Source organism: Endozoicomonas sp. PH6C, from assembly GCF_059322965.1.
In genome coordinates this window covers 865072-980414 of the sequence record NZ_CP185342.1, presented here as the reverse complement: position 1 = coordinate 980414, position 115343 = coordinate 865072, and the positions used below count along the sequence as shown (strand labels likewise).

Genomic DNA, 115343 nt, shown 5'->3' with positions numbered 1-115343 from the left:
AAAAGAACACATCGAAAACGCAAGCCTGTTGATGTGAACCAGAAAGACAGTCTCAACCCTCCATAAGATAAAGTAAATAAATAACGACCTTTAGCAGAAGGTTTTTGAAAGAAAAAAAACTCACTTTCTTGATCTATCCTTCCTGTCTGTATACCCGGAGGCAAGGATAAAGTCATTAAATACTCACTCTTAGCGGCACCTCTGCTGCTACTTTCGCTGACTGTCGCCTGTCAGCCAGAAACCTTGACCAGGCGTTTTATTGTGGAACTTAAACAAGATTCAGTTTTTTCAAACCAGAGTTTTTCTATAAAAAAAGACCAACGTTCACTGCCGTATAGCCCGTCAGATATTACCGACAAAAACGGCTTTAAAAGACCAGATTTATCCTCCGACTATAAACGACAGTACTTTTTTAGTTACGAAGAAAAAACAACCCTCACTGAGTCGATTTCCTGGCAGTTGCTTTACGCCACGAATTTGCTTGTTGTCTTCGAACTGATCATGACCAGCAAAGCCCCTCCTCTGAGTGCTACCTCTTATTTATGGCTACCGGTAGAAGGGATTGTCACTGTCGGCTGGCTTTTGAAAAGCTATTGGAGCCCCGACTCACTTCTGTTTAAACCGATTGAGCAATCAGAAATCAGGTTGACACAGGGGAATCAGCCCTTTGCGATCACTACTATGATGCACGGCTCCGGCTATGACCAACAACAACCACAGCAACAGCCACAACAGCAAAGCCAGTCACCAGAGTCATCAGGCCAACAAGCCAAAGGCCGACCAACAAGTGCTTTCACCAGCCCTCTGTCTGCTGGCTCCGGTGACGGCTACGAAGACCCTCAACAACACGCACATACTTTAGGTTTAGATTGTTTCGTTCACCCCTGTCATGGCGTTTGTAAATTCCGACCATCTTCCGAAAACATGGGGCCAGCTGAAAGGTCGCTGAATTCTGAAGAAAGTCTGGCAAACCCAACAGGAGCAACACCCGGACAAAACCCCTGCCCCCATAATTGTCTCTGCTATCGTTGCAACTGGCATTCTGATTCTGCAAATGAAACATCAAATAATCTCTTTGTCATTCAACTCCAATGCGCTTCTGGCCAAATTTTTCAAGTACATGACATTGACCGCAATTCGGTCAATACAACCGCTCCGGTGCCAGTCCCCTGTAACCTGACAATACTTGATGAGGATGGTCAGCTACGGAATTGCGAGAAAGTCTACAAGAGTGCTCAATCCCTTTTGAATCACCAAAAAAAATTCCACACCGGCAAAAAAACCTGTCTCGCACCCGTGATCGCGGAGGATGGCCGACTGCGACCATGCGGGGAGGACTGGAAAAATGCCGATGCCCTGTCGGGTCACAAAAAAAAGGCCCATACCGGGCAACAAATCTGTGCAGTCATAATGGTCACAGAGGATGGTCAGGAGCGGCCATGCGGAAAGGTCTGCATGAATGCCAGCGCCCTGTTGACTCACAAAAAAAGCGCCCACACCGGGCAAAGAATCTGTGATGTAATCGTGGTCGGGGAGGATGGTCAGCCGCAGCCATGCGGGAAACTCTGCAATAGTGCTGACTCCCTCTCAGGTCATAAATTCAAACAACACACCGGGAAAAAAACCTGTGACGTAACCATGGTCGCAGAAGATGGCCAGCCGCGACCTTGCGGAACGGTCTGCAAGAATGTCGGCGCTCTGCAGTATCACAAAAGAAGCACCCACACCGGACAACAAACCTGCGACGTTATGATGGTCGGGGAGGATGGCCAGCGACGGCCATGCGGAAAGGTTTGCAAGAATGCCTGTACCCTGTCAGATCACAAAAAAAGAAATCACAGCGAGCAAAAAACCTGTGATGTGATCGTGACCGATGAGGATGGCCAGGAGTGGCCATGCGGGAAAGCCTGCAAGAGTGCCTGCGTTCTACAGGAGCACAAAAGAGACACTCACTCCGGGCAACAAACCTGTGACGTTATGATGGTCGGTAAGGATGGCATGCGACGGCCATGCGGAAGAGTTTGCAAGAATCGCCGAGCCCTTTATAATCACAAAAGAAATACCCACGCAGGGCAACAAACCTGTGACGTAATGATAGTCGGGGAAGATGGCCAGCGACGACCATGCGGGAAGGTCTATAAGAATAAGTCGATCCTTGCGGATCACAAAAAAAACGGCCACACCGGGCAACAAACCTGTGACGTTATGATAGTCGGGGAGGATGGTCAACAGCGGCCATGTAGAAAGGTTTACAAGAATGCCAAAACCCTGTCTGGGCACAAGAGAACACATCGAAAACGCAAGCCTGTTGATGCGGACCATAAAGACAGTCTCAGTCCTCCGTAAGGTAATGTGAATAAGTAACCACCTTTGGCAGAAGGTTTTTGACAGAAAAACACGCTCACTTTCTTGATCTATCCTTCCTCTCTGTATATCTGGAGGCAAGGATAAAATCATTAAATACTCACTCTTTGCGGCACCTCTGCTGCTACTTTCACTGACTGTCGCCTGTCAGGCTGAAACCTTGACCAGACGTAATATTGTCGAGCTTCAGCAGGATGCAGCTTTTTCAAACCAGAGTTATTCTATCAAGCCGGACCAACGTTCACTGTCGGATAATCCGTCAGATATTGCCGACAAAATCGGCTTTAAAACACCAGATTTAGACCCTGATTATAAACGACAGAATTTTTTCAGTTACGAAGTAAAAACAACCCTCATTGAGTCGATTTCCTGGCAGTTGCTTTATGCCACAAATTTGCTGGTTGCCTTCAAACTGACCATGATCAGCAAAGCCCCTCCTCCGGGTGCTACCTCTTATTCATGGCCACCGGTAGAAGGGATTGTCACTGTCGGCTGGCTTTTGAAAAGCTATTGGAACCCCGACTCAGCGCTGTTTAAACCGGTTGAGCAATCAGAAGTGAGCTTGACACAGGGGAATCAACCTTTTGCGATCACTACTATGATGCACGGCTCCGGCTGTGACCAACAACAACCACAACAGCAAAGCCAGCTATCAAAATCATCTGGCCTACAAGCCCCACAGGCCACCAGTCAACCAGCAAGTGCTTTCGCCAAACCTCTGAATTCTGGCTCCGGTGACGGTTACGAAGACCCTCAACAACACGCACACACTTTGGGTTTAGATTGTTTCATCCACCCCTGTCATGGCGTTTGTAAATTCCGACCACCTTCCGAAAACATGGAGCCAGATGAAAGGTCGCTGAATTCTGAAGAAAGTCTGACAAGCCCTACAGGAGCAACACCCGGACAAAACCCATGCCCCCATAATTGTCAATGCTATCGTTGCATCAGGTATTCTGATCCTGCAAATGCAACATCAAATGATCCCTTTGCCATTCAACTCCAATGCGCTTCCAGCCAACTTATTCAGGTACATGACATTGATGGCAAACCGGTCAATACAACCGCCCCTCCAGCGCCAGTCCCCTGTAACCTGAAAATGGTCGATAAGTATGGCCAGCTACGGAATTGCGAGAGAGTCTACAAGAGTACTCAATCCCTTTTGAATCACCAAAGAAAACTCCACACCGGTAAAAAAACCTGTCTCATGCCCGTGGTCGGTAAGGATGGCAGGCTGCGACCATGCGGGGAGGTCTGGAAAAATGTCGTAGCCCTGTCGGGTCACAAAAGAAGGGACCACACCGGGCATCAAATCTGTCAAGTCACAATAGTCACAGAGGATGGTCAGGAACGGCCATGCGGAAAGGTCTGCATTAATGCCAGCGCCCTGTCGAATCACAAAAAAAATACCCACACCGGACAAAGAACCTGTGATGTGACCGTGATCGGGGAGGATGGTCAGCTGCGGCCATGCGGGAAACTCTGGAAGAGTGCTCAATCTCTCTCGAGTCATAAATTCAGAGAACACACCGGGAAAAAAACCTGTGACGTAACTGTGGTCGGAGAGAATTGCCAGCCGCAGCTTTGCGGAAAGGTCTGCAAGAGCGCCAGAGCCCTGTCGTCTCACAAGCTTGGATCCCACAGCGGGCAAAAAATCTGTGACGTGACCCTGGTCGGAGAGGATGGCCAGCCGCGACTTTGCGGAACGGTCTTCAAGAATGCCAACGGTCTGAGGCACCACAAAAGAAGCACCCACACCGGGCAACAAACCTGTGACGTTATGATGGTCGGGGATGATGGCCAGCGACGGCCATGCGGAGAGGTTTGCAAGAGTAACTATAGCCTGTCAGATCACAAAAATAGAGAGCACTCCGGGCAACAAATCTGTGATGTGACAGTGGTCGGGAAGAATGGTCAGCCCCGGCCATGTGGAAAGGTTTACAAGAATACATGTACCCTGTCCAGGCACAAAAGAACACACCGAAAACGCAAGCCTGTTGATGCGAACCAGAAAGACGGTCTCAGCCCTCCATAAGGTAATATGAATAAGTAACCACCTTTGGCAAAAAGTTTTCGACAGAAAACCACGCTTACTTTCTTGATCTATCCTTCCTCTCTGTATATCCGAAGACAAGGATAAAATCATTAAATACTCACTCTTTGCGGCACATCTGCTACTACTTTCGCTGACTGTCGCCTGTCAGGCTGAAACCTTGACCAGACGTTATATTGTCGAGCTTCAAAAGGATGCAGTTTTTTCAAACCAGATTTTTTCTATAAAGCCAGAGCAACGTGCATTGTCGGAGAATCCGTCAGGCATTGCCGACAAAAACGGCTTTATAAGATCAGATTTACTCTCTGTTGATAAACGACAAAGATTATTCAGTTACGAAGTTAAAACAACCCTCATTGAATCGATTTCCTGGCAGTTGCTTTATGCCACAAATTTGCTGGTTGCCTACAAACTGACCATGACCAGCAAAGCCTCTCCTCTGGGTGCTACCTCTTATTCATGGCTACCGATAGAAGGGATTGCCACGGTCGGCTGGCTTTTGAAAAGCTATTGGAACCCCGACTCACCGCTGTTTAAACCGGATGAACAATCAGAAATGAGGTTGACACAGGGGAGTCAGCCCTTTGCGATCACTACTATGATTCAAGGCTCCGGATATGACCAACAACAACCACAACAACAAAGCCAGCTACCAGAGTCATCTGGCCAACAGGCCCTGCAAGCCAGCCGCCAGCCAACAAGCGTTTTCACCAGCTCTCTGTCTTCCGGCTCCGGTGACGGCTACGAAGACCCTCAACAAGACTCACACACTTTGGATTTAGATTGTTTCGTCCACCCCTGTCATGGCGTTTGTAAATTCCGATTACATTCTGATTCGGCAAACGAAAGGTCAAATGATCCCTTTGCCATTCAACTTCAGGCACATGGCATTAATGACAACCCGGTCAATACAACCGCTCCTGCAGCGCCAGTCTACTGTAACCTGACAACGGTCGATCAGTATGGCCGGCTATGGAATTGCAAGGGAGTCTACAAGAGCGCTAAATCCCTTTTGGATCACCAAAGAAAAGTCCATTCCGGTGAAAAAGCCTGTGTCGTGCCCGTGGTCGGGAAGGATGGCCAACAGCGACCATGCGGTAAGCTCTGCAAGAATGCCAAGACCCTGTCGGATCACAAAAGAAGGTCGCACTCCGGGAAAAAAACCTGTGACGTAACATTGGTCACAGAGGAAGGCATGGAAAGGCCATGCGGGAAGGTCTGCAGGCATGCCATGGCCCTGTCGGATCACAAAAGAAACGCCCACACCGGCCAAAGAACCTGTAATCTTGTCTTGCTCGGGGAGGATGGTCTGCGACGGCCATGCGGGAAGGTCTGCAAGAATGCCATCGCCCTGTCGGATCACAAAAAAAACACTCACATCGAACAGAGAACCTGTGGCCTGACCATGGACGGAGAGGATGGTCTGCAGCGGCTATGCGGGAAGGTCTTCAGAAATATCAAGGCCCTGTCGAATCACAAAAGAAACGCCCACATCGGACTAAGAATCTGTAAGGTGCGACTGGTCCGAGAGGATGGCCAGCAGCGGCCTTGCGGAAAGGTCTGCAAGAGCGTCAGAGCTTTGTCGTATCACAAGCTTAGATACCACAACGAAAATAAAACCTGTGAAGTAATCGTGGTCGGCAAGGATGGTAAACCGCAACCATGCGGGAAGGTCTGCAATAATGCCTACATCCTGTCACTTCACAAAAAAAGAAACCACAACGGGCAAAGAACCTGTGTTGCAATCGTGGCCGATGATGATGGTCAGCAGCGGTCATGCGGGAAGGTCTGCAAGAGTGTCGGCGCTCTGCGAGATCACAAAAGATACACTCACAACAGGCAACTATCCTGTGACATAGCAGTGGATGGTAAGGATGGTCGGCAGCGGCCGTGCGGGACGCTCTGCAAGAGTGCACAAACTCTTTCAAGTCACAAAAAAACACATCAACAACGCAAGCCTGTTGATGTGGACCAGAATTAGCAAAAGGTTTTTGTCAGAAAAACAAGCTTATTTTCTTGATCTATCCTTCCTATCTGTATACCAGAACGCAGGTATAGAATTATTAAACACTCTCTCTTTGTGACACCACTGCTGCTATCGTTGTCTGTCGTTAGTCAGGCCGAACCGTTGACAAAACGTTTTGTTGTCGAGTTCCAACAGGATCCAGGTTCTCCAAACCAGGGTTTTTCTGTAAAGCCTGACCGACGTAAATTGGCGGGTAAGCCGCCAGACATTAATGGCTTAAAAAGATATTCAGAGCCTTCTCTACCTTATTTCAAACGACAAAGATCGTATGGTTATCGCATAAAAACGTTCATCATCGAGTCGATTTCCTGGCAATTGCTATACGCCACCAACCTGCTGGTTACTTACGAACTGATACTGACCACAAAAGGTACTCCTCTGAGCCCCAGCTTTTATTCATGGCTTCCTTTAGAAACAGTTGTCGCTGTCGGCTGGCTTTTAAAAAGCTACTGGAACCTCTGTTCACCACTGTTCAAACCAATTAAACTACAGTCGGCTTTTATTTCGGCACTGGGGATGCATCCTTTTTCGGTCACTATTATGATGCCTGGCTCTGAAAATGAACAACAAAAGGGCCAACCATCAGGATGCTCTGACCAACAAACCCCCGTTACAACCACACATCCTATAAGCTATTTTAACAGACTTCAGTATTCCGGCTCTGGTGATGGTGACAAAGCCCCCCACCAACAACACACGTTGGATTTAAACTGTTTTGTCTATTCCTGCAATGGCGTTTGTAGATTTCGATCAGCAGCCGGACCGGGCCCACACTGCAACTTGATTGAAGGACACTGCTTGAGATCCATCAATGATTTTGATGCTTTAAGCGCTCCGGATTTCCGACAAAACCCACTTTTTGAAACATTGAACAGTCTACCTGACATTCAACACCATAATGCGCAAATGCCCGGGAATGAATCTGCCACCACTGAAGATTTGATTATCATCAACGGGTTACTCAATCTTCGAAATCAAAGCTCTTTTAAAGTAACACAACAAACGACAACAGGATCATACCAATGGGTTAAAAAACCACGTCATCTTTCAACAGGTATCAGGCATGCCAGTGATCACAGCAGGAAACTAACCTGTGATGCGTCAGTGATTGGAGAAGATGGCCTACAGCGGCCATGCGGGAAGGCCACTAAGAATACTAAATCTCTGTCGTCTCATAAAAGTAGAGTTCACACCGGACAGCGAACCTGTAACAAAAAACTGGTCGGGGAGGATGGTCGTCAGCGGCTATGCGGTGCCCTGTACAAGAATGCCGGGGCTCTATCGAATCATAAAATCAGAGACCACACCGAACAAAAAACCTGTGACGCGACAGTGGTTAGAGAGGATGGCCAGCCGCAAGCATGCGGAATTCTCTGCAAGAATGCCAGAGCAATGTCAGATCATAAAAGCAAATACCACACAGGACAAAAAACCTGTGACGAGATCCTGATCGGGGATGATGGAGAGCTACGGCCATGTAGAATGGTCTGCAAGAATGCCATTGCGTTGTCCAATCACAAAAGAATACATCGAAAACGAAAGCCTGTTGTTGTGGATCAGGATTAGGAAATGTTATTTGACAGAAAAGCACGCTTATTTTCTTGATCTATCCTTCCTCTCTGTATACCAGAAGGCAAGGATAGAATTATTAAACACTCACTATTTGCGGCAGCGCTGTTACTGCTATGGTTGTCTGTCATCAGTCAGGCCGAACCCTTGACAAAGCGTTTTATAGTTGAGCTGCAACAGGATACAAGTACTCTAAACCAGAATTTTACTATGAAGCCGGACGGGCTTAAATTGGCGAGTAACCCGTCAGACGTTGCTGACACAAATTTAGAACGTCAAATGACGTATAATTATGACATAAAAATGACCTTCATTGAGTCAATTTCCTGGCAATGGCTCTACGCCACTAACCTGCTGCTTGCTTATGAGCTGATCCTGACCACCAAAGACATCCCTCTGAGTCCCACCCCTTATCCATGGCTACCAATAGAAACGGTTGTCACCGTCGGCTGGCTTTTAAAAAGCTATTGGAACCCCAATTCACTGCTGTTTAAACCGATTGAACGACAGTCTGAATCTATATTGACACAGGAGGGACTCCCGTTTGTGGTCACTGCTATGGAGCCAGATTCCGGAGATGAACAACAAGGCCAACCATCAGAATCATCTGACCAGCAAGCACCCGAAACACCTAAACGCTCTAAAGGCTATTTCATCAGCGTTCAGTATTCGGGCTCTGGTAATGGTGACGAAGCCCCTCAACAACACCAACACACATTAGATTTAAACTGTTTCATCTATCCTTGTCATGGCGTTTGCAGATTTCGATCAATGAATAGTCTTCAGCGCCAATGGGCTTCTGGCCAAACCTTTCAGCCTCAGGCACATCAACCTGATAATCTGCGAATGCCCGGGGGTGTGTCTGTCACTTCTGATGATTTGATTATAATCAACGGATTACTCAGTCTTCGTAATCAAGGCCCTCTTAAAGAAACCGTAATTTCCTGTGCGCCTGTGCATTTCACCCCGTCAATGGAAACTTTAGTAACAGAACAAACGACAGAACCATCCCAATGGGGGAAAAGCCCACCCCATCTCTCTCAGAAAGGCACAAGTGAAGCCAGAAGCCACAGCGGGAAACGAACTTGTGACTGGATGCTGGCCGAGGAGAATGGCCAACGGCGAGCATGCGGGAAGGTCTTCAACAATATTCACTCCCTGTCGGCCCACAAAAGCAGATACCACAGCGGGCAAAAAACTTGCGACGCAGAAGTGGTCGGGAAGGATGGCCTGCAGCGACCTTGCGGAAAAGTCTGCAAGAATGCTACCGTCCTGACGAATCACAAAAGCAGATACCACACCGGGCAAAGAACTTGCGACGCAAGAGTGGTCAGGAAGGATGGCCTGCGGCGACCTTGCGGAAAGGTCTGCAAGAACGCTCGCGTCCTGACGGATCACAAAAGAAAAGCCCACAGCGGACAAAGAACCTGTACTCTGATGGTGACCGGAGAAAATGGCCTGCGGCGACCATGCAGAAAGGTCTGCCTGAATGCTCGCGCCCTGACGAATCACAAAAGAAAAATCCACGGCGGACAACAAACCTGTGATCTGATGGTGATCGGAAAAGATGGCCTGCAGCGAACATGCGGGAAGATCTACAGTAGCGCCAGAGCCCTGTCTGATCACAAAGGCAAATACCATACCGGGCAAAAAACCTGTGACGCGACATTGCTCGGGGATGACGGCAAGGAGCAACCATGTGGAAAGGTCTGCAGGAATATTCAAGCCCTGCGGGATCACAATAGAAGGTACCACACCGGACAACAAATCTGTGACGCGACATTGCTCGGGAATGACGGCAAGGAGCAGCCATGCAGAAAGGTCTGCAGGAATCTTCAAACCCTGCGGGATCACAATAGAAGGTACCACACCGGACAACAAATCTGTGACATAAAACTGGTCGGAGAAGATAGCCAGCAGCGAACATGCGGGAAGATCTGCAAAAATTTTGCGGCCCTGTTGACTCATAAAATCAGAAACCACAGTGAACAAAAAACCTGTGAAGCAACCGTGGTCGGAGAGGATAACCAGCAGCGGCCATGCGGTAAGGTCTACAATAGTGCCAGAGCCCTCTCTGATCACAAATGCAAATACCATACCGGGCAAAGAACCTGTGATGTGATAGTGGTCGGCAATGATGGTAAAAAACGACCATGCGAAAAGGTCTGCAACAATATTCAAGCCCTCTCGGATCACAAAAAAAAAGACCATACCGGGCAACAAATCTGTGACGCTAGAGTGGTCGGGAAGGATGGCCAGTGGCGATCGTGTGGAGAGGTCTGCCAGAATGCTATCGCCCTGTCGAATCACAAAAGAACACATCGAAAACGCAAGCCTGAAAATGTTGACCGGGACGGTGACTTCAGCCCCCAAAAGATAACGCAAATAAGTAACGATCTTCAATAGCAGGTTTTTGACAGGGAAACACGCTTACTTTCTTGATCTATCCTTCCTTTCTGTATATCGGAACGCAAGGACAGGATTATTAAAAACTCACTTTTTTCGACACCGCTTTTTCTGCTACTGTTCTTACCTGCCATCGGCAAGGCCGAACCGTTGACAGGTCGTTTTATTGTCGAGCTTCAACAGAATTCAGGTCTTCCAAAACAGAGCTTTTCAATCGAGTCATACCGGAGTAAATGGTCGGATAAACCGTCAGGCGTTGCCGACATCGACATTTACTCAAGACTAGATTTACCATCCTGTAATGTACGTCAGATATCTAACAATTACGAAGTAAAAACAACTATCATTGAGTCAATTTCCTGGCGATGGCTTTACGCCTCGAATTTGCTGACTGCCGTCGAACTGATCTTTACCGCCAGAGTCTCCAATCTGAACTCTACGCCCTGTTTATGGCTACCTGTAGAAGCCGCTATTGCTGTCAGTTGGTTTTTAAAAAGCTATTGGAGCCCCAGTTCACTGCAGTTTAATCCGATGGAGCATCAAGAGGAGCAACAAGAGGCGACATCCATTTTGAGACATGGAGATCTACCATTTACCAACATCGCTATAATGCTTGGCTCTGGAAATAACCAACAACCCTGTCAACAACAAGACCAGTCATCAGAATCATCCGGCCAGCACGCTCCGGTAGCCACGGGCTATTCTACCAGTGTCCTGTATCCTCGCTCGTGTGACGGTAACGAAGACCCTCAACAACAGCAACATACCTTAGGTTTAAAATGCTTCGTCCAGCCCTGTTATGGTGTTTGTAAATTCCGACCCTCTTCCGAAAGCACGGGGCCAGCTGAATCGTCGCTGAATTATGAAGACGGGGTCGCCTTAGACGGGGTCGCCTCGAAATCAATGGGTACAAGGGCAACCGATAGGGTGGCCTCTGCCGGGCAGGCAACCTGCAACGTGGTAGTGTTTGGGGACGTCGGGCAGCTGAAGCAATGCCAGAGAATCTTCAAAACTGCTCAAGCCCTGCGTAATCACAAAAAAAGAGTCCATACCGGGCAAAAAATCTGTGATGTGGCCGTGTTCAGGGAAGATGGCCAGCTGCGGCCATGCGGAAAAGTCTACAAAAATGTTGATTCTCTATCGTCTCACAAAAGAAACTTCCACAGCGGACAAAAAACCTGTAATTCATCCGTGGTTGACGAGAATGGCCAGCTGCGGCCATGTGGAAAGCTCTGCAAAAATGCTAATTCTCTGTCGTCTCACAAAAGAAACTTCCACACCGGGCAACAAACCTGTGACTCAACCGTGGCTGGGGAGAATGGTCAGCTGCGGCCATGTGGAAAGCTCTGCAAAAGTGCTCATTCTCTGTCGTCTCACAAAAGAAACTTCCACACCGGGAAACAAATCTGTGACGTCAATGTGATCGGGGGGAATGGCCAGCAGCAGCCATGCGGAACAGTCTGCAGGAGTGCTCAAAACCTGTCGGAACACAAAAACAAATTCCACGGCGAGCAAAAAACCTGTGAGGAGGCCATTATCGGGGAAGATGGCCAGCCGCAGCCATGCGGGAGGATCTGCAAGAATACTTATAACCTGTTGTTCCACAAGTACAGAGTCCACGGCAAGCAACAAATCTGTGACGCGATAGTCTTCGGGGGAGGTGGCAGGCAGCGACAATGCAAGAAGGTCTGCAAAAATGCTCTTTCACTGTCGGTTCACAAAAGCAAATACCACAGAGGGCAACAAAAATGTGACCATCGAAAACGCAAGCCTGTTGATGCAAACCAGGATGATGATCTCAGTAATCCAAAAGGCAAAGCCGACAGGTAACGGTCTTCGACTGAAGGTTTTCACAGAATAACATCCTTATTCTCCTGGTCTATCCTTTCTTTCTGTAAACCAGAACGCAAGGATAGAATTATTAAGTTCTCACTCTCTGCGACACTGCTGTTGCTGCTAACGTTGTTGCCCGTCATCGGCCACGGCGAACCGTTGACAAAGCATTTTATTGTCGAGCTTCAAGAGGGTGCAGGTCATGCCAACAAAAATGGCCATGCAAGACAAGACTTACCGCTCGATAACAAACGACAAATATCCACCAATTATGGAGTAAAAAAAGCCATCATTGAGTCGATTTCCCGGCAATGGCTTTATGCCACGAATCTGCTGGTTGCCTTCGAACTGACCCTCACCACCAGAGACGCCACGACTCTGAGCTCCACACCTTGTTCATGGCTACCGGTAGAAGCGGCTCTGGCTGTCGGTTGGTTTTTAAAAAGTTATTGGAGTATCAATTCATTGTTGTCTAACTTGGTGGAACAGCAAGAGGCGACATCCATCCTGAGACAGGGAGATCAGCTATTTAGCAACATCGCTATAACGTTTGGCTCTGGAAATAATCAACAACCCTGTCAGCAACAGGACCAGCCATCAGCATCACCCGATCGGCAAGCTCCGGCAGCCAAAGGCTATTCCACCAGCGTCCAGTATTCTCGCACGGGGGACGGTGAAGAAGGTCCTCAACAACAGCAGCATACTCTGGGTTTAAATTGCTTCGTCCAGCCCTGTTATGGTGTCTGTAAATTCCAACCATCTTCCGAAAGCACGGGACCAGCTGAATGGTCGCTGAATTGTGAAGACGGGGTCGCCCCGGACTCAATGGCTATAAGGGCAACCGATAGAGGGGCCTCTGCCGGGCAGGCAACCTGTAACCTGGTAGTGTTTGGGGAGGTCGGGCAGCTGCTGCAATGCGGAAAAGTCTACAAAAATGCTGATTCTCTGTCGTCTCACAAAAGACGCTTCCACACCGGGCAAAAAACCTGTGACGTCTCCGTGATCGGGGAAGATGGTCAGCAGCAATGCGGGCAAGTCTGCAAGAATGCTGTAGCCCTGTCACATCACAAAAGCAAATTCCACAGCGGGCAAAAAACCTGTGACTCGACCGTGATTGGGGAGAATGGCCAGCTGCGACCATGCGGGAAAGTCTGCAAGAATGCTCTAGCCCTGTCAAATCACAGAAGCAAATTCCACAGCGGGCAAAAAACCTGTGATTCAACTGTGGTTGGGGAGAATGGCCAGCTACGGCCATGTGGAAAGCTCTACAAAAATGCTGATTCTCTGTCGTCTCACAAAAGACGCTTCCACAGTCAGCAAAAAACCTGTGACTCAACCGTGGTTGGGGAGAATGGCCAGCTGCGGCCATGTGGAAAGGTCTACAAAAATGCTCATTCTCTGTCGTCTCACAAAAGAAACTCCCACACCGGGAAACAAATCTGTGAGGTCAATGTGATCGGGGGGAATGGCCAGCAGCAGCCATGCGGAACAGTCTGCAGGAGTGCTCAAAACCTGTCGGAACACAAAATCAAAGCCCACGGCGAGCAAAAAACCTGTAACGTGGCCATTATCGGGGAAGATGGCCAGTCGCAACCCTGCGGGAGGATCTGCAAGAATACTTATAACCTGTTGTTCCACAAATACAGAGTCCACGGCAAGCAACAAATCTGTGACGCGACAGTCGTCGGGGAAGGTGGCAAGCAGCAACAATGCAAGAAGGTCTGCAAAAATGCTGCTGCCCTGTCGGCTCACAAAAGCAGCTATCACACCGGACAACAAACCTGTCATTTGACCCTGGTTGGGGAGGATGGTCAGCAGCAGCCATGCGGGAAGGTCTACAAGAATGCTCGTGCCCTGTCGGATCACAAAAGAAGACACCACACCAAGCTAAAAATCTGTGACGTAATCGTGGTCTTGGAGGATGGCCAGTCGAGGCCATGCGGGAAAGTCAGCAAGAATGCCTGTGCCCTCTCCGTTCACAAAAGCGGATACCACACAGGGCAAAAAAACTGTGACGTGACCGTGTTTGGTGAGAATCAGCAACCACGACCATGCGCAAAGGTCTTCAAGTGTGCTCGGGCCCTGTCAAATCATAAAAGCAGATACCACAGCGGACAAAAAACCTGTAGCACGACCGTGATTGGGGTGGACGACCAGCCGCGACCATGCGGGAAGGTCTGCAAAAGTGCTGAAGATCTCTTGAGTCACAAAGGAACACATCGAAAACGCAAGCCTGTTGATGTGAAACAGGATGATGATCTCATTAATCCAAAAGGCAAAGCCGACAGGTAATGGTCTTCGAATGAAGGTTTTCACAAAATAACATCCTTATTCTCCTAGCAGCCTGTCGGACTTGAGCGTCCGTAGCGAGGATTGCAAGAAATTGAGGATAAAAATCTCTGTTTCTGAGGAGAATAGCGAGCTATTTGACGAAGAAACAGAGATTTTTAGACCAATTTATTGCAACCGCAGTAGGACAGTCTTAAGTCCGACAGGCTGCTAGTCTATCCTTCCTTTCTGTAAACCAGAACGCAAGGATAGAATTATTAAGTTCTCACTCTCTGCGGCACTACTGCTGCTAACGTTGTTGTCCGTTATCGGCCACAGCGAACCGTTGACAAAGCATTTTATTGTCGAGCTTCAAGAGAGTGCAGGCCATGCCAACAAAAATGACCATGCAAGACAGGATTTACCGCCCGATAACAAAGGACAAATATCCGCCAATTATGGAGTAAAAAAAACCATCATTGAGTCGATTTCCCGGCAATGGCTTTACGCCACGAATCTGCTGGCTGCCTTCGAACTGCCCCTTACCACCAGAGATGCCATGACTCTGAGCTCCACACCTTGTTCATGGCTACCGGTAGAAGCGGCTCTTGCTGTCGGTTGGTTTTTAAAAAGTTATTGGAGTATCAATTCATTGTTGTTTAACTCGGTGGAACAGCAAGACGCGACATCCATCCTGAGACAGGGGGATCAGCCATTGACCAATATCGCTATAATGTTCGGCTCTGAAAATAATCAACAACCCTGTCAGCAACAGGAGCAGCCATCAGAATCATCCGGCCAGCAGACCTCGCTGGCCATAAGTTATTTCACCAGCGTCCTGTCTTCTCGCTCGAGTGACGGTAACGAAGACCCTCAACAACAGCAACATACTCTGGATTTAAATTGCTTCGTCCAACCCTGTTATGGTGTCTGTAAATTCCAACCATCTTCCGAAAGCACGGAGCCAGCTGAATGGTCGCTGAACTGTGAAGACGGGGTCGCCTCAGACGGGGTCGCCCCGAACTCAATGGCTACAAAGACAACCGATAGGGGAGCCTCTACCGGGCAGGCAACCTGCAACGTGGTAGTGGTTGGGGAGGTCGGGCAGCTGCTGCAATGCAAGAGAATCTTCAAAACTGCTCAAGCCCTGCGTAATCACAAAAAAAGAGTTCATTCCAGGCAAAAAATCTGTGACGTGCCCGTGTTCAGGGAAGATGGCCAGCCGCAGCCATGCGGAAGAGTCTACAAAAATGCTGATTCTCTGTCGTCTCACAAAAGACTCTACCACACCAGGCAACAAACCTGTGACGTGACCGTGGTCGGGGAGGATGGTCATCAGCCGTGCGGGAAAGTCTGCAAGAATGCTGCAGCCCTGAAACATCACAAAAGCACATTCCACAGCGAGCAAAAAACCTGTGACTCAACCGTGGTTGGGGATAATGGCCAGCCGCGACCATGTGGGAAAGTCTGCAAGAATGCTGCAGCCCTGTCACAACACAAAAGCACACTCCACAGCGGGCAAAAAACCTGTGACTCAACCGTGGTTGGGGATAATGGCCAGTCGCGACCATGTGGGAAAGTCTGCAAGAATGCTGCAGCCCTGTCACGACACAAAAGCATATTCCACAGCAGGCAAAAAACCTGTGACTCAAGCGTGGTTGGGGAGAATGGCCAGCTGCAGCCATGTGGAAAGGTCTGCAAAAATGCTCATTCTCTGTCGTCTCACAAAAGAAACTTCCACACCGGGAAACAAATCTGTGCCGTCAATGTGATCGGGGGGAATGGTCAGCAGCAGCCATGCGGAACAGTCTGCAGGAGTGCTCAAAACCTGTCGGAACACAAAAACAAATTCCACGGCGAGCAAAAAACCTGTGACGAGGCCATTATCGGGGAAGATGGCCAGCCGCAACCCTGCGGGAGGATCTGCAAAAATACTTATACCCTGTTGTACCACAGATACAGAGTCCACGGCGAGCAAAAAATCTGTGACGCGATAACAGTAGGGGAAGATGGCAAGCAGCGACAATGCAAGAAGGTCTGCAAAAATGCTCTGGCACTGTCGGTTCACAAAAGCAAATACCACAGAGGGCAACAAAACTGTGACGTGTCCGTGGTCGGGGAAGATGGCCTGCCGCAGCCATGCGGGAAAGTCTGCAAGAATGCCAGTGCTCTCTCCGTTCACAGAAGCAGATACCACAACGGGCAACAAACCTGTAACACGATCGTAGTTGGGTTGGACGGCCAGCCGCAGCCATGCGGGAAGGTCTGCAAAAGTGCTAAAGATCTCTTGAGTCACAAAGGAACACATCGAAAACGCAAGCCTGTTGATGTGAAACAGGATGATGATCTCAGTAATCCAAAAGGCGAAGCCGACAGGTAATGGTCTTCAACTGGAGGTTTTCATAAAGTAACATCCTTATTCTCCTGGTCTATCCTTCCTTTCTGTAAAACAGAACGCAAGGATAGAGTTATTAAGTTCTCACTCTCTGCGGCACTGCTGTTGCTGCTACCGTTGTTGCCCGTCATCGGCCACGGCGAACCGTTGACAAAGCATTTTATTGTCGAACTTCAAGAGAGTGCAGGCCCTGCCAACAAACATGGCCATGCAAGACAAGATTTACCGCCCGATAAAAAACGACAAATATCCAACAATCACGGAGTAAAAAAAACCATCATAGAGTTGATTTCCTGGCAATGCCTCTATGCCACGAGTCTGCTGGTTGCCTTCGAACTGACCTTTACTACCAGGGACGCCACGCCTCTGAGCTCCATACCTTGTTCATGGCTACCGGTAGAAGCGGCTATAGCTGTCGGTTGGTTTTTAAAAAGTTATTGGAGTATCGATTTACTGCTGTTTAACCCTCTGGGACGTCAAGAGAAACATCAAGAGGCGACATCCATCCTGAGACGGGGGGATCAGCGATTTAGCAACCTCGCTATAACCTTTGGCTCTGGAAATAATCAACAACCCTGTGTGCAACAGGACCAACCCTCAGAATCAACCGGCCAGCAGACCTCGGTGGCCATAAGTTATTTTACCAGCGTCCTGTCTTCTCGCTCGGGTGACGGTAACGAAGACCCTCAACAACAGCAACATACTCTGGGTTTAAATTGCTTCGTCCAACCCTGTTACGGTGTCTGTAAATTCCAACCCTCTTCCGAAAGCACGGGGCCAGCTGAATGGTCGTTGAATTGTGAAGACGGGGTCGCCTTAGACGGGGTCGCCTTGGATCAAGCCAACACGGAGTCAATGGGTTCAGGGGCAACCAATACATCGGCCCCTGCCTGGCAGGCATGCAACATGATAGTGGTCGGAAAGGATGGCCAGCTTCGGCAATGCGAGAAAGTCTTCAAGAGTGCTCAAACCTTGTCGAATCACAAAAGAACAGTCCACTCCAGGCAAAAAACCTGTGACGTGACCGTGTTCAGGGAGGATGGCCAGCTGCAGCTATGTGGAAAGGTCTGCAAAAATGTTAACTCTCTGTTGTCCCACAAAAGAAACTTCCACACCGGGAAACAAATCTGTGACGTCAAAGTGATCGGGGAGAATTGCCAGCAGCAGCCATGTGGAAGAGCCTGCAGGAATAATCAAGAACTGTCGTATCACAAAAAAATATTCCATAGCGAGCAAAAAACCTGCGACGTGACAATGATCGCGGAAGACGGCAAGCCGCAACCATGCGGGACGGTCTGCAAGAATGCCCACACCCTGTTGTCCCACAAATACAGATTCCACGGCAAGCAACAAATCTGTGACATGATAGTCGTTGGGGAAGGTGGCAAGCTTCGACAATGCAGGAAGGTCTGCAAAAATCCTCCTGCCCTGTCGGCTCACAAAAGCAGATACCACAGAGGGCAACAAACCTGTGACGTGACCGTGGTTGGCGAGGATTACCAATCATGGCCGTGCGGAAGGGTCTGCGAGAGTGCTCAAAGCCTGTCAAATCACAAACGCAAATTCCACAGCGGCCAAAAAGCCTGTAACTCGACCCTGATTGGGGAGAATGACCTGCCGCAGCGATGCGGGGTAGTCTGCAAGGATTCTCAAACTCTTTCGGATCACAAAAGAAGAGACCACACCGGGCAAAAAATCTGTAGCTCTAACGTGATTGGGGAGGATGGCCAACTGAGGCCATGCGGAAACATCTGCAAGAATGCTAAAGCCCTGTCTACTCACAAAAGCACATTCCACAGTGGACCAAGAACCTGTAACTCAACCGTGGTTGGGGATAATGGCCAGCTGCGGCCATGCGGGATGGTCTGCAGGAATTATGGAGCTCTGTCGGATCACAAAAGAAGAAACCACACCAAGCTAAAAATCTGTGACGTGACACTGGTCTGGGAGGATGGCCAGCCACGTCCATGCGGGAAAGTCTGCAAGAATGCCAGTGCCCTCTCCATTCACAAAAGCGGATACCACACAGGGCAAAAAAAATGTGACGTGACCGTGATTGGTGAGAATCAGCAACCGCGACCATGCGCAAAAGTCTTCAAGTGTGCTCGAGCCCTGTCAAATCACAAAAGCAATTGCCACAGCGGACAAAAAACCTGTAACACGACCGTGATTGGGGTGGAAGGCCAGCCGCAGCCATGCGGGAAGGTCTGCAAAAATAATAAAGATCTCTCAAATCACAAAAGAACACATCGAAAACGCAAGCCTGTTGATGTGAAACAGGATGATGATGTCAGTGGTCCAAAAGGTAGAGCCGACAGATAACGGTCTTCAACTGAAGGTTATTGACAGAGTAACACCCTTATTTTTCTGGTCTATCCTTCCTTTCTGTAAACCAGAACGCAAGGGTAGAATTATTGAACTCTCACTCCATGCGGCACTGCAGTTGCTGTCAGCTTTATTGCCCGTCATCGGCCAGGCCGAACCGTTGACAAGCCATTTTATTGTCGAGCTTCAACAGAGTGCAGGCCTTCGAAAACAGAGCTTTTCAATAAACCCGGAACAGCGTACATGGTCGTATATCCCGTCTGGCCCTGCCTGCCAAAACGGCTATGCAAGGCCAGATTTAGCCACCGATAACACACGACAAATAACCCCCAATTATGGAGTAAAAAAAACTATCATTGAGTCGATTTCCTGGCAATGGCTTTACGCCACGAATCTGCTGGCTGCCTTCGACCCGCCCCTAATTACCAGAGACCTCACACCTCTGGGCTCCACACCCTGTTCATGGCTACCGGTAGAAGCGGCTGTAACTGTCGGTTGGTTTTTAAACAGTTATTGGAATCTCAATTCACTGATGTTTAACCCGATAGAACATCAAGAGGAACAACAAGAGGCGACATCCATCCTGAAACAGGAGAATCAGCCATTTAGCAACATCGCTATAATGTTTGGCTCTGGAAATAACCAACAACCTTGTCAGCAACAGGACCAGCGATCAGAATCAACCGGGCAGCAGACCCCGATGGCCGTAAGCTATTTTACCAGCGTCCTGTATTCTCGCTCGGGGGACGGTAATGAAGATCCTCAACAGCAGCAGCACACATTGGGTTTAAATTGCCTCGTCCAGCCCTGTTATGGCGTTTGTATATTCCGACCATCTTCCGAAAGCACGGGGCCAGCTGAATGGTTGTTGAATTGTGAAGACGGGGTCGCCCTAGACGAGTTCGCCCTAGACGAGTTCGTCTTTGACGGGGTCGCCTTAGACGGGGTCGCCTTAGACGAGTTCGCCTTAGACGAGTTCGCCTTAGACGAGTTCGCCTTAGACGAGTTCGTCTTTGACGGGGTCGCCTTAGACGGGGTCGCCTTAGACGGGGTCGCCCCGAACTCAATGTGTGCAGGGACAACCGAGACAAGAGCCTCTGCCGGGCAGATAACCTGCAATGTAGAAGTAGTAGTTGAGGAGGGTGGCCAGCTTCAGCAATGCGGGAGAGTCTTCAAGAGTGCTCAAGCCCTGTTGATTCACAAAAGTAAATTACACAGCGGGCAAAAAACCTGTGACCTGGCCATTATCGGGGAAGATGGTAAGTCGCAACCATGCGGGAAAGTCTACAAAAATGCCCTTGCCCTCTCCGTTCACAAAAGCGGATACCATACCGGGCAACAAACCTGTGACTTAACCACAATCGGGGAGTCTGGTCAGCAGCGGCCATGCGGGAAAGTCTGCAAGAATGCCCTTGCCCTGTCCGTTCACAAAAGCGGATACCATAGCGGGAAAAAAATCTGTGACTTTCCCCTGGTTGGCGAGGATCACCAAATGCGGCCATGCGGAAAAGTCTGCAAAAATGCTCATTCTCTATGGTCTCACAAAAGAAACTTCCACACCGGGAGACAAATCTGTGACGTCACTGTGATCGGGGTGAATGGCCAGCAGCAGCCATGCGGAACAGTCTGCAGGAGCGCTAGCCTGACGTATCACAAAAACAAATTCCACGGAGAGCAAAAAACCTGTAGCGTGACCGTGGTTGGCGAGGATCAGCAATCACGGCCATGCGGAAGGGTCTTCCGGAGTGCCCAAACCCTGTCAAATCACAAATACAAATTCCACAGCGGCCAAAAAACCTGCAACTCTATCGTGATTGGGGAGAATAACCTGCCGCGACCATGTGGGTCAGTCTGCGGGGGTTCTCGAGCTCTTTCGGATCACAAAAGAAGACACCACACCGGGCAAAAAACCTGTAACTCTAAAGTGATTGGGGAGGATGGCCAACTGCGACCATGCGGAAATATCTACAAGAATGCTAAAGCCCTTTCAACTCACAAAAGTTCATTCCACAGTGGAGAAAGAACCTGTAATTCTAGCGTGATTGGGGAGGATGGCCAGCTGCGGCCATGCGGGATGGTCTGCAGGAGTTATGGAACTCTGTCGAATCACAAAAGAAGGGACCACACCGGGCCAAAAACCTGTGACGAGATCCTGGTCGGAAAGGAGGGTCAGCAGCAGCCATGTGGGAAAATTTGCAAGAATGCCAGTGCCCTCTCCGTTCACAAAAGCAGATACCACAGCGGGCAACAAACCTGTAACACGACCATGCTTGGGGTAAACGGCCAGCAGCGGCGATGCGGGAAGGTCTGCAAAAGTGCTCAAGATCTCTCGAATCACAAAGGAACACATCGAAAACGCAAGCCTGTTGATGTGAGCCAGAACGCTGACCTCAGTGCTCCAGAAGGTAAAGCCAACAGGTAATGATCTTTAATTGAAGGTTTTTGATGGAGTAACACCCTTATTTTCTTGATCTATCCTTCCTTTCTGTAAACCCGATCGCCAAGGATAAAATTATTAAACTCTCACTCTCTGCAGCACTGTTGCTGCTACCGTTGTTATCTGTCTTCAGTCAGGCCGAACTGTTGACAAAGCATTTTATTGTCGAGCTTCAAAAGAGTGCAGGTCTTCCAAACCAGAGCTTTTCAATAAAGCCATACCAGAGTAAATGGTCAGATAACCCTTCAGGCCTTGCCGACACAAACGGTTATGCAAGATCAGATTTACCACCCGACGATAGACGACAGATAACTAACAATTACGAAGTAAAAACAACCATTATTGAGTCGATTTCCTGGCGATGGCTTTACGCCACGAATCTTCTGGCTGCCTTCGAACTCATCTTTATCACCAGAGTCTCTCCTCTGAGTTCAACATCTTGTTCATGGCTACCGGTGGAAGCGGCTATAGCTTTCGGTTGGCTTTTAAAAGACTATTGGAGCCCCGGCATACTGCTGTCTGACCTGATGAAGCATCAAGAGGCGACATCCATCCTGAGACAGGGGGATCAACCATTTACCAACATCGTTATAATGTTTGGCTCCGACCATAACCAACAACCTTGTCAGCAACAGGACCAGACAACAGAATCTTCCGGCCAGCATGCCACGCTGGCCACAGGCTACTCCACCAGCGTCCTGTATTTTCGCTCGGTTGACGGTAACGAAGACCCTCAACAACAGCAGCATACTTTGGGTTTAAATTGTTTTGTCCAAACCTGTTGTGGCGTCTGTAAATTCCGACCATCTCCCAAAAGCATGGAACCAGTTGAACGGTCTCTGAATTGTGAAGACGGGGTCGCCTCAGACGGGGTCGCCCAGAACTCAATAGCTGCAGGGGCAACCGATACACCAGCCCCTGCCGGGCAATCAACCTGCAACGTGATGCTGGTCGGGAAAGATGGTCTGCTTCGACAATGCAAGAGAGTCTTAAAGAGTGCCAAAGCCCTGTCGAATCACCAAAGAAGAGTCCATACCAGGCAAAACATCTGTGAAGTGATCGTATTCAGGAAGGATGGCCAGCTGCGCCCCTGTGGAAAGGCTTACCAAAATGCTAATTCTCTGTCGTCTCACAAAAGAAGCTTCCACACCGGGCAACAAACCTGTGATGTTACCGTGACCAGGGGGAATGGCCAGCAGCTGTCATGCGGAAAGATCTGCAAGAGTGCTCAAGCCCTGTCAATTCACAAAAGCAAATTCCACAACGGGCAAACAACCTGTATAGAGAAAATTGTCGGGGAAGATGGCAGGCCACGGCCATGTGGGAAGGTCTTCAAGAATGCTTATGCAGTGTCGCTTCACAAAAACAGAGTCCACGGCAAACAACAAATCTGTGACGTTACAGTGATCGGAAAAAATGGCCAGTTGCTGCCATGCAGGGCAATCTGTAAAAACGCTAAAGCTTTTTCGGATCACAAAAGAAGATTGCATGGCGGGCAACAAACCTGTGACGTGACCTTGGTCGGGAAGGATGGTCAGCAGAAGCCATGCGGGAAAGTCTGCAAAAGTGCCTGTGCCCTCTCCGTTCACAAAAGCGGATACCACACCGGACAAAAAACCTGTGACTTTACCTTCTTTGGCGAGGATCAAAGACCGCAGCCATGCGGAAAGGTCTGCAAGAATGCTCAAGCCCTGGCAAGTCACAAAAAGAGATCGCACAGCGGGAAAAAAACCTGTGACTCAGCTGTGGTAGGTAAGGATGGCCAGCCGAGGCCATGCGGGATGGTCTGCAAGAATTACGAAACTCTGTCGGATCACAAAAGAAACTTCCACGCCGAGCAACAAATCTGTCAATTGACCGTGGTAGACGAAGATCAACAACTGCGGCTGTGCGGAAAGGTCTTCAAAAGTCCTCAAGCCCTGTCAAGTCACAAAAGCAGACTCCACAGTGGGCAAAGAACCTGTTATACGACAGTGATTGGTGAAGATGGCCAGCTACTACCATGCAGGACAGTCTGCAAGAATGCTAAAGATTTTTCGAATCACAAAAGAAGACTCCACACCGGGCAAAAGGTATGTGAACTAACTGTGGTCGAAAAGGATGGTCGGCAGCAGCCGTGCGGTAGAGTCCTCAAGAGTGCCTTTGACTTCTCCGTTCACAAAAGCAGATACCACAGCGGACAACAAACCTGTGACTTTCCCCTGGTTGATGAGGATCACCAATCGCGGCCATGTGGAGAGGTCTGCAAGAATGCTCAAGCCCTGTCAATTCACAAAAGCAAATCGCACAGTGGGCAAAAAACCTGTGACTTTACCGTCGTTGGGAAAGGCGGCCAGCCGCGACCATGCGGGAAGGTCTGCAACAACCGCATAGCACTGTGGGATCACAAAAGATGCCAACACACCAGGCAAAAAACCTGTGACGTGACCATGGTTGGCGAGGATCACCAACCGCGTTTGTGCGCTAAGGTCTGCAAGAGTGCTCAAGCCCTGTCAACTCACAAAAGCAAATTCCACAGCGGGCAAAGAGCCTGTGACTCGACCGTGATTGCGAAGGATGGCCAGCCGCAGCCATGCGGGATGATATGCAGGAACTCTGGAGCTCTGTCGTATCACAAAAGAAAAGAGCACAGCGGACAACAAACCTGCAACGAAATCCTGATCACAGAGGATGGCCAGTCAGAGCTATGCGGGATGGCCTGCAAAAATGCTCAAGATCTCTCAAGTCACAAAAGAGTACATCGAAAACGCAAGCCTGTTGATAAGTAGGACAATAACCTCACTCATCCAGAAGCTAAAACGAATCAGTAATGATCTTTAACAGAGAGACTTTGACAGAATACGTCCTTATTTTCTTGATCTATTCTTCTTCTCTGTAAACCAGAACGCAGTGATAGTATTATTAAACACTCATTTGCGGCATCGATCTTGCTGTTAGCGTTGCTGCCTGTCATCGGCCAGGCCGAATCGTTGAAAAAATGTTTTACTGTCGAATTTCAACAGAGTAAAGGTCTTCCAAGCCAGAGCTTTCTTATAGAACCAGACAAAAGTACATGGTCGGATAACCCGTCAGACTTTGCTGAAACAAGCAGCTATGCAAGACCAGATTTATCAACGGATAGTATACGACACAAAAATAACAGTTACAGAGTAAAAACAACAATCATTGAGTCGATTTCCTGGCAACGGCTTTATGCCACTAACCTGCTGGTTGCTTACGAACTGACCCTGACCACCAGATGCACACCGCTGGCCCCCACCGCTTATTCATGGTTACTGATAGAAACGGTTCTCGCTGTCGACTGGATGTTAAAAAGTGTTTGGAACCCCGATTCACCTCTGTTTAAACCAATTGAACTACAGCCGTCATCTATATTGACGCAGGGAGGGCACATATTTGCGATCACCACTGTGGAGCCAGGCTCTGGACAAGGGCAACAACAAGGCCAGCTATCACAATTAGCTGACCAACAGACCAAACAGCCAACCCGCCAAACTGCAAGCGCTATGAGCCACGCCCTCTATTCCTGCCCCGGCGATGGTAATGGAGACTCTAAACAACACTCACATACTCTGGGTTTAGATTGTTTCGTCCATCCCTGTCATGGCGTTTGCAGGCTACGAACTTCATCCGATCCTACACATTCAATGACTACAGGGACTGCATGTGCTGACCCTGTAGTGTCACTGAGAGATGAAGTTCCAACGCCCGGGAATTTGCCTGCCAGCACTGAAGATCTGATTATAGTCGAGGGGTTACTCAGTCTGAGTAAATACAAACCTCACGAAGAAACCGAAATTTCCTTTACACCTGTCCATATCACATTCCCAATGGCGATTTCAGCAACCCGACAAACAACAGGATCACCCCAATGGGGCCAAAGCCCGCCTCGTCTTTCCCGGACAGGCACCAGACAAGTCACTGACCACAGCGGGAATCGAACCTGTTACGAGACCCTGTCGGGGGATAATGGTCAGCAGCGACCATGTGGTAAAATCTGCAAAAGTACTTCGGCCCTGAAGGTTCACAAAAGCAGATACCATAGCGGGAAAAGAAGCTGTTACACGGCCGTGGTTGGAGAGGATGGTGGAAAGCGACAATGCGGAAAGATCTGCATCAATGCTCAAGCACTGTGGGAGCACAAAAAAAGAGACCACAGCGAGCGACAAATCTGTGACGTAACAGTGGTCAAAAAGGATGGCAAGCAGGGACCATGCGGGAAGATCTACAAGAATGTTCCTACCCTGTCGATACACAAAAGCAGATACCATACCGGGCAAAGAACCTGTCAGTTGACAATAGTCAGGGAGGATGGCCAGCAGCGGTCATGCGGAAAGGTCTGCAACAATCTTCAAGCCCTCACGGATCACAAAAAAAGAGACCATACCGGGCGACAAACCTGTGACTCAAGAGTGGTCGAAAAGGATGGCCAGCAGCGACTATGCGGGAAGGTCTGCCAGAATGCTCGCACCCTTCTGGATCACAAAAGAAACACCCACAGCGGGCCAAAAACCTGCGACTTAACAGTGGTAGGACAGGATGGCCCGCCGCAGCAATGCGGAAAAATCTTTAAGAGTTCCCAGGCCCTGTCAACTCACAAAAGCAGATTCCACAGCGGGCGAAAGAGCTGCGACTCGACCGTGGTTGGGGAAGATGGCCAGTCACAGCCATGCGGGAAGGTCTGCATAAGTGCTAAAGCTCTCTCGAATCCTGAAAGAATACATCGAAAACGCAAGCCTGATGATGTGAACCAGGATGATGACCTCAGTGCTCCAGGAGGTAAAACCAAAAGGTAATGATCACTACAAGAATTTTTTTACAAAAAAATATCTTTATTTTCCTGATCTATCCTTGCTTTCTGTAAACCAGAACACAAGGATAGAATTATTAAACACTCACTCTTTGCGGCATCAATGTTGCTGCTACTGTTGTTATCTGTCATCGCTCAGGCCGAATCGTTAACAAGGGGTTTTGTCGTCGAGCTTCAACAGGATCCTGGCTCTCCAAACCAGAGTTTTTTTATAAACTCAGACCCGCTTATATTGTCGGGCAAACCGTCAGTCATCACCAAAAGCTATTCAGGATCAGATTTTCCACCTTATGACAAACGACAAAGACCTAACAGTAACAGGGTAAAAACACCCCTTATCGAGTCCATTTTCTGGCAATGGCTTTACGCCACTGATCTGCTGGTTACCTACGAACTGACCCGGGCCACCAGAGGTACAGCACTGAGCCCCACTCCTTATTCATGGCTACTGATAGAAATGGCTGTCGCTGTCGGCTGGTTTTTACAAAGTTATTGGAACCCCGATTCATTGCTGTTTAAACCATTTGGTATACATATGTCGTTTATATTGACATTGGAAGATCACAGGTTTGTGATCACCACCATGGTGCCTGGCTCTGAACAACAGCAACAACAAGGCCAGCTATCACAATCAACTGGCAAACAGGCCCCACAAGCCAGCAGCCAACCTGCAAGCGCTTTCAACAGTACCCTGTATTCTGGCTCTGCCGACGGTAACGGAGACTCTCAACAACAGTCACATACTTTGGGTTTAAATTGTTTCGTCCATCCCTGTCATGGCGTTTGCAAGTTCCGATCATTATCGGATCATACCTATTCAATGAGTGCATGGACTGCTTGTGCTGACCCTATCGGACCACCCGGTAATAAAGCAACAATACCCGGGAATTTGCCTGCCAGCGCTAATGACTGGATTATAATCCAGGGGCTTCTCATTCTGGGTCAGCAAGGAACTGACAATGAAAACGAAATTTCCTCTACACCTGCTCACTTTACCCCCTTAATGGTGACTTCAGAAACACAACAAACCGCTACAGAAACACCTCAATGGGGTCAAAGACCACCTGGTCTTTCCCGGACAGTCACCGGGCAGGCCACTGAACAAAGCGAGAAACTAATCTGTGACCTGACCCTGTCCGGTGAGAATGCTCAACAGCGACGATGCGGAAAGGTCTGCAAGACTTCTCATGCCCTGTCGCTTCACAAAAGCAGATACCACAGCGGGCACAGAACCTGTGCCGTGACTGTGGTCGGGGAGGATGGTAAAGAGCGATCATGCGGAAAAGTCTGCAACAATGCTAACGCCCTGACGAAGCACAAACGAAAAGATCACTCCGGGCAACAAATCTGTGACACATCAGTGGTCAGGAAGGATGGTCGGCAGCGACCTTGCGGGAAGGTCTGCAAGAACGCAATAGCTCTGTCGGAGCACAAAAGAAACATCCACAGCGGGCAAAAATCCTGTGACCTGACTGTTGCCGGTGAAGATAGCCAGCTGCGGCTATGCGGATTGGTCTGCAATAATACTCAAGCCTTGTCTTATCACAAAGTCAGAGAGCATCGCGGTCAACAAACCTGTAAGCTAATTATGGTCGGAGAGGATGGCCAGCAGAGGCCATGTGGGAAAATCTGTAAAAATGCCTATAGCCTGTCATATCACAAAAGAAAAGAGCACAGCGGGCAACAAACCTGTGAACTGACCCTTGTCGGGGAGGATGGCCAGCCACAGCCATGCGGGACGACCTGTAAAAATGCCCAAGCCCTGTATTATCACAAAATCAAAAACCACACCCGGCAACAAACCTGCAACGTGAATCTGGTCACGGAGGATGGTCTGAAGCGGCCATGTGGGACGACCTGTAATAATGCCCTGGCCCTGTCATATCACAAAAGAAGAGACCACACCGGGCAACAGACCTGCAACGCGATTCTGGTCACGGAGGATGGCCAGCTGCAGCCATGTGGGACGACCTGTAATAATGCCCTGGCCCTGTCATATCACAAAAGAAGAGACCACACCGGGCAGCAAACCTGCAACGTGGCCCTGATCTCAGAAGATAGCCAGCCAAAGCTATGCGGGAGGGTCTGCAAAAACGCTGATGCTCTCTCGAGTCACAAAAAAAGACATCGAAAACGCAAGCATGATGATGTGAACCAGGATGATGACCTCAGTGCTCCAAGAACTAAAACCAACAGGTATTGACATCCTCCCCGCCCTAAAGAGGGTGTCGCAAAACTTCAACAGCTCGTTCTCACGCTCTGAAGTCGTCATTCCCGCGAAGGCGGGAATCCAGCGCCAACGGTGGATCTCTGCCTTCTCGGGGGTGACAAGGCCAGGGGGACACCGGGCAGTATGGTTCTGGTGGAGAGTCAGTGTGGATTCCCGCCTTCGCGGGAATGACGAGAATGAAGCCGACAATGACGGGAGTCAACGCGTTCCCACGCCGGAGAGAGTTTTGCGACACCCTCTAAAGGACGGGGATTCCTACCACCAGACGGTCATGCCCGACCGCAGTGTATACCTTACCCAGTAGCGGCATACACCTTATTCGACAATCTGCTCTACCTTTCGGATTGTCTAGGCGACCCCGTTAACAAACACGGGCAGAAAGCGGAAGGTATTTTACTTTTCCTGTCAGGTAGCGTAATCGCAAAAAACACCTGACGGATAGCAAAGTAGCACAAGGGGCTTGCTTTGCAAGCCGAGCTTACATCCCCGTCCTCAAAGTACGGGGTTTTACGCTCATTCGATAAGATATCGTCCGGTGCGGCCTCTGGTTTTTAACTGTGTTTTTTAACAAAGTGTCTTCGACAGAAAAACATACTTATATTCTTGATCTATCTTTCCTCTCTGTATATTGGAATGCAAGGATAGAATTATTAAACTCTCACTCTTTGCAGCACTGCTAATACTGCTAATATTGTCCTCCTTTGTCTGTCAGGCCGAACCATGGTCAGGAAGCTATATTGCTGAGTTTGAACAGGATGCAATTTCGCTAAACTGGAGTTTTTCCATTAAAAGTGACCTGCAAACATTGCCGGACAACCCGTTATATATTTCTGATACAAACGGCTATACAGGACCCGATTCGCCGCCTGATGACAAACGACAAGTAGCAGGTGGTTACGAGGTAAAAACGACCATCATTGAGTTAATTTCTTGGCAGTACCTTTACGTTTCTCATCTAACAGTTGCTTACAAACTGATCCTGACCACCGCCCCTTTGAGCTCCAAACTATATTCATGGCTACCTCTAGAATTAGCTGTCGTTGTCGGCTGGCTTTTAAAAAACTATTGGAGCCCCTATTCACAGCTGTTTAACCCGTTTGAACAACAGGCGGCAGTTATTTTGACACAGGGCGACTACCCGTTTGCAAACATCACTATTATGTTTGGCTCTGGACATAACCCTCCACAATACCAGCCGTCAGAATCATCTGGTCAGCGAGCCCCACAAACCTCCACCCAACCTACAGGCAATTTAACTGAACTCCTGCATTCTGGCTCTTTTGACGGCAACGGAGGCCCTCAACAACTCCATCATACTCTGAGTTTGAATTGTTTTCTCTCTCCCTGTCATGGTGTTTGTGAATTTCGATCATCATCTGATAACCTCGGGCCTGCTGAATGGTGGCCCAACCCCGAAGAAAGCCCGACAAGATACGCAAGAGTAGCACCCGGACAAAGTGCATGCCCCCATTTGGCTGATGGATACTGCTTTATTTGCATCAGTCAATTGGCTCCTTTAGATACTATAAATCCCCTACAAAACTCACTATTCATAACAGCGAATGATTCCCCTGCCATTGAACCTCAAAACGACTATGGTCAACTGGTTAAGCCAGATACAAATCAGTCACAGATGCATGGCGCTGATAGCAGCCCTGCCAATAGCTACAACTTTACAGACGAACTTACCTCAGACTCAGTAACTATCGTGACGACCAATATCCCCCCCGCCGACAGGCAACTAATCTGTGACGTAACCATAACCGGGAAGGATGGCCAGCCGGTGACATGTGGAGTCATCTCCAAGAGGAAAAAGGCACTGTCAGTTCACAAAAGCAAATACCACTCCGGGCAAAAAGCCTGTGACGTGACCGTGGTTGGGGAGGATGGCCGTCGGCGGCCATGCGGGAGGCTCTGCAAGCATGCCGAAGACCTCTCGGAACACAAAAGAAGAGAGCACACCCTGCAACAAACCTGTTATGTCACCGTGATCGGTGTGGATGGTCTGCTGCGGACATGCGGGGCCATTTGTAAGAATGCCAAGTCTATGTCAGATCACAAAAGCAAAAACCACTCAGGGCAAAAAGCCTGTCAGGTCATGGTGATCGGGGACGACAGCCAGCAGCGGCCATGCGGGTTGGTCTTCAAATGTTTGAGAGCCCTGTCAGATCACAAAAGAAAAGAGCACAGCGGTGAAAAAATCTGTAATCTGACTCTGATCAGTGAGGATGGCCAACCGCAGCCATGTGCGTTTCCCTGCAAAAATGCCAAAGCTTTTGCAAATCACAAAACCAGATTCCATAGCACTGAGCACAACTGTGACTTTACAGTGTCCGACGAAGACGGCCAGCAGCGACCATGCGAAAAATTCTTCAAAAATAGTAAAGCCCTGAAGAGTCACAAGAGAAACGTTCACAGCAATCAACAAATCTGTGACGAAACCGTTATCGGGCAGGATGGCCAGCTGCGGCCCTGCGAAATGGTGTGCAAGAATCTTCTAGCCCTGAAATACCACAATAAAAAAGACCATAGCGGGCAACAAATATGTAAGGTTGGCGTGTTCACAAAGGATGGCCAGCAGCGGTCATGTGGATTTGTCTGTAAGAATACTCAAGCCCTTCGGTATCACAAATACAGAGACCACACAGGGCAACAAACCTGCAGTGCAATAGTGTTCGCAGAAGATGGTCAGAAACGGCCATGTGGAAAGGTCTGCAAGAACGCTCAAGCCCTGCGAAATCACCATAGAAGCGACCACACCAAACCAAAAGTCTGTTTCTATGAGGTCGTTGGCGAACAGAGTCAGCGCCAGTCATGCGGGAGGGTTTGCAAAAGTGCTATAGACCTTGTAAATCACAAAAGAACAGCCCACAGTGGGCAGGCGATATGTGACGCAAATATAGTTGGCAAGGATGGCCAGCAGCGGCTATGCGGAAGGACCTTCAATAATATTCAAAACCTTTCGGTGCACAAAAGCAGATTCCACGGCACGCAAAAAATCTGTTACTCGACAGTGGTCGGAGAGGATGGCCAGCCGCGACCATGCGGAAAGACATTAAAAAATTCTAAAGGCCTGTCGAATCACCGAATGAAAGAACATTCCGGAGAACAAACCTGCAAAATAGCAGTACACGGGGAGGATGGTCAGCCGAGTCCATGTGGAAAGGTCTGTAAGAATGCTATGGCCCTGTCTTATCACAAAAGAGTACATCGAAAACGCAAGCCTGATGATGGGGACAAGTAAATATCTCCATCTTATCCCTACCCTGTCATTCTTTTGACCTACTTTCCTATCTGTATACGAGAAAGTAAGGATAGAATCATTAAACACTCTCTCTATCTGACCCTGCTATTGCTTTCATTGTCTGTCGTCTGTCAGGCCAAACCGTTGACAAGTCGTTTTATAGTTGAGCTTCAACAAAGCACAGGTTATCCAAACCAGAACTTTTCTATGAGGCGAGACCTGAATACACCGTCGGGGAACCCGTCACAGAGAACGTATGATTACGAGGTGAAAACAACCATTATTGAGTCGATTTCGTGGCAATTGCGCTATGCCACGAATCTGCTGATTGCATACCAACTGATCCTGATCTCCAAGTACTCTCCCGCATGCACCATGTCTCATTTGTGGCTATCTCTGGACGCCATTGTGATTGTCAATTGGCTTTTGAAAAGCAGTTGGAACCCCGATTCACCGCTGTTTAATCCGATTGAACAACAGGTGACATCTATGTTGGCACAGAGGAGTCAACCGTTTGCGATCATGAAAATGATTTTTGGCTCCGAGCATCACCAACAACCCTACCAGCCATCAAAATCATCGGAGCAGCATGCCCCGGAAGCCACCAGGCACTCTGAAGGCTCTGTCATTAGCCCTCTGCAACCTGGCTCTGGCGGCGGTGGCGAAGGCCCTCAACAACATTTGCACACTTTAGGTTTAAATTGTTTTGTTTATCCCTGTAATGGAATTTGTCAATTCCGACTGTCACCCGATAATACCGGGACCGCTGAGTTACACTGTGAGCGGCCCTTCATGCCAATACAGATTCCAGAGACAATAACAGGAATGCAAATCTCTCAAACAGAAGCATCACCTGAACAAGGCTTATGCCCACATTTGACTCAAGGATACTGTTTTCATTGCATGATTGAGTCTGATTCTTCAGAAGCTATACTTCGCGAACAAAACCAGCTTACAGAAATATTGAATAATTTCCCTGATGATATTCAGCTCCTGTGCGATTCTGATGAACTATTTCAGCCATATGATATTGATGGCAGCCCTCTGGGAGGATTGACCATAGACTCAATAAGCGCTGAGGCAGCCTGTGCAAACGATCCTGCCGGGCGACCAACCTGCAACCTGACACTGGCTGGGGTGGTTGACCAACTGCGACCTAACAGAAGAGTTTACAACAAAGTTCAATCCCTGACGTATCATAAAAAAAGAGCCCTCTCCGGTGAAATAACCTGTGAGGTGACTGTGGTCGGAAAGGATGGCCGACCACAGCCGTGCGGGAAACTCTGCAAGAATGCCCCATCTCTCTGGTCTCACAAAAGTAAAATCCACAGTGGGCAAAAAATCTGTGATGCGACCGTGGTCGGTGAGAATGGCCAGCCGGGTCCATGCAGGAAAGTCTGCAAGAATGCTGCAATTCTGGCGACTCACAAATACAAAACCCATGGAAGGCAAAAAAACTTTGAAATGACCATGATCGGGGAGAATGGCCAGCTGCGTCCACGCAAGAAGACCTTCAAGAATGTCAGAATCCTGAGGAATCACAAAAACAGAGAGCGCGAAAGGCAACAAATTTGTGATGTGACAGTGGTCGGAAAGGAAGATCAGCAGCAGCCATGCGGCAAGGCCTTTAAGACTATTAGAGTCCTTTTGGATCACAAAAGAAGAGATCACTCCGGGCAAAAAACCTGTGACGCGACCACGGTCGGGAAGGACGGCCAGCGGCAGCCATGCGGAAGAGTCTGCAAGAGTCAAAGAAGCCTGACGGATCACAAAAGAAGAGACCACACCGGGCAGAAAATCTGTCAGGTAACCGTGATCAGGGAAAATGGCCAGCTGCACCTATGCGGGAAAATCTGCAAGAGTGCTCAAGCCCTCTCAGAACACAAAAGAAGGGATCATACCGGACAGCAAATCTGTGACGAAACAGTGATCACAGAGGATGGCCAGCTGCAACCATGCGGAAAGACCTGCAAGAATGCTGAAGCCCTGACGAATCACAAAAGAATACATCGAAAGTACTAGCCTGTTGATGCAGACAAGGGGAAACGCCTCAGACTTCGAGAAAGTAAAATGAATAAGTAACGACAGAGCCGCTTTATGACGTTTACCTGGTCAAACTTTGGTTTTTAACAAAAGGCCTTTAACAGAAAAACACCCTTATTTTCTTGATCTATCCTTCCTCTCTGTAAGCCAGAAAGCAGGGATAAAATTATTGAACACTCACTCTTTACGTTACTTCTGTTGCTGCCACTTTCATTGCCTGACACTGGCCAGACCGGACCATTGTCAGAACCTTATATTGTGGAGTTTCAACAAAGCTCAGGCTCTCCAAGTTACGACTTTTCCATGACACCTGATCGACACACATTATCGGTCAACTTGTCAGACAGTGACCAAACACACGACTATGCCGAATCAGATTCACCACCGGATAACAAACGATACAGACCTGACGTTTACAGGATAAACACGGCCCTCTTTGTGTCGATTTCCTGGCAGTTTCTTTACGCCACGAATCTGCTGATCGCTTACGAACTGACCCTGGGCAGCAGAGATGCCCCTCTAATCGCCCCCCCCTGTTCATGGTTACCTGTAGAAGCCGTTGCCAGTGTCGGTTGGCTTTTACAAAGCTATTGGAACCCGGATTTACCGCTGTTTAACCCGATCGCACGGCAGTCAACGTCTATGTTGACACGGGGGAATCCCCCGTATACTGCCATCACAATTACGTTCAGCTCCGGGGATAACCAACAGCAGCAACAGCAGCAGCACCAACAATATCAATCATCAGAATCCTATGGCCAGCAAGCCCCACTGATATCTACCCACTCTGCAGGCTCTATCAGTGGCACTCTTTACTCTGGCTCTGGTGGCGGTGACGAAGACCCCGAACAACATCAACATACTTTAGATTTAAATTGTTACTTCAATTTCTGTCATGGCGTTTGTCAGCACCGACCCTCATTCGACAGCACAGAGTTCGCTGAATCGCCGCTGAATTTTACGGAGATTTCAATTGGCCAAACAGGAGATATGCTCCAACAAAGCTTTTTATCTGATTTGTTGAATAGACACTGCCATAGTTGCATAGGTCATTTTAATTCTGTGAGCGCTACAGATTCTCAAGTTGAGCCGATTTTCGAAACATTGAATGATCTCTTTGACACTGAAATCCTGGGCTACGGGCAATCATCTCAGCTACAGACTCAGAACATGGATGACAAACTATTCAATAGCTTCAGTCTCTCAGAGTGGGCTGCCTCAGACGGGGTTAACTATACAACTGACGCCAGTGTGTCACTGAACGATGACGTGCAAATATCCGGGAATTTGCCTTCCACGGATAATGATTTTTTAGTCATCAATGGTTCACCCTCTGCACAGTGCCTTCTCGAACAGCACGAGGTTTTCCTTACAATGGGCCACTCAGAAACACAGCAGACAACCACTGAATCATCCCTTTTGGATCAGCGCCAACCTCATCTTTACCAGACAGCAACATTAACAAGCCTGTTGGATCAAAAAAGCAACAACCGTACCAGACAATCAACCTGCAAAGTAAACGTGATCGGGGAGGATGGCCAACATTGGCCATGCGGGAAGGTCTGCAAAGATAATCAAGCCCTGTCGAAACACAAAAGAAAAGACCACAGCGGACAACAAACCTGTGGTGTGACAGTCATCGGGGAAGACGGCCAGCCAAGGCCATGCGGGAAAGTCAGCAAGAATACTAAAGCCCTGTCATCTCACAAAAGCAGAGACCACTCCGGGCAAAAAACCTGTTACGTGACAGTCACCGGGGAGGATGGCCAGTTGCGGCCATGTGGAAGGGTCTTAATGAGCGCTCGAGGGCTGACAGATCACAAAATAAAAGACCACAGCAAGCAAAAAACCTGTGTCATGACAGTGATCCGTGAAGATGGTTCGCCAAAACCCTGCGGGGTCATCTGCAAAAACGCCAAAAGCTATTATGATCACAAAAGATTCGCCCACAGCGGGCCGAAAACCTGTGACTTACCCGTGGTCGGGAAAGATGGTCAGCCGCAGCCATGCGGGAAGATCTGCAACAATGCTCAAGCCTTGTCGATCCATAAACTCAGAACCCACAGCGGGAAAAAAACCTGTGAAGTGAAAATAGTCGCAGAGGATGGACAGCTGCAACCATGCGGAAAAGCCTGCAAGAATGCTGGTGCCCTGAATGAACACAAAAGAGCACATAGAAAACGCAAGCCTGTTGATGTTAAACCGGACAATGACTTGAGTCGTCAAGAAACTAAAGTGAACAAGTAACGATCTGACTCCAGTCCTGTCAGAAGCTTTTCAAGAGGAGGCCTTTGACGGAAAAACGTGCTTATTTTCTTGATCTATCCTTCCTATCTGTAGACCTGAACGCAGGGATAGAATTATTAAACACTCACTCTTTTCGGCATCGCTTTTTCTGCTACTGTCGCTGTCTGTCGTTTGTCAGGCAAGACCATGGACAGGACGTTTTACAGAACCGGATCCGCCGCCTGATTACGAACGCTACGGAGCGGGTTATCAGGCAAAAGCCACGATCATTGAGTCGGCTTCCTGGCAATGGCTTTACGCCAGTGACCTGCCGATTGCTTATGGTCTGATCCTGACCACCAACGACGCTTCTCTTCGCTCAACCCCTTATTCATGGCTACCTGTAAAAATGGTTGTTGCTGTCTGCTGGCTTTTAAAAAGCTATTGGAACTCCGATTTACGACTGTTTAACCTCATTGAACAAAAAAAGATGAGTCAAAATCCCCCGTTTGTGATCACCCTTATGATGCCTGGCCCTGGACATAACCAACAACGATACCCGCCATCAAAATCATCTGGCCAGCCAGCCCAACAAGCAATTAATCACCCTACAGGCTCTTTCATTAGCCCTCTGTATTATGGCTCTGGTGGCAGTAACGGAGGCTCTCAACAACATCAACATACTTTGGGTTTAAATTGTTTCGCCTATCCATGTCATGGTGTTTGCATATTCCTGTCATCATCCTTTAGCAGCGAGCCCGCCGAATGGCCGCTGAACTCTGAAGGCAGTTCGACAGACCAAACAGGATCACTCAATGATGATGTGACTAGGCCCGGGCAAATGTTTGTCAACGTTGATGACGTGGTTATAATCAACGGGCTACTCAAACTGCAAAGTCGGAGCCTTCCCGGAGCGACCGGGATTTCCTGTATGCTTACCCGCTCTTTCCCCCCGATGGAGACTTCAGAAACAAACCAGACAACAACAGAATCATCCCAATGGGATCAGAGCACACCTCATCTTTCCCAGTCACCCCCAACAGCAGTAGCTATATTCACGACATCAAACCAAAGAACCTCAAAAACGGGAACGCTTGGATTGACAGGAATTTCACCTTCGGATTGTCTTCCCTCCGAAGAAACTAGACATTGCCAACAAACCCTGTCGAATCACAAAAGAAGAGACCCCTGCGGGCAACGAATCTGTGTCATGACATTGGTCGGAGATGACGGTCAGCCGCATCCATGCGGGAAGGCCTTCAACAATGCTCAAGCCCTGTATGATCACAAAAAAAGAAGCCACACAGAGCAACAAACCTGTATCTTGACAGTGGTCGGTGAGGATGGTCAGCAGCGGCCATGCGGGAAAGCCTGCAAGAATGCTCTCGCTATGACGGACCACAAAAGAAGGGTTCACACCGGGCAAAAAACCTGTGAGGTAACCGTGGTCGGGGAGGATGGTCAGCAACAGCCATGTGGTATAGCCTGTAAAAATGTTAAAACCCTGTCGGATCACAAAATAAGACACCACACCGGGCAACAGACCTGTTACGTGCCCCTGGTTGAGGAGGATGGTCAGCAGCGGCCATGCGGGGCGGTATGCAAGAATGCCCGAGCCCTGACGGTTCACAAAAGCAGAGTGCACAGCGGGCAAAAAACCTGTGTCGTGTTATTAGTCGGAGAGGATGGTCAGCAACGACAATGCGGGAAGATCTGCAAGAATACTCAAGTCCTGATGGATCACAAGAGAAGAGACCACACCGGACAACAAAACTGTGAGCTGACTCTGCTCGGAGAGAATGGTCAGCAACGACAATGCGGAAAAGTCTGCAAGAATGCTCAAGCACTGAAGGATCACAAGAGAAGAGACCACACCGGACAAAAAATCTGTGACTTTACCGTGGTCGGGTTGAATGGATTGAAGCAGCCATGCGGAAAAGTCTGCTGGAGTGCCAGCGCTCTATCGGACCATAAAAGAGAACATCGAAAACGCAAACCTGTTGATGTAGATCAGGGCGATTGATCTGCTACCCGCCATTTCATAATGGTTTTACCCGGTGCCATCTTTGGTCCAGGTTTTTTTACGGTAGTTCCCTGACAAAAAAGCACACCTATTTTCTTGATCTATCCTTCCACTCTTTAGACCAGAATGCAGGGATGGAATTATTAAACACTCACTGTTTGCAATACCTCTGTTGATGATACTGTCGTGTTTTGTTGTCTGTCAGGCAGATCCATGGACAGAACCGTTTATTATCAGGTTTGAACAAAATAAAGGTTCTCCACTACGGAACTTTTCTATAAAGCTTGACCGTCAAACATTGCCGGGAAGTCCCTCAGACATTGCCCACACAAATGGCTATACAGAATCAGATTCTCTGCCTGATGAAAAACGACAAAGACCTGGTGATTATGGAGTAAAAAAGGCCATCATTGAGTCGATTTCATGGCAATGTCTTCACGCCAGTCATCTTCTGGTCGGTTATCAGCTGATCCTGACTAACAAAAACACACCTTCAGACTCCATCTCTTATTCATGGCTACCTGCAGAAGTGGTTGTCGCTATCGATTGGCTTTTAAAAAGCTATTGGAACCGGGACTCACCGCTGCTTAACCCGTTTGAACAACAGGAGGCGACATGTATGTTGACACAGAGGTACCAACCGTTTTCAGCCATCACTATGACGTTTGGCTCCAGAGATAATCAACAACAATATCAGCTATCAGAATCATCGGAACAGCCAGCTTCACAAGCCAGCCACCAGTCTACAGGCGATTTAAACAGTCTCCAGTACTCTAACTCTGGCGACGGTAACAAAAGTCCGGAACAAAACCTGCATACCTTGGGTTTAAATTGTTTTGTTCATCCCTGTCGTGGCGTATGTAAACTCCAACAATCATCCAATAGCAAGGAGCGAGCTGAATTACACTTTGGGGAGACCTCTGCCCCGATAAAGACTTCGGATGCAATGACAGAAAAACAAGCCGCTGAACCAGAAGCAATACCCGGACAAAGACTGTTTACTCATTTGGAGAATAGACACTACCTCAGTTGCATAGGCCATTCTGATTCTGTAAAAGCTACACATTCCGAACAAAAATCACTGTTCAAACTATGGAATGATTTTTCTGACATTTACCCGCCATTTTATAGTGACCAATTATTTGAGCCACAGCCGCATGACATTAATGGTCATCTGGCCAATAGCATTAACTCTTTAGACGGGGTCACCTCAGACGGGGTCGCCTCAGACGGGGTCGCCTCAGACGGGGTCGTCTTAGACGAGTTCACCTCAGACGAAGGCGCCCTGGAAGGAGCCTCCTTCGACGAGGTATCCATAGACTCAATGGGTACTGTGGCTGCTTTTAGCACATTCCCCGCCGGGTCACTCAACCATGAAATGTCAATATCCAGAAATTGGTCTTCCATCACTAATGAATTTTCGGTCATTGACAGTCCATTTGGACCAGATCGTTTTCTCGAAGAAAACATTTTTCCCCCTACATTTATCAAGTTCTCCCCCCTGAAAGGAGCTTCAGAAACACAACAAAACACCACTGAATCATCTCATTCGGTTCAGAGCCAACCTCATCTTTCCTGGACAGGCGTAGAAGGGGCCGATAACAAAAGCAAAATCAACACCGGGCAAAAAACCTGCAACGTGAACGTGGTCGGGGAGGATGGCAAGCAGAGGCCTTGTGGATCAGTCTTCAAGAATGCTAAATCGCTGTCATCTCACAAGCACAGATACCACACCGAGCAAAGAATTTGTAACTTGACTGTAATCAGTAAGAAGGGGCAGAAACAGCCATGTGGGAAGATCTGCAAAAATACTGGAAGCCTGTTGGATCACAAAAATAGAGTCCACAGTGGGCAACAAACTTGCGGCCTGACCCTGGTCAGGGAAGACGGCCAGTCACAGCCATGCGGGGTGGTCTTAAAAAATGCAAATGCTCTGGCGAATCACAAAAAAAGAGACCACACCGGGCAACAAATCTGTCACGCAATAGTGACCGGGAAAGACGGCCAACAGCGACCATGCGGGAAGACCTGCAAGAATGTAAAGGCCTTCTACAATCACAAAAACAATTACCACGGCGGGCAGCAAGCCTGTGGCTTGACGGCGGTCTCAGAAGATGGCCAACAGCGGCCATGCGGGATAGTCTGCAAGAATCCTCATGCCCTTGCGGTTCACAAAAGAATTGCCCACAGCGGGCAACAAAGCTGTGATGCAAAAGTAGTCGGGAAAAATGGCCAACCAAGGCTATGTGGGATCATCTTCAAGAATTTCAATTCTTTGTCATCTCACAAATCGAGAATCCACAGCGGGCATCAAACCTGTGACGTGACCGTCGTCGGCAAGGATGGTCGGCCGGGACCATGCGGGAAGATCTGCAAGAATGCTGGCGTCCTGTCGAATCACAAAATAAAACATCGAAAACGCAAGCCTGTTGATATGGACCAGGACAATGACCCCGATCATCCATCAGGTAAAGAGAAAAAGTAACGACCAGTAAAGCGTTTCAATGAAGTTTCACCCGTTACAACCTTTGGTTTTTAACAAAGTTTATTTAACAGTGGGTCTTTAAAGGAAATTCTTTGACAGAAAAGCACACTCATTTTCTTGATCTATCCTTCCTCTCTGAAGACCAGAATGCAAGGATAGAATTATTAAACGCTCACTGTTTGCAATGACTCTTTTGATATCACTGTCGTTTTTTGTTGTCTGTCAGGCTGATCCATGGACAGGACGATTTATTATCGAGTTTGAACTAAATTCAGGTTTTCCAAACCGCAGCTTTTCTGACCAACACAGATTACCGGTCAACCCATCAGACATCGCCGAAAAAAAAGACTATACGGAATCCGATTCGCTTTCTGATATCAAACGACAGCAAACTTACATTTGCAGAGAAAAAACGACCTTCATCAAGTTCATTTCGTGGCAATGGCTTTACGCCACTCACCTGATGGTTGCTTATGGGCTGACCCTGAGCACCAGATATGCTCCTTCAAGCTTCATTTGTTACTCATGGCTACCTGTAGAAGTGATTGTCGCTGGCGGCTGGCTTTTAAAAAGCTATTGGAAACCGGATTCATCGCCGTTTTATCCTTTTGCACGACAAGTGTTATCTATATTGACACAGGAGGATCAATGTTTGGCGATCATCACCATGATGCCTGGCTATGGACGTAACCAACAACAAGGTCAACCATCAGGATCATCTGACCAGCAAGCCCCCCAAACATATACTCATCCTTTAGTCCATCTGACCAGTCTTTTGTTTTCCAACTTTGGCGATGGTAACCAGGGCCCTCAACAACACCAACATACGTTGGATTCGAATTGTTTCATCCATCCCTGTCATGGCCTATGCAGATTCCGACCATTGTCCGATTCGTCCAACAACGGAACTCTGAACTCCTTACAGAGTTCGACTGGACACACAGAGGCAACACCCAGACAAGACTCATGCCCGCATTTTGCCGATACAACCGCCTCTGCCGGGAAAGTAGTCTGCAATGTGATTATGGTCAGGCAGGATGGCCAGCTAAGGCAATGCGGGACGGCCGTTAAGAATGCCAAAGCCCTCATGTCTCACAAAAGCGGATACCATACCGGGAAAAAAAACTGTGACATGCCCCTGATCGGTGAGGATGGCAAGCAGCGACCATGCGGGAAGCTCTGTAAGAATGCTCACGCCCTGTCATGTCATAAAAACAGATACCACAGCGGGCAAAAAACCTGTGATGTGAATCTGGTCGGTGAGAATGGCCAGTTGCAGCCATGCGGGAAGGCCTGCATTAATTCTAAAACCCTGAAAGAACACAAAAGAAGAGACCACCGCATGCAACAAACCTGTGTCGCGATCATGGTCGGGGAGGATGGCCAGCAGCGGCCATGCGGGAAGACTTTCAAGAATATAGAAACCCTCTACTCTCACAAGAGCAAATACCACAGCGGGCAAAGAGCCTGTGACGAAACAGTAGTCGGAAAGAATGGCCAACAGCAGCGATGCGGGAAGACCTTCAAGAATGCACAAACCCTCTACACTCACAAAAACAATTACCACAGCGAGCAGCAAACCTGTTGCCTGACCGTGGTCGGGGAGGATGGGCAGGAGCAACAATGCAGCAAGGTCTGCAGGAATGCTAAAGCCCTCTCGAATCACAAAAGAAGAGACCATACAGGACAAAAAACCTGTGATAAAACCCTGGTCTCAGAAGATGGCCAACAGCGACCATGTGCAAAGGTCTGCAGGAATTTTGGAGCCCTGCAGGCTCACAAAAGAAGAGCCCACACCGGTCTACAAACCTGCGACACTACACTAATCGGAAAGGATGGCCAAGCAAGACCCTGCGGGGTAAATTTCAAAAATCTTCAATCTCTTTTATCTCACAAAAACAGATACCACACTCGGGAAAAAACCTGTGACATGACCGTCGTCGGGAAGAATGGCCTGCAGCGCCCATGCAGGAAGGTCTGCAAGAATGCAGGATCCCTGTCGGATCACAAAAGAAGACATCGAAAACGCAAGCCTGTTGATGTGGACCAGGGCGATGACCTCAGTCATCCAGAAAGTAAAAAGAAAAAGTAACGACCAGTACATGGCTTCAATCAGGTTTACCGGGTGCAAGCTTATTTTCTTGGGCTATCCTTCCTCTCTGTAAACCAAAATGCAGGGATAGAATTATTAAACGCTCGCTCTTTGCTCTGACACTATTGATGGTATTACCGGTTTCTTTCGTCTGTCAGGCTGAACCATGGACAGGACATTTTATTATCGAGCTTGAACAGAATTCAGGTTTTCCAAACCCGAGTTTTTCTATCAAGCGCGATCAACTCACATTATCTGGAAACCCGCCAGACATCACCGACACAAACGACTATGCAAAATCCGATTCGCCGCCTGATGACAAACGACACATACCTGACGATTATCAGGTAAAAACGACCCTCATTGAGTCGATCTTCTGGCAATGGCTCCACGCTGCCAAGCTGCTGATTGCCTACGAACTGATCCTGACTACCAGAGACGCTCCTCCAGGCTCAAAACGGCTACCCGTAGAAGTGGTTGTCGCTGTCGGCTGGCTTTTAAAAAGCTACTGCCCCCCCTGTTCACCGCTGTTTAATCCAATTAAACTGCAAGCGGTATCTATGTTGAAACAGGATGAGCTCCCGCTTGCAATCACCATTACGATGCCTGGCTATAAACATGAACAGCAAGGTCAACCATCTGAATCATCTGACCAGCAAGCTCCCGAAACACCTGCCCGCCCTTCAGGTTATTTCTCCAGTCATCTGTCTTCTGATTATGGCGACGGTAACGAAAGTCCTCGACAACACCAACATACGTTGGATTTAAATTGTTTCGTTCATCCGTGTTATGGTCTATGCAGATTCCGACCTCCATCGGACAGCGGAGCGCTGAATTCCGTGGAGAGTTTGATTTGCCAAATAGAATCAGCACTCAGACAAGGGCCATGCCCTCATTTTGCCAATAAAAACTGCTATCGTTGCAATTTAATGGATGGGGTCGCCTCAGACGGGGTCGCCTTAGACGGGGTCGCCTTAGACGAGGCTACCTCAGACGGAGTCGCCATAAAATCAATGGGTGCAGTGGCAACCCATACAAACGCCTCTGCCGGGAATGCATTCTGCAACATGATGGTGATCAAGCAGGATTACCCGCTGCAGCAATGCGGGATGATCCGCAGGAATGCTAAAACCCTTTCGGATCACAAAACAAGAGACCACGCCGGACAACAAACCTGTGATATGACCCTGGTCTCAAAAAATGGCCAACAGCGGCCATGCGGGAAGGTCTTCGCGAATCCTGCCAGCCTGAGGGTTCACAAAAGAGGTGCTCACACTGGTCAACAAACCTGTAACGTGACAGTGGTCGGGAAAAATGGCCAACAGAGGCTATGCGGGGTAGTACTCAAAAATCTTCAATCTCTGTCATCTCACAAATCCAGAATCCACAGAGGGCAACAAATCTGTGATGTGACCGTGGTCGGGAAGGATGGCGAGCGGCGACTATGCAGGAAGGTCTGCAAAAATGCCGGAGTTCTGGCGAATCACAAAAGAAAACATCGAAAACGCGAGCCTGTTAACTTTGAACAGCAGGATGACCTCTGTCCTCCGAAAGGTAAGAAGAGAAAGTAACGACCAGTATGGCTTCAATGTGGTTTTACCACGTGCAACCTTTGATTTTTAACAGCGTTTTTTAAAAAAAAGTTCTTTGACAGAAAAGCAAGCTAATTTTCTTGATCTATCCTTCCTCTCTGTAGACCAGAATGCAAGGATGGAATTATTAAACACTCACTCTTTGCAATACTTATATTGATGACACTGTCGTTTTCTGTCGTTGGTCAGGCTGAATTTTGGAAAGGTCATTTTATTGTCGCGCTTGAACTGAATGCAAGTTGTCCAAATCTGAGTTTTTCCATCAAGCGTGACCAACCTGGATTACCGGGAAACCCGTCCGACATTGCTGACACAAACAACTATGCAGGATCTGACTCTCTAGCCGAAGACAAACGACAAAGAGAAGATGGCTATGGAGTTCAAATGTCCCTCAATGAGTTGATTTCCTGGCAGTGGCTTCATGCCACTAATCTGCTGATTGCTTACGAACTGACCCTGTCGACCAGAGACGTTCCTCTAAGCTACCCCGCTTTTACACGGCTGCCTGTGGACGTGGTTGTCGCTATCGGCTGGCTTTTAAAAAGCTATTGGCCCCCCAATTCACTGCTGTTAAACACAATTGAAAGACAATCGGCAGTTATATTGAAAAAGCGGTATCAACCATTTTCGATCACCACTGTGATGGCAGGCTGTGAACATGACCAACAAAAAGGACAATCATCAGAATCATCTGTTCAGCAAACCCCCGCCACTCACATCTGCCCTCCAGGCCATTTCACCAGCATACTGTTTTCCTCTTCTGAGGAAGGGAACGGAGACCCTCAGCAATACCAACATACGTTGGATTTAGACTGTTTCGTCTACCCCTGTAATGGCATTTGCAAATTTCGACCATCATCCGAAAGCGGAATGCTGGATTTCCTGAACAGTTGGACAGACGACACAGAATTGACATACGGACAAAGCTCATACCTACAATTGGCCAATAGACCTTCCTATGGTTGCCTCAGTCATTCTCAGACTGAAAGCACTGGACATGACCAGCAAAACTCACTTTTGGAAGCATTGAATAATCCCCCCGCCATTCAATTGCAATATACTTCTGGACAACTCATTCGGACACACGACACTGATGGCATCCGACCCTATAATCGCAGCTCTTTTGACGGGGTCGCCTTAGACGGGGTCGCCTTAGACGGGGTCGCCTTAGACGGGGTCGCCTTAGACGGGGTCGCCTTAGACGGGGTCGCCTTAGACGGGGTCGCCTTAGACGGGGTCGCCTTAGACGGGGTCGCCTTTGACGGGGTCGCCCTGGACGGGGTCGCCCTGGACGGGGCTGCCTTAGACGGGCTCGCCCCGGTCTCAATGGGTGTAAGGACAGCCACAGCCCTGGTCAAACAAGAAGCCTGCAACGAAATAGGGACCATGAATAATGATCAACATTGGCGCTACGGAATGGTCAGTGAGAGTTCTAAAGCCATGACAGAACACAAAAAAGCAGCCCACAGCGGACAACAAACCTGTGCTGTAACCACAGTTGGAAAGGATGGCCAGCAACAACCATGTGGGAGGCTTTTTAAGAATGCCCGGTCATTGTCAACTCATAAAAGCAAATGCCACGGTGGGCAAAAAACCTGTGACATGACAGTGGTCGGGGAGGGTGGCCAGGAGAAGTCATGTGGGACAGTCTGCAGGAATCCTGAAGCCCTGCGGACTCACAAAAGAATTGCCCACACCGGACAACAAACCTGTATCGTGATCGTGGTCGGAGAGGATGGCCAGCCACGACCATGCGGAACGGTCTGCAAGAACAAAGAAAGCCTGATCTCTCACAAAAGCAAAATCCATAGTGGGCAACAAACCTGTGCCGTGACAGTGGTTGCGGAGGGTGGCCAGCGGCGTCCATGCGGGAAGATCTGCGAGAATGCAAAATCCCTCTACACTCACAGAAGCCTATGCCACAGCGGGCAACAGACCTGTGTCTTGACCGTCGTCGGGGAGGATCGTCAGGAGCGACAATGCGGGAAGGTCTGCAAAAATGCTATTGCTCTGTCGAATCACAAAAGAAGCAAACATGCCAGGCAACAAACCTGTGGTGTGATCCTGGTCAGCATGGATGGTCAGCGGAGGCCATGTGGGAAGGTCTGCAGGAATCCCGGAGCCCTGCAGAATCACAAAAGAATTGCCCACACCGGACAACAGACCTGTAACTTAACAGTCGTCGGGAGGGATGGCCAAACGGGGCAATGCGGGGGAGTTTTCAAGAATCTTCAATCCCTGAAATCTCACAAACTCCGGATCCATAGTGGGCAAAGAACCTGTGACGAACCCGTCGTCCGGGAAGACGGCCAGCAGCGGCCATGCGGTAAGGCCTGCAAGAATAATGCAGCTCTAATGTATCACAAAGGCATACATCGAAAACGCAAGCCTGTGAATGTGAACCAGACCGGTGACCTCAGTGCACCTGAAAGTAAGAAGAAAAAGTAACGACCATTAGACGACTTCAATGAGGTTTTACCCGCCGCAACCTCTGATTTATGGCAGAGGTTTTTTACAAGAAGTTTTTTGACAGAAAAGCACACTTATTTTTGATCTATCCTTCCTCTCTGTAGACCAGAATGCAAGGATAGAATTATTAAACACTCACTCTTTTCAGCAGCGTTGTTGTTGTTGTTGCTCCTGTCCTTCCCTTTCATCTCCCGGGCTGAGTCGTTAACAATACATTTTATTATCGAGCTTGAACAGAATACAAACTTTCCACCTGATAAGAAACCATACAGAGCCACCAGTTATGGCGTGAAAACGTTCCCTTTGAGCTCCAGGCCCTATTCATGGGTACTAATAGCAGCCTTTGTTGATGTCGGCCAGCTTTTAAAAAGCTATTGGAATCCGGACTCAGCCCTGCTTAACCCTATTGAACAAATGGAGGCGACCTCTATGCTGACACAGGGAGATTACTCGCTTGCGACTATCACTGCGATGTTTAGCTCCGGGCAAAACCCACCACAATACCAACAATCAAAATCATCTGGCCATCAAGCATCACAAGCTAACAAACAACCTGCAGGCTCTTTCATTAGCCCTCTGTATTTTGGTTCTGGCGGCGGTAAAGGAGGCCCGCAACAGCACTTACATACTTTGGGCTTAAATTGTTTCATCTATCCCTGTTATGGCGTTTGTCGATTCCGATCATCATTCGATAGCAGAGCATCCGCCGGGTGGCCTCTGGGTTCAGTTGGAAGCTCGACAGACCACACAAGGGCGTTACCTGAACAAAGTTCATGCCCTCATTTGGCTAATGGATACTGCTTTAGTTGTATAGGTCATTTTGATTTTCTAAACGCTACAGACTTCCGACAAGGTTTGCCTTTCGAGAGCATGGAGTTTTTTTCTGACATTCAACTCCAATGTACATCTGTCCAACTATTTCAGGCGCATAGCATTGTTATCAACCCAACCAGAAGCTGCAACTATAAAGAAGAGGTTGATTCAGGTGAGGTCAATATAGAGGAGGCCGACTCAGACGAAATCGACGTAGAAAAGATCGACTCAGACGAAATCGACGTAGAAAAGGTTGACTCAGACGAAATCGACGAAGAAAAAGTTGACCCAGCCACAATAGGTCCCAGGTTAACCTGTAGAGTAAACCCTTCCAGGCAGCGAAGCTGTGAAGTGATCCTGGTCAGGAAGGAGGGTCAGAAGCAACTATGTGGGGTGCTCTGCGTGAATGCGAAAGCCTTGCAGGAACACAAAAGAAGAGAGCACGGCGAACAAAAAATCTGTTACCTGACCAGAGTCGGAAAGGATGGTCAGCAGCAGAGATGTGGGATGGTCTGCAAGAATCCTAAAGCCCTGTCGGATCACAAAAGAAAAGACCACTCCGGGCAACAGGCCTGCGACAAGATCGTTGTCACAGAGGATGGCCAGAAGCGACTATGCGGGAAGATTTGCAAGAATATTCAGGCGCTTTCATGCCATAAAAGCAGATACCACACCGGTCGCAAAACTTGTAACCTGACCGTGGTCACAGAGGATGGCAAACAACGGCAATGTGGGTTGACAGTGGCGAATGCTCGCGCCCTGGCGGATCATAGAAGTAGACACCACACCAGGCAAAAAACCTGTGACTGGATAGTGATCGGAAAGAATCGACAGCAGCGACTATGCGGGAGAGTCTGCAGAAGTACCAGAGCCCTGTCGGATCACAAAAGAAAAAACCACAATGGGCAAAAAACCCGCGACGTAACAGTGGTGTGGAAGGATAGTCAGCGGCGGCCATGCGCGATGGCCGACAAGACGACCCAGGTCCTTTACAGTCAAAAAAGAACACATCGAAAACGCAAACCAGTGCCTGACGATAACTCAGGTCTCTGACAGAAAAATTCAGTTATTTTTTGATCTATCCTTCCTCTTTGTAAACCAAAAGGCAAGGATAGAATTGTTAAACACTTACTCTTTGCGACACCGCTGTTATTGCTGCTTTCGTTGTTTGCAGTCTGTCAGGCCGAACCCTGGACAGGACGGTTTACTGTCGAGCTTGAACAGGATAAAGATTCTCCGGGCCAGAGCTTTTCTATAAAGCATAATCAACATACATCGTCAGGCAATCCATCCGATATTGCTCACAAAAACGGCTGCACAAGATCAGCTTCGCCGTCTGGTGAAAAACGACAAAGATCGGGCAGATACGAGATTAAATCGACCATCATTGAGTCAGTTTCGTGGCAATGGTTTTGTGCGGTTCATCTGTTGGTTGCTTACGAACTGCTCCTGACCACCAAAAACAACCCTCTAAACTCCAGCCCTTATTCGTGGGTACCTTCAGAAGTGGTTGTCGTTGTCGGTTGGCTTTTAAAAAACTATTGGAATCCCGATTCACCTTTATTTGACCCAATCGAACAACAGACGACATCCATGTTGACACAGGAGGATTATCTGTCTGAGATCCTCATTACTATGTATGGCTATGGACAAAATCCAACACAACACCAGCCATCAGAAGCATCCGGTAAACAAACCCCACAAACCACTAATCTCCCAAAAGGCTCTCTCACTAACCCGCTTTATTCTGACACTGACGGCGGTAACGGGGGCTCTGAACAACTCTCACATACTTTAAGTTTAAATTGTTTCGCTCACCCCTGTAACGGCGTTTGTCGATTCAGACCATCAACCGATGGCAAAAGGCCCGCTGAATGGACGCTGAATTACCAGGAAATCTCGTCAAACTGCACAGAAACCCACCCCGGACAAGGCTTATACCCTCATTTTGCCAATGAACATAACCCCTCCCAACGACAAGCGCATCAGCCTGATGATGCAACAACGCTCAACACTGATGATTTGGTTATAATCAACGGACTGCTCAATCTACGTAATCAAAGTTGTCCCGAAGAATCCGAAATCTCCTTCACGCTTAGCCATCTCACATCCCATGCGGGGATTTCAAAAACAGAACAAACAGTCACTCACTCATCCCAATTGGATCAAAGCTCATCTCATATTTCCCGGACAGACAGAGTACAAGCCATAAACAATAACGAACAACTAGCCTGTGGCTTAACAATAGTTGGCGAGAATGGCCAGCCGCAGCCGTGCAGGAAAATCTGCAAGAATGTTTATGCCTTGTCGGTTCATAAAAGCAGATACCACACCGGACAGAGAGCCTGTTACGTGATGGTGGTCGGGGAAAGTGGCCTGCAACAGCAATGCGGAAAGATCTGCAAGAATGCCAGTGCACTGTCAAATCACAAAAGAAGAGAACACACCGGAAAACAAATCTGTGGCGTAACGGTGGTCCTGGAAGATGGCCGTACACGACTATGCGGGACGGTGTGTAAGAATGCCGATACCCTGTCTACTCACAAAAGAAGACACAAAACCGGTCAACAAACCTGTGACGCGACCGTTGTCGGGAGGGATGGTCAGCAGCAGCCATGCGGAAAGGTTTTCAAGAATGCCCTCGCGCTGGCGGATCACAAATACAAATATCACCGCGGCCAACAAACCTGTTCTATGTCCATGGTTGGAGAGGATGGTCTCTCGCGGCCGTGCGGGACGGTCTGTATGAATACTAATTCACTGATGAATCACAAAAGAAGGTATCATACCGGACAACAAACCTGTGACATGACCGTGATCGGCGAGAATGGCCAACAGAAGTGTGGGAAGGTCTTCATGAATGCCAAAGCTCTGTCGACTCACAAAAGCGCCTGCGATACCAGACGACAAACCTGTATGCTGCCAGTGACCGAAGACGGTGCCCAGCCGCGGCCATGCGGAAAAGTCTGCAGCAACAAGAGTAAGCTGGCGGATCACAAATACAAGCACCACAGCGGGCAGCAAACCTGTTATATGACTGTGGTCGGAGAGGATGGCCTTCGACGACATTGCGGGACTGTCTGGAAGAATCCTAACTCCCTGATGAATCACAAAAGAAGACAACACACTTCAGAACAGACCTGTTACGTGACCGTGATCGGGAAGGATGGTCGGCAGCGGCGATGCGGGAAGGTCTGCAAGAATGCAAGCTCGCTGGCGGATCACAAATACAAATATCACAGCGGGTACCACACCTGTCATATGACCGTGGTCGGAGAGGATAGTCTCCCCCGGCAATGCGGAATGGCCTTGAAGAATGCCAATTCCCTGACTAACCACAAAAAAAGATACCACACCGGACAACAAATCTGTGACGCGACCCTGGTCGGTGAGAATGGCCAGATGTATTCATGCGGGAAGCTCTTGAATAATGCAAAAGCCCTTTCGGATCATAAAAGAATACATCGAAAACGCAAGCCTGTTGATGCAGACAGGGACAAAGACCTCAACCCTTGATCTGACAGCAGCCATTTCATGAGGAAGACAAAAAAACACGCTTATTTTCTTGATCTATCCTTCCTCTCTATATCCCGAAACGCAAGGATAGAATTATTAAACTCTCACTCTTTGCGGCACTGCTGTTGCTACCGTTGCTGTCTTTCGCCTGTCAGGCCAAAGCATGGACAGGGCGCTTTACTGTTGAGTTTGAACAGAATACGGGGTTTAAAAAACAAAAATTTTCTATAAAACCTGACCGGTCCACATTGTCGGCATTGCCGGGCAACCCGTCAGACGTCACTGACACACGCGGCTATGGAGGATCGTATACACGGCCTGATAAAAAACAACACAATTCGAGTGGTTACCGGGTAAAAACAACCATCGTTGCGTCAATTTCGTGGCACTGGCTTTACACCACGAATCTGCTGGTTGCTTTCGAGCTGATCCTGACAACCAAAACTTCCCCACTGAGCTCGAGCAATTATTCTTGGGTACCTGTAGAGGTGGTTGTTGCTGTCGGCTGGCTTTTGAAAAGTTACTGGAACCTCGATTCAGCCCTGTTTAACCCGTTGGAACAACTCAGTCTGAGCGAACAACAAGAGACGACATCTTTATTGAAACAGCAGGACCATCCGTTTGCGTCCATCATCACTGTCTACGGCTCTGGATATACCCCACCGCAATATCAGCCTCCAGAGTCATCCGGCCAGCAACCCCCACAAACCACTCCTCTGCCTATAGGCTCTCTCACTAATCCGCTATATTCTGGCACTGGCGACGGTAACGGGGATCCTGAACAAATCCTGCATACTTTAGGTTTAAATTGTTTCGTCTACCCCTGTCATGGCATTTGTCAATTCCGATCATCACCCGAAAACAGAGGGGCCAATAAGTGGCCACTCAATGATGATGCGCCAATGTCAGGACATTTGCCTATCTCCTCTGATGACTGGGCTATGGTTAGAGGGTTACTCAATCTACGTGGTCATAGTCTTCCTGAAGAAACCGGTATTTCCTGTATACCTATCCCTTCAACAGAGACTTCGGTAGCACAACCAACAAGACAATCATTCCAATCTGAGCAAAGTCCACCTCATCTTTCCCAGACAGGCAAATTACAAGCTTCGGAAACGCTTGAATTAGCAGGAACTTCACCTTCGGGTTGTTTTCCTTTTAAAGGAGATACCCACTGCCGACGAACCCTGACGAATCACAAAAGTAAACGGCAGACGGGGGAAAAAACCTGTGACGTGACCATGGGGGTTGACCAGCAGCGGCCATGCGGGACAGCCTGCAAGAATGCTCTATACCTCCAGAAGCACAGAAGAAAGGACCACACCGGACTTAAAACCTGTAGCATGGCCATAGTCGGGAAGAATGGCCAGCGGCAACCATGCGCAAAGATCTTCAAGAACGCTCAAGCCCTGTCGGCTCACAAAAGCAAATACCACTCCGGGCAAAAAACCTGTGACGTGGCAGTGCCCGGGGAGGATGGCCAGCAGCAGACATGCGGAAAGATCTGCAGGAATGCTCAAGCGATGTCGGATCACAAAAGCAGAACCCACACAGGACAAAAAGTCTGTGATTTGACCCTGTTTTTGGGGAATGGTCTTAAGCGGCCGTGCGGAAAAGTCTGCAAGAATACGCTAAGTCTCCTGGAGCACAAAAGAAGCGCCCACGCCAGACAACAAAAACAAACCTGCAGAGTGCTCATCGTCGGGAAGGATGGTCAGCAGCAGCCATGCGGGGCAGTCCGCAAGAATGCCAGACACCTCTTTGAACACAGAAGAAGCGCCCACACCGGACCACAAACCTGTAGCATTACCGTAGTCGGGAATGACGACCAGCAGCGACCATGCGGAAGAGTTTACAAAAATGCCAAAGCCCTGTCCGATCACAAAAGCAGAGTTCACAGCGGGCGAAAAACCTGCAACGTGACCATAGTCGGGGAGGATGGTCATCAGCAACCATGCGGGAGAGTCTGCAAGAGTGCTGTAAGCCTCATGGAACACAGAAGAAGTGCCCACACCGGACTGCAAACCTGTAGCATGATCATAGTCGAGGAGGATGGCCAGCAGCGACCATGCGGAACTATTTGCAAAAGTGCCAAAGCCCTGTCGGATCACAAAAACAGATTCCATAGTGGACAACGAACCTGTGACCTGATCATAGTCGGTAATGATGGTCAGCAGCAACCGTGCGGAAGTGTTTGCAATAGTGTCAAAGCCCTGTCGGATCACAAAAGCAAAATCCATAGTGGACAACAAATCTGTGACGTGATCATAGTCGGTAATGATGGCCAACTGCGACCATGCGGGAGTGTCTGCAAAGGTGTCAAAGTGCTGTCGAATCACAAAAACAGAGTCCATACCGGACAACAAACCTGTGACGTGATTGCGGTCGGGAAGAATGGCCAGCAGCAGCCATGCGGAAAATTATACAAGAATCTTGGCAGCCTGCAGGATCACAAAAGAAGAAAGCACGGCGGGCAAAAAACCTGTAACCAAAAAGTGGTCGGGGAAGACGGTCAGCAGCGGCTATGTGGAACGGTTTGTCAGAATTTTCAAACCCTGTCAAAACATAAAAGAATACATCGAAAACGCAAGCCTTTTGATGCAGGCCTCGACAATGACCCCAGCCCTTGATCTGATGCCTGCCCTTTCATAATGATTTTGCCCTTCACGGCCTTTAATTTCTGACAGAAAGTTTTGATAGCAAAACACGATTATTTTCTTGATCTATCCTTCCTCTCTTTAAACCAGAAAACAAGGATAGAATTATTAAACACTCACTCTTTGTTGTACTGCTCTTACAGTTGCTTTTGTCATCTGTCGTTTGTCAGGCGGAATTATTGACAAGAAATTTCATAATTGAGCTTGAACAAAATGTCGGCTCTCCAAAAGAGAACTTCACTATAAAGCCTGACCTGAATACATTGCCGGGTTGCCATTCAGACATTGCTGAAACAAACGGCTATGTGAGATCAGACACGCCGCCTGATAACAAACTAGAAAAAACCTGCGGTTACTACGTTAAAACGAACCTCATTAAGTCAATTTCACGGCAATGGCTTTATATCACGACTCTACTGATTGCCTACGAACTGAGCCTTACCACCAAAGACATTACCCTGAACTCCAACCCTTATTCATGGCTACCTGCAGAAGTGGCTGCGGCTGTCGGCTGCCTTTTAAAAAGCTATTGGAACCAGGATTCATTTCTGTTTAACCCGATTGATCAACAGTCGACTTCTATTTTAACGCATGAGAATCGCCCGTTTACGACCGTCACAACAATGTTTGGCTCAGGGTGCAACCCACCACAACAGCCGCCGCCAGAATCATCCAGCCAGCAAGCACCAGAAGCCACCACTCAGACTATCGGCTATTTCACCCGTCTCCTTTTTTCTGATTCAGACGACGGTGGCGAGGGCCCTGAACAACACTCACACACTTTAGCTTTAAATTGTTTTGTTGATCCCTGTCGTGGTGTTTGCCAATTCAGAGCAGTTAGCGGAACGGCAGCTGAATGGCCACTTGATGATGCGCAGACGCCCTGGAATGAGTCTTCCTTCTCAGATGATTTCAGCATAATCAATGGGTTAATCAATTTAAGTAACACTGAGCCTCTTGAGGAAACCGGAACTTCTTTCACGCCTGCCCTTTCAACACCGCCAATAGGGACTTCAGAAACACAACAAACAACAGGGTCATCACGATTAGGTCAAAGCCTGAGTCCTCTTGTCCATTTACGCCCAAAGCAAGCCACAGTCCAAAGCAGGCAACGAATTTGTGACCTGGCCCTGGTCGGGAAAGATGGCCAGCAGCGGCCATGTGGGAAGGTCTTCAAGAACAGAGATTCACTGTGCTCTCACAAAAGCGGCGTCCACACCGCACAAAAAATCTGTGAAGTCAGAATGATCAGGGAGAATGGTCAGTGGCGGCCATGCGGGAAAATCTGCAGGAATGCTAAAGCCCTGATTAATCACAAACACAATCACCACAACGAGCGGCAAACCTGTGACGTAACCGTGGTCAGGGAGGATGGTCTCCCGCAGCCATGCAGAATACTCTGTAAGAATGCTAGCGCCTTGACCGATCACAAAAAAAGACATCATACCGGGCAAAGAGTCTGTAACCTGACCTTAGTCGCAAAGGATGGTCAGCGGCGACCATGTGGGGCGTTCTGCAAAAGTGCTCAAGCCCTGTCGGATCATAAAAGAAGACACCACACCGGGCCAAAAACCTGTGACATAAACATAACTGGTGAAAATGGCCAGCAGCGGCCATGCGGGAAGGTTTGCAAGAATGTTAAAGCCCTGTCATCTCACAAATTCAGAGAGCATAACAGTCGACAAACCTGCGACGTTCCAGTAGTTGGTAAGGATGGTCTGAAACGATCATGCGGAACGGTCTGTCAGAATGCTCAAACCCTTGCGGAGCATAAAAGAGTACATCAAAAACGCAAACCTGTTGATGCAGGCCGGGACAATGACTGCCCCCCTTGATCTGACACCTGTCCTTTCATAAGAAAGACACAAAAACACGCTTATTTTCTTGATCTATCCTTGCTCTCTGTATACCAGAAAGCAAGGATAGAATTATTAAACACTTACTCTTTGCGGCACTGCTGCTGCCGATAATTTCGTTATCCGTCTTCTGTCAGGCCGAAGTGTTGACAAGAAGTTTAATAGTCGAGCTTGAACAGAATGCAGGTTCTCCAAAACATTCCTTCTCAATAGATCGTGACCCGGATACATTTTCAGGCGATACATTGTCAGATACATTGTCAGGCCATCCATCAGACATTACTGACACAAACGGCAACTCAGGACCATGCTCACAGTCTGATAACAAACCACACAGGTCCGGTTATTACGAGGCAAAAACAACCATCATCAAGTCTGTCTCATGGCAATTGCTTTACGCCGCGAACCTGCTGCTTGCTTACGAACTGATCCTGACCAACAGAAAAGCTAACCCAGACTTAAATTCTGATTCATGGCTGCCTGTAGAAGTATTGTTTGCTGCCGACTCGCTTTTAAGAAGCTATTGGAACCAGGATTCACTGCTGTTTAATCCGATTGAACAACAGGCAAAGTCTATGTTGACACATGGAAACCACCCGTTTGTGACCATCACGACAATGCTTGACTCTGGACATAACTCACCAGAATACCCACCGCCAGACTCTTCCGCCCAGCATGCTCCGCAAGCTACCACCCAGACTGTAGTTTATTTCACTTATCTCTTGCATTCTGACTCTGGTGACGGTGACGAAGCGCCTGAACAACACTCACACACTTTAGGTTTAAATTGTTTCGTCGATCCCTGTCAGGGCGTTTGTCGATTCCGTGTATCATCCGATAACAGAGAGCCGACTCAATCGTTACCTGGTCATGTGCGAATGCCAGGGAATGCGTCTGTCACTTCTGATGATTTGGTTATAATCAGCGGGTTACTCAATCTGCGTAATCGTAGTCCTCTCGGAGAAACCGGAATTCCCTTTACACTTAGCCATTTCACCCCCCCAATCAGGACTTCAGAAATACTACCAACAGCAACGGCATCAACCCAATTGGATCAAAGCCCACCTTATCTTTCCAGGACAGGCACAAACCGGGCAACAGTCCACAGCGGGCAACAATCCTGTAAGGTGACCCTGATCGGGGAAGATGGCCAACATCGACCATGTGGGAAGACCTGCAAGAATGCTCACGCCCTGTCGGTTCACAAAAGCAGATACCACACCGGGCAAAAAACCTGTACCGTGATAGTGATCAAAGAGGATGGTCAGGAGCAGCTATGCGGGACAGTCTGTAAGCATGCAAAAGCCTTGTCAGAGCACAAAAAACGAGATCACACCGGCCAACAAATCTGTGATGCAACTGTGATGTGGAAAGATGGCCAGCTGCAGCCATGCGGGGCTGTCTGCAAGAATGCGAAAAGCCTGTCGAATCACATAAGAAGGTACCACACCAGACAACAAACCTGTGACATAACAGTGGTCGGAGTAAATGGCCTGCAGCGGCCATGCGGAAGGTTCTGCAAAAATGCACAAGCTCTGTCGGTTCACAAAAGCAGAGTCCACACCGGGCAACGAACCTGCGCCCAGACAGTCATCGAAAAGGATGGCCAGCAGCGGTTATGCGGGGCTCTCTGCAAGAACGCTCAGGCCCTGTCGGATCACAGAAGCAGATACCATAGCAGACAGCGAGCCTGTGACGTAACCCTGATCGGTGACGACGGTCAACAGCAGCCATGCGGGAAGGTTTGCAAGAATACAAAAGCCCTGTCATCTCACAAAAACAGAGAGCACAGCGGGCAAAAAACCTGCAACGTATCCGTGCTAGCGGAGGATGGCCAGCCAAAGCCATGCGGGAAGGTCTGCAAAAATTCTCCAGACCTGTCGAATCACAAAAGAATACATCGAAAACGCAAACCTGATGATGTGAACCAGAAAGATGACCTCAGCCTTCAGTCAGATAAACTGAAATAAGTAGCTACGCTTATCTGAGCTTTCAAGAAGTTTTGCCCAGTGCAGCCTTTAATTTTTAACAGAAAAACACACTTATTTTCCTGTTCTATCCTTCCTCTCTGAATACCAGTATGCAAGGATAGAATTATTAAACACTTAATCTATGCTACATCGCTTTTGCTGCTACCGTCATTGTCTGTCACCTGTCGGGCTGAACCTTTGACCAGTCATTTTGTTGTTGAGCTTGCACAGGATGCTGGTTCTCCAAAACAGAACTTTGCTATAAAGCCCGGGTGGCATACATTTTCGGAAGACCCGTCAAACATTACCGACACAGACGGCTATACAGAGCCTGACCTGCCACCCGATGACAAACGACACAGACTTATTACATACGGAGTAAAGACGACCGATACTGAGTCGATTTCGTGGCAATGGCTTTACGCCACAAACCTGATGATTGCTTACGAACTGATCCTGAATACCAGAGACCCTTCCCCGTACTTCCCCCTTTATTCATGGCTATCTGTGGAAATGGCTATCGCTGCTGGTTGGTTTTTAAAAAGCTATTGGAACCTCAAATCGCCTCTGTTTAACCCGAACGGACAGATTACGGCATCTATTTTGACACAGGGCGATCACCCATTTGCGATCACCACTATGACGCCTGGCGCTGGACATTACCAACAGCAAGGCCAACCAACAGAAACATCCGACCAGCAAGCCCCAAAAACCACCGCCTATTTTACAAGCTCTTTCATTCAGTCTCTGTATTTTGGCTCTGCCGATGGTTACCGTGATCCTCGACAAGACTCACATACTTTGGGTTTAAATTGTTTCATCCATCCCTGTCATGGCGTTTGTAGATTACGACCATCACCCGATAATACACATTCAATGATTGCAGAGGCAGCAATTACTAATCCTTCTGGGCCAATCAGTGATGATGCACCAACGCTCCAGGGTTCGACTGTCACCGCTGATGATTGGGTTATAATCAAAGGGTTACTCAGTCTGGGTGGTCACAGTCTTCCAGAACAAGCCGGTATTTCCTTTACGCCTTTCCATTCCAACCCCTCAATGGGAACGTCAGAAACACAAGAAACAAAAACAGAACCATCCCGACCGGCCTCAGGCACAACTCATCTTTCCCGGATAACCTCAATAAAAGCGACAGACCAGAGTGTGCAACCAACCTGTGAAATGACCCTTGTCGGGGAAGATGACCTGGAAAGGCGATGCGGAAAGGTTTGCAACAGTGCCAGAACCCTGTGGGATCACAGAAGAAAAAACCACACAGGGCCACAAACCTGTGAGGTAAGCGTAGTCGAGGGTCATGGCCAGCTGCGACCATGCGGGAAAGTTTGCAGGAGTGCCAAAGCCCTGTCGGCTCACAAAAGCAGAAACCATACCGAGCAAAAAGCCTGTGATGTGTTAGTGTTCAGGAAGAATGGTCGGCTACAGCCATGCGGAAGGGTCTGCAGAAATGCTGGTGCCCTGTCGGATCACAAAAGCGGACACCACTCCGGGCAAAGAACCTGTGACGTGCAAGTAGTCGGGGAGGATGGAGTGTCGCAGCCGTGCAGTAGGATCTGCAAGAGTACTAAAATCCTGTCGGATCACAAAAGAAGATACCACTCCGGGCAACAAGCCTGTGACCTGAAAGTGGTCGGGGAGAATGGTCAACTAAGGGCATGCGGAAAGGTCTGCAATAGTTCACATGCCTTGACGGAACACAAAAGGAGACATCGAAGGCGAAAGCATGTTGATGCGGATCAGGACAATAACTTCACTCATGATCTGACACCCAGCCTTCCACAAAATTAATCAGGAGCAATCTTTAGATTTAAATATTGGTTCTTTTTCAAAAGATTTTATACAGAAAAACACGCTTATTCGTGCGGGACGCTCTGCAAGAATGCTATCTGTCGAATCACACAAGAATACATCAAAAGCGAAAACCTGTTGATGTCGACCTTGACGGCGACCTCATCCACTAATCGGTCGGCCACACCGTTGCATGACCTGATCTATCCTTGTCTTTCTGTAGACCGAATACAAGGATAGAATGATTAAACTCTCACTCTTCGCGGCACTGCTATTAATGCTAGTGTCGTTGTCTGTTATCGGTCAGACCGAATCGACAAGTCGTTTTATTGTTGAGCTTGAACAGAATGCAGACGCTCCAATAAAGAACTTTACTATAAATATCCACCGTCGTGCATTACCGTGCAACCCGTCAAATATTGCCGACACAAAAGGCTATTCAGGATCAGATCTGCCACCTGAAAAAAAATGCCGCAAGCCTGGCGCTATTCGAGTAAAAAAAAACATCACTGAGATGATTTCATGGCAACTGATTTACGCCACAAATCTGCTGGTTGCTTACGAACTTATCCTGACCACCAAAGGCCCACCTCTGAATTCCAACCCTTACGCATGGCTACCGTTAGAAGTGGTTGTCAGTTGGCTTTTGAAAAGCTACTGGAATCCCGATTCATGGCTGTTTAACCCGATTGAACAACAGGCTAGTCAGGGTCTCCCGTTTGCGTCCATCACTATAATGTCTGGTTCTGGACAAAACCAGGAACAATATTCGCCATCAAAATCCTCTTGCCAGCAAGCTCCGCCGACAACCACTCCCCATACAGCCTCTTTCGCGCCCTCGCTGAATACAGACTATGCCGACGGCAACGGAGATCCTCAGCAACCCTCACACAGTTTGGATTTAAATTGTTACGTTTATCCCTGTAATGGCGTTTGTCGATTCCGATCATCATCCGATAGCACCGAGCCCCCTCTGTGGACAATGGATTGCGAAGAAAACTCATGCCCCCACTTGGCCAATGGGCACTGCCTGAGCTGTATAGGTCATCTGGATCCTCTACACATTACAGACTTCCAGAAAAGCTCACCTTTCAAAACACCGAATGATCTTTCAAAGACTGAACCCTCATACAACTACGACCCACAACCCGTTGGCATTGATAGCAACTCTGACGGGGTCGCCATAGACGGGGGCGCCTGTACATCTAACGCCATCGTGCAAGTCAACTATGACGCACCAATACCGGAAGAACGGACTACCACCGATAATAATTCTGCGCTTCACGGCTCACTCGATATGCAGAGCCATCCCGGAGAAGATAAGATTATATTTACACTTGCCCATTCAGAAACACAAACAACAACCACTGAATCATTCAAATGGGATCAGTACCAACCTCATCACATACAGACAGCGGCAATACAACCTGAATACCGCAACAGGCAAAAAACCTGTGATGCGATTGTGGTCGGGAAGGATCACAAAGAGCGGCCATGCGGAATTATCTGCAAGGATACTCAAGCCCTGCGAAATCACAAAAGAAAAAAACACAGCGGACAACAAACCTGTGACCTGATCGTGGTCGGAGAGGATGGCCAACCGCGGCCATGCGGAAGGCTCTTCCAGAATATTCAATCCCTGGCAACACACAAAAGCGGCCAGCACTCAGGACAAAAAACCTGTGAAGTGATCGTGGTTGGGGAGGATGGCCTGCAGCGACCATGCGGAGCGGTCTGGAAGAATGCTAATTCCCTGACGAATCACAAAACCAGAGTCCACAGCGGGCAACGAGTCTGTACCGTAAACGTAATTGGGGAGGATGGCCAGCTGCGTCCATGTGGAGCAGTCTGCAAGAGCACTAAAGCCCGCTCGGATCACAAAAGAACCGTCCACAGCAGTCAACAAACCTGTAACATGACCGTTTTAGGGCAGGATGGCCAGGAGCGGCCATGTGGGATGGTCACGATGAATCTACAAGCCCTGACGACTCATAGAAGTTACTACCACACCGCGAAAAAAATCTGTGACGTGATCCTGATCGGGAAGGATGACCAGCCGCAGCCATGCGGGATGATCTGCACAAATTCTCGAGCCCTGTGGAGTCACAAAAGAAGATACCACACCAGGCAACAAACCTGCGATGTGAACGTGACCGGGGAAGATGGCCTGGCGCGATCATGCGGGATGATCTGCGAAAACCCTCAAGCCCTGTTGATTCACAAAAAAAAACATCGAAAACGCAAGCCTGTTAATGTGGAACAGGACGATGACTCAGCCCACAAAAAAAGAAGACCGTACAACTAATGATCCGGTCTGATATTCTTCCATTCATAAGGTTTTGCCCGGTGCAAGCTTTGGTTTTTAGCAGAAGATTTTTAACAGTGAAACATGCATATTTACTTGATCTACCCTTTCTCTCTGGAAACCATACTGCAAGGATAGAATTATTAAACGATCACTCTCTGAGGCACCGCTGTTACTTCTACTATTGATATCTGTCGTCTGTCTGGCAGAACCGTGGACAGAAGGTTTTACTGTGGAGTTTGAAAAGAATGCAGGCTACCCAAGCCATAGCTTTTCTACAAAGCACGAACCGAATACATTACCGGGCACCGCATCAGATATTGTCGACACAGACGGCTACGCAGGATCAGATGAAAAACGACATAGACATTATGGTTACAGAGTCAGAACCACTGCCATTGAGTCGATTTCGTGGCAATGGCTTTATGCGACCAATTTAATGGCTGCTTACGAACTGATCCTTATCACCAAAGGCAATCTTTTGATCTCGAATCCTGATTTATGGCTATCGGTGGAAGTGGTCGCTATCGACTGGCTTCTAAAAAAGTATTGGAATCCCGATTCCTCAGCGTTAAACCCGATTGAACAACAGGTAACACCTATGTTGACACAGGGGGATCTGCCTTTTGCGACCATCACTACGATGTTTGGCTCTGGCGACAATCAAAAACTGCACCCGCCATCAAAATCATCCGGCCGTCGAGCCCATGCAGCAATCACCCAATTTACAAGCTCTTTCTGCAACCCACTGTATTCTCGCTCTGGCGACGGTAACGAAGGCCCTCATCACCACTCACACACTTTGAGTTTAAATTGTTTCGTCCATCCTTGTCGTGGCATTTGTAGATTCCGACCCTCACCCGATAACACAGAGCCACCTGAATGGCTGCTGAATACCCTGGAATGTTCAATGGGTCACAAACAGGCAACACCCACGCAAAGCTCATGCCCTCATTTGGCTGATGGACACTGTTTCAGTTGCATAGATCATCTTGATTCTGGTCAACTATTTGAGCTAAAGGTGCATGACAGTTATCGCCATCCAGCTAATAGCAGCAACCCTGCAGACGGGGTCGCCTCAGGCCAAATGAGTCCATGGGCAACTCATACAGCTGACGCTACCGGACCACCCAATCATGATGGATCAATAACCAGGAATAGCTATCTTCCTTTCGAAAGAACGATACATCGTCAAAAATCCCTCTCAGATCATCAACGAATCTGTGGCGTCAAATTGGTCTCAGAGGATGGCTTGCAGCGACCATGCGGGACAGTCTGCAAGAATGCTCAAGCCCTGACGGATCACAAAAGAAGAGACCATAGCGGGCAACAATCCTGTGGTCTGCCAGTAGTCGGGATGGATGGCCTGCAGCAGACATGCGGGAAAATCTGCAAAAATATTCAGGCTCTGATGTCTCACAAAAGAGCTGCCCACACAGGACCACAAATCTGTAACTTACCCGTGACAGAGAAGGATGGTCAGCCACGGCCATGCGGAAAGCTCTGCAAGAATTCTGAAGCCTTGTCGGATCACAAAAGCAGATACCACTCCAGGCAACAAACCTGTTATGTAACCATGACCGGGGAGGATGGTCAGCAACGACTATGCGGAAAAGTCTGCAAGAATGCTCGGGTCCTGTCTTCTCACAAAAGCAGATACCACTCCGGGCAACAAACCTGCGGATTGACACTGGTCGGGGAAGATGGCCAGCAGCGTTCATGTGGCGCAGTCTGCAAGAATGCTCAAGCCCTGTCGCAACACAAAAGAAGAGAACATATCGGGGAACAAACCTGCACTCTGTCAATAATCGGGAAAGACGGACTGCAGCGACCATGCGGAAAAATCTGCAAGAGTCCTCTGAGCCTGGCGTCTCACAGAAGAATCTTCCACACCGGTCAAAAAACCTGTGACGTAAACGTGATCGGAGGAGATGGCCTGCCAGGACCATGCGGGAAAATCTGCAAGAATGCTCAAGCCCTGTCGGATCACAAAAACAGAGCCCACACTAAACAAAAAATCTGTGAAGTAACAATGATTGGGGAGGATGGCCAGCAACGACCATGCTTAAGGGTCTGCATGAATTCTAAAGCCCTGTCTTACCACAAAAGCAGATGCCACTCCGAGCAAAAAATCTGTTACTTAAAAATGACCGGAGAAGATGGCCAACAACGACCATGCGGAAAGATCTGCAAGAATTCCCGAGTCCTGTCAGATCACAAAAACAGATACCACACCGGGCAGCAAACCTGTAAACAGACAGTGGTCACAGAGGATGGCCAGCAGCAACCATGCGGAAAGATCTGCGATAATATACGGGCTTTATCAACTCACAGAAGAATTGCTCACACGGGTCAAAAAAAATGTGACGTAATCGTGGTCGGTAAGGATGGTCAGCCACAGCCATGCGGAAAGATCTGCCGGAATGCCCAGGCTCTCACGGCTCATAAAAGAAGACATCGAAAAAGCAAGCATATTGATTCAGAGCAGAACGATGGCCCCGGTCTTCAAAAAAGCAAAGTGAATAAGTAATGATATGTTCTGATATCCGTCCTCTGTTAAAAGAATAACACGCTAATTTTATTGATCTATCCCGCTCTCTTTAAACCTGACTGTAAGGACAGAATCATTAGACGCTCACTCTCTTCGGTATCAGTGTTACTTCTACTTTTGCTGTCTCTCGACTGTCAGGCAGAACTGTGGACAGAACATTTTACTGCTGAGTTTGAAAAGATTGCAGGCTACTTGAATCATGGTTTTTCTATAAAATGCGAACTGAATTCATTGCCGGACAACCCTTCAGATATTGCCGATACAGACAGCTATGCAGGATCAGATGAAAAACGACACAGACCTTATGGTCACAGAGTTAAAACGACCATTAGTGAGTCGATTTTGTGGCAATGGCTTTATTTCACGAACCTGCTGGTTGCTTACCAACTGACCCTGATTATCAAAGACAATCCTCTAAACTCCAGCCCTGATTCATGGCTTCCGGTAGAGGCGGTTGTCGCTGTCGGCTGGCTTTTAAAAAGCTATTGGAACCCCGCTTCCTTCCTCTTCCTGATTAACCCAATTGGACAACAGGCAGCATCGGTATTGAAACAAGAAAATTTTACGTTTGCGATCATCACTGCGATGTTTGGCTCTGGAGACAATCCACAACAGTACCCGCCATCAGAATCATCCGGCCAGCAAGTCCCGGCAGCGAGCCCCCATATTACGGGCTATTTCACCAACCAGCTGTACCCTGGCTCTGGCGACGGCAACCGAGGCCCTCAACAAAACTCCCATACTTTAGGTTTAAATTGTTTCGTCTATCCCTGTCATGGCGCTTGCAGACTCCGAACAACACCGTGTAGCACAGTGCAAGCTGAATGGCTGCTAAATACTATGGAAAGTTCAACAGGTCAGACTGAAGCTACACCCGGGCAAAGCTCATGCCTCCATTTGGCTAGCGGATACTGCTTCAGTTGCATAGATCATTCTAATTCTGGTCAACTATTTGACCTACAGACGCATGAGGTTAATGGTAATCCAGCTAATGGCGACAACCCTTTAGAAAGAGTCGCCATAGAAGAAGTCGTCATACAAGGGACCGCCCCGGGCTCACTGAATGCAATGGCAGCTCACGTAGCTGAAGCTACCGGACCACTCAACTATGTTGAATCATTGCCCGGGTATGGTTTTTTTCCTCCCATAGGAATGCCTCCCTCTGGAACTGCACATTTCCAACACTCCCCGTCAGATAACCAAAAAACCTGTAATGTCAGAGTGATCGCAAGAGATGGCCAGTCATATCCTTGCGGGATAGTCTGCAAAAGTACCCAACATCTCTCAACTCACAAAAACAAGGCCCATACTGAGCAACACATTTGTGACGTCAAAGTGGTCGGAGAGGATGGCCAGCCGAAGCTATGCGGAATGATCTGCGAGAACGTCGCGGCTCTTTGGAATCACAGAGGCAAATACCACAGAGGGCGACAAACCTGTGACATAAACGAAACCGGCGAGGATGGCCAGAATCGGCCATGCGGGAAGGTTTGCAAGAATGCACAGACCCTGTCGGCTCACAAAAAGAGATGCCACAGCGGGCAAAAAACCTGTGACGTGATAGTGGTCGGGGAAGATGGCCAGCGTCGTCCATGCGGGAAGGTCTGCACGCATATCCAAGCCCTGTCGTATCATAAAAGAAGGGAACACACCGGGCAACAAACCTGTGACGTAACAGTGATTGCGGAAAATGGCCAGCTGCAGCCATGCGGAAAGATTTATATGAATGCTGATAGCCTTTGGCATCACAAAAGAAACATCCACACTGCGCAACAGAAATGTGATATCAAAGTGGATGGAGAATATGGCCAGCCACGGCCATGCGGGAAAATCTGTAAGAATGTTCAAGCCCTCTCGGAACACAAAAGAAGCGCACACACCCGACAAAGAAACTGTGACGTGCCCGTAGCCGGGGAGAACGGTCGGCTGCAACCATGCGGGCAGCTCTGCAAGAGTGCTAAAAAATTAACCGATCACAAAAGAAGAGCTCACACCGGACAACAAATCTGTGAAGTGACTGTGGCCAGGGAGGACGACCAGCTGCGGCCATGCGGAACGGTGTGCAAGAATGTTCAAGCTCTGATTATCCACAAAAGCAGATACCACAGGAAGGAGAAAACCTTCGACTAGGAGCCTGACCGAGAATAGCGCCCGTAGCGAGGACGGCAGAAAATTGAGGATGAAAATTCGGTTTTGTGAGGAGAATAGCGAGCTATTTGACGAACAAAAGCGGATTTTCAGACCAATTTGCTGCCGCCGCAGTAGGGCAGTCTATTCTCGGTCTAATGGGATGGTCCGCCCCTCCTAAACGGCTTCAAATGAGCCAAAATGGAGTTAACCATTTAAACAGGATTAACCGGAGCGAACCACCCATGACTATTTCAGTACTTGGTATCGATATTGGCAAGAACAACTTTCACCTGTTTGGTGTTGATGAGCAGGGTAGCAAAGTCATCAGAAAGAAGTCGTCCAGGAAGAACCTTCTAGAGTACGTGGCAAATCTGGAGCCATGCATTATCGCTATGGAAGCTTGTGGTGGTGCTCACTATTTGGCTCGGTTATTCAAGAACTATGAGCATACTGTCAAGCTGATTTCACCTCAATTTGTCAAGCCTTATGTCAAGACCAACAAAAATGACTACAACGATGCTGAAGCGATTGCAGAAGCAGCTTCACGGCCCAGCATGCGTTTTGTACCTGTTAAAACGTCAGAGCAGCAGGCCTGGCAACTTCTGCACCGCTATCGTCAACAAGCGGTTGATCAGAGAACTGCCCTGGTTAACCAGATCCGGGGGTCACTATTGGAAGAAGGTATTGTAGTTGCCCAGGGTATTGGTAAAGTTCGTGCACAGCTTCCACGAATTCTGGAAGATGCTGAAAATGGACTCCATTCGCTGACTCGTGAGCTGCTACATGGTTTATCAGAAGAGTTGGCCAGTCTTGACAAGCGTATTCAACAGTATGACCAGAAAATTCAGGAGCTAGCAAAAAACGACGACGAATGTCGTCGAATGATGACTATGCCGGGTATCGGAGCCATCACTGCCACAGCATTGAAGGCAGCCATTGGTGATGCGACGTATTTTAAATCTGGTCGACACCTTGCCGCATGGATGGGATTAGTTCCAAGACAGCATTCCACAGGCGGTAAGTCAGTCCTGCTGGGCATCAGTAAACGGGGTGATAAATACCTGCGCACATTATTGATACACGGCGCACGTTCGGTACTCCACTGCCTCAAAAATAAGGATGACCGCTGTAAAAAATGGGTTAGCCAACTTAATGAGCGCAGCAATCACAACGTTGCCGCCGTTGGTCTGGCTAATAAAATGGCTCGGATTGTCTGGGTCATCATGACCCGAAATGAAGTTTACAAGGCTGCATAATGAAGTAAAGGCGGCAGCGGCAAAGTAAAGCATAAGCTTAATCAAAGGGGACCCCCCCGCAGATTGCGATGAGCATGTACAGTTGATGGCAAACAGGTAAAAACCGGCAACCTGAAACCTGATAGGAGCCTTGACCCTTGAGGCCGTCGGACTGATAAGGCCAGGTTGCGCGGATACCCATCAGGGCCAGAGGGTTAGACCTCATGAATAGGCCGTATATATGATTGCAGTTATCTTTGTTTGCTAATTAACAAAACAGGCTCTTGCAAAACGGGGCGGACCATATAAGGCTCCTAGGAGCTTGGTCGCAGAGAATGGCCAACCGGTAGCGGGGCTGCACAAAAGTAGCGAAATCCCAGTGCAACTCAACTTTTAACAGAAATTTTTTAAAAGAATAATGTGCTTATTTTCTTGATCTATCCTTCCTCTTCTGTAACCCAGAATGCAAGGACAGATTTATTAAACACTCATGCTTTGTCGCACTGCTACTATCGGTGCCTATCGTCTGTCAGCCCGAAACGTTGACAAGACGCTTTATTGTTGAGCTTCAACAGGATACAGGTTTTCCAGGACAGAACTTTTCTATAACGTCTGCCCGGCATATATTGCCGGATCGCCGATCAGAGATTGTCGACACCAATGGCTACCCAGGATCAGATTCTCAGCCTGAGAATACACGACATATTTCTTACGGTTACAGAGTTAAAACGACCATTATCGAGACACAAGACACGTCACCGCCCCTGACACGGATAGTTCACCTGTTTGCTGCCATCTTTACCATGTTTGGCTCCGAACATCACGCACAACAATATCAGCCATCAGGATCATCGGGGCAGCAAGCCTCACAAACCACTTCCCTCATTACAAACTCTTTCACCCTTCTCCTGAATACTGATTATCGTGACGGTAGCGACTACCCCAAAGGCAATCTGCATACTTTGGGTTTCAATTGTTTCGTCCATCACTGTCGTGGCGTTTGTCAATTCCGACCATCATCCAGTAGCAGAGGGACTGCTGAACCGCTGCGGAATTCTGAAAAAAATTTATCAGGCGACACAGAATTAATACCCGGACAAAGCTCGTGTCCTCATTTGGCCAGTGGATATTGCTTTAGTTGCCTGGTTCAAACTGATCCTTTAAACACTGCAGATATCCAACAAAACTCGCCTTTTGAAACATTGATTCAGCTCCAATACAATTCTGAGCCATTATTTAAGCCAGAGGTTTATAGCATTGACTGTGTCCCGGCCCACAGCTGCAAACCTATAGATAGGGTCGCCTCAGACTGGATCGCCTCAGACTCAATAGGTGAAGGAAGAGCTTATGAAATAGATCCTGTTGGAAATACAGATAGTGTCGCTAGCATAGACAAAGAGGATTTCCAGCAGCGACCATGCGGAAAGGTCTACAGGAATGTTCACACCCTGTTGGATAACAGAAGCAGAATCCGCACCGGGCAAAAAAACTGTCACTTAACAATCATCGGGGAGGATGGGCAGCAGAGGCCATGCGGGGCTGTCTGCAAGAATGCTCGGGCATTTTGGGATCACAAAAGTAAAGCCCACTCCAAACAAAAAATCTGTGACGCGACAATCCTCGAAAAGAATGGTCAACTGCGGCCATGCGGGGCTGTCTGCAAGAATATTCGAGCCTTTTGGGATCACAAATACAGAATCCACACAGGGCAAAAAACCTGTGACGTAACCGTGACTGCGGGGGATGGCCAGCCGCGACCATGCGGAGCAGTCTGCAAGAATTCTCAAGTTTTGTCGAGTCACAAAAGGAATGTGCATGGCAGTCCAAAAATCTGTGACGTGACAGTGGTTGGGGTGGATGGCCAACCACAGCAATGCGGAAAGACCTACAAGAGTCTCAGCGCCCTGTCGGATCACAAAAGAAAACATCAAAAACGCAAGCTTGTTGATGTCGAGCGGGACAATGCTCCCGGTCCTTGATCTGACACTCCTTTCATCAAGTTCTGCGCTGTGTGCCTCGGGTCTATGGCAGAGTTTTTTTAATCAAGGTCTCTGATCGAAAAACACACTTATTTTCTTGATCTATCCTTCCTCTCTGTAAGCCAAAATGCAGGGATAGAACTATTAAACACCCACTCTTTATGGCAATTCTCCTGCTGTTACTGTCGTTGAATGTCATCTGTCCAGCCAAACCTCTGATAAGACGTTTTACAGTCGAGTTTGAGCAGGATGCAGACTTTCTAAAACAGAGCTTTTCTATAAAGCATGACCAGCATATATTGCTGAAAAACCCGTCAAACATTGCCGACACAGACGGCTACGCAGGGCCAGATTGGCCTCCTGATAAAATACGACAAAAGCCTTGCAATCAAAGACTAAAAACTTTCCTTATAGAGCCGATTTCGTGGCAATTATTTTACGCCACTCATCTGCTGGTTGCTTACGAACTGATCCTGACGACCAAAGTTGCGCCTTTGGGCTCAGGCTTTTATTCATGGATACCTTTAGAAGCGGCTGTCGCTGTCGGCTGGCTTTTAAAATGTTATTGGAACCCCGATTCCCAGCTGTTTAACACGATTGAACAACAGCAGATGAGTCAGGATTACCCATTTATGGCTATCACTCTGATGTTTGGTTCCGGACGTAACCAACGAGGATACCAGCCATCAAAATCATCCAGCCAGCAAGCCCCAACGACAACTACCCGCCTTAAGCACTCTCTTATCAGACTCCAGAATACTAACGGTGGCGGCGGTAACGGAAATCCTCAAAAAGAGTTACACACTCTGGGTTTACATTGTTTCGTCCGTCCCTGTAATGGCGTTTGTAGATTCCGATCATCATCCGATAGCAAGGAGCCCGCTGAATGGACGCTGGAAACATTGAATGATTCCCCTGCCATCCAACTCCAATGCGCTTCTGATCAACCCTTTCAGCCGCGGGCACAGCAACCTCAGCATCACGGCACGGATGACAACCCGACAAAGTGCTGCAACCATTCACTCACAATGACCACAGGGGCAGCATATACTGGCCACAGCGGGGCACTTAATGTTCATTTACGAATGCCTCGGAATATGTCCGTCACCGATGATGACTTGATCATAATCAACGGGTTGCTCAATTTACGTGGTCATAGTCTTTCAGAAGCAACAAGGATTTCCTTTACGCTCAACCATTTAACATCTCCAGTGGCGACTTCAGAAACACAACAACCAACAAGACTAACCCAGGCAGATCAAAACCCACCCCACCTTTCCCAAACAGGAGCAGCACAAGCCGTAGACTACAGTGGACTGGAAATCTGTGACGCAACCATAGTAGAGGACGACGGCCAGCAGCGACAATGCGGGAGGATCTTCAAAAGTCTTCACTCCCTGACCGGTCACAGAAGAAGAAACCACGGCGGACAAGAAGTTTGTGATGTAACTCTGTTCTCTGAGGATGGCCAGCAGCCATGCGGGACAGTCTGCAGGAATGCTCAAGCCCTGGCGGATCACAAACTAAGAACCCACACCGGGCAACAAACCTGTGGAGAAACCTTGGTCGCAGAAGATGGCCAGCTGCAAACATGCGGGAGGATCTTCAAGAATGCTAAGGCCCTGTTATCTCATAGAAGCAAATACCATACCGGGCAAAAAACCTGTGACATAACCATGGTCAATGCGAATGGTCAGCAGCAACCATGCGGAAGGGTCTACAAGAATAACCAGGCCCTTTGGGTCCACAAAAACAGGGAACACAGCGTGCAAAAAACCTGTAACATGCCGGTGCTCGGCAAGGATAACCAGCAGCGGCCATGCGGTAAAGTCTACAATAATGCTCAAGCCTTTTCGTCTCACAAAAGCAGAGTGCACAGCGAGCAAAAAACCTGTGATGTGTCCATGACCGGGGAAGATGGTCGACCAAAGTTGTGCGGGGCAGTTTGCAAGAACAATGGATCGCTGATGACTCACAAAAAAAAAGAACACTCCAGGCAAAAAACCTGTGTAGCGAGAGTGATCAAAGAGGATGGAAAGATACGACGATGCGGAAAGGTCTGTGAGAATGCTCAAGTCCTGTCGGATCACAAGGGAATACATCGAAAGCGCAAGCCTGTTAATCCTGAACAGGACGATGTTTTCAAACCCTGACCTGGCAAACACCATTTCATGAGGTTTACCCGATGCAGACTTTGGTCATTAATAACCGTTTTATGACACAACACCATAACAGAAAAACACGCCTGTTTTCTTGATCTATTCTTCCTCTCTGTAAACCAGAATGCAGGGATAGAGTTATTAAACACTCATTCTTTACGGTACTTCTGTTGCTGCTACAGTCGTTTTCTGTCATCGGTCAGGCCAAAACTTTGACGAGACGTCACTTAGTTGAGTTTGAACAGGATGCAAGTTTTCTAAAACAGAACTTTTCTATAAGGCTTGAACAGCCTACATTGTCGGACGATCTTTCAAACATTGCCGACATAAACGGCTATACAGAACAGGATTGGCTATTCGAAATAAAACGACACAAGCCCTTCTATTTCAGAGTGAAAACTACCCTCACCGGGTCGATTTCGTGGCAATTTCTTTACGCCACTCACCTGCTGGTTGATTGCGAACTGAAACTGAAAACCAGAAGTGCACCTCTGTACTCCAGTCCTTATTCATGGATACCCATTACAGAAGCAGCTATCACTGCCGTTTGGCTTATAAAAAGCTACCGGAACCCAGCCTCAACGCTGTTTAAACCAGTTGTACGACATTCGGCATATATATTAACACAGGTGGATTACCTGTTTGCAACCATCACCATGATGTTTGGCTCCAGACATGACCAACCACAAGACCAGTCATCAAAATCATCCACCCAGACAGCCCCGCAGACAACCAGCCACCGCATACATTCTTTCACCAGCACCCTGAATACTGACTATGGCGACGGTAACAAAGACCCCCTACGGCATTTACACTCTATGGGCTTAAATTGCTACATCTTTCCCTGTTTTGGCGTTTGTCTATTACGACAATCATCCGATAGCAGAAGTTACGCTGAAAGGTCTCTGAATGACGGTGAAAGTCCTCTGAATTACACAGGAGAAACAGCCGAACGAAACGCACTCCATCATTTGGCAAATAGATACAGATTAAGTTACATGAGCCAACTTGATCCTCTACTCCGGGCCCATGGCATGGGTGGCAACCTGGCCAATAACTGCAACCCTGCAGGTGGGGTCGCCTCAAACTCAATGAGTTCAGAACCTGTCGATACCACTGACGCTGTCGGGCAACTCACCTGTGATGTGGCCGTGGTAAAGAAGGATGGACAGCTGCAGCCATGTGGGGCGATCTGCAAGAACTCTCGATCACTGTCATCTCATAAAAGCAGCATCCACAGCGGGCAAAGAACTTGTGAGGTGACCGTAGTCGGAAAGAATGGCCAGCTGCGACCATGTGGGAAAGTCTGCAAAAATAAGCGAGCCCTGTGGGACCACAAAGGCAACCTCCATACCGGGCAAAAGACCTGTGCCATGATAGTGGTCGGAGAGGATAACCAGCCAAGACCCTGCGGGAAAGTCTGCAATAGTGCCAGAAATCTGTTGTATCACAAGAGAGACTCACACAGCGAAAAAAAAATCTGTGACCTGACTGTGGTCGGCAAGAATGGCCAGCTACGGCCATGCGGGAAGATCTGCAAGAATAATCAATATTTGAAGATTCACAAAAAATGCATTCATAGTGGACAACAAACCTGTGACGAAGTTGTGGTCAGCAAAGATGGCAAACCGCAGCCATGCGGTAAAGTCTGCAGGAATGCCAAAACTCTGTTGGTTCACAAAAGAAGCACTCACAGCGGACAACAAACCTGTGACGCAACCGTGGTCGGGGAGGATGGTCAACCGCAGCCATGTGGCAAGCTCTGCAAGAGTATACAAGCCCTTTCGGATCACAAAAACAGAAATCACTGCAGGCAAGCAACCTGCAACGTAACCGTGATCGGGGAGAATAACCAGAAGCAGCCATGCGGCAAAGTCTGCAAGAATACTCGTGTCCTGTCGTCTCACAAAAGCAGGGTCCACACCGGGCAAAAAACCTGTGGCGAGAGTCTGTTTGGGGAAGGTGGCCTGCCGAAGCCATGTGGAATGGTCTTTCTGAATGCTCAAGCCCTTTCGACACACAAAAGAAAAGAACACAGCGGTCAGCAAATCTGTGACAAAACAGTGATCGGGAAAGATGGCCTGCCGCAGCCATGCGAAAAGATCTGCAAGAATGCTAACGCCCTGTCAAGCCACAAAAGAATACATCGAAAACGTAAGCCTGTTGATATAAACCGGGATGATGACTTCACTCCTCAGGAAGACAGAGCTATTTGCAGCGATTTTTTGACCGGTGATGCCTTGGGTTTTTAACAGAAAATTTTCAAAAGAAAAACACACTTATTTTCTTGATCTATCCTTCCTCTCTGTGTATCTGAACGCAAGGATAGAATTATTAAACACTCACTCTTTTTAGCGAAAATTCGACAGGCCTCGCAGGAGTCACGCCGGGACAAAGCTCATACCCTCTTTCGGCTAACCAATACTGCTATGGTTGCATGGGGTATTTTGAATCTGAAGATGCTCCAGATTCCCAAGAAAAATCGCTTCTTGAACTATTGAATGGCACAGTAGAATCCCGATCAGGATCTTTAATACACCCCTTACAAGGCAGGCCATTTCGCAGCAACTTTTTGCCCGTTGCAACCTCTGGCTTTCAACAGAAGTTTATTAACAGAAAAACCCCCTTACTTTATTGATCTATCCTTCCTCCCTGTATACCAGAATACAGGGATAGAATTATTAAACACTCACTCTTTTGGGCACCACTGTTACTACTACTGTCGTTATCCGTCGCCTGTCAGGCTGAACTGATAACAAAACATTTTATTATCGGGCTTGAACAGGATTCAGCTTATACAGGCAAGTGCTTTTCTATAAAGCATAACCTGCATGTAATGCCGGGCAAGCTGTCAGACATTGCCGGAACAAAAGGCTATGTAGAATCAGAATTACCGTCTTATAACAAACGACACAGTTCATTCAGTTACGGGTTAAAAAGGACCAACATAGAGTCAATTTCCTTGCAGTTGCTTTACGCCACTTATCTGCTGGTAGCCTTCGAACTCAACCTGACCACCAGAGAAGCCACTCCGGGTTCTACCCCTTATTCATGGCTACCGATACAAGCGGTTGTCGCCGCCGGTTGGCTTTTACAAAACTATTGGAGCAACGATTCGCCACTGTTCAGCTCGATTGAGCAACAGGAAGCGAGTCAGAATCACCCTCTTGCGGCCATCACTATGCTGCTTGGCTCTGGACATGACCAATCGCAATACCAGCCATCAAAGTCATCGGGGCAGCAAGCCCCACAACCCATCACAGACACTAAAAACTATTTCACTAATTGCCTGTATTCTGACTCTGGCGGTGGTGACCAGAGCCCTCATCAAGACTCACATAGTTTCGATTTAAATTGTTTCGTCTATCCCTGCAATGGCGTTTGCAGGCTCAGGCCATCACTCGATAGTAGGGTATCCGATGAATCGCCGCTGAATTACAAAAACAGCTTTACAGATCAAGGAGGAGCGACACCCGAACAAAACTCACGCCCTCAATGTACCAATGCTTACTGCCTTGATTGTGTGGGTCATTCTGATTCTGTATACGCTACCAATTGCCAACAAAATCCGCCTGTCGAAACATGGGCTCCCACCCCTGGCATACCACTGCAATGCATTTCTGGCCAACTCCTTCAGCCACGGGCGCACCAGCCAGACTCCCAGGGCATGAGCAGCAACCCGACCGACAGCTGCAACCATGCAAACTCGAGTACAGGGACTACCTATATTGACCATACCGATACACTCAATGATGATGTGTCAATGCATGAGCATTTGCCTATCAACACTGATGATTGGGTGATAGTCAACGCTCTGCTGAATCTGGGCAAGCGCATTCTTCTCGAAAGAAACGAAATTCCATTTACACTTACCCCAATGGGGACTTCAGAAACACAACAAACGACAACAGAATCATACCAATTGGGTCAAAGCCCACCTCGCCATTCCCGGACAGATCAGGCGCAAACTACAGATCACAGCAAACAAAGAACCTGTAACCTGAGCCTAGCTGGGAAAGAAGACCAACAACGGCCATGCGGAGCAATCTGCAAGAATGCCAGAGCCCTCTCGTCTCACAAAAGCAAATACCATACAGGACAAAAAACCTGTCCAGTGACGGTGATTGGTGAGGATGGTCAGCAGCGACCATGCGGATCAGTCTGCAGGAATGCTCGAGCCCTGTCATGTCACAAGAGCAAAATCCACTCCGGGGAACAAGTCTGTGACCTGACCGTGGTCGGGGAGGATGGCCAGCAGCAGCTATGCGGCAGAGTCTGTAAAAACTCTCAAATTTTTTCGGCTCACAAAAGCAGATACCACACCCTAAAAAAGACCTGTCAAGTGACCGTGATTGGTGAGGATGGTCAGCAGCGACCATGCGGATCAGTCTGCAGGAATGCTCGAGCCCTGTCATGTCACAAGAGCAAAATCCACTCCGGGGAACAAGTCTGTGACCTGACCGTGGTCGGGGAGGATGGCCAGCAGCGACCATGCGGATCAGTCTGTAGCAATGCTCGAGCCCTGTCATCTCACAAGAGCAAAATCCACTCCAGGGAACAAGTCTGTGACCTGACCGTGGTCGGGGAGGATGGCCAGCAGCAGCTATGCGGCAGAGTCTGTAAAAACTCTCAAGTTTTTTCGTCTCACAAAAGCAAATACCACAGCGGGCAACAAACTTGTAATGTGACCGTGTATGGACAGGATGGTCAGCAACGGCCATGCGGGAAGCTCTGCAAACATTCTCGAGCCCTGTCATCTCACAAAAGCAAAAACCACTGCGGGCAACAGATTTGTGACATAACAGTAGTCGAGGAGGATGGTCATCAGCGGCCATGCGGGAAGGTCTGCAAGAGCTCTCAATCCCTTTCAGATCACAAAATCAGACAACACAGCGGGCAACAAGCCTGTGACGTGACCGTGGTCGAGGAAGATGGCCAGCCGCAGCCATGCGGGATAGTCTGCAAGAATGCCAAAGCCCTGTCATATCACAAAAGCAGAAACCACTCCGGGCAGAAAACCTGCGAGGTTTCGGTGGTCAAAGAGGATGGCCAACAGCAACCATGTGGGGCGGTTTGCAAAAGTGCTAAAGCCCTGTCATCTCACAAAATCAAACACCATCTCAAGCAACCAGCCTGTGACGAAACAGTGTTTGGAGAGAATGGCCAGGAGCAACCATGCGGGAAGATCTGCAAAAATCCCAGTGCTCTGTCGGATCATAGAAGAAGACACCATACCGGGCAACAAGTCTGCGACGCAACCGTGGTCGGAGAAGATGGTCAGACGCTGCCATGCGGGCAAGTCTGCAAAAATATCAGATCCCTTTCGGATCACAAAAGCAGAAACCATACCGGACAAAAAACCTGTAGCATAATCATGGTCGGGGGGGATGGTCAGCAGCAACAATGCGGGAAGACCTGCAAGAATGCCAGTGCCCTGTCGGGTCACAAAAAAAGGGACCATGCCAGGCAAAAAACCTGTGCAGAGACCACAGTCGGGAAGGACGGTCAGCCGCGCCCATGCGGGAAGGTCTGCAAGAGTGCTCAAGCCTTGTCGGAGCACAAAAGAGTGCATCGAAAACGCAAGCTTGTTAGTTTGGACCAAGGTGTCCCCTGATCTGGCACCTGTCCCTTCATGAGTTTTTTTCCGGTGCAGCTTTGGTTTTTTAACAGAAGGTTTTTAACAGAAGGTTTTTAACAGAAAAACACGCTTACTTTCTTGACCTATCCTTCCTCTCTGTAAACCAGAACACAAGGATAGAATTATTAGACACTCATTCTTTTCGTTACCACTGTTGGTGCTGTCGTTGTTTGTCGTCTGTCAGGCCGAGCCTTTGACAGGACCTTTTATTGTTGAGTTTGAGCAGGATGCAGGTCCTCAAAGCCGGAGCTGTTCTATAAAGCGTGCCCAGCATACATTGTCCGACAATCCGTCAGACACTGCTGACAATCATTACGGGGTAGATACGACCCCTGTTGAGTCGAGTTCCTGGCAACTATTTTACGCCAATCATCTGCTGTCTGGTTACGAACTGATCCTGACTATCAGAGGCGCCTCTGCGTGCTCCACCCCGTGTTCATGGATACCTGTCGAAGTGGTTATCGCTTTCAGCTGGCTTTTAAAAAGCTATTGCCGCCCCCACTCAACACTGTTTAACCTGATTGAACTAAAAGAGGCACCGCAAGAAGCGAGTCAAAATAACCCGTTTGCGATCATCACTGCGCTGTTTGGCTCCGAGCGTAACCAACAACAACACCCACCATCAGAACCATCCGGCCTGCAGGCCTCACAAGCCACCCCCTCTCTTGCAAGTTCTATAATTCGCCCTCTGTACTCTGCCTCTGGCCGGGGTAACCGGAGCCCTCAGCAATACTTTCATACTTTGGATTTAAATTGTTTTGTCTATCCCTGTCATGGTGTTTGTGGATTCCGACCCTCACCCAACAGCACAGAGCCCAGTGAATGGCCACCGAATTCCGAGGACGGTTCGTCAGATCACGCAGGAGTTAAGCCCGGTCAAAAAACACCTCCCCATTCTGCCAATGGATACAGCCCTGGTTATTCGGATCATTCTGGTTTTGTAAACGCTAAAGATTTCCAAGAAATCCGACCTTTCGAAATACGGATTAATCCCCCTGACATTCATCTCCAGTGTGATTCTGGCCAACCTTCTGAGCAACAGGCTGATCAGCATCAGCTCCATGGCCTTGATGGCAACCTGAATGGCTGCAACCCTGGATGTTCAATGAGTGCTGAAGTGGCAAATACTGCCCCTATGGAGCCAGTCAATGATGATATCCCAATGCGCAGACATTTACCTATCACTGCTGATGATTTGGTTATAGTTAACGGTTTACTCAAGCTACGTGGCCAGAATCCTCTCGGAGAAACCGGGATTTCCTTCACGTCTACCCATTCAGAAACACAACACATAACCACTGAATCATCCCAATCGGTTCAGAGCCAACCTGATCTTTTCCAGACAGAAGCAATACAAGCCACAGACAACAGCGGGCAAAACATCTGTCATGTGACCATGATCGGAAAGAATGACCGAATGCGATCATGCCGGAAGTCCTGCAAAAGTGATCAGGCCCAGAGGGATCACAAAAGAACAGACGACACGAGACAACGAATCTGTCAAGAGACTGTGCCCGGGAAATCTGGCCAGCAGCGACCATGTAGAACTGTCTGCAAAAACGCCAACGCTCTGTCATCTCACAAAAACAGATACCACAAGGGACAACAAACCTGCAAAGTGAACGTGATCAATGAGAATGGCCAGCAGCAATCATGCGGGAAGGTTTGCAAGAATAACCGTGCCCTGGGTGATCACAAAAGCAGAGACCACAGCGGGCAGCAAGTCTGTGAGGTAATAGAGCCCGGGCAGGATGGCCAGCAGCAGCCATGCGGAATGATTTGCAAGAATGCCAAAGCCCTGTCATGTCACAAAAGCAGAGGGCATAGCGGGCAAAAAACCTGTGACCGGACTGTAATCGGGGATGATGGCCAGCCTCGGCCATGCGGGAAGCTCTACAAAAATGCTCAGGCCCTGTCGACTCATAAAAGTAGATTCCACTCCGGGCAAAAAATCTGTGACGTAACCGTAGTTGGGGAAGATGGCCAGCTGCGACCATGCGGAATCATCTTTAAGAATGCTCCATCTATGTCGTCTCATAAAAGCAAGGTCCACAGCGGGCAAAAAACCTGTGACGCGATCGTGGTCGGGGAGGACACCAAGCTGCGGCCATGCGGAAAGTTCTTCAAGAATGCCCAAGACCTGTCATCTCACAAAAGAAGAGACCACACAGGGCAACAAGCCTGTGATGAGACCGTGGCCGTGATGTATGATCAGCAGCGGCGATGCGGAAAGATCTGCCTGAATGCTCACGCCTTGTCGGTGCACAAAAGACTTCATCGAAAACGCAAGCGTATGGATACGGGCCTGAACGACTAGTCTGGCAAGCTTTCATGAGATTTTTCCAGATGCGACTTTTGCTTTTCAAGAGAGGCTTTTTGCCAGAAAAACACCCTTATTTTCATGTTCTATCCTTTTTCTCTGTAAACCAGAATGCAAGGATAGAATTATCAAACACATAGTCCCGGCTGCACTGCTATTGCTGTCGTTGTCTGTCGTCTGCCAGGCCAGACCCTGGGCAGGACGTTTTATTGTTAAGCCTGAACAGGATGCAGCTTCTCCAAACCATAATTTTTCTATAAAACTTGACCGGCGCAGATTGTCGCGCACCCCCTCAGATATTGACAACACTGACGGCTGCGCAGAAGCGGGTATGCCACCTGATAACAAACGACAAAAGATTTATAGTTACGAGATACAAAAGACTTTTATTGAGTTGATTTCGTGGCAATGGCTATACGCAACAAAGCTGTTGGTTGCTTATGAACTGATCTTGACCAACAAAGACAAGCCCCTGGGCCCGACCCTTTATCAGGCTGTCACAAAAATACTCATCTGCTCCGGGTTGAGAAAGGGTTACTGGAGTTTTGCGACACCTTCTTATTCCTGGATACCTCTGGAAGCAACTATCGCTGTCGGTTGGCTCTTAAAAAGCCTCTGGAACTCTGATTCACCGCTGTTTAACCCGATTGTACAAAAGGAAGCGAGCCAAAATCGCCCGTTTGCGATCACCATTATGATGCCTGGCCCTGAACATAACCCGGCACAATATCAGCATCAGTCATCAGAATCTTCTGGTGAGCAAGCCCCACAAGTTATCACCCATCCTAAAGGCTCTTTCACGAGTTTTCTACACTCTGGCGAGGGTAAAGGAGATCCTCAGCAACACTCACACACGTTAGGTTTAAATTGTTTCCTCCATCCCTGCCATGGCGTTTGTCAATTTCGACCATCATTCGATAGCAATGAACACGATGAATGGCCGCCAAATCCCTTAGACCATTCGACAGGTCAAACAGGACAAAACTCACACGCCTGTTTAGCTAATGGTCCCAGCTTGAGCTGCAGAAGTCATGTTGATTCTATAATCGCCAGACATTTAATGAATGCAGGGGCAGCAAATAATGACCCTGCCGGGCCAGTCAATTGTAATGTACCAATGTCCGGGCATTTGCCTGTCACCGCTGATGACATTGTTATAATCGATGGGCTACTCAGTATGCGTGGTAAAATACGAGCCAGAGACCAGAGCAGACTACCAACCTGTGACGTGACCCTGGTCATGGAAGATGGCCTGCAGCGGCCATGCGGGCATGTCTGTAAAAATGCTCAAGCCCTGTCATCTCACAAAAGCAAATACCACACCGGCGAAAAGACCTGTGACGCGACCCTGGTCCTTGAAGACGGCCATCAGCAACCCTGTGGAAAGGTCTGCAAGAATGCTCAAGTCCTGATGAATCACAAAGGCAGATTCCACACCGGCAAACAAACCTGTGACAAAAAAGTGATCGACAAGGATGGTCAGCAACGACCATGCGGAAGAATCTGCAAGAATGCTCGAGTCCTGGCATCTCACAAAAGCAGATACCATACAGGGCAACAAACCTGTGAAGAGAACATAGTCGGGAAGGATGGACAGCCGCGCCCATGCGGGAAGGTCTGCAAGAGTGCTCAAGCCTTGTCGGATCACAAAAGAGGAGACCACAGCGAGCAAAAAACCTGTAACCTGTCAGTGATCGGAGAAAATGGCCAGCAGCAGCCATGCGGGGCGGTTTGCAGAAGTTCCAAAGCCCTGTCAGATCACAGAAGAAAATACCACACCGGGCAAAGAACCTGTGAAGTGATCGTGATCAGTGAGAATGGCCAGCAGCAATCATGCGGGAAGGTCTGCAACAATGCTCTGGAACTTTCGAATCACAAAAGAGTACACCGAAAACGCAAGCCTGTGAATGTGAAACAGGGCGATTAATCCCTTGTCTGGCACCCTTTCATGGTTTTTTTCCGAGTGCTACTGTCGCTGACTGTCGTCTGTCAGGCCAAACCGTGGACAGGACGCTTTAATGTCGAGCTTGAACAGGGTGCAGGTTCTCCAAGCGACACTTTCTCTATAAAATTTGACCGGGGCACATTGTCGGGCAACCCTTCAGATATTAGCGTCACCAACGACCACAATGAATCAGGTTTTCTACCTGATAAAAAACGACGAAAACATTGCATTTACACACTGAAGACGCCTCTTCAGGCACCACTCAATATTCATGGCTAGCAGCAGAAGCGGTTGCATTTTTCAGTTGGCTTTTAATGAGTTCAGCGACAGCCTTTACAGAAGCTCTTATCGGGTTACTCAGCGATGATGCGTCAATACCCGGGAATGATTGCCTTGTTCCCGAAGGAACATCAGCTAAAGGAGCTACTCACTGCCAACAAACCTTGTCCGGGCAAGAAATAATACACGACAAAAATCTAATAATATGCAATATCACCGTGACCAGAAGGGATCGCCAGAAGCAGCTACGTAGTGCAGTCTGCAAGAATGTTCAATCTCTGTGTACTCACAAAAACAAACTCCACAGCGGACAAAAAATTTGTAACCTGACCCTGGTCGGGGAGGATGGCCAACCTCGAGTGTGCGGAACCGTATTCAAGAATACCATGTCCCTGGCAGCTCACAAAAGCAGATACCACAGCGGAGAAAAAACCTGTGAGGTGACAGTGTTCACAGAAGAATTCATGGAAAACGCAAGCCTGTTGATGTGGATCTGGACAATAACCTCGATCCTTAATATGTTCGGCAATGGTCTGACCAATACGCAGCGACTTTTTGCCCCGTGTAGCCTTTGGTTTTAGCAAAGGTTTATGAACAGAATATCTTTGGCAGAAAAGTATGCTGATTCTCTTGATCTATCCTTCCTCTCTGTAAACCAGAAAGCAAGGATAGAATTATCAAACACTCACCTTTTGCGGCAGTGATGTTTTTACTTCTGACGTTGTCTCTCCCCTGTCAGGCTGAACTCCGGACAAGATGTTTTATTGTCGAGCTTGAACAGGATACTGGTTCTCCAGATCAGGGCTTTTACTTAAAACAAGACCAGCACACATTGTCAGAAAACCCGTCAGACATTATCTGTACTTCAGACCATTCAGGATTTGATTCGCCCCCTGATGATATACCTCAAAAATCTTGCAGTTATGGAGTTAAAACAACCATCATTAATGTGATTTCGTGGCAATGGCTTTATACCACTCATCTGCTGGCGGTTAACCAACTTATCCTGACCACCAGAGACGCTCCTCTGTTCTCCAATCCTTATTCATGGTTACCTCCAGAAGCAATTATAGTTTTCTGTTGGCTTTTAAAAAGCTACTGGAACCCCAATTCACCGATGTTTAACCCGATTGAACCAAAAGTGGCTCAGCAAGAGGCGAATCAGAATCAACCGTTTGCGACCATCAATGCAATGTTTGGCTACGGAAATAACCAACAACAATGCCAGCCATCAGCATCATCCGGTCAGCAATTCCAGAAAGCCTCCAATCACCTTACAGGCTCTTTCAACAGTCTCGTGAATATTGACTATCGCGGCGGTAATGGAGGCCCTCAAGAACAGTCACACACCCTGGGTTTAAATTGTTTCATCTATCCCTGTCGTGGCGTTTGCAGATTTCGACCATTATCTTTCAGCAGTGAGCCCACTGAATGGGCATTGAGTACCGAAGAAAGTTCGAAAGGACAAAGCTCATGCACCCATTTGGTGAATGAATGCCGTTTTAATTGTATAGGTGATTTTGATCTTGCAGGCGCAACATATTTCCAACAAAAACCACCTATCGAAACATGGATTGATCCCACTTCCATTCATCTCCAATATAATTCTGGCCAACTAGTTGAGCTTAAGCCGCATAACGTGTACGACAACGTTACAGACGGGGTTGCCTCAGAAGGAATGGCCCCGGACTACAAAAGCGAATATCACAGCGAGCAACCAACCTGCAAAGTTACAGTGGTCCGTGAGGATGGTCAGCAGCGGCCATGCGGGATGGTCTGCAAGAATATTCAAGCCCTGGTGAATCACAAAAGAAGAGCCCACACCGGGCCAAAAGCCTGTTATATGACCCTGGTTGGAGAGGATGGCCAGCGGCAACCATGCGGGCAAGTCTGCAAGAATGCTCTATCGCTATCCGTTCACGAAAGCAAAGTACACTCCGGGCAAAAGACCTGTGACGCAAGAGTCATCGGAGTGAATGGCCAGAAGCACCTCTGCGGGAGGGTCTGTAAGAATGCTGGAGCCCTGTCGGATCACAAAATAAGATACCACAGCGGGCAACAAACCTGTGACGTGAGAATGGTCGGGGAAGATGGTCAGCAGCGGCTATGTGGGAAGATCTGCAAGAGTCTTAAGACCCTGTCAGATCACAAAAGAGCAGCTCACGGCAGGCAACAAATCTGCGACGAAATAATGATCAGGGAGGATGGCCGACTGCAGCCATGCGAGGCGATCTGCAAGGGCTCCAAAGCTCTGTCTGATCACAAAAAAAGATACCATAGCGGACAACAAACCTGTGACACAGCCCTGATTGGGGACGATGGCCAGCAATGGCCATGCGGGAAAGTCTGCAAGAATATTTGTACCCTGACGTATCACAAGAAAACAGCTCACAGCAGGCAATAAACCTGTGACGTAAAAATACTCGCAGAGGATGGTCAGCTGCGTCCATGCAGGGAGGTCTGCCAGCTTTCTATGGACCCCTCGAATCACAGAAGAATACATCGAAAGCACAAGCCTGTTGATGAACGCCGGGAGGATGACTCCACTCCACAAAAAGGTAAATGAATAAGTGGTATGGATATGATACCCATCATTTATGAAGGAGGCACAAAAACACACTTATTTTCTTGATCTATCTTTCCTCTCTGTAGCCAGAAAGCAAGGACAGTATTATTAGATACTTACTCTTTGCGGGACTGCTTTTGCTGATTCAGTCACTATCTGTCGTCTGGGCCGAACCGTGGACAGGACGTTTTATGATCGAGTATGAACAGGATGCTGGTTCTTCAAACCGGTGCTTTTTCATAAAGCATGACCGTCAGACATTACCAGACAACCCGTCAGATATTGCCGACACAAACGGCTGTTCAGGATCAGCTTCGCCCCACGATGACAAACGCCAAAAACTTTGCCGTTACGAAGTGAAAACGACCACCTTTGAGTCAACTTCGTGGCAATGGCTTCATGTCACAAAGCTACTGCTTGCTTACGAGCTGACCCTGACAACCGACCCCTTCCCTCTATATTCGAACTTTTCTTCATGGCTATCTGTAAAAGCGATTTTTGCGATCATCGCAGCGATGTTTGGCTCTGGAAGTAACCAGCAAGAATACCAGCCATCTGTATCGTCCAGCCAGAAAGCCCCACAACCCATCACCCGCATGGCTGGTTCATTAACCAACCCTGTGTATTCTGGCTCTGGCGACGGTAAAGGAGATCCTCAACAACACCTGCACACTCTGGGTTTAAATTGTTTCGTCTATCCCTGCATTGGGGTTTGTCAATTCCGATCATCACACGATAGCAGAGCACCCGCTGAATGGCCGCTGAGTTTCATTGAAAGCTCATGCCCTCATTTGACTAATGGATACTGCCTTAGTTGCATAGGTTTTGATCCGGCAAACGAAGCATATTCCGAACAACACTCAGCTCTTGAAACATTGAATGAACTCCCTGAAATTCACCGCCCATTCGATTCTGACCAATTGACTCAGACACAAGAACTCATGACAAATCACAAAAGCAAATGCTACGTTGGGAACCTGGTATGCAACGAGCTCCGGGGCGGGGAGTATGATCAGCCGCAGCTATGCGGAAGGGTTTGCAAAAATACTAAAGCCCTTTCGGTTCACAAAAGCAGATACCATACCGGGCAAAAAATCTGTGACGTGACCCTGATCGGAGCAGATGGCCAGCCAGGGCTGTGCGGGAAATTCTGCAAAAATGCTCAAGCCCTGTCGGATCACAAAAGAAGATACCACAGCAGACGTCAAACCTGTGATGTGAATCTGGTCGGGAAAGATGGCCAGCAGTGGCCATGTGGTATGGTCTGCAAGAATGCCCGCTCTCTGGCGGAGCATAAAAGTAAATGCCACAGCGGGCAAAAAACCTGTGACAAAACAGTGGTCAGGAAGGATGGCAAACAGTGGCCATGCGGGAGGGTCTGCAAAAATGCTAATGCCCTGTCGAATCACAAAAACAGAGTGCACACCGGACAACAAACCTGTGATGTGATGGTAGTTGGGGAAGATGGCCAACAACAACCATGCGGTATGATCTGCAAGAATGCTAAAACCCTGTGGGACCACAAAGGAAGACATAGAAAACACAAGCCTGTTAGTCTGGACTCTGACCTCGGCCTCTGATTTACCCAACCTTCCATGCTTTTTTCCGGCAGCAACCATCGGCTTTAAAGAGAATGTTTTTGACAGAAAAACATGTTTATTTTCTTGATCTATCCTTCCTCTCTGTATATCAGGATCCAGAGACAGAATTATTAAACACTTTCTCTTTGCGGCACCGTTGTTGCTGCTACTGTGGCTGTCTGCCGTCTGTCAGGCCAATCCGTGGAAAGGACGCTTTAGTGTTGAGCTTGAACTGAATGCAAGTTCAAAACAGAGCTTTTCCATAAAGTCTGACCGGCCAACACTGTCGGGAAACCCGCTAGACACTACCGACACAAAAAGCTACCCAGGATCAGCTTTGTCAACCGATGACAAACAAGACAGACATGCTGGTTCGACCATTATTGAGTCGATCTCGTGGCGATGGTTTTACGCCACGAATCTGCTGATGGCTTTTGAGCTGATCCTGACCACTCAAGACGCTCTTCTGAGCTGCACTCCTTATTCATCGCTACCTTTGGAGGCGATTATAGCTGTCAGCTGGCTTTTAAAAAGCTTTTGGCATCCCGATTCACCGCTGTTTAAATCAATTGAACAACAGGCGGCACTTATGTTGACAGAGGGGGATCACCGATTTGCAACCATCACCACTATGTTTGGCTCTGGACATAACCCACCCCCCTATCAGGCATCAGAATCATCCGGTCAACCCACCCCTGCGACCAGTAACCAGGCTACAGACTTTTTCACCAGCATCTTTTACTCCGGCTCTGCCGATGGCAACGGAGGCTCTCAACAACACCAACACACGTTAGGTTTAAATTGTTTCGTCTATCCCTGCAATGGCGTTTGTCAATTCCGACCACCATCCGATAGCAGCGATTCAGTTGAAAGGCCGCTGAATTCTCCAAATAGTTCGATAGACAACGCAGTAACACCTCAACAAACATGTCCTCATCTGCCCCATGGACACTGCCTCAGTTGTATGCGCTATCTTGATCCTGCATGCGCCTCTGCCTCCCAGGCATACTCAACCTTGAAAACATTGGATGAACTTTTTGAAATTCAATTGCCATTCGATTCTGGCCCACTATTTGATCGAGAGGTGAACGACTTTGGTAGCAACCCGCCCAATAACTTCAACTCTATTGACTTACTGAATGCAGGAGCAGCCTATAGATCGGATGCTATAGGAGCACCCAATGATGAAGAGCTGACGTTCAGGAATTTTTCTTTCAACGACTATGAATTTCCGGCCACTAACGGGTCACTCGATCTTCAGAGTTTTGCCGAAAATGCCAGATTTTCCTTGACACTTAACCAATCCCCTCTTCCGACGGGAATTTCAGAAACACAACAAACAACCCATGAATCATTCCAATTGAGTCAAAGCCAGGCTGATCGTCCCCCGACAGCCGCAGCATCAGCCCTTTCAGATCGCATAATCGTCACCGGGCAAACTACCTGTAACTTAATAGTGATCGGGGAGGATGGCCAGCAACAACTTTGTGGAAAGAGCTACAAGCGTATTCAAAGTCTGTCGGAACACAAAAGCAGAGAACATAGCGGTGAAAAAACCTGTGATTCAACAGTGATCGGAGAGGATGGTGAGCAACGACCATGCGGAAAAGTCTGCAAGAATGCTCGAGTCCTGTCATGTCACAAGAGCAAAATCCACCCCAGGCAACAAGTCTGTCACGTGAAGGTGGTCGGGAAGGATGGCCAGCCACAACCGTGCGGAAAGGTCTCAACGAGTGTTGTCGCCCTGTCATCTCACAAAAGCAAAGCTCACAGCATGCAAAAGACCTGTCATGTGACAGTAGTCGGGAATAATGGACAGCTTCAGCCATGCGCAAAGATTTTTAAGAGTGCTCAATCTCTGGCAAGTCATAAATGCCAATATCATTCTGGGCAAAAGACCTGTGATATGATAACAATCGGCGAGGATGATCAATCGCATCCATGTGGGAAGATCTGTAAGAATGCTCAGTCACTATCGACTCATAAAAGCCAATATCATAGCGGGCAAAGAACCTGTCGCGTGACAATAGTCGGGGAGAATGGACAGCTTCAGCCATGCAAAAAGATTTTTAAGAGTGCTCTAAGTCTATCGACTCACAAAAGCCAATTTCATAACCAGCAATGGATCTGTGATGTGACAATAGTCGGGGAGAATGGCCAGCTGCAACCATGCGGGAAGGTCTACAGGAGACCTCAGTCTCTGTCGACTCACAGAAGAAAAGAGCATACAGGGCAACAAATCTGTGACTCAACCATAGACAGAGGGAACAGCCAGTCGCAACCGGGCGCCAGGGGCTGCAGTAATGCTGAAACCCTGTTGCAACATAAAAGAATAGATCGAAAACGCAAGCATACCGCCGAGGAGCAGGAAGATGACCTCAGCCCTTAAAAAGATTGAGTAAATAAGTAATGATCTGACCTCCGCTCTTTCGTTAGGTGATCTATTCTTCTTGCCAGTGAACTAGATTCCAGGGATAGAATTATTAAACATACTCTCTCTTTGGCACTGCTTTTGCCGCTTCTGTCGTTTTCTGTCGTCTGTCAGGCCAAAACCTGGACAGGACCTTTTACTATTAAGATTGAACAGAATTCGGGTTCTCAAAAACAGAGCTTTTTTATAAAGCGTAGCCGAGGTACACTGCCGCCCTCCTCAGACATTGCCGACACAAACGGTTATACAGGATCAGATTCGCCATCGGATAGAAAGCGACAAAGTCGTGTCTGTTCGTCTATCATTGAGCCGATTTCGCGGCAATGGCTTTACGTCTCGAACCTGCTGATTGCTTACGAACTCATCCTGACCACCCAAGACGACTCCCATAGCTCCACCCCTTATTCTTGGCTACCTTTGGAAGCGGTTGTCACTGCCTGCTGGCTTTTAAAAAGCTTTTGGAATCATGATTCACAGTTATTTAAACCAATTAGACTACAGTCGACATCTATTTTGACACAGAGAGATCAACTGTTTGCGACCATCACTATGACACTTGGCTCCGGACATAATCCACCCCAAAATCAGCCAGCTGAATCATCAAGGCATCGTACTCCACAGGCCACCAGCCAGCCTACAGGCTATTTTACTCATCTCCAGTATTCTGAATCTGCCGACGGTAACGAAGATCCACAACAACATTCACACACTCTAGGTTTAAATTGTTTCATCTATCCCTGTCGTGGCGCTTGTGAATTCCGACCATCATCCGATAGCAGTGATCCTGATGAATGGCCGTCGCATTCTATAGAAAACTTGCGAGCTCACATAAAAGCAACACCCGAACAAAACTCATGCCCCCATTTGGCTGACGGGCGCTGCTTTAGTTGCATAGGTCACTTTGATCTTTTGAGCGCTAAAGATTCCCAACCAAACTCGGCTGTCGGAACATTGGACGATCTTTCTGACATTGAATTTCCGTTCGATTCCAGGCCTCTATTTGATCTGGAGGCGTATAACTTTGATAACGACCCGATCAATAGCTTCAGCTTTTCAGACTTAATGAGTGCAGGAGTGGCCTTTACAAAGAATACTAACGGGCTACTCAATGATGAAGTGCTATCCCACAGAAGTTTGTCGTCCAACGCGCTTGAGTTTCCGGTCATTAATCGGTCACCCGATCCACACGGTCTTTCTCAAGAAGCAGGGGGCTCCCTGACATTCACCCAACTGCCTCCTCCAATGGGAAATTCAGAAACACAACCAAACACCACTGAATCGTCACAATTGAATCAAAGCACAGCTCGTCATTCCCAAACAGGTGTCGCACAAGCTTTTTCAGATCACAAAAGCAGAGTCCACAGCGGGCAAAGAACCTGTAACGTGACCGTGACCGGAGAAGATGGCCAGCCAAGGCCATGCGGGAAGATCTGCAAGCATGCTCGAGCCCTGTCGGATCACAAAAGAAAAACACATGGCGAGCGACAAACCTGTGACGTGATCGTGTTAGGGGCGGATGGCAAGCATCGGCCATGCGATCGAGTCTGCAAAAATGCTCGAGCTCTTTGGAATCACAAAAGAAGAAGCCATAGCGAGCAAAAAATCTGTGACGTGATCCTGATCGGTTCTGATGGCCAGCGACGGCCATGCGGTAAAATCTGCAAAAGTGTTCAAACCCTGTCGGATCACAAAAGAAAAAAACATAGAAAGCAAAAAGCCTGTAACACAAGCCTGGTCCGCAAGGGTAACCTGCAGAGTTCCTGAGACAGACTCTGCAAGAACGCCAAATTTCTGGAGAAAATCAAAAGAGAGCATCTAAAACGCAAACATGTTGATGTCGATCGGGACGATGGCGGTCCTTAGTCTGACACCCGCCCTTTCATGAGATTTTAACCGGTGCAACCTTTGTTTTTTTTTTGTAAAAAAACTTTGACAGGAAAGCGCACTTATTTTATTGATCTATCCTTCCTATCTGTAGTCAGAATGCAAGAATAGAATTATTAAACACTCACTCTTTGCGGCACCTTTGTTGCTTCTACTGTCGCTGTCTCTCGCCTGTCAGGCTAAACTGTGGACAGGATGCTTTGCTGTTGAACTTGAAAAGAATTCAGGTTCGGCAAAACAGAGCTTTTCCATAAAGCGTAACCGACTAACACTAGCGGGAAACCCGTCAGACACTGTCGACATAGACGGCTATACCGGAGCAGCTTCACCACCAGATGAAAAACGACACAGGCATGGCGATTCGAGCATTATTGAATTAATTTCATGGCAATGGCTTTACGCTGCTGACCTGCTGGTTGCTTTCGAACTGATCTTGACCGTTCAGGACGCTCTTCTTAAGTCAGAGCCTTATTCATGGCCACCTTTAGAAACGACTATTGTTGTCGCTTGGCTTCTAAAAAGCGCCTGGAACCCTGATTCACCAATGTTTAACCCGATTGAACAACATGAGTCGAGTCAGGATCAGCCCTTTGCAACCATCACTACGATGTTTGGCTCCGAACGTAACCCACCACAATACCAGCCATCAGAATCACCGGGGCAGCAGACCCCAAAAGCCACCACCCAACCTGCGAGCTATTTTACTGATCCACTGTCCTCTGACTCTGGCGACGGTAACGAAGACCCTCAACAACACTTACACACTTTTGGTGTAAATTGTCTCGTTTATCCCTGTAATGGCGTTTGTCAATTCCGTCCCTCTTCCGATAACAGCGGTCCCGCTGAATGGCCGCTGAATTCCGGAGAAAGTTCCACAGGTCACTCAAAAGCAATATCCAAACAGAGTTCATGCCCTCATTTCGCTAATAGATACTGTCTGACTTGCACCTGTTGTTTTGTTCCTGTAAATACTATAGATACCCAACAAAACTCGACTTTCGTAACATTAGACGATCTTTCTGACATTGAATGCCCATTCGATTCTGGTCGACAGTTTGACTTACAGGCCTATGACATTGATAGCAGCCCGACCCATAGCTTCAACTCTATAGACTTAATGAATGCAGGGCCAGACTCAACAACTAATGTGACCGGGCCACTCAATGATGATCTGCCAATACCCGGCTACTGGCCATCCAACGCTCATCATTCTGCGGTTGTTAGTGGATCCTGTCTGCAGAGTCTTCCCGAAGAAGCCGGGTTTTCCTCTATGCTCCCGCACCTGCCACCTCCAGTGGGAACTTCAGAAACACAACAAACCAATGCTGAATCTTCCCCATTGAGTCAACGCCAACCTCATCTTACCTCGACAGACACTGAACAGGCCCCTTCAGATCCAAAAAGCAAAGGCCACACCGGACAAAAAGTCTGTGATGTGAACGTGGTCAAGGAGGATGGCCAGCAGAAACCATGCGCGAAGGTCTTCAAGAATGCCAAAACCTTGTCGAATCACAGAAAAAGAGTCCACTCAGGGAAAAAAACCTGCTCGGCAACAATGCTTGGTGCAAATAACCAGCGGCAGCCATGTGGGCTAGTCTGCAAGAACTATCAGTTCCTTTTAGAGCACAAAAGAAGAGAGCACAGCGGGCAGCAAATCTGCTACGTAAAAATAGTCGGAGAAGATGGCCAGCCACAGCAATGCAGGAAGGTCTTCAAGAACCCTAATAGCCTGTCGACTCACAAAAGAAGCACCCACAGCGGGCAACGAACCTGTGAGGTAATAGTGACCGGGAAGGATGGCCAGCCAAGGCAATGCGGATTGGTTTGCAGGAGTGCTCATGCCCTGTCGGCTCACAAAAGTGGTTATCACAGCGGACAAAAAACCTGTGACCTGGACATGGTCGGGGAGGATGGCCAACAAAGACTGTGCGGAATGGTCTGCAAAAATGCGAGAACCCTGTACTATCACAAAGTAAAAGACCACAGCGGGCAACAAACCTGTAACCTAAGCTTGGTGGGAAAGGATGGTCAACGGCAGCCATGCGGCAAAATAAGCAACAATCTCAGATCTCTAGCGGTTCACAAAAGAAGATACCACAGAGGGCAACAAACCTGTGAAATAACCGTAGTTGGGGAGGATGGAGAGCAGCGACCATGCGGAATGGCCTTCGAAAGCAAAGGTGCCCTGTCGGATCACAAAAGAATACATCTAAAACACAAGCCTTTTGATCTGGATTAGTAATGGCTTCAATGCAGTCCTCTCAATCAGGAGCAACACTCGGACAAGACTCATGCTCCCATTTTGCAAGAATGCTCGCGTCCTGACGGATCACAAAAGAAGCACCCACAGCGGACAACAAATCTGTGACTTAATCTTGTTGAGAGAGGACGGTCAACAGCAGTCATGCGGCAGAGTCTTCAACAATGCCAGAGCCCTGTTTGATCACAGAAGAAGACCCCACATCAGGAAAAAAATCTGTGACGTGCTCCTGGTCAGAGGGGATGAACAACCGAAGTCATTCGGGACTGTCTGTAAGAACTCCAGAGCCCTGTCGTATCACAAAAAAAATATCACTCCCAACAATAAATCCGTGACTTGACTGAAGTTGGACAGGATGGGGGCAGAGTCCATGGGGGAAAGTCTGCAAGAGTGGTGTTTCCCGTTACAATCTTTGGTTTTTGACAGAGTTTTTCTGACGGAAAGACTTTGACAGATGAACACGTTTATTTTCTTGATCTATTCTTCCTTTCTGAAAAACCATGATGCAAGGATAGGATTATTAATCTCTCACTCCTTGCGGCAACGCTGTTGCTGCTATTGTCGTTGCCCGTCATCAGCCAGACTGGCCCGTGGTCAGGACCTCTCGTTGTCGAGTTTGTACAAGATTCAGGTTCTCCAAATGAGAGCTTTTCTATCGGACAGGTCTGGCATATATTACCAAATGAACCTTCAAATGTTGCCGTCAGAAGCCACTATGCAGAACCAGATCTGCCACCCGAAATTAAACGATACAATAACTACAGTTACAGTCTGAAAACAACACTTATTGAGTCGATTTTCTGGCAGTTGCTTTCTGCCAACGAGCTGCTGGCTACCTACAAACTGATCCTGACTACTAAAAACACCCCCCTGAGCACCACACCTTATTCATGGATACCCGCAGAGGCGACTATAGCGGCGATCTGGATTATAAAAAACTATTGGCACCCCGATTCACCACTGCTTAACCCGATTGAACTACAGTCGACTTCTATGTTGACACAGTGGGGACAGCCGTTTTCAGCCATGATGACGTTTGGCTCCGGACATGACCAACAAAAATGCCAACCATTAGAATCATCGAGGCAGGATGCCCCGCAAGCCACTAGCCACCCTGCGGGCTATTCGACCACCCCACTGAATAACAAGTATGGCGGCGATAACGGAGGTCCTGACCAACAGCTGCATACTTTGGATTTTAATTGTTTCGTCTATCCCTGCCTCGGTGTTTGTCGATTGCGACTACCATCCGATAGCAGATGGCCCGCTGAATGGATGATGAATTCCAAAGAGAGTGCAGCAGGCCAAACAGGAGCAATACCAGGACAAAGCTCATGCCCTCATTTAGCTGATGGAAACTGTCTTGGTTGCATAGACTATTCATATTCTGAAGACGCTATACATCCCGAACAAAACTCGCTTTTCTACACGTCAAACTATCTCCCTGACATCCAACTCCCATTCGATTCTGCCCCACTATCAGAGCCACTGCTCCACGACATTAGTGGCAAGCCCGACAATAGCAGCAACTATACAAACGAAGTCGCCTTAATCGAGGTCACCTCAGAGTCAATGGTTGCTGGAGCAATCTGTGCAACCAAGACTCTCGCACCACTCCATGATGATATGGCAGGGAATTTGTCTTCCGGCGCTGACGGTTTTGCAATCGTTAGCAGGTCACTCGACCCAAATAATCTTCTCGAAGGAGCCACTGCTTCGGTTACTAACTGGTTCACCACGTCATTGGCTGAACATTGCCAATACAACCTGTTGAATTACAGAGGCAACATCCGCACCGGGCAGGAAATATGTGACTTGACAGTAATCGGTCAGGATAATATGCCACAGCCATGCGGAAAAGTTTTCACGAATGCTAAATATCTGTCATCTCATAAAAACAGAATCCACAGGGGGCAAAAAATCTGTTATCTGACCGTGGTCGGTAAGAATGGCAAGCAGCGAGCATGTGGGATGGTCTTTAGGAATATTAAAGCCCTGTCGTATCACAAAATAAGCCAACACACCGGAGAACAAACCTGTAGCATGACCGTGGTCAGGGAGGATGGTCAGAAACGACCATGCGGTAAGGTCTGCAGGTCTTATAAATCCCTGTTGGATCACGAAAGAAGAGGGCATAGTCGGCAACAAACCTGTAACACGACCGTAACCGGAGAGGATGGCCAGCCGCAGCCATGCGGAAAGGTTTGCAAGAGCGCTAAAGCTCTTTCCGATCATAAAAGAAGAAAACACACCGGGCAAAAAACTTGTGACTTCAGAGTGGTCAGGGAGGATGGCCAGCTGCAGTCATGCGGGAAGATCCTCAGCAATGCCAGGGCCCTGTCGGATCATAAAAGAAGAAATCACAGCGAGCAAAAAACCTGTGAAACAATAGTGATCGCAGAGGATGGTCAGCCCAGGCCGTGCGGGAAGGTCTGCAAGAGTGCCCTGACCCTGCTTGAACACATAAGAGGATGCCACGCCAGGAAAAAGACCTGTAACTTTATAGTGGTCGCCAAGGATGGCCAGCAACGGCCATGTGGAAAAGTCTACAAAAGTGTTCTTTCCCTGGCAATTCACAAATGTTCACATGGAAAACTCAAGTTTGATGGTCTGGAGGATAGCCCCAATCCTTGATCTGAAACCCTATTTAATGAGGTTTTGCCTCCTACAACCTTTGGCTTTTGACAGAGTTTTTTTAACAGAAGAACTTCAGCAGAAAAACACGCTTATTTTCTTGATCTATCCTTCGCTTTTTAAACCAGAAGGCAAGGATAGAATTATTAAACATACACTCTTCGCAGCACAGGTGTTGTTGCTTCTGTTGCGGTCTGTCTTCTGTCCGGCCGAACCGTCGACAGAACGTTTTTCTGTTAAGCTTGAACAGAATTCAGACTCTCCAATACAGAGCTTTTCCAAGTGTGACTGTCATACATTGCCGGGCAGCCTGTCAGGCACGGACTGCAATACCATCTGTACAGGCTCCTTTTCGCTACCCGAGAATAAACGACAAATATTTCTCAGTTTCGAAATAAAATCGACCATTCCCGTGTCAATTTCGTGGCAATGGCTTTATGCCACCCAGCTGCTGGTTGCCTGTGAACTGATCCTGACTGCCAGAGACACCCTAATGATCTCCAAACCATATTTATGCCTGCCTGTAAAATTGGTTGTCGCTATCGGTTGGCTTTTGAAAAGTGACTGGAATCCCGATTCACCATTGTTTAGTCCTATTGTACGACATTGGTCATTTATTATGACATGGGAGGATCGTCTGTTTGCGGTCATCACTTCAGCACTTGACTCTGGAAAGAACTCAGCACAATACCAGTCATCAGAATCATCCGGCCAAAACACCAGGGAAAAACTCACCTTCACTAAAGGCTATTTCAGCAACCTCCTGTATCCTGACTCTGACAATGGTGACGAGGGCCCTGAACAACACCAACACACGCTGAATTTAAATTGCTACGTCTATCCCTGTAATAACGTTTGCAGATTCCGACCATCATTCGATAGTTGCGAGTTATCTGAACAGCCACTGGATTACAGAGGAAGCTCACCTCATCTGGCTAATGGACACTGCCTGGATTACATAGATCTTTGTCATCCGGAGACTGCTGAAGACTCCCGGGAAGACCCGCTTCCTGAAATACTGAATGATTTTTCTGATATACAACCCCTATTCAATTCACACCCAGTATTTGCTGGCAACTCTGTAGACGGGATCGCCTTAAATGGAATCGCTTCTACAACAAATGCTGCCGAACCATTTAATGATGAATTGCCAATGCCCTGGAATTGGCCTTACACCGCTGACCATTTAATGGACATTAATGGCTCAAGCGATCTATATGATCTTCTCAGAGAGTCCGTTTTTTCCTCAACGCCTGATTATTCAGAAATACCTGGATCAACTACTGAATCATCCCAACCGGATGATGACCAACCTCATCTTTCGCCGGTAGGCGCAATAAATGCCAAAAACGACAGAAGACAACCAACCTGTGACGTAACAACAGTGGGAAAAGATGGCCAGTTGCGGCCATGTGGGGCCATCTTCAAGAATGCTCAATCTCTATCGGCTCACAGATACAGTTACCATACCGGGCAAAAAACCTGCACCAAGATTCTGATCGGAAAAGATGGCCAGTCACGGCCATGTGGGCTCGTCCTCAAGAACGCTCAATCTCTGTCGGCTCACAAAAGCAGTTACCATAGCGGGCAAAAAACCTGCAACGAGATTCTGGTCGCGAAGGATGGCCAGTCGCGCCGATGTGGGGCCGTCTGCAAGAATGCTCAAACCCTGTCGAGACACAAACAAAGAGACCACACCGGACAACAAAGCTGTGACATAAGCGTGTTTGGGAAGGATGGCCAGCTGCGACTCTGCGGGAAGGTCTGCAATAATGTCATTGCCCTGAGGGATCACAAAAGAAGAGCCCACGCCAAAGAATATGCCTGTCGGGCAACAGTGGTTGTGAAGAGTGGCCAGTCGCAGCCATGTGCAAGAGTTTGCAAGAGTCTTCAAGCCATGTCGGCTCACAAAACAAAATACCACAGCGTGCAACAAACCTGTGACGTGACCATGGTTGGGGAGGATGGCCAGCAGCAACCATGCGGAAAAGTCTTCAGTAATATCAGAACCCTTATGAGTCACAATCGAAGAGATCACTGTGAACAACAAATCTGTAACCTGACCGTGGTCGGAAAAAATGGCCTGCAGCAGCCATGCGGGAAGGCCTGTAGGAGTGCCAAGGCTATGTCATCTCACAAAAGCAAATACCATACAGGGCAAAAAACCTGTGAAGTGACCGTAGTCGGGGAGGATGGTCAGCCGCAGCCATGCGGGAAGGTCTGCAACACTGCTCAAGCCCTGAACAATCACAAAAGGGTACATCGAAAGCACAAGCCTGTTGATGTTGACCAGGAGGCTGAGAGAGGACAGCGCCCGTAGCGAGGATGCTCAAGTCCGACAGGCTCCTGGCAAATAGCTTCATAGACTTCGGCTTCAGTCCATAATCTGACACCCGCACCTTCTCATAAGGTGATCTATCCTTCATCTCTGTAAAGCAGAATGCAAGGATAGGATTATTAAACACTCACTCTTAGCGGCACCACTAATACTGCTATTGTCTTTGTCTGTCGCCTTTAAGGCCGAACCATTGACACCACGTTTTATTGTCGAGCTCGAGCAAGATGCCGATTCTCCAAAACAGAACTTTTCTATAAAATGTGACCGTCCTACATTACCGGACAAAGCTTCAGGCACTGCCGACAACAACGGCTGCACAGGTTCCGATTTACCGCCTGATGGCAAACGACACAGACCTTACGTTTACGGGATAAAAACGCCCCTTGTTACATCGATTTTATTGCCTATGCTTTACGCCACTCACCTTCTCGTTGCTTACGAACTGATCCTGACTACCAAAGATGCCCCTCCGGACTCACTCCCCTATTCATGGTTGCCTTTAGACCTGGTTGTCGTTATCAGTTGGCTTTCAGAAAGTTATTGCAGTCCCGATTCACTGCTGTTTAAAGCCATTGAACGACGGGTGGCCTCCATGTCAACAACGGGGGACCACCCGTTTGCAATCATCACTGCGATGTTTGGCTCCAGACGTGCGTCACCACACCATCAGCCATCAGAATCCTCCGCCCAGCAAGTCCCACATGACACTGCCCAACTTACAGGCTCTTTAATCGGCTCTTTGAATTCTGGCTCCGGAGGCGGTGACCGGGACCCTCAACAAAACGTGCACACCCTGGGCTTGAATTGCTACATTTATCCCTGTCATGGCATTTGTCAATTCCGACTCTCATCCGATGTCAGAGAGCCCGCTGAATGTTTGCCGAACTTCGAAGAAAGTTCGACAAGCCTCACAGCAATATCAGGACAAAGCCCATGCTCTCATTTGGCTGATGGCCACTGCCTTGGTTGCAGAGTTCATTTTGACCCGACAAACCCTTCCAGCTCCCAGCAACTCTCGCCGTCAGGAAAATTGAACAATCTCGCTGCCATTCAACTCCAATCTACTTCTGGCCAATTACTTCAGGCTCATGACATTAATGAAACACCTGCAAATATCTGCAACTACAGAGAGTCAACAGTTGCAGGGACCGCCTGCACCAATGACCCTAAAGGGCCAGTCAATGATGATGTGTCAAAGCCAGTGAATGAAATTAAACATTTCCAACGAGCCCTTTCGGGTCACAAACGCAAACACCGCACCAGGCAACGAACCTGTGACGTGACCGTGGTTGGTAGAGATGGGCAGCAAAAGCCATGCGGAAAGGTCTGCAAAAGGGCTCAGGATCTGCCTGAACACAAATGCAAATATCACGACGGACCAAAAACCTGCAACGTGACCGTAGTTTGGCAAAATGGCCAGCCGCAGTCGTGCGGGAGGACCTGCAAGAATAGCAGCGCCCTGTCAACTCATAAAAGCACATTCCACAGCGGGCAACGAACCTGTGGCGTGCCCGTAGTCAGAGAGGACGGCCAGCTGCAGCCATGCGGGAAAGTCTTCAAGAATGCTCAATCTATGTATTCTCACAAAAAAAGCCATCACAGCGAGCCAAAGACTTGTGTCTTCTCCATGGTCAGGGGAGATGGTCAGCAACGGCCATGCGGGAAAGTCTTTAGGAGTGCTCAGTCTCTGGCAACCCATAAAAGCAGAGTCCACAGAGGGGAACAAACCTGCGAGGTGACGGTGGTCACAGAGGATGGTCGGCTACAGCCATGCGGAAAGATCTGTAAAAACCATCTATGTCTGTCATCTCACAAAGACAGAGTCCACGGTGTTATTCGAACCTGTGATGCGACGGTGATCGGTGAGGACGGTCAACAGCGACCATGCGAAACGGTCTGTAAGAATCCCAAAGTCTTGTCACATCACAAAAGAAACTTCCACTCCGGACAGCAAGTCTGTGACGTGATCGTGGTCGGGGAGGATGGTCAACATCAGCCATGCGGAAGAGTCTGCAAGAGTGCTCCCGCCCTATCAATTCACACAAGAAGAAACCACGGCGAGATAAAATTCTGTGATGCGATCGTGGTCGGGCAAAATGGTCAACAGCGGCCGTGCTGGACGATCTGCAAGAGTGCCCTCGCCCTTTCGGATCACAAAAGGATACATCAAAAACGCAAGCCTGTTGATGTCAAACAGAATGACAAGTTCAGTCCCTGATCTGACACTCGCATTTTCAAGAGTTGATCTATTCTTCCTCTCTGTAAAAGACAATGCAAGGATAGAATGGTTAAGCATATATTCTTTTCAGCAGTGTTGTTGCTGATACTTTCGTTATCTGTCACCTGTCAGGAAGAGCCGTTGACACGACGTTTTTTTGTCGAGCCTGGACAGGATTCAGGCTCTCTAAAAAAGAACTTTTCTATAAAACCTGTCATACCTGCATTGCCGGACAACCCATCAGACATTGCCGACAACGACGGCTGTGCGAGGTCCGGCTCATCGCTTGATAACAAACGTCATAAACAAAACAGTTACGAAACAAAAGCGCCCCTTGTTGAGTCGATTTCGTGGCAGTTGCTTCGCGCCACTCACCTGCTGTTTGCTTATGAACTAACCCTGACCACCAGAGATGTTACACCTTACTCTACTCCTTATTCATGGCTACCTGTAGAAGTGGCTATCATTGCCGAGTGGCTTTTGAAAAGCTATTGGAACCCCGGTTTTCCGCTGTTTAGCCCAGTTGAACAAAAAGCAGCATCTGTGGGAGCACACCCGTTTGCTACCATCACTGTGATGTTTGGCTCTGATCATAACCAGCAACAATATCAGTCATCAAAGTCATCAAAGTCATCCGGGCAGCAAGCCCCAAAGCCTCTCCCTCACCCTAAAGCCTCTTTCATCAGCCAACTGAATAATGACTATGGCGGCAACAGAGGCCCTCAACAACATTCACATACCTTGGAATTAAATTGTTACGTCTCTCCCTGTCATGGCGTTTGTCAATTGCAACCATCATCAGATAGCAGAGAACCCGCTGAATGGTCGCCGAATTCCGTAGCAAGCTCATGTCCCCACTTAGTTATTGGACACTGCTTAAATTGTGTAAGTCATTTTGATTTTTTATACACGGCAGATTCACAAGAAAAATTGTTCCTTGGAGCTTCGAATGATCTTTCTGATGTTCAACTTCCTTTTGATTCTGACCGACTATTTGATGACAACTTTATTGACGGGGTCGCCTTAGACGGGATCGCCCTGGACGGGGTCGCCCTAGACGGGGTCGCCGATACGACCGGCGCTGCGGGTTCACTCAATGATGATGCACCAGTACTCGCGAGTTTTCCTACTACCACCCATGGTTTTGCGGCCATTAAAAAAGCATCCGATCTACAGCCTCCTATTCAAGAAGACGGTTTTTTTATTACGCCTAAACATTCAGAAACGCAACCAAGATCATCCCAATTGGATCAGAATCTGCCTCGTCTTTCCCGGACGGGGTCAAATCAAGCCACAGCCCACAGCGGACAGAAAGCCTGCAACGCAACAGTCATTGGAAAGGATGGCCAACTCTGGCCATGCGGGAAGGTCTGCAAGAATGCTCAGGCCTTGTCGCTTCACAGAAGAATGCACCACAGCGGGCAAGAAACCTGTAATGCAACAGTGGCCGGAAAGGATAGTCAGCAGCGGCCGTGCGGTAAGATCTGCAAAAATCTTTCATCCCTGTACAATCACAAAAGCAATGCCCACAGCGGACAAAAAACCTGTGCTGCAACAGTGGTTGGTGAGGATGGCCTGCTGCAGCCATGTGGAACAGTATGCAAGAGTACCAAAAGCTTCTCGGATCACAAAAGAAACTTCCACAGTGGTCGAAAAACCTGTGACTTGAAAATAGTCGGGGAAGATGGTCAACCGCGACCATGCGGGACGATCTGCAAAAATTTTTTAACCATTTCTAATCACAGAAGAGACGTGCACAGCGGACAACAAACCTGTGATGGAATACTGGTCGGGGAGGATGGCCAGCCGCAGCCATGCGGGTTGGTCTGCAAGAATACTCAGATCCTGTCCTATCACAAAAGTTTAATCCACACTGGGCAACAAATCTGTGACGTGACCATAGTCGGGGAAGATGGCCAACAGCAGCCATGCGGGAAGGCCTGTAAGAATGCTCATGCCCTGTCATCTCACAAAAGCAAATACCACACCAGGCCAAAAGCCTTGGGTGAGATAGTGGTCCGGAATAATGACCGGCAGCGGCCACGCGGGAGGGTCCGCCGCCCTGCTGAAACCCTGTCGGACCACAAAAGAAAACATCGAAAACGCAAGCCTGTTGATGCGAACCAGGACGATGACTAAATCAGAATGCAAGATAGAATGATTAAGCACCCATGCTTTATGGCGTCACTTTTGCTGCTGTCGTTACCTGTCGCCTCTGATTGATTCGATGTCGTGGCAATGGTTTTACACCACATACCCGTTGATCGCTTACGAACTGATCCTGACCACTAAAGACACAACAAACACGCTTATGTTCTTGATCTATCCTTCCTCTCTGTATTCAGGAATCCAAGGACAGAATTATTAAAGGCTCACTCTTTGCGGCACCGCTGTTGCTGCTAATTTCGATGTCTTTCGCCTGTCAGGACAAACACTGGACAGGACGCTTTACTGTCGAACCTGAACAAAATTCAGGTTTTCCAAACCAGGGCTTTTCTATGAAGCATAACCTGAACACATTGTCGGGCAAGCCGTATGTCACTACCGACATAAACGACTATTCAGGATCGGATTCACCGCTCTATAGTTCACGACATATATCGTTTATTTATAAATTAAACAAAAGCATCATTGAGTCAATTTCCTGGCATTTGCTTTGCGCTACTCAGCTGCTGGTTGCTAACGAAGTGACCCTGATTGCCAGAGACGACCCACTAAGCTTAGCCCTTTATTCAAAGTTACCTGCCGAAATAATTGTCACAGTCGGCTGGCTTTTAAATAGCTATTGGAGGGCTGATTCACCGCTCTTTAACCGAATACAACAACCTGATCTGATCGCACAACAGGCGAGTCAGAACCACCTGCCTGCGATTACTGTTATGATGTTAAACTCCGGATATAAACCATCAAACTACCAGCCATCACAATCTTCCAGCCAGCGGCCCCCTCAAGCCACCAGCCAATCAGTAAGCTATTTCTCTCATACCTTACATTCTAACTCAGGCAAAGGTAACGGAGACCCTCAACAACACCGTCATACGCTGAGTTTAAATTGTTTCGTCGATCCTTGTCATGGCGTTTGTCAATTCCGATCACTATCCGATAACAGAGGGTCTGATGAAAGTTTGCAGAATTCCCTGGAGACAGGTCAGGCAGAAGCATCTACCAGACAGAGCTCATGTCCTGATCTGCCCTATGAATCCTACTTAGGCTGTATCGGCTATCTTGATCCTGTAAACGACAAAGATTCCCGAAAAAACTCACCTGTAGAAACATCCTGTGATCTTTTTGACATTGAACATCCATACGACTCTGGAAATATGTTTGATATAAAGGCCTATGACATTGATAACGACCCAGCCAACTTCAACTTTATAGACCCAATGAGTGCCGAGGCTGGCTTTAAAGATGACACAGGCGGAACACTCAATGATGACGCATCAATGCTCAGGAATGATTACGCTCCCCGGGAATTAACTTCGACTTGTCAGTCAGCCCTGTTGGATCACAGAAGAAAATACCAAAGGCAAAAAGCCTGTGACATGGCCATAGTCGGAAATGATGGCCAAACCCTGTCGGATCAGAAAATAAAAAAAGACTACTCCAGACAAAAAATCTGTGGCTATACCGTGATCAGGGAGGATGGCCTGGAAGGGCCATGCGAAAAGATCTGCAATAATAGTAAAGCCCTGAGGAAGCACAAAAGAAAGCATCGTAAACGCAAGCTTGATGATCTAAGACAAGTCGATAGCTTCAGTCTTTGATCTGACACCCAAAACTCATAAGGGAAGCACAGATACATACTTATTTCTTGATCTATCCTTCCTCTCTGTAAACCAGAATGCAAGGATAGAATTATTCAACACTTACTCTTCACTGCACTGCTTTTGCTACCGTTGTCTTTGGTCTGTCAGGCCGAGCCATGGACAGTGCGTTTTACTGTCAAATTTGAGCAGAGTAAAGGCTCTCAAAAGCAAAACTTTTTTATAGAGAGTGATCGCCGTACTTTGTCGGGCATCCCGTCAGGCAGCACCGAAATAAACGTCCATGAAGGATCATATTTTTCGCCTGATTATAAACGACATAAACACATCGATTACGAAGTAAAAGCCACTACCATTGAATCGATTTCATGGCAATGGCTCTTCGCTTCTAATCTGCTGATTGCTTATAAACTGATCCTGACTATCAAAGACATGCCCTTAAATTCCAATCCTTATTCATGGTTACCTGTAGAAGTGATTGTCGGCTGGCTGTTAAAAAGCTACTGGAAACCCGATTTACTGCTGTTTAACCCGATTGACCAACAAGCAGCATCTATATTGAGACACGGGGGTCAGCCATTTGCGCCCATCACTACAATGTTTGGCTCCGGACATAAATCGTCACAACACCCGTCATCAGAATCATCCGTCCAACAAGCCCCACAAGCCAATAACATACCTACAGGCTATTCAACTCATCTTCTGTATTCTGACTCTGGCGACGGTAATGATGGCCCTGAACAAAACTCACACACTTTAGGTTTAAATTGTTTCCTCCATCCCTGTCATGGCGTTTGTCAATTCCAACCAGCATCCGATAACAGCTGGCCCGTTGAATGGATGCTGAATTCCGAAGAAAATTCGACAAACTACACAGAAGCAGCACCCGGACAAAGCTCACACCCTCATTTACTGGAAGGACACTGCTTAAATTCCATAAGTCAAAGCCAAACCTTTCAGTCTCAGGCTCATCAGCCTGATGATGAACCAATGTCCCAGGTGGCACCAGCCACTACCGATGATGTGATTATAATCACCGGGTTACTCAATCTACGTAAAAGTAGTTCTCTCGAAGAAACCTCAACGTCCTCTGCACTCACTCATTTGCCCTCTCCATTGGAGACATCAGAAACACAACAAACAACAGAATCATCTCAATTGAGTCAGAGCCCACCTCGCTTTTCCAAGACAGGCACAGCACAGAGCACAGACCACACTCAGCAACGAAGCTGTGACGTGACCATAGACGAGAAGAATGGCCAACAGCAACCCAGCGGGAAAATCTTCAAGGGCACTCAAGCCTTGTCAGCTCACAAAAGGTTTAGCCATACAGGACAACATACCTGTGACTTAACTGTGGTCGGGGAGAATAACCAGCAGCGACCATGCGGGATTGTCTGCAAAAATGCTCAAGCCCTCACCGATCACAAAAGAAGATACCACACCGGGCAACAAACCTGTGGCGTAACCGTAGTCGGGCAGGATGGCCAGAAGCGCCCTTGTGGGGCAGTCTGTAAGAATGTTAAAGCCCTGTCGTCTCACAAAAGCGGCATCCACAGGGTGCAACAAATCTGTCGCACAACAGTGATCAGGAATGGCCAGCCGGAGCCATGCGGGGAGCTCTGCAGGACAGCTAAAGCTCTGGCAGGACACAAGCGCAGATACCACAGCGGGAAAAAAACCTGTGACTTTATAGTGTTAGGGGAGGATGGTCAGCAGCGGCCATGCAAAAAGGTTTACAAAAATGCTCAAACTCTGTTGTATCACAAAGGAAAAGAACACGGCAGGAAAAAAGCCTGCGATATGATGGTGTTCACAGAGGATGGTCAGCAGCTGCCATGCAGAAAAGCCTTTGGCAATGCTAAAACGCTGTCGTATCACAAAAGAAAAGAACATACAGGACCACAAACCTGTGACGTGACTGTGGTTGGGGAAGCTGGCCAGCAACTGCCGTGCGGGAAGACCTGCAACAATTTTCAAGCCCTCTTGAATCACAAGAAAGCATGCCACACAGAAAAACTTATCTGTAACTTAACTGTGGCCGGGGAGAATGAGCAGCCGCAGCCATGCGGGAAGGTCTGCAAAAATGCTCAGGCCTTGGTGGATCACAAAAGAAGACACCACACCGGGCGGCAAACCTGTAACGAAACCGTCGTCGGTAAGAATCGCCAGCTACGGCCTTGCGGGCGAGTCTGTAAGAACGCCAGAACCCTGTCAGCTCACAAAACCAGGTTTCACAGACAGCAACGGACCTGTCACTTGACAGTGATTGGGGAGGATGGTAAGCAGCGACCATGCGGAAAGGTTTTCAAGGATGCTCAAGCGCTGTCGGATCACAAAAGAATGCATCGAAAACGCAAACCTGCTGACGGGAACCTGGACAATGAACTCAGTCATCAAGAAGGTAAAGTGAGTAAGTAACCATCTGACTCCAATCTTTTCGTGAAGTTTTGCCCTGTAAAACCTTTAGTTTCTGACAGAAGTTTTTGAATAGAAAAACACGCGAATTGTCTTGATCTATCCTTCCTCTCTGTAAACCAGAACTCAAGGATAGAATTATTAAACACTTACTCATTACTTCGCTGCTTTTTCTGCCACTTACGTTTTCTGTCGTCTGTCAGGAAGAACCGTGGACAAGATGTTTTACTGTCGATCTTGAACAGAGTACAGGATCTCAAAAGCAAAACTTTTTTATACATCCTGAACCCAATATATCGTCGGGCACCCCGTCAGAAATCACCAAAACAAATGTCTATACAAGATCAGACTCACCGCCTGACGATAAACAACATAACGCCTGCAATTACGGGGTAAAAACAACCATTATTGAACCGATTTCATGGCAATGGTTCAACGCCGCGAATCTGGTAATTGCTTACGAACTGATCCTGACCATCAAAGACACGCCCTTAAATTCCAATCCTTACTCGTGGCTACCCGCAGAAGTGATTTTCGGCTGGCTTTTAAAAAGCTCTTGGAAACCTGATTTACAGCTGTATAACCCGATTGAACAGCAGGCGACATCCATGTTGAAACAGAGGAATCAACCATTTGCGACCATCACTACAATGTATGGCTCCGCACATAACCCTCCACAATACCCGTCATCAGAAGCAACTGGCCAGCAAGCCCCACAAGCTACTAACAACCCTACAGGCTATTTCACTCATCGTCTGTATTCTGACTCAGGCAACGGTAACGAAGATCCTGAACAAAACTCACACACTTTAGGTTTAAATTGTTTCATTCATCCCTGCCATGGAGTTTGTCGATTCCGACCAGCGTTCCATAGCAGTGAGCCCGCTGAATGCCCCCTGAATTCCGAAAAAAAATCGACAGACCACATAGAAGCAGCACCCGGACAAAGCTCACGCCCTCATTTTTCAAACAGTCACTGCTTGAGTTGCAAAAGTGATTTTGATTCTTTAAAGGCTACAGATTCGAGACAAATCCCGCCTGTCGATACATTGAATGATCTCTCTCCTAGTCAGTACCAACAGGCTTCCTGCCAACCCTTTCAGCCTGATGAAGCGGGAATGCCTGAGAATTTACCTGCCACCTCTGCTGACATGATTATAATCGACGGGTTACTCAATCTAAGTAAGCAGCCTCCTCTCGAAGATGCCAGAAACTCACTGACCATCAACAATTCTTCCACTCCAATAGGGACTTCAGAAATACAACAAACAACAGGATCATCCCAACCGGGTCAGAACCTGCCTCTCTCCCGCACAGCCACGAAGCAGACCTCAGACCGCAGCGGGCAACAAACGTGTGGCTTAACCACCATTGGGCAGGATGGCCAACCGCAGCTTTGTGGTTCAGTCTGCAAGAATGCCAGAGCCCTGTCGTCTCACAAAAGTGGCATCCACAGGGTGCAACAAACCTGTCACTTAACAGTGCTCGGGGAGGATGGTCAGCAGCGATCATGCGGGAAGATCTGCACAAACGCCCAAGCCCTGTCAGCTCACAAAAGAAAAAGCCACACCGGAGAACAATTCTGTGACGTAACCATGGTCGGGCAGGATGGCCAGCTGCAGCCTTGCGGAGAAGTTTGCAAGAATGCTCAAGCCCTGTCATCTCACAAAAGCAACATCCACCGCGGACAAAAAACCTGTGACGTCATCGTGGACGGGCAGGATGGCCAGCCGCAACCTTGCGGAAAAGTTTGCAAGCATGCTAAAAACCTGTCGGATCACAAAAGGAAAGACCACAGCGGGCAACAAACCTGTGACGTTACCCTGGTCGGGCCGGATGGCCAACTGCGACCGTGCGGGGTAGTTTGCAAGAATGCTAAAAACCTGTCGTGTCACAAAAGTGGCATCCACAGGGTGCAACAAACCTGTCACTTCACAGAAGTCGGGGAGGATGGTCAGCAGCAGCCATGCGGGAAGGTCTGCAGAAATGCTCGAGCCCTGATGTATCACAAAAGAAAAGAACACACGGGGCAACATGCCTGTCACTTGACCGTGGTCGGGAAGGATGGCCAACAGCGACCATGCGGAAAGCTCTGTAAGACTGCTAAAGCGCTGTCGGATCACAAAAGAATACATCGAAAACGCAGACCTGCTAACAGGGACCCGGACAACGACCTCAGCAAGGCGGCAAAGTGAGTAAGTAACCGTCTGACTGCAACCCTTTCGTGAGGCTTGCCCTGTACAGCTATAGCCTCCTGGTTTCTGGCAGAAGTTTTTTAATAGAAAAACACGCTGATTTTCTTGATCTATCCTTCCTCTCTGTAAACCAGAACGCAAGGATAGAATTATTCAACACTCACTCTTTTCTGCACTGCTTTGCCTGCTAGTGCCATTGTCTGTCCTCTGTCAGGCAGAACCCTCGACAGGGCATCTAAAAATCGACCATGAGCAGGGTGCAGGATCTCAACAGAAAAACTTTGTCATGAAAAGTGGCCGCCGTAGGTTTTCGGAAAACCCGTCAGACATTAGCGAAGCAAAGGCCTACTCAGGATCAGATTTTCCACCTGATGATAATCGACATAATCCCTGCGTTTACGGGGTAAAAATCACTACCATTGAGTCGTTTTCATGGCAATGGCTCTATGCCACGAATCTGGCGCTTGCTTACGAACTGATCCCTACCATCAAAGACAAGCCCTTAAGTTACAATCCTTATTTATGGTTACCTTTAAAAGTGATTGTTGGCTGGCTTCTAGGAAGCTATTGGACCCCTGATTCACCATTGTTTAAACTGATTGAACTACAGTCGGCATCTATGCTGAGGCAGGGAGATAAGCCGTTTGTGACCATCACTACAATGTTTGGCTCCGGACATAACCCTCCACAATACCCGTCATCAGAACCATCCGGCCAACAAGCCCCAAAAGCCACGACCCATCCTTCAGGCTATTCTACCCATCCAGTGTACTCTGATTCTGGCAATGGTAACGAAGACCCTGAACAAGATTCACACACTTTAGGTTTAAATTGTTTCGTTCATCCCTGTCGTGGCTTTTGTCGATTGCGAACATCAACCGATAGCACAGAACCTAATGAATGGCCGCTGAATTCCAGAGAAAATTCGACAGACCCCACAAAAACAGCACCCGGGCAAAGCTCACACCCTCATTTGACGGATGGACACTGCTTGAGCTGCGTAAGTGGTTTTGCTTCATGGCAACCCTTTCAGCCTGAGACTCATCAACCTGATGACGCAGGAATGCCCGGAAATCTGTCTGCCACTGCTGATGACTTGATCATAATCAACGGGTTACTCAATCTACGCAGGCACCGCCCCCCCGCAGAAACCATCACTTCTTTTACGATTAAGCATTTGCCCTCTCCAATGGCGACTTCAGAAACACAACAAACAAGAGGATCATCCCAACTGAGCCGAACTCGCCTTTCCCAAACAGGCACAAAACAAGCCAGAGATCACAGCAAGCAACGAACCTGTGACGTGACCATAGTCGGGGAGAATGGCCAACAGCGTCCGTGCGGGAAGGCTTGCATGAATGCTAATTCCCTGTCGTCTCACAAAAGCAGATACCACAGCGGGCAAAAAGCCTGTGACATGATGGTGATCGGGGAGGACGATCAGGATCGACCATGCGGGAAGATCTGTATGAACACTCAAGCCCTGATAGCACACAAAAGAAAAAGCCACAACGTACTAAGAACCTGTAACAAAATCGTCTTCGGGCAGGATGGCCAACAACGGCCATGCGGGACAATCTGTAACGAAGCTCAAGCCCTGGCGGATCACAAAAAAAGATACCACAGCAGAAGACAAACCTGTGACTTAAACGTCGTCGGGCAGGATGGCCAGCTGAAGCCCTGCGGAGTAATCTGCAAGAATGCTGCAACCCTGTCGGCTCACAAAAGCACTATGCATATGGGGCAACGAGCCTGTCAACTCACAGTGGTCGGAGAGGATGGTCAGCAGCGACCATGCGGGAAAGTCTGTAAAAATGCTCGAGCTCTGAAGTATCACAGAAGAAAAGAACACACAGGGCAACAAACCTGTAGCATGACCGTGGTCGCAGAAAGTGGCCAGCAACAGCCATGCGGGAAGATCTGCAAGAGCGTTCAAGCTCTCTCAACTCACAAAAGAATAGTCCACACTGGACAACAAACCTGTGACCTGACCGTGGTCGGGAATAATGGCCAGCAGTGGCGATGCGGTACGGTTCTCAACAATGCTCAAGCACTCTGCGATCACAAACGAAGACACCACAGCGGGCAAAAAATCTGTGAAGTAACCTTGGTCGGGCAGGATGGCCAGCTTCGACCTTGCGGATCAGTCTGCAAGAATGCCAGAGCCCTGTCGTCTCACAAAAGCAGTATGCACAGGACACAAAAGACCTGTCACTTAACAGTGATCGAGGATGGACAGCCGCAGCTATGCGGGAAGCTCTTCAAGACTGCCAGAGCTCTTTCAGAACACAGAAGAAGATATCACGGCAGGCAACAAACCTGCGACAAAACCGTGGTCGGCGAGCATGGTCAGCAGCGGCCATGCGAAAAGCTCTGTAAGAATGCTGAAGCTCTGGCGAAACACAAAAAAAGAAACCACACAGGGCAACAAACCTGCGACAAAACCGTGGTCGGCGAGCATGGTCAGCAGCAGCCATGCGGAAAGCTCTTTAAGAATTCTAAAGCTCTGGCGAATCACAAAAGAATACATCGAAAACGCAAACCTGCTGATGAGGATCTGCACGATGACCTCAGTCTCCAAGAAGGTAAAGTGAGTAAGTAACCATCTGACCCCAACCCTTTCATGAAGATTTGTCCAGTTCAGCCTCTAGTTTCTGACAGAAGGTTTTTGATAGAAAAACACGCTAGTTGTCTTGATCTATCCTTCCTCTCTGTAAACCAGAATGCAAGGATAGAATTATTAGACACTTACTCTTCACTGTACTGCTGTTTCTGCTGCTGCCATTGTCTGTGCCATCTCAGGCCGAACCTTGGACAGGTCGTTTTACTGTGGACCTTGAGCAGAGTACAGGGTTTAAAAAGCAAAACTTCTTTATAAAGGATGACCGTCGTACATTTTCGGGCAACCCGTCAGAAATTATCGAAAAAAACGGCTATGCAGGACCAAACTTTCTGCATAATCATAAACCCTGCAATTATGGGGTAAAAACACCCCTCATTGAGTCGATTTCATGGCAAAGACTCTACGCCACGAATCTGTTGATTGCTTACGAACTGATCCTGACCATCAAAGACACGCCCTTAAATTCCAATGATTATTCATGGTTACCTTTTGAAGTGATTGTCAGCTGGGTTTTAATAAACTACTGGAGCCCCGATTCACCCGTGTTTAAACCGATTGAACTACAATCGGCATCTCTTTTGACACAGGAGGATCAGCCATTTGCGATCATCACCACAATGTTCGGCTTCGGACATAACTCACCACAATACCCATCACCAGAATCAACAGGCCAACAAGCCCCACAAGCCACTAACAACCCCACGGGCTATTTCACTCATCTTCTGTGTTCTGACTCTGGCAATGGTAACGAAGACCCCAAACAAGACTCACACACTTTAGGTTTAAACTGTTTCGTCAACTCTTGTCACGGCGTTTGTCAATTACGACCAGCATCGGATAGCAGCGGGCCCTCTGAATCGACGCTGAATTCTGAAAAAAATTCGACAGACGACACAGAAGCATCAGCCGGTTGCATCACTGATTTTGATTCTGTAACCGCTAGAGATTCTCAGCCCCGAACTCATCAGCCAGGCGATATGCAATTGCCCGGGATTGTGTCTGCCACCTCTGATGATTTGATTATAATCAGCGGGCTACTCAATCTGGGTAAGAGTCAAAGCCCACCTCATCTTTTCCGGACAGACAAAGTACAAAGCAAAAACAGCAGTGGGCAACGAATCTGTGACGTAACTGTCGTCGGCCAGGATGGTCAGCCTCAGCCCTGCGGGACAGTTTGCAAGAGTGTTAAAACCCTTTCGTCTCACAAAAGTGGCCTCCACAGAGGGCAACAAACCTGTCATTTAAAAGGTAAGCGCCAAATAAACCAGCGTACTGGCTGCCGCCCCCAAGATTTCTTATTCTTTGCCTGTCTTAACATTCCAGGGGAGAAGCTGTTCCAGTTTCTCAACGGTATCGGCGTAAGGCAGCTCTTTTAAAATATGGTTCAGGTAATTGAAAGGCTCCAGACCATTCACCTTTGCGCTTTCAATCAGGCTGTATAAAAGGGCACTGGCTTGCGCCCCTTTTGGCGTGTCTGCAAACATCCAGTTCTTGCGGCCAATAGCGAAGGGGCGGATGGTGTTTTCCGCTGCGGCATTACTGATATCCAGGTGGCCGTTGTCACAGTAAACGACCAGTTTTGGCCATTGGTTCAATGCATAGCTCATGGCTTGGTGCGACAGGCTGCCCGGGTCTAGCCTGGTTATGTTTTTCTCCAGCCATACATGAAAGTCGTCCAGTAGTGGCTTACTCTTTTGCTGACGCAGGATGGCTTTTTCTGATGGAGGAAGATCTCCTATTTCTTTCTCAATGGCGTAAAGCTTACCGATTTTGCCTAAAGCGACATTCGCCTTGCTAACGCGGGTGTTTTTCACCTTTTTGCCCGGTTTGGCTTCGCCCTTCCTGGCATCCAGAAATTTCCTGCGAACGTGGTCGAAGCAACCCGCCTGGGTGATGCCTTCTTGTTTGCATACAGCGTCGTAACTGGCATACCCGTCAGTTTGCAGGTAACCGCTGAACCCTTCGAACAGACGCAGGGGAACCTCCTTGCCTCTTGAGGGATCGTATTCAAACACCACCGATGTTTGTCCGGGTGGCCCACCAAGGCTGACCCACATATATTTGTCAGAGTTGATGGACTTGCTGGTTTCCTTGATCACCTGAATTCGGGTTTCGTCAGCATGGATCACCGAACCGGTCTTTTGATGATCTCTCATCAAATTGATGAGTGGCCGCAGTTCTGTAGACAGCCGAATCAAAGAGTTGGCCATCGTCGTCCGGGTGACAGAGCCACCGTATCGCTTGAGGATATTCTCTTGCCTGTACAAAGGCAGTGCGTCGCAGTACTTGGAGACAATGATCCAGGCCAGTGTGCAAACAGAGAGTGAAGATTTGGGCAGTGGGTGTTTTGGCAGCTCTGCAACTTTAATGACCCGCTTCTCCTGTCCATGCTCATCGACTTCTGGAAAGACTGCTTTCTCTTGCAGAATTTCTTTCACCTGAACCTTGGTCGGAACGATATCAAGCTCTTCACGGACTTTGACAAAGAAGGTATCAATGGCTCCGGCTTTTTCTTCTTCACTGAGTTCAGAGCGTTCCTGCACTCTGGGCAGAGACTCTGAAAATGACTTGCGCCCTGTTTTCTTTTTGCGTGGTTTTGGAGGCTCTTGCTCTGGCTGACCTTCAGCTTCGTCTTGCTCTCCGGTGCAGCCTTCCAGCTCCACCTCGTTGAAAATGTCGACCTGGCTGTTGTTTTTTTCAGTGCTTCTTCCGTACAGGCGGGATCGGGAGAGCCTCAGGTACTCTTCCAGTTGCGCAATGCGTTTTTTTTGAGAATCGATGACCTCTGACTTCTTTTGAATAATGTCGTCTTTTTCAAGAAGGGCATTTTCTTTTTCAAGAAGGGCATTTTCTTTTTCAAGAATGACACTTTCCTGCGAATGGATCGCCTCAAACAAGGCGACCATTTCAGGGTTAGTCTCAGCCTGATGAAAGGGCAAATCCAGTGCGGATTTCGGCTGAAAAATCAGAGTGTCGGCGGTCGATTTCATGGTCGCTATTTTACCATAAAACCCTGAAAAACAGGACTAAAAACAGCTCTCATAATGCCTTTTTTTATGGGGTTGCATGGCATTGAGATTGTAGCCGTCCAGCAGCCAGTTTAATTGTTTCCCGGTTAATGTAACCAGCTCTTCGTCCGGTTTGGGCCAGTGGAATTTGTCCTCAGACAGGCTCTTGTAATAAAGCACAAAACCATTATCTTCCCAGAACAGGCACTTGATTTTATTACGCTGCCGGTTGGTAAACGCATATAAATAGCCGTCAAAGGGGTTGTGCCCCAGCTCTTGTTCAACCAACACAGCAAGCCCACGAAATGACTTGCGAAAGTCAATCGGCTCCCGGTAGAGAAACACCTTTGGTAATACCTCTGACGGTCGCATAACCGGGGTGTTCATAGCATATCCCTCACCAGTTGCTCACAAAGCGACAGGTTACTTTCATCAATACCGGACACTGTTACACCACTGGGTAGGGTGATGGAGAGTGGTGTTATCCGAGAAGGCGCACCAGGTTCTGGTTGGGGTGTTACCTGGACAAAGCCAGAGTTGTTCGGGGTCGGTTTTACGCTGGGGGTTGTGTCGAGTTTACGCTTCCAGTATCCGAATTTGGATACCCTTATACCATGCTGTTGGCACCACGCACTCTGAGTCAAACCTGAATCCCGCCACGACTGAACACGCTCTAGCCATTCACTGTCTGCGGGTAATTTCTTTGACATATTGGCCTCCTTATATCGGGAGGCTAATCATTTCAAATGGGGTTTTGATTCTGAAGGGCGTGGGTTTATTTGGCGTTTACTTTAAAAGTGGTCGCGGAGGATGGTCAGCATCGGCCATGTTGGACGGTCTGGAAAAATGCTCGAGCCTTAGATTATCACAAGAGAAAAGAACACACAGAACAACAAACCTGCGACGTATCAGTGATCCGGCAGGATGGTCAGCAGAGGCCATGCGGGACGGTCTGCAACAATGCCCAAGCCCTGAACGATCACAAAAGAAGGCACCACAGCAGGCAACAAACCTGTGACGTAGCTGTCTTCGGCCAGGATGGCCAGCCGCAGCCCTGTGGGGCAGTTAGCAAGAGTGCTAAAGCCCTGACGGATCACAAAAGAAGACAACACGGCAGGCAACGAATCTGCAACATAACAGTAGTCGGGGCAAATGGTCAGCGGCGACCATGCGGGAAGGTCTTCAAAGATGCTTCAGCTCTGTCGCATCACAAAAGAAAAGAACACACAGGCCAACAAACCTGTAACTTAACCGTGGTCGGGTTGAATGGTCAGCCGCGGCTATGTGCAAAGCTCTGCAAGAACGCTAAAGCACTGTCAGATCACAAAAGAATACATCGTAAACACAAACCTGCTGATCGGGGCCTGGACGATGG

Annotated in this window: 59 protein-coding genes (2 of these 59 only partly in view); 56 read left to right on the top strand and 3 right to left on the bottom strand. The window is 48.3% G+C overall.

The annotated features are described in order from the left end of the window. The 55 genes from ACOMG9_RS04000 to ACOMG9_RS03730 form a co-directional block, all read left to right on the top strand. Positions 1 to 66, top strand: the 3' portion of a protein-coding gene (locus ACOMG9_RS04000; RefSeq protein WP_494529810.1) for a hypothetical protein. The gene continues 2484 nt to the left of window position 1, outside the view; 66 of the gene's 2550 nt are visible here — the last part of the coding sequence; its start codon lies beyond the left edge, outside the window; the stop codon is at positions 64 to 66. A 195-nt stretch (positions 67 to 261) separates the two neighbouring features. Then, a complete protein-coding gene (locus ACOMG9_RS03995; RefSeq protein ID WP_494529809.1) occupies positions 262 to 2346 on the top strand; it encodes a hypothetical protein in 2085 nt (694 codons plus the stop codon). Positions 2347 to 2524: 178 nt separating this feature from the next. Beyond that, positions 2525 to 4399 (top strand): hypothetical protein, encoded by a 1875-nt coding sequence (locus ACOMG9_RS03990; protein WP_494529808.1) that lies wholly within the window; start codon positions 2525 to 2527, stop codon positions 4397 to 4399. 178 nt (positions 4400 to 4577) lie between these two features. Continuing rightward, entirely contained in the window at positions 4578 to 6398 is a 1821-nt protein-coding gene (locus tag ACOMG9_RS03985) for a hypothetical protein (protein WP_494529807.1), read from the top strand. A 147-nt stretch (positions 6399 to 6545) separates the two neighbouring features. Beyond that, a complete protein-coding gene (locus tag ACOMG9_RS03980) occupies positions 6546 to 8009 on the top strand; it encodes a hypothetical protein (RefSeq protein WP_448215867.1) in 1464 nt (487 codons plus the stop codon). 282 nt (positions 8010 to 8291) lie between these two features. Continuing rightward, entirely contained in the window at positions 8292 to 10418 is a 2127-nt protein-coding gene (locus ACOMG9_RS03975) for a hypothetical protein (protein ID WP_448215866.1), read from the top strand. A 150-nt stretch (positions 10419 to 10568) separates the two neighbouring features. Beyond that, positions 10569 to 12248 carry a hypothetical protein gene (locus ACOMG9_RS03970; RefSeq protein WP_494529806.1) on the top strand — a complete coding sequence of 560 codons (1680 nt, stop codon included), beginning with the start codon at positions 10569 to 10571 and terminating at the stop codon, positions 12246 to 12248. Positions 12249 to 12410: 162 nt separating this feature from the next. Further along, a complete protein-coding gene (locus ACOMG9_RS03965; protein WP_494529805.1) occupies positions 12411 to 14543 on the top strand; it encodes a hypothetical protein in 2133 nt (710 codons plus the stop codon). 295 nt (positions 14544 to 14838) lie between these two features. After that, positions 14839 to 16899, top strand: coding sequence for a hypothetical protein (locus ACOMG9_RS03960; RefSeq protein ID WP_494529804.1), 2061 nt, complete (start codon positions 14839 to 14841; stop codon positions 16897 to 16899). A gap of 120 nt (positions 16900 to 17019) precedes the next feature. Then, positions 17020 to 19236, top strand: a complete 2217-nt coding sequence (locus tag ACOMG9_RS03955; RefSeq protein ID WP_494529803.1) for a hypothetical protein — start codon at positions 17020 to 17022, stop codon at positions 19234 to 19236. Continuing rightward, the gene (locus ACOMG9_RS03950) at positions 19208 to 21661 is read left to right on the top strand and encodes a hypothetical protein (protein WP_494529802.1); all 2454 of its coding nucleotides are present in this window, start codon (positions 19208 to 19210) and stop codon (positions 21659 to 21661) included. The genes ACOMG9_RS03955 and ACOMG9_RS03950 overlap by 29 nt, the downstream gene beginning before the upstream one ends. A 119-nt stretch (positions 21662 to 21780) precedes the next feature. Next, complete coding sequence (locus ACOMG9_RS03945) at positions 21781 to 24444, top strand: hypothetical protein (RefSeq protein ID WP_494529801.1); 2664 nt, start codon at positions 21781 to 21783, stop codon at positions 24442 to 24444. A gap of 201 nt (positions 24445 to 24645) precedes the next feature. After that, the gene (locus ACOMG9_RS03940) at positions 24646 to 26472 is read left to right on the top strand and encodes a hypothetical protein (RefSeq protein WP_494529800.1); all 1827 of its coding nucleotides are present in this window, start codon (positions 24646 to 24648) and stop codon (positions 26470 to 26472) included. A gap of 117 nt (positions 26473 to 26589) precedes the next feature. Then, positions 26590 to 28689 carry a hypothetical protein gene (locus ACOMG9_RS03935; RefSeq protein ID WP_494529799.1) on the top strand — a complete coding sequence of 700 codons (2100 nt, stop codon included), beginning with the start codon at positions 26590 to 26592 and terminating at the stop codon, positions 28687 to 28689. 718 nt (positions 28690 to 29407) lie between these two features. Then, the gene (locus ACOMG9_RS03930; protein WP_494529798.1) at positions 29408 to 31960 is read left to right on the top strand and encodes a hypothetical protein; all 2553 of its coding nucleotides are present in this window, start codon (positions 29408 to 29410) and stop codon (positions 31958 to 31960) included. A gap of 144 nt (positions 31961 to 32104) precedes the next feature. Next, positions 32105 to 33982 carry a hypothetical protein gene (locus ACOMG9_RS03925; RefSeq protein WP_494529797.1) on the top strand — a complete coding sequence of 626 codons (1878 nt, stop codon included), beginning with the start codon at positions 32105 to 32107 and terminating at the stop codon, positions 33980 to 33982. A gap of 279 nt (positions 33983 to 34261) precedes the next feature. Then, positions 34262 to 36250, top strand: a complete 1989-nt coding sequence (locus ACOMG9_RS03920) for a hypothetical protein (RefSeq protein ID WP_494529796.1) — start codon at positions 34262 to 34264, stop codon at positions 36248 to 36250. A gap of 469 nt (positions 36251 to 36719) precedes the next feature. Beyond that, positions 36720 to 38252: a hypothetical protein gene (locus ACOMG9_RS03915; RefSeq protein WP_494529795.1), complete on the top strand. Its 1533-nt coding sequence runs from the start codon at positions 36720 to 36722 to the stop codon at positions 38250 to 38252. 175 nt (positions 38253 to 38427) lie between these two features. Beyond that, positions 38428 to 40737 carry a hypothetical protein gene (locus tag ACOMG9_RS03910; protein WP_448215853.1) on the top strand — a complete coding sequence of 770 codons (2310 nt, stop codon included), beginning with the start codon at positions 38428 to 38430 and terminating at the stop codon, positions 40735 to 40737. 184 nt (positions 40738 to 40921) lie between these two features. Then, the gene (locus ACOMG9_RS03905; protein WP_448215852.1) at positions 40922 to 42829 is read left to right on the top strand and encodes a hypothetical protein; all 1908 of its coding nucleotides are present in this window, start codon (positions 40922 to 40924) and stop codon (positions 42827 to 42829) included. Between the two features lie 128 nt (positions 42830 to 42957). Continuing rightward, the gene (locus tag ACOMG9_RS03900; RefSeq protein WP_494529794.1) at positions 42958 to 44400 is read left to right on the top strand and encodes a hypothetical protein; all 1443 of its coding nucleotides are present in this window, start codon (positions 42958 to 42960) and stop codon (positions 44398 to 44400) included. Positions 44401 to 44580: 180 nt separating this feature from the next. Next, a complete protein-coding gene (locus ACOMG9_RS03895; RefSeq protein WP_494529793.1) occupies positions 44581 to 46869 on the top strand; it encodes a pentapeptide repeat-containing protein in 2289 nt (762 codons plus the stop codon). 180 nt (positions 46870 to 47049) lie between these two features. Next, positions 47050 to 48756: a hypothetical protein gene (locus ACOMG9_RS03890; RefSeq protein WP_448215849.1), complete on the top strand. Its 1707-nt coding sequence runs from the start codon at positions 47050 to 47052 to the stop codon at positions 48754 to 48756. A gap of 111 nt (positions 48757 to 48867) precedes the next feature. Further along, positions 48868 to 51219: a hypothetical protein gene (locus tag ACOMG9_RS03885; protein WP_448215848.1), complete on the top strand. Its 2352-nt coding sequence runs from the start codon at positions 48868 to 48870 to the stop codon at positions 51217 to 51219. A gap of 125 nt (positions 51220 to 51344) precedes the next feature. Beyond that, positions 51345 to 53849, top strand: coding sequence for a hypothetical protein (locus ACOMG9_RS03880; protein WP_448215847.1), 2505 nt, complete (start codon positions 51345 to 51347; stop codon positions 53847 to 53849). Between the two features lie 206 nt (positions 53850 to 54055). Further along, on the top strand, positions 54056 to 55711 hold the full coding sequence (locus ACOMG9_RS03875; protein ID WP_494529792.1) for a hypothetical protein: 1656 nt from the start codon (positions 54056 to 54058) through the stop codon (positions 55709 to 55711). A gap of 167 nt (positions 55712 to 55878) precedes the next feature. Further along, positions 55879 to 57702 carry a hypothetical protein gene (locus ACOMG9_RS03870; protein WP_448215845.1) on the top strand — a complete coding sequence of 608 codons (1824 nt, stop codon included), beginning with the start codon at positions 55879 to 55881 and terminating at the stop codon, positions 57700 to 57702. Positions 57703 to 57900: 198 nt separating this feature from the next. After that, entirely contained in the window at positions 57901 to 59508 is a 1608-nt protein-coding gene (locus ACOMG9_RS03865; RefSeq protein WP_448215844.1) for a hypothetical protein, read from the top strand. A gap of 241 nt (positions 59509 to 59749) precedes the next feature. Beyond that, positions 59750 to 61813: a hypothetical protein gene (locus ACOMG9_RS03860; protein ID WP_494529791.1), complete on the top strand. Its 2064-nt coding sequence runs from the start codon at positions 59750 to 59752 to the stop codon at positions 61811 to 61813. Between the two features lie 232 nt (positions 61814 to 62045). Next, positions 62046 to 64343, top strand: a complete 2298-nt coding sequence (locus ACOMG9_RS03855; protein ID WP_448215842.1) for a hypothetical protein — start codon at positions 62046 to 62048, stop codon at positions 64341 to 64343. 123 nt (positions 64344 to 64466) lie between these two features. After that, positions 64467 to 66494, top strand: coding sequence for a hypothetical protein (locus ACOMG9_RS03850; RefSeq protein ID WP_448215841.1), 2028 nt, complete (start codon positions 64467 to 64469; stop codon positions 66492 to 66494). 242 nt (positions 66495 to 66736) lie between these two features. After that, entirely contained in the window at positions 66737 to 67750 is a 1014-nt protein-coding gene (locus ACOMG9_RS03845) for an IS110 family RNA-guided transposase (RefSeq protein WP_448215063.1), read from the top strand. 494 nt (positions 67751 to 68244) lie between these two features. Continuing rightward, positions 68245 to 69708 carry a hypothetical protein gene (locus tag ACOMG9_RS03840; protein ID WP_494529790.1) on the top strand — a complete coding sequence of 488 codons (1464 nt, stop codon included), beginning with the start codon at positions 68245 to 68247 and terminating at the stop codon, positions 69706 to 69708. Between the two features lie 161 nt (positions 69709 to 69869). After that, on the top strand, positions 69870 to 71861 hold the full coding sequence (locus tag ACOMG9_RS03835; protein ID WP_448215839.1) for a hypothetical protein: 1992 nt from the start codon (positions 69870 to 69872) through the stop codon (positions 71859 to 71861). A 218-nt stretch (positions 71862 to 72079) separates the two neighbouring features. Beyond that, entirely contained in the window at positions 72080 to 74119 is a 2040-nt protein-coding gene (locus ACOMG9_RS03830; protein WP_448215838.1) for a hypothetical protein, read from the top strand. 584 nt (positions 74120 to 74703) lie between these two features. After that, the gene (locus ACOMG9_RS03825; RefSeq protein WP_494529789.1) at positions 74704 to 77481 is read left to right on the top strand and encodes a hypothetical protein; all 2778 of its coding nucleotides are present in this window, start codon (positions 74704 to 74706) and stop codon (positions 77479 to 77481) included. Positions 77482 to 77698: 217 nt separating this feature from the next. After that, complete coding sequence (locus ACOMG9_RS03820; RefSeq protein ID WP_494529788.1) at positions 77699 to 79822, top strand: hypothetical protein; 2124 nt, start codon at positions 77699 to 77701, stop codon at positions 79820 to 79822. A gap of 160 nt (positions 79823 to 79982) precedes the next feature. Continuing rightward, complete coding sequence (locus ACOMG9_RS03815) at positions 79983 to 81752, top strand: hypothetical protein (protein WP_448215835.1); 1770 nt, start codon at positions 79983 to 79985, stop codon at positions 81750 to 81752. Positions 81753 to 81773: 21 nt separating this feature from the next. Beyond that, on the top strand, positions 81774 to 82049 hold the full coding sequence (locus ACOMG9_RS03810; RefSeq protein ID WP_448215834.1) for a hypothetical protein: 276 nt from the start codon (positions 81774 to 81776) through the stop codon (positions 82047 to 82049). Between the two features lie 35 nt (positions 82050 to 82084). Beyond that, positions 82085 to 82630 carry a hypothetical protein gene (locus ACOMG9_RS03805; RefSeq protein WP_448215833.1) on the top strand — a complete coding sequence of 182 codons (546 nt, stop codon included), beginning with the start codon at positions 82085 to 82087 and terminating at the stop codon, positions 82628 to 82630. A gap of 122 nt (positions 82631 to 82752) precedes the next feature. After that, entirely contained in the window at positions 82753 to 84453 is a 1701-nt protein-coding gene (locus ACOMG9_RS03800; protein ID WP_448215832.1) for a hypothetical protein, read from the top strand. Between the two features lie 353 nt (positions 84454 to 84806). Continuing rightward, on the top strand, positions 84807 to 86195 hold the full coding sequence (locus tag ACOMG9_RS03795; protein ID WP_448215831.1) for a hypothetical protein: 1389 nt from the start codon (positions 84807 to 84809) through the stop codon (positions 86193 to 86195). Positions 86196 to 86355: 160 nt separating this feature from the next. Next, positions 86356 to 88584: a C2H2-type zinc finger protein gene (locus tag ACOMG9_RS03790; protein ID WP_494529787.1), complete on the top strand. Its 2229-nt coding sequence runs from the start codon at positions 86356 to 86358 to the stop codon at positions 88582 to 88584. 111 nt (positions 88585 to 88695) lie between these two features. Next, a complete protein-coding gene (locus ACOMG9_RS03785) occupies positions 88696 to 90390 on the top strand; it encodes a hypothetical protein (RefSeq protein WP_448215829.1) in 1695 nt (564 codons plus the stop codon). A gap of 265 nt (positions 90391 to 90655) precedes the next feature. Then, on the top strand, positions 90656 to 92749 hold the full coding sequence (locus ACOMG9_RS03780; RefSeq protein WP_494529786.1) for a hypothetical protein: 2094 nt from the start codon (positions 90656 to 90658) through the stop codon (positions 92747 to 92749). 52 nt (positions 92750 to 92801) lie between these two features. Next, the gene (locus ACOMG9_RS03775; protein WP_448215827.1) at positions 92802 to 93110 is read left to right on the top strand and encodes a hypothetical protein; all 309 of its coding nucleotides are present in this window, start codon (positions 92802 to 92804) and stop codon (positions 93108 to 93110) included. A gap of 209 nt (positions 93111 to 93319) precedes the next feature. Continuing rightward, positions 93320 to 95404: a hypothetical protein gene (locus ACOMG9_RS03770; protein WP_494529785.1), complete on the top strand. Its 2085-nt coding sequence runs from the start codon at positions 93320 to 93322 to the stop codon at positions 95402 to 95404. 187 nt (positions 95405 to 95591) lie between these two features. Further along, positions 95592 to 97724 carry a hypothetical protein gene (locus ACOMG9_RS03765; RefSeq protein ID WP_494529784.1) on the top strand — a complete coding sequence of 711 codons (2133 nt, stop codon included), beginning with the start codon at positions 95592 to 95594 and terminating at the stop codon, positions 97722 to 97724. Between the two features lie 208 nt (positions 97725 to 97932). Continuing rightward, a complete protein-coding gene (locus ACOMG9_RS03760) occupies positions 97933 to 99960 on the top strand; it encodes a hypothetical protein (protein WP_494529783.1) in 2028 nt (675 codons plus the stop codon). Between the two features lie 141 nt (positions 99961 to 100101). Next, entirely contained in the window at positions 100102 to 102099 is a 1998-nt protein-coding gene (locus ACOMG9_RS03755) for a hypothetical protein (RefSeq protein ID WP_448215823.1), read from the top strand. 269 nt (positions 102100 to 102368) lie between these two features. Then, positions 102369 to 103724, top strand: coding sequence for a hypothetical protein (locus tag ACOMG9_RS03750; RefSeq protein WP_448215822.1), 1356 nt, complete (start codon positions 102369 to 102371; stop codon positions 103722 to 103724). Between the two features lie 132 nt (positions 103725 to 103856). Beyond that, a complete protein-coding gene (locus ACOMG9_RS03745) occupies positions 103857 to 106145 on the top strand; it encodes a hypothetical protein (protein WP_448215821.1) in 2289 nt (762 codons plus the stop codon). Between the two features lie 605 nt (positions 106146 to 106750). Next, entirely contained in the window at positions 106751 to 108337 is a 1587-nt protein-coding gene (locus ACOMG9_RS03740; RefSeq protein WP_448215820.1) for a hypothetical protein, read from the top strand. 286 nt (positions 108338 to 108623) lie between these two features. Continuing rightward, positions 108624 to 110939 (top strand): hypothetical protein, encoded by a 2316-nt coding sequence (locus ACOMG9_RS03735; RefSeq protein WP_494529782.1) that lies wholly within the window; start codon positions 108624 to 108626, stop codon positions 110937 to 110939. 227 nt (positions 110940 to 111166) lie between these two features. Beyond that, entirely contained in the window at positions 111167 to 112336 is a 1170-nt protein-coding gene (locus ACOMG9_RS03730) for a hypothetical protein (RefSeq protein ID WP_494529781.1), read from the top strand. Here the strand turns inward: ACOMG9_RS03730 and tnpC are convergent. Genes tnpC through tnpA form a run of 3 tightly spaced genes read right to left on the bottom strand, consistent with a single transcriptional unit; the run spans position 112256 to position 114678 of the window. Next, a complete protein-coding gene (tnpC, locus tag ACOMG9_RS03725) occupies positions 112256 to 113950 on the bottom strand; it encodes an IS66 family transposase (RefSeq protein WP_494529122.1) in 1695 nt (564 codons plus the stop codon). The genes ACOMG9_RS03730 and tnpC overlap by 81 nt on opposite strands. A gap of 36 nt (positions 113951 to 113986) precedes the next feature. Further along, complete coding sequence (gene tnpB / locus ACOMG9_RS03720; protein ID WP_448215654.1) at positions 113987 to 114355, bottom strand: IS66 family insertion sequence element accessory protein TnpB; 369 nt, start codon at positions 114353 to 114355, stop codon at positions 113987 to 113989. Next, positions 114352 to 114678 carry an IS66 family insertion sequence element accessory protein TnpA gene (gene tnpA, locus ACOMG9_RS03715; protein ID WP_448215653.1) on the bottom strand — a complete coding sequence of 109 codons (327 nt, stop codon included), beginning with the start codon at positions 114676 to 114678 and terminating at the stop codon, positions 114352 to 114354. The genes tnpB and tnpA overlap by 4 nt, the downstream gene beginning before the upstream one ends. A gap of 69 nt (positions 114679 to 114747) precedes the next feature. Here tnpA and ACOMG9_RS03710 point away from each other — a divergent pair, with 69 nt between their 5' ends. Further along, positions 114748 to 115343: the 5' portion of a C2H2-type zinc finger protein gene (locus ACOMG9_RS03710; RefSeq protein ID WP_494529780.1), read on the top strand. 34 nt of this gene lie beyond the right edge of the window; only the first 596 of its 630 coding nucleotides appear in the window; its start codon is at positions 114748 to 114750; its stop codon lies off the right edge, out of view.

Bases quoted from the DNA above. Each gene is read 5' to 3' on its own strand.
- ACOMG9_RS03975 (WP_448215866.1), top strand. From the start codon at position 8,292: ATGACGTATAATTATGACATAAAAATGACCTTCATTGAGTCAATTTCC.
- ACOMG9_RS03935 (WP_494529799.1), top strand. From the start codon at position 26,590: ATGTTGCTGCTACTGTTGTTATCTGTCATCGCTCAGGCCGAATCGTTA.
- ACOMG9_RS03915 (WP_494529795.1), top strand. From the start codon at position 36,720: ATGAGTCAAAATCCCCCGTTTGTGATCACCCTTATGATGCCTGGCCCT.
- ACOMG9_RS03910 (WP_448215853.1), top strand. From the start codon at position 38,428: ATGATACTGTCGTGTTTTGTTGTCTGTCAGGCAGATCCATGGACAGAA.
- ACOMG9_RS03905 (WP_448215852.1), top strand. From the start codon at position 40,922: ATGACTCTTTTGATATCACTGTCGTTTTTTGTTGTCTGTCAGGCTGAT.
- ACOMG9_RS03900 (WP_494529794.1), top strand. From the start codon at position 42,958: ATGGTATTACCGGTTTCTTTCGTCTGTCAGGCTGAACCATGGACAGGA.
- ACOMG9_RS03895 (WP_494529793.1), top strand. From the start codon at position 44,581: ATGACACTGTCGTTTTCTGTCGTTGGTCAGGCTGAATTTTGGAAAGGT.
- ACOMG9_RS03860 (WP_494529791.1), top strand. From the start codon at position 59,750: ATGATTAAACTCTCACTCTTCGCGGCACTGCTATTAATGCTAGTGTCG.
- ACOMG9_RS03845 (WP_448215063.1), top strand. From the start codon at position 66,737: ATGACTATTTCAGTACTTGGTATCGATATTGGCAAGAACAACTTTCAC.
- ACOMG9_RS03835 (WP_448215839.1), top strand. From the start codon at position 69,870: ATGGCAATTCTCCTGCTGTTACTGTCGTTGAATGTCATCTGTCCAGCC.
- ACOMG9_RS03825 (WP_494529789.1), top strand. From the start codon at position 74,704: ATGCCGGGCAAGCTGTCAGACATTGCCGGAACAAAAGGCTATGTAGAA.
- ACOMG9_RS03810 (WP_448215834.1), top strand. From the start codon at position 81,774: ATGGTTTTTTTCCGAGTGCTACTGTCGCTGACTGTCGTCTGTCAGGCC.
- ACOMG9_RS03805 (WP_448215833.1), top strand. From the start codon at position 82,085: ATGAGTTCAGCGACAGCCTTTACAGAAGCTCTTATCGGGTTACTCAGC.
- ACOMG9_RS03800 (WP_448215832.1), top strand. From the start codon at position 82,753: ATGTTTTTACTTCTGACGTTGTCTCTCCCCTGTCAGGCTGAACTCCGG.
- ACOMG9_RS03795 (WP_448215831.1), top strand. From the start codon at position 84,807: ATGATCGAGTATGAACAGGATGCTGGTTCTTCAAACCGGTGCTTTTTC.
- ACOMG9_RS03775 (WP_448215827.1), top strand. From the start codon at position 92,802: ATGCTCCCATTTTGCAAGAATGCTCGCGTCCTGACGGATCACAAAAGA.
- ACOMG9_RS03750 (WP_448215822.1), top strand. From the start codon at position 102,369: ATGTCTTTCGCCTGTCAGGACAAACACTGGACAGGACGCTTTACTGTC.
- ACOMG9_RS03740 (WP_448215820.1), top strand. From the start codon at position 106,751: ATGTTGAAACAGAGGAATCAACCATTTGCGACCATCACTACAATGTAT.
- ACOMG9_RS03735 (WP_494529782.1), top strand. From the start codon at position 108,624: ATGAAAAGTGGCCGCCGTAGGTTTTCGGAAAACCCGTCAGACATTAGC.
- tnpC (WP_494529122.1), bottom strand. From the start codon at position 113,950: ATGAAATCGACCGCCGACACTCTGATTTTTCAGCCGAAATCCGCACTG.
- tnpB (WP_448215654.1), bottom strand. From the start codon at position 114,355: ATGAACACCCCGGTTATGCGACCGTCAGAGGTATTACCAAAGGTGTTT.
- tnpA (WP_448215653.1), bottom strand. From the start codon at position 114,678: ATGTCAAAGAAATTACCCGCAGACAGTGAATGGCTAGAGCGTGTTCAG.